This is a genomic window from Bradyrhizobium sp. 25ACV (genome assembly GCF_054863005.1).
Genome location: NZ_JAVAYO010000002.1, coordinates 176,613 through 289,740 on the forward strand (window position 1 = coordinate 176,613; position 113,128 = coordinate 289,740).

At 61.2% G+C, this 113,128-nt stretch carries 108 protein-coding genes and 13 pseudogenes (1 of these 121 running past the window's edge); 75 read left to right on the forward strand and 46 right to left on the reverse strand.

Annotated features, from left to right (window positions below; genetic code table 11):
* The 7 genes and pseudogenes from RAD04_RS04585 to RAD04_RS04615 all read left to right on the forward strand — a co-directional run.
* Positions 1–213, forward strand: a 213-nt coding sequence (locus RAD04_RS04585) for a hypothetical protein (RefSeq protein WP_461622823.1), incomplete at its 5' end; no start/stop codon positions are given.
* A gap of 295 nt (positions 214–508) precedes the next feature.
* Positions 509–1,369 carry a TIR domain-containing protein gene (locus RAD04_RS04590; protein WP_461622824.1) on the forward strand — a complete coding sequence of 287 codons (861 nt, stop codon included), beginning with the start codon at positions 509–511 and terminating at the stop codon, positions 1,367–1,369.
* A gap of 113 nt (positions 1,370–1,482) precedes the next feature.
* Positions 1,483–1,971, forward strand: a pseudogene (locus tag RAD04_RS04595) (transposase); the annotation flags it as partial.
* Between the two features lie 445 nt (positions 1,972–2,416).
* Complete coding sequence (locus tag RAD04_RS04600; RefSeq protein ID WP_461623159.1) at positions 2,417–2,707, forward strand: DUF3892 domain-containing protein; 291 nt, start codon at positions 2,417–2,419, stop codon at positions 2,705–2,707.
* 308 nt (positions 2,708–3,015) lie between these two features.
* Positions 3,016–3,303 (forward strand): hypothetical protein, encoded by a 288-nt coding sequence (locus RAD04_RS04605; protein WP_461622825.1) that lies wholly within the window; start codon positions 3,016–3,018, stop codon positions 3,301–3,303.
* Positions 3,304–3,318: 15 nt separating this feature from the next.
* Positions 3,319–4,140 carry a hypothetical protein gene (locus RAD04_RS04610; protein ID WP_461622826.1) on the forward strand — a complete coding sequence of 274 codons (822 nt, stop codon included), beginning with the start codon at positions 3,319–3,321 and terminating at the stop codon, positions 4,138–4,140.
* Positions 4,141–4,402: 262 nt separating this feature from the next.
* A complete protein-coding gene (locus RAD04_RS04615; protein ID WP_461622827.1) occupies positions 4,403–4,555 on the forward strand; it encodes a hypothetical protein in 153 nt (50 codons plus the stop codon).
* A gap of 93 nt (positions 4,556–4,648) precedes the next feature.
* Here the strand turns inward: RAD04_RS04615 and RAD04_RS04620 are convergent, their stop codons facing one another.
* On the reverse strand, positions 4,649–10,642 hold the full coding sequence (locus tag RAD04_RS04620) for a DUF3320 domain-containing protein (protein ID WP_461622828.1): 5,994 nt from the start codon (positions 10,640–10,642) through the stop codon (positions 4,649–4,651).
* Positions 10,643–11,152: 510 nt separating this feature from the next.
* Positions 11,153–12,466, reverse strand: a complete 1,314-nt coding sequence (locus RAD04_RS04625; RefSeq protein ID WP_461622829.1) for a DUF2130 domain-containing protein — start codon at positions 12,464–12,466, stop codon at positions 11,153–11,155.
* Between the two features lie 421 nt (positions 12,467–12,887).
* Between RAD04_RS04625 and RAD04_RS04630 the strand changes: the two genes are divergently transcribed.
* From RAD04_RS04630 to RAD04_RS04675, 10 genes are all read left to right on the forward strand, one after another.
* Positions 12,888–13,115, forward strand: coding sequence for a hypothetical protein (locus tag RAD04_RS04630; protein ID WP_461622830.1), 228 nt, complete (start codon positions 12,888–12,890; stop codon positions 13,113–13,115).
* Entirely contained in the window at positions 13,108–13,602 is a 495-nt protein-coding gene (locus RAD04_RS04635) for an AAA family ATPase (RefSeq protein WP_461622831.1), read from the forward strand. The genes RAD04_RS04630 and RAD04_RS04635 overlap by 8 nt, the downstream gene beginning before the upstream one ends.
* Positions 13,603–13,701: 99 nt before the next feature.
* Positions 13,702–15,582 (forward strand): AAA family ATPase, encoded by a 1,881-nt coding sequence (locus RAD04_RS04640; protein WP_461622832.1) that lies wholly within the window; start codon positions 13,702–13,704, stop codon positions 15,580–15,582.
* Positions 15,583–16,155 carry a DCL family protein gene (locus tag RAD04_RS04645; RefSeq protein WP_461622833.1) on the forward strand — a complete coding sequence of 191 codons (573 nt, stop codon included), beginning with the start codon at positions 15,583–15,585 and terminating at the stop codon, positions 16,153–16,155. It abuts the gene before it with no gap.
* 184 nt (positions 16,156–16,339) lie between these two features.
* Positions 16,340–17,098, forward strand: coding sequence for an alpha/beta hydrolase family protein (locus RAD04_RS04650; protein WP_461622834.1), 759 nt, complete (start codon positions 16,340–16,342; stop codon positions 17,096–17,098).
* Entirely contained in the window at positions 17,095–17,703 is a 609-nt protein-coding gene (locus RAD04_RS04655) for a DapH/DapD/GlmU-related protein (protein ID WP_458176426.1), read from the forward strand. The genes RAD04_RS04650 and RAD04_RS04655 overlap by 4 nt, the downstream gene beginning before the upstream one ends.
* Positions 17,696–18,967: a hypothetical protein gene (locus RAD04_RS04660; RefSeq protein ID WP_461622835.1), complete on the forward strand. Its 1,272-nt coding sequence runs from the start codon at positions 17,696–17,698 to the stop codon at positions 18,965–18,967. The genes RAD04_RS04655 and RAD04_RS04660 overlap by 8 nt, the downstream gene beginning before the upstream one ends.
* A 12-nt stretch (positions 18,968–18,979) precedes the next feature.
* Entirely contained in the window at positions 18,980–19,774 is a 795-nt protein-coding gene (locus tag RAD04_RS04665) for a glycosyltransferase family 2 protein (protein WP_461622836.1), read from the forward strand.
* A gap of 29 nt (positions 19,775–19,803) precedes the next feature.
* Positions 19,804–20,232, forward strand: coding sequence for a HEAT repeat domain-containing protein (locus tag RAD04_RS04670; protein WP_458176432.1), 429 nt, complete (start codon positions 19,804–19,806; stop codon positions 20,230–20,232).
* A gap of 252 nt (positions 20,233–20,484) precedes the next feature.
* Positions 20,485–20,706, forward strand: coding sequence for a hypothetical protein (locus RAD04_RS04675; RefSeq protein ID WP_461622837.1), 222 nt, complete (start codon positions 20,485–20,487; stop codon positions 20,704–20,706).
* Positions 20,707–20,732: 26 nt separating this feature from the next.
* Here RAD04_RS04675 and RAD04_RS04680 read toward each other — a convergent pair whose 3' ends face one another.
* The 6 genes from RAD04_RS04680 to RAD04_RS04705 form a co-directional block, all read right to left on the reverse strand.
* Complete coding sequence (locus RAD04_RS04680; protein ID WP_461622838.1) at positions 20,733–21,107, reverse strand: MFS transporter; 375 nt, start codon at positions 21,105–21,107, stop codon at positions 20,733–20,735.
* 1,247 nt (positions 21,108–22,354) lie between these two features.
* Positions 22,355–22,663 carry a GcrA family cell cycle regulator gene (locus RAD04_RS04685; protein ID WP_458176436.1) on the reverse strand — a complete coding sequence of 103 codons (309 nt, stop codon included), beginning with the start codon at positions 22,661–22,663 and terminating at the stop codon, positions 22,355–22,357.
* 40 nt (positions 22,664–22,703) lie between these two features.
* A complete protein-coding gene (locus RAD04_RS04690; RefSeq protein ID WP_458176438.1) occupies positions 22,704–22,880 on the reverse strand; it encodes a hypothetical protein in 177 nt (58 codons plus the stop codon).
* Positions 22,881–23,033: 153 nt separating this feature from the next.
* Complete coding sequence (locus tag RAD04_RS04695) at positions 23,034–23,345, reverse strand: hypothetical protein (RefSeq protein ID WP_375865303.1); 312 nt, start codon at positions 23,343–23,345, stop codon at positions 23,034–23,036.
* A gap of 163 nt (positions 23,346–23,508) precedes the next feature.
* Positions 23,509–23,724, reverse strand: a complete 216-nt coding sequence (locus tag RAD04_RS04700) for a dodecin family protein (RefSeq protein ID WP_461622839.1) — start codon at positions 23,722–23,724, stop codon at positions 23,509–23,511.
* Between the two features lie 329 nt (positions 23,725–24,053).
* Positions 24,054–24,545 (reverse strand): hypothetical protein, encoded by a 492-nt coding sequence (locus RAD04_RS04705; protein ID WP_458176442.1) that lies wholly within the window; start codon positions 24,543–24,545, stop codon positions 24,054–24,056.
* Between the two features lie 1,252 nt (positions 24,546–25,797).
* On the opposite strand from RAD04_RS04705, the gene RAD04_RS04710 reads away from it, so the two are divergent.
* The gene (locus RAD04_RS04710; protein WP_461622840.1) at positions 25,798–26,532 is read left to right on the forward strand and encodes a hypothetical protein; all 735 of its coding nucleotides are present in this window, start codon (positions 25,798–25,800) and stop codon (positions 26,530–26,532) included.
* Positions 26,533–27,285: 753 nt separating this feature from the next.
* On the opposite strand, the gene RAD04_RS04715 is transcribed toward RAD04_RS04710, so the two are convergent.
* The 6 genes from RAD04_RS04715 to RAD04_RS04740 form a co-directional block, all read right to left on the reverse strand.
* Positions 27,286–27,591 carry a hypothetical protein gene (locus tag RAD04_RS04715; RefSeq protein WP_461622841.1) on the reverse strand — a complete coding sequence of 102 codons (306 nt, stop codon included), beginning with the start codon at positions 27,589–27,591 and terminating at the stop codon, positions 27,286–27,288.
* Between the two features lie 691 nt (positions 27,592–28,282).
* A complete protein-coding gene (gene groEL / locus RAD04_RS04720) occupies positions 28,283–29,920 on the reverse strand; it encodes a chaperonin GroEL (protein WP_461622842.1) in 1,638 nt (545 codons plus the stop codon).
* A gap of 107 nt (positions 29,921–30,027) precedes the next feature.
* Positions 30,028–30,384, reverse strand: coding sequence for an MmoB/DmpM family protein (locus RAD04_RS04725; protein WP_270163388.1), 357 nt, complete (start codon positions 30,382–30,384; stop codon positions 30,028–30,030).
* Between the two features lie 25 nt (positions 30,385–30,409).
* Positions 30,410–31,519 (reverse strand): aromatic/alkene monooxygenase hydroxylase subunit beta, encoded by a 1,110-nt coding sequence (locus RAD04_RS04730; RefSeq protein ID WP_461622843.1) that lies wholly within the window; start codon positions 31,517–31,519, stop codon positions 30,410–30,412.
* Positions 31,520–31,552: 33 nt separating this feature from the next.
* The gene (locus RAD04_RS04735; protein ID WP_461622844.1) at positions 31,553–32,599 is read right to left on the reverse strand and encodes a 2Fe-2S iron-sulfur cluster-binding protein; all 1,047 of its coding nucleotides are present in this window, start codon (positions 32,597–32,599) and stop codon (positions 31,553–31,555) included.
* A gap of 87 nt (positions 32,600–32,686) precedes the next feature.
* Positions 32,687–34,351 carry a ferritin family protein gene (locus RAD04_RS04740; protein ID WP_270163385.1) on the reverse strand — a complete coding sequence of 555 codons (1,665 nt, stop codon included), beginning with the start codon at positions 34,349–34,351 and terminating at the stop codon, positions 32,687–32,689.
* A 784-nt stretch (positions 34,352–35,135) separates the two neighbouring features.
* On the opposite strand from RAD04_RS04740, the gene RAD04_RS04745 reads away from it, so the two are divergent.
* Together RAD04_RS04745 and RAD04_RS04750 are read left to right on the forward strand one after the other, a co-directional pair.
* Positions 35,136–35,651, forward strand: coding sequence for a MarR family winged helix-turn-helix transcriptional regulator (locus RAD04_RS04745; RefSeq protein WP_461622845.1), 516 nt, complete (start codon positions 35,136–35,138; stop codon positions 35,649–35,651).
* A gap of 19 nt (positions 35,652–35,670) precedes the next feature.
* Positions 35,671–35,910 (forward strand): hypothetical protein, encoded by a 240-nt coding sequence (locus RAD04_RS04750; protein ID WP_458176456.1) that lies wholly within the window; start codon positions 35,671–35,673, stop codon positions 35,908–35,910.
* A 382-nt stretch (positions 35,911–36,292) separates the two neighbouring features.
* Here RAD04_RS04750 and RAD04_RS04755 read toward each other — a convergent pair whose 3' ends face one another.
* From RAD04_RS04755 to RAD04_RS04765, 3 genes are all read right to left on the reverse strand, one after another.
* Entirely contained in the window at positions 36,293–37,054 is a 762-nt protein-coding gene (locus RAD04_RS04755) for a hypothetical protein (protein WP_461622846.1), read from the reverse strand.
* 2 nt (positions 37,055–37,056) lie between these two features.
* Positions 37,057–37,617, reverse strand: a complete 561-nt coding sequence (locus RAD04_RS04760) for an RNA polymerase sigma factor (RefSeq protein ID WP_461622847.1) — start codon at positions 37,615–37,617, stop codon at positions 37,057–37,059.
* Positions 37,618–37,901: 284 nt separating this feature from the next.
* Positions 37,902–38,036, reverse strand: a complete 135-nt coding sequence (locus RAD04_RS04765; protein WP_270163381.1) for a hypothetical protein — start codon at positions 38,034–38,036, stop codon at positions 37,902–37,904.
* 734 nt (positions 38,037–38,770) lie between these two features.
* On the opposite strand from RAD04_RS04765, the gene RAD04_RS04770 reads away from it, so the two are divergent.
* Positions 38,771–39,085, forward strand: a complete 315-nt coding sequence (locus RAD04_RS04770; RefSeq protein WP_461622848.1) for a helix-turn-helix domain-containing protein — start codon at positions 38,771–38,773, stop codon at positions 39,083–39,085.
* On the forward strand, positions 39,082–40,305 hold the full coding sequence (locus RAD04_RS04775; RefSeq protein ID WP_461622849.1) for a type II toxin-antitoxin system HipA family toxin: 1,224 nt from the start codon (positions 39,082–39,084) through the stop codon (positions 40,303–40,305). The genes RAD04_RS04770 and RAD04_RS04775 overlap by 4 nt, the downstream gene beginning before the upstream one ends.
* Before the next feature lie 244 nt (positions 40,306–40,549).
* On the opposite strand, the gene RAD04_RS04780 is transcribed toward RAD04_RS04775, so the two are convergent.
* From RAD04_RS04780 to RAD04_RS04790, 3 genes are all read right to left on the reverse strand, one after another.
* Positions 40,550–40,750, reverse strand: a complete 201-nt coding sequence (locus tag RAD04_RS04780; protein WP_461622850.1) for an NnrS family protein — start codon at positions 40,748–40,750, stop codon at positions 40,550–40,552.
* Between the two features lie 184 nt (positions 40,751–40,934).
* Complete coding sequence (locus RAD04_RS04785) at positions 40,935–41,150, reverse strand: cupredoxin domain-containing protein (RefSeq protein WP_461622851.1); 216 nt, start codon at positions 41,148–41,150, stop codon at positions 40,935–40,937.
* Positions 41,099–41,356 carry a cupredoxin domain-containing protein gene (locus tag RAD04_RS04790; protein WP_461622852.1) on the reverse strand — a complete coding sequence of 86 codons (258 nt, stop codon included), beginning with the start codon at positions 41,354–41,356 and terminating at the stop codon, positions 41,099–41,101. Before RAD04_RS04790 ends, RAD04_RS04785 begins: the two co-directional genes overlap by 52 nt.
* A 261-nt stretch (positions 41,357–41,617) precedes the next feature.
* On the opposite strand from RAD04_RS04790, the gene RAD04_RS04795 reads away from it, so the two are divergent.
* The 3 genes from RAD04_RS04795 to RAD04_RS04805 all read left to right on the forward strand — a co-directional run bounded on the left by RAD04_RS04795 (position 41,618) and on the right by RAD04_RS04805 (position 44,990).
* Complete coding sequence (locus tag RAD04_RS04795) at positions 41,618–42,070, forward strand: Hsp20 family protein (protein WP_375848166.1); 453 nt, start codon at positions 41,618–41,620, stop codon at positions 42,068–42,070.
* A gap of 55 nt (positions 42,071–42,125) precedes the next feature.
* Positions 42,126–42,575, forward strand: coding sequence for a hypothetical protein (locus RAD04_RS04800; RefSeq protein WP_461622853.1), 450 nt, complete (start codon positions 42,126–42,128; stop codon positions 42,573–42,575).
* A gap of 648 nt (positions 42,576–43,223) precedes the next feature.
* The gene (locus tag RAD04_RS04805; RefSeq protein ID WP_461622854.1) at positions 43,224–44,990 is read left to right on the forward strand and encodes an outer membrane protein; all 1,767 of its coding nucleotides are present in this window, start codon (positions 43,224–43,226) and stop codon (positions 44,988–44,990) included.
* Between the two features lie 154 nt (positions 44,991–45,144).
* Here RAD04_RS04805 and RAD04_RS04810 read toward each other — a convergent pair whose 3' ends face one another.
* Both RAD04_RS04810 and RAD04_RS04815 read right to left on the reverse strand, forming a co-directional pair.
* A complete protein-coding gene (locus RAD04_RS04810; protein WP_270163375.1) occupies positions 45,145–45,600 on the reverse strand; it encodes a pseudoazurin in 456 nt (151 codons plus the stop codon).
* Positions 45,601–46,133: 533 nt separating this feature from the next.
* A complete protein-coding gene (locus RAD04_RS04815; protein WP_270163374.1) occupies positions 46,134–46,526 on the reverse strand; it encodes a hypothetical protein in 393 nt (130 codons plus the stop codon).
* A gap of 484 nt (positions 46,527–47,010) precedes the next feature.
* On the opposite strand from RAD04_RS04815, the gene RAD04_RS04820 reads away from it, so the two are divergent.
* A complete protein-coding gene (locus tag RAD04_RS04820) occupies positions 47,011–48,453 on the forward strand; it encodes a PAS domain S-box protein (RefSeq protein WP_461622855.1) in 1,443 nt (480 codons plus the stop codon).
* Positions 48,443–49,051 carry a response regulator FixJ gene (gene fixJ / locus RAD04_RS04825; RefSeq protein WP_461623160.1) on the forward strand — a complete coding sequence of 203 codons (609 nt, stop codon included), beginning with the start codon at positions 48,443–48,445 and terminating at the stop codon, positions 49,049–49,051. Before RAD04_RS04820 ends, fixJ begins: the two co-directional genes overlap by 11 nt.
* A gap of 437 nt (positions 49,052–49,488) precedes the next feature.
* Here the strand turns inward: fixJ and RAD04_RS04830 are convergent, their stop codons facing one another.
* Entirely contained in the window at positions 49,489–49,746 is a 258-nt protein-coding gene (locus RAD04_RS04830) for a LexA family protein (protein WP_461622856.1), read from the reverse strand.
* 44 nt (positions 49,747–49,790) lie between these two features.
* Here RAD04_RS04830 and RAD04_RS04835 point away from each other — a divergent pair.
* Positions 49,791–50,165: pseudogene (locus RAD04_RS04835) on the forward strand (helix-turn-helix domain-containing protein); the annotation flags it as partial.
* Here RAD04_RS04835 and RAD04_RS04840 read toward each other — a convergent pair.
* Positions 50,166–50,514: pseudogene (locus tag RAD04_RS04840) on the reverse strand (DDE-type integrase/transposase/recombinase); the annotation flags it as partial.
* A gap of 806 nt (positions 50,515–51,320) precedes the next feature.
* On the opposite strand from RAD04_RS04840, the gene RAD04_RS04845 reads away from it, so the two are divergent.
* Complete coding sequence (locus tag RAD04_RS04845; protein WP_461622857.1) at positions 51,321–52,907, forward strand: asparagine synthetase B family protein; 1,587 nt, start codon at positions 51,321–51,323, stop codon at positions 52,905–52,907.
* Between the two features lie 282 nt (positions 52,908–53,189).
* On the opposite strand, the pseudogene RAD04_RS04850 reads toward RAD04_RS04845, so the two are convergent.
* Together RAD04_RS04850 and RAD04_RS04855 are read right to left on the reverse strand one after the other, a co-directional pair.
* Positions 53,190–53,747, reverse strand: a pseudogene (locus RAD04_RS04850) (IS66 family transposase).
* A gap of 11 nt (positions 53,748–53,758) precedes the next feature.
* On the reverse strand, positions 53,759–54,499 hold the full coding sequence (locus tag RAD04_RS04855; protein WP_461622858.1) for an IS66 family transposase: 741 nt from the start codon (positions 54,497–54,499) through the stop codon (positions 53,759–53,761).
* A gap of 605 nt (positions 54,500–55,104) precedes the next feature.
* On the opposite strand from RAD04_RS04855, the gene RAD04_RS04860 reads away from it, so the two are divergent.
* From RAD04_RS04860 to ccoS, 11 genes are all read left to right on the forward strand, one after another.
* Complete coding sequence (locus tag RAD04_RS04860; RefSeq protein ID WP_270163367.1) at positions 55,105–55,332, forward strand: hypothetical protein; 228 nt, start codon at positions 55,105–55,107, stop codon at positions 55,330–55,332.
* Positions 55,333–55,347: 15 nt separating this feature from the next.
* A complete protein-coding gene (gene hemN / locus RAD04_RS04865; protein WP_461622859.1) occupies positions 55,348–56,682 on the forward strand; it encodes an oxygen-independent coproporphyrinogen III oxidase in 1,335 nt (444 codons plus the stop codon).
* A 67-nt stretch (positions 56,683–56,749) separates the two neighbouring features.
* On the forward strand, positions 56,750–57,199 hold the full coding sequence (locus tag RAD04_RS04870; RefSeq protein ID WP_461622860.1) for a hypothetical protein: 450 nt from the start codon (positions 56,750–56,752) through the stop codon (positions 57,197–57,199).
* 90 nt (positions 57,200–57,289) lie between these two features.
* Positions 57,290–58,915 carry a cytochrome-c oxidase, cbb3-type subunit I gene (ccoN, locus tag RAD04_RS04875; RefSeq protein ID WP_461623161.1) on the forward strand — a complete coding sequence of 542 codons (1,626 nt, stop codon included), beginning with the start codon at positions 57,290–57,292 and terminating at the stop codon, positions 58,913–58,915.
* Positions 58,916–58,923: 8 nt separating this feature from the next.
* Positions 58,924–59,658, forward strand: coding sequence for a cytochrome-c oxidase, cbb3-type subunit II (ccoO, locus tag RAD04_RS04880; protein ID WP_375848175.1), 735 nt, complete (start codon positions 58,924–58,926; stop codon positions 59,656–59,658).
* A gap of 12 nt (positions 59,659–59,670) precedes the next feature.
* Positions 59,671–59,835, forward strand: a complete 165-nt coding sequence (locus RAD04_RS04885) for a cbb3-type cytochrome c oxidase subunit 3 (protein WP_461622861.1) — start codon at positions 59,671–59,673, stop codon at positions 59,833–59,835.
* Positions 59,836–59,838: 3 nt separating this feature from the next.
* Entirely contained in the window at positions 59,839–60,711 is an 873-nt protein-coding gene (ccoP, locus tag RAD04_RS04890; RefSeq protein ID WP_461622862.1) for a cytochrome-c oxidase, cbb3-type subunit III, read from the forward strand.
* A 93-nt stretch (positions 60,712–60,804) separates the two neighbouring features.
* Positions 60,805–62,265 carry a cytochrome c oxidase accessory protein CcoG gene (ccoG, locus tag RAD04_RS04895; protein ID WP_461623162.1) on the forward strand — a complete coding sequence of 487 codons (1,461 nt, stop codon included), beginning with the start codon at positions 60,805–60,807 and terminating at the stop codon, positions 62,263–62,265.
* A gap of 18 nt (positions 62,266–62,283) precedes the next feature.
* Positions 62,284–62,784, forward strand: a complete 501-nt coding sequence (locus RAD04_RS04900; RefSeq protein ID WP_461622863.1) for a FixH family protein — start codon at positions 62,284–62,286, stop codon at positions 62,782–62,784.
* A gap of 12 nt (positions 62,785–62,796) precedes the next feature.
* On the forward strand, positions 62,797–64,986 hold the full coding sequence (locus RAD04_RS04905; RefSeq protein WP_461622864.1) for a heavy metal translocating P-type ATPase: 2,190 nt from the start codon (positions 62,797–62,799) through the stop codon (positions 64,984–64,986).
* Positions 64,986–65,207, forward strand: a complete 222-nt coding sequence (gene ccoS, locus RAD04_RS04910) for a cbb3-type cytochrome oxidase assembly protein CcoS (RefSeq protein WP_461622865.1) — start codon at positions 64,986–64,988, stop codon at positions 65,205–65,207. Before RAD04_RS04905 ends, ccoS begins: the two co-directional genes overlap by 1 nt.
* A 90-nt stretch (positions 65,208–65,297) precedes the next feature.
* On the opposite strand, the gene RAD04_RS04915 is transcribed toward ccoS, so the two are convergent.
* Positions 65,298–65,441, reverse strand: a complete 144-nt coding sequence (locus RAD04_RS04915) for a hypothetical protein (protein WP_461622866.1) — start codon at positions 65,439–65,441, stop codon at positions 65,298–65,300.
* A 304-nt stretch (positions 65,442–65,745) separates the two neighbouring features.
* On the opposite strand from RAD04_RS04915, the gene RAD04_RS04920 reads away from it, so the two are divergent.
* From RAD04_RS04920 to RAD04_RS04940, 5 genes and pseudogenes are all read left to right on the forward strand, one after another.
* Positions 65,746–66,420, forward strand: coding sequence for a helix-turn-helix domain-containing protein (locus RAD04_RS04920; RefSeq protein ID WP_461622867.1), 675 nt, complete (start codon positions 65,746–65,748; stop codon positions 66,418–66,420).
* A 465-nt stretch (positions 66,421–66,885) separates the two neighbouring features.
* A complete protein-coding gene (locus tag RAD04_RS04925; RefSeq protein ID WP_461622868.1) occupies positions 66,886–67,410 on the forward strand; it encodes a thermonuclease family protein in 525 nt (174 codons plus the stop codon).
* A 144-nt stretch (positions 67,411–67,554) separates the two neighbouring features.
* A complete protein-coding gene (locus tag RAD04_RS04930; RefSeq protein WP_234685167.1) occupies positions 67,555–67,737 on the forward strand; it encodes a hypothetical protein in 183 nt (60 codons plus the stop codon).
* A gap of 423 nt (positions 67,738–68,160) precedes the next feature.
* Entirely contained in the window at positions 68,161–69,120 is a 960-nt protein-coding gene (locus tag RAD04_RS04935) for an ArdC family protein (protein ID WP_461622869.1), read from the forward strand.
* 102 nt (positions 69,121–69,222) lie between these two features.
* Positions 69,223–69,603: pseudogene (locus tag RAD04_RS04940) on the forward strand (ParB/Srx family N-terminal domain-containing protein); the annotation flags it as partial.
* Between the two features lie 138 nt (positions 69,604–69,741).
* Here the strand turns inward: RAD04_RS04940 and RAD04_RS04945 are convergent.
* Positions 69,742–70,074 carry a hypothetical protein gene (locus tag RAD04_RS04945; RefSeq protein WP_461623163.1) on the reverse strand — a complete coding sequence of 111 codons (333 nt, stop codon included), beginning with the start codon at positions 70,072–70,074 and terminating at the stop codon, positions 69,742–69,744.
* A 1,046-nt stretch (positions 70,075–71,120) separates the two neighbouring features.
* Between RAD04_RS04945 and RAD04_RS04950 the strand changes: the two genes are divergently transcribed.
* The 6 genes and pseudogenes from RAD04_RS04950 (at position 71,121) to RAD04_RS04975 (ending at position 77,485) form a co-directional block, all read left to right on the forward strand.
* Positions 71,121–71,864 carry a hypothetical protein gene (locus RAD04_RS04950; protein ID WP_375848184.1) on the forward strand — a complete coding sequence of 248 codons (744 nt, stop codon included), beginning with the start codon at positions 71,121–71,123 and terminating at the stop codon, positions 71,862–71,864.
* A 343-nt stretch (positions 71,865–72,207) separates the two neighbouring features.
* Positions 72,208–72,507, forward strand: a pseudogene (locus RAD04_RS04955) (ParB/Srx family N-terminal domain-containing protein); the annotation flags it as partial.
* Positions 72,500–75,553: pseudogene (locus RAD04_RS04960) on the forward strand (strawberry notch family protein); the annotation flags it as partial. The pseudogenes RAD04_RS04955 and RAD04_RS04960, both read left to right, overlap by 8 nt.
* A gap of 298 nt (positions 75,554–75,851) precedes the next feature.
* On the forward strand, positions 75,852–76,898 hold the full coding sequence (locus RAD04_RS04965; protein WP_461622870.1) for a DUF7146 domain-containing protein: 1,047 nt from the start codon (positions 75,852–75,854) through the stop codon (positions 76,896–76,898).
* Complete coding sequence (locus RAD04_RS04970; protein WP_461622871.1) at positions 76,895–77,152, forward strand: hypothetical protein; 258 nt, start codon at positions 76,895–76,897, stop codon at positions 77,150–77,152. Before RAD04_RS04965 ends, RAD04_RS04970 begins: the two co-directional genes overlap by 4 nt.
* A gap of 15 nt (positions 77,153–77,167) precedes the next feature.
* Positions 77,168–77,485, forward strand: a complete 318-nt coding sequence (locus RAD04_RS04975; protein WP_027545387.1) for a DMT family transporter — start codon at positions 77,168–77,170, stop codon at positions 77,483–77,485.
* 209 nt (positions 77,486–77,694) lie between these two features.
* Here the strand turns inward: RAD04_RS04975 and RAD04_RS04980 are convergent.
* The 12 genes and pseudogenes from RAD04_RS04980 to RAD04_RS05035 all read right to left on the reverse strand — a co-directional run.
* Positions 77,695–78,024: pseudogene (locus RAD04_RS04980) on the reverse strand (transposase); the annotation flags it as partial.
* A gap of 46 nt (positions 78,025–78,070) precedes the next feature.
* Positions 78,071–78,973, reverse strand: coding sequence for a terpene synthase family protein (locus RAD04_RS04985; RefSeq protein ID WP_461622872.1), 903 nt, complete (start codon positions 78,971–78,973; stop codon positions 78,071–78,073).
* The gene (locus tag RAD04_RS04990) at positions 78,970–80,532 is read right to left on the reverse strand and encodes a hypothetical protein (protein WP_461622873.1); all 1,563 of its coding nucleotides are present in this window, start codon (positions 80,530–80,532) and stop codon (positions 78,970–78,972) included. The genes RAD04_RS04985 and RAD04_RS04990 overlap by 4 nt, the downstream gene beginning before the upstream one ends.
* Positions 80,533–80,581: 49 nt before the next feature.
* Positions 80,582–80,787: pseudogene (locus RAD04_RS04995) on the reverse strand (polyprenyl synthetase family protein); the annotation flags it as partial.
* A gap of 152 nt (positions 80,788–80,939) precedes the next feature.
* Positions 80,940–82,283 carry a cytochrome P450 gene (locus RAD04_RS05000; RefSeq protein WP_461622874.1) on the reverse strand — a complete coding sequence of 448 codons (1,344 nt, stop codon included), beginning with the start codon at positions 82,281–82,283 and terminating at the stop codon, positions 80,940–80,942.
* On the reverse strand, positions 82,283–83,128 hold the full coding sequence (locus RAD04_RS05005; protein WP_461623164.1) for an SDR family oxidoreductase: 846 nt from the start codon (positions 83,126–83,128) through the stop codon (positions 82,283–82,285). The genes RAD04_RS05000 and RAD04_RS05005 overlap by 1 nt, the downstream gene beginning before the upstream one ends.
* Positions 83,115–83,423: a ferredoxin gene (locus tag RAD04_RS05010; RefSeq protein ID WP_461622875.1), complete on the reverse strand. Its 309-nt coding sequence runs from the start codon at positions 83,421–83,423 to the stop codon at positions 83,115–83,117. Before RAD04_RS05010 ends, RAD04_RS05005 begins: the two co-directional genes overlap by 14 nt.
* A gap of 1 nt (position 83,424) precedes the next feature.
* The gene (locus tag RAD04_RS05015; RefSeq protein ID WP_461622876.1) at positions 83,425–84,714 is read right to left on the reverse strand and encodes a cytochrome P450; all 1,290 of its coding nucleotides are present in this window, start codon (positions 84,712–84,714) and stop codon (positions 83,425–83,427) included.
* A 92-nt stretch (positions 84,715–84,806) separates the two neighbouring features.
* A complete protein-coding gene (locus RAD04_RS05020; RefSeq protein WP_461623165.1) occupies positions 84,807–86,009 on the reverse strand; it encodes a cytochrome P450 in 1,203 nt (400 codons plus the stop codon).
* A gap of 220 nt (positions 86,010–86,229) precedes the next feature.
* Positions 86,230–86,400 (reverse strand): hypothetical protein, encoded by a 171-nt coding sequence (locus RAD04_RS05025; RefSeq protein WP_375848191.1) that lies wholly within the window; start codon positions 86,398–86,400, stop codon positions 86,230–86,232.
* Between the two features lie 132 nt (positions 86,401–86,532).
* Positions 86,533–86,787: a hypothetical protein gene (locus RAD04_RS05030; protein ID WP_461622877.1), complete on the reverse strand. Its 255-nt coding sequence runs from the start codon at positions 86,785–86,787 to the stop codon at positions 86,533–86,535.
* 717 nt (positions 86,788–87,504) lie between these two features.
* Positions 87,505–87,972 (reverse strand): annotated as a pseudogene (locus RAD04_RS05035) (IS6 family transposase); the annotation flags it as partial.
* A gap of 142 nt (positions 87,973–88,114) precedes the next feature.
* Here RAD04_RS05035 and RAD04_RS05040 point away from each other — a divergent pair.
* From RAD04_RS05040 to RAD04_RS05060, 5 genes are all read left to right on the forward strand, one after another.
* Positions 88,115–89,047: a polyprenyl synthetase family protein gene (locus RAD04_RS05040; RefSeq protein ID WP_458176528.1), complete on the forward strand. Its 933-nt coding sequence runs from the start codon at positions 88,115–88,117 to the stop codon at positions 89,045–89,047.
* 598 nt (positions 89,048–89,645) lie between these two features.
* Positions 89,646–90,575, forward strand: coding sequence for a DUF2493 domain-containing protein (locus RAD04_RS05045; RefSeq protein WP_270172964.1), 930 nt, complete (start codon positions 89,646–89,648; stop codon positions 90,573–90,575).
* A 232-nt stretch (positions 90,576–90,807) separates the two neighbouring features.
* Positions 90,808–91,254 (forward strand): hypothetical protein, encoded by a 447-nt coding sequence (locus RAD04_RS05050; RefSeq protein ID WP_270163342.1) that lies wholly within the window; start codon positions 90,808–90,810, stop codon positions 91,252–91,254.
* 562 nt (positions 91,255–91,816) lie between these two features.
* Complete coding sequence (locus RAD04_RS05055) at positions 91,817–92,137, forward strand: DUF736 domain-containing protein (RefSeq protein WP_270163333.1); 321 nt, start codon at positions 91,817–91,819, stop codon at positions 92,135–92,137.
* Positions 92,138–92,353: 216 nt separating this feature from the next.
* Positions 92,354–92,575 carry a Zn-ribbon domain-containing OB-fold protein gene (locus tag RAD04_RS05060; protein ID WP_370691914.1) on the forward strand — a complete coding sequence of 74 codons (222 nt, stop codon included), beginning with the start codon at positions 92,354–92,356 and terminating at the stop codon, positions 92,573–92,575.
* Between the two features lie 195 nt (positions 92,576–92,770).
* Here RAD04_RS05060 and ftsZ read toward each other — a convergent pair.
* The 5 genes and pseudogenes from ftsZ to RAD04_RS05085 form a co-directional block, all read right to left on the reverse strand.
* A pseudogene (ftsZ, locus tag RAD04_RS05065) lies at positions 92,771–93,817 on the reverse strand (cell division protein FtsZ); the annotation flags it as partial.
* Positions 93,818–93,942: 125 nt separating this feature from the next.
* Positions 93,943–94,395: a hypothetical protein gene (locus RAD04_RS05070; protein WP_461622878.1), complete on the reverse strand. Its 453-nt coding sequence runs from the start codon at positions 94,393–94,395 to the stop codon at positions 93,943–93,945.
* A gap of 223 nt (positions 94,396–94,618) precedes the next feature.
* Positions 94,619–95,740: a hypothetical protein gene (locus RAD04_RS05075; protein ID WP_461622879.1), complete on the reverse strand. Its 1,122-nt coding sequence runs from the start codon at positions 95,738–95,740 to the stop codon at positions 94,619–94,621.
* Positions 95,737–96,983: pseudogene (locus tag RAD04_RS05080) on the reverse strand (type II toxin-antitoxin system HipA family toxin). The gene RAD04_RS05075 and the pseudogene RAD04_RS05080 overlap by 4 nt, the downstream one beginning before the upstream one ends.
* The gene (locus RAD04_RS05085) at positions 96,976–97,311 is read right to left on the reverse strand and encodes a helix-turn-helix domain-containing protein (protein WP_027545516.1); all 336 of its coding nucleotides are present in this window, start codon (positions 97,309–97,311) and stop codon (positions 96,976–96,978) included. The pseudogene RAD04_RS05080 and the gene RAD04_RS05085 overlap by 8 nt, the downstream one beginning before the upstream one ends.
* Positions 97,312–97,374: 63 nt before the next feature.
* On the opposite strand from RAD04_RS05085, the pseudogene RAD04_RS05090 reads away from it, so the two are divergent.
* Together RAD04_RS05090 and RAD04_RS05095 are read left to right on the forward strand one after the other, a co-directional pair.
* A pseudogene (locus tag RAD04_RS05090) lies at positions 97,375–97,853 on the forward strand (ParB/RepB/Spo0J family partition protein); the annotation flags it as partial.
* Entirely contained in the window at positions 97,849–98,010 is a 162-nt protein-coding gene (locus RAD04_RS05095; protein ID WP_270173039.1) for a hypothetical protein, read from the forward strand. The pseudogene RAD04_RS05090 and the gene RAD04_RS05095, both read left to right, overlap by 5 nt.
* Before the next feature lie 104 nt (positions 98,011–98,114).
* Here RAD04_RS05095 and RAD04_RS05100 read toward each other — a convergent pair whose 3' ends face one another.
* The gene (locus tag RAD04_RS05100; protein WP_234685191.1) at positions 98,115–98,345 is read right to left on the reverse strand and encodes a helix-turn-helix domain-containing protein; all 231 of its coding nucleotides are present in this window, start codon (positions 98,343–98,345) and stop codon (positions 98,115–98,117) included.
* A gap of 100 nt (positions 98,346–98,445) precedes the next feature.
* Between RAD04_RS05100 and RAD04_RS05105 the strand changes: the two genes are divergently transcribed.
* The 17 genes from RAD04_RS05105 to trbK-alt all read left to right on the forward strand — a co-directional run.
* Entirely contained in the window at positions 98,446–98,718 is a 273-nt protein-coding gene (locus RAD04_RS05105; RefSeq protein WP_461622880.1) for a DUF2285 domain-containing protein, read from the forward strand.
* A 165-nt stretch (positions 98,719–98,883) separates the two neighbouring features.
* On the forward strand, positions 98,884–99,078 hold the full coding sequence (locus tag RAD04_RS05110; protein WP_200471987.1) for a transcriptional regulator domain-containing protein: 195 nt from the start codon (positions 98,884–98,886) through the stop codon (positions 99,076–99,078).
* A gap of 166 nt (positions 99,079–99,244) precedes the next feature.
* Positions 99,245–99,655 (forward strand): DUF2285 domain-containing protein, encoded by a 411-nt coding sequence (locus tag RAD04_RS05115; protein ID WP_461622881.1) that lies wholly within the window; start codon positions 99,245–99,247, stop codon positions 99,653–99,655.
* A 132-nt stretch (positions 99,656–99,787) separates the two neighbouring features.
* Positions 99,788–100,069 (forward strand): helix-turn-helix transcriptional regulator, encoded by a 282-nt coding sequence (locus tag RAD04_RS05120; protein WP_027534820.1) that lies wholly within the window; start codon positions 99,788–99,790, stop codon positions 100,067–100,069.
* A gap of 22 nt (positions 100,070–100,091) precedes the next feature.
* Positions 100,092–100,973, forward strand: a complete 882-nt coding sequence (locus RAD04_RS05125) for a replication initiator protein A (RefSeq protein WP_270163325.1) — start codon at positions 100,092–100,094, stop codon at positions 100,971–100,973.
* Positions 100,974–101,269: 296 nt separating this feature from the next.
* Positions 101,270–101,734 carry a DUF2840 domain-containing protein gene (locus RAD04_RS05130; RefSeq protein WP_270163323.1) on the forward strand — a complete coding sequence of 155 codons (465 nt, stop codon included), beginning with the start codon at positions 101,270–101,272 and terminating at the stop codon, positions 101,732–101,734.
* Positions 101,731–102,243, forward strand: a complete 513-nt coding sequence (locus RAD04_RS05135) for a S26 family signal peptidase (protein ID WP_461622882.1) — start codon at positions 101,731–101,733, stop codon at positions 102,241–102,243. Before RAD04_RS05130 ends, RAD04_RS05135 begins: the two co-directional genes overlap by 4 nt.
* A gap of 143 nt (positions 102,244–102,386) precedes the next feature.
* Positions 102,387–103,163, forward strand: coding sequence for a lytic transglycosylase domain-containing protein (locus RAD04_RS05140; RefSeq protein ID WP_370691913.1), 777 nt, complete (start codon positions 102,387–102,389; stop codon positions 103,161–103,163).
* A gap of 775 nt (positions 103,164–103,938) precedes the next feature.
* Positions 103,939–105,702, forward strand: a complete 1,764-nt coding sequence (locus RAD04_RS05145) for a relaxase/mobilization nuclease domain-containing protein (RefSeq protein WP_461622883.1) — start codon at positions 103,939–103,941, stop codon at positions 105,700–105,702.
* A 32-nt stretch (positions 105,703–105,734) separates the two neighbouring features.
* Positions 105,735–107,717 (forward strand): conjugal transfer protein TraG, encoded by a 1,983-nt coding sequence (locus tag RAD04_RS05150; protein ID WP_461622884.1) that lies wholly within the window; start codon positions 105,735–105,737, stop codon positions 107,715–107,717.
* A gap of 6 nt (positions 107,718–107,723) precedes the next feature.
* On the forward strand, positions 107,724–108,152 hold the full coding sequence (locus tag RAD04_RS05155; RefSeq protein ID WP_270163317.1) for a ribbon-helix-helix domain-containing protein: 429 nt from the start codon (positions 107,724–107,726) through the stop codon (positions 108,150–108,152).
* Positions 108,153–108,353: 201 nt separating this feature from the next.
* Complete coding sequence (gene trbB, locus RAD04_RS05160; RefSeq protein ID WP_461623166.1) at positions 108,354–109,274, forward strand: P-type conjugative transfer ATPase TrbB; 921 nt, start codon at positions 108,354–108,356, stop codon at positions 109,272–109,274.
* Positions 109,275–109,285: 11 nt separating this feature from the next.
* Positions 109,286–109,612, forward strand: coding sequence for a TrbC/VirB2 family type IV secretion system protein (locus RAD04_RS05165; RefSeq protein ID WP_375859820.1), 327 nt, complete (start codon positions 109,286–109,288; stop codon positions 109,610–109,612).
* The gene (locus RAD04_RS05170; protein WP_461622885.1) at positions 109,612–109,875 is read left to right on the forward strand and encodes a VirB3 family type IV secretion system protein; all 264 of its coding nucleotides are present in this window, start codon (positions 109,612–109,614) and stop codon (positions 109,873–109,875) included. The genes RAD04_RS05165 and RAD04_RS05170 overlap by 1 nt, the downstream gene beginning before the upstream one ends.
* Before the next feature lie 10 nt (positions 109,876–109,885).
* On the forward strand, positions 109,886–112,327 hold the full coding sequence (trbE, locus tag RAD04_RS05175; RefSeq protein WP_461622886.1) for a conjugal transfer protein TrbE: 2,442 nt from the start codon (positions 109,886–109,888) through the stop codon (positions 112,325–112,327).
* Positions 112,324–113,055: a P-type conjugative transfer protein TrbJ gene (trbJ, locus tag RAD04_RS05180; protein ID WP_458176560.1), complete on the forward strand. Its 732-nt coding sequence runs from the start codon at positions 112,324–112,326 to the stop codon at positions 113,053–113,055. The genes trbE and trbJ overlap by 4 nt, the downstream gene beginning before the upstream one ends.
* Positions 113,055–113,128: the 5' end (the start) of a putative entry exclusion protein TrbK-alt gene (gene trbK-alt / locus RAD04_RS05185; protein WP_461622887.1), read on the forward strand. 310 nt of this gene lie beyond the right edge of the window; 74 of the gene's 384 nt are visible here — the first part of the coding sequence; the start codon lies at positions 113,055–113,057; its stop codon lies off the right edge, out of view. Before trbJ ends, trbK-alt begins: the two co-directional genes overlap by 1 nt.

Below are 113,128 nucleotides of genomic sequence, written 5' to 3' on the forward strand. Positions count from 1 at the left end.
AAGACCAAGAAGACCAAGAAGACCAAGAAGACCAAGAAGACCAAGAAGACCAAGAAGACCAAGAAGACCAAGAAGACCAAGAAGACCACGAGCGCCCCGAAAGCGACCGCAAAGAAGGCGAAAAAGGCTGCTGGGAAGAAAGCCAAAAAAGCACCAAAGCCCCCTTTCAGGGATGATGATGCCGATAGCTGGCCACGCCCTCGTGGTCGCTGATTCCCTGTCACGTGTTAGAAAGACGAATGTTAGGCGGAGCTCGCGTCTCGTTGAAGTGCAGATTTCGCTCTGACATGTCGGCTTCGATCTTGGCTTTGTTGAAGGAGCTGCCGCACCCGTCAGTTGCCCGACCACTATTGTGCGTTGACGGCGGCCCTTCGCCCGATAAGCCTATTGCATATAAATCCGATGCAATCATAACGTGTTGAGGGCGACTCAGCCGCGGCTGGCAATGCGAATCCCCCGTTGGGAACGGCGCAGGTCGAGCAAGCGGAGACTTGGGGAGGACGAAAGAATGGCGCGTCGCGGAGCAACTGGAACAATCGTTCCGCAACGTCCCGTGCTAGACCGCAAAGGTTTGAATTTGGCGATAGAGCGAATTCAAAGACGCATCTCGGAAGTCGAAGAGCTAGAGCCCCACGATCTCGAAAAATGGTCACCTATTGTGAGTGCTCTTCAAGCGTCGATCGATGAGACTCTTTCCCGAGCGTTTGGCCATGGCACCGTCGAATACGACCGATACCGCAAGACTGTGAATTGGGCTGAAGACATTCCATCATTGGGCGGTGAAACTACACTAGAGCAATACCGAAAAGACGTGATCAAAGGGAAACAAGAAGTCTTTGTGATGCTGCGCCAAGCCGTTCAAACGCTGACGGAAGAATTAGAGGAGCTTGAGCCCGAAATGACTTCGACGCGTCCGCCAAATGCTGATAACCGAAAGGTCTTCATTGTGCACGGTCATGATGATGCCGTGCGAGAATCTGTTGCTCGATTTCTGTTAGCCGCAGGCTGCGATCCCATAATTCTAAATGAGCAGGCGAGCCGAAATCGCACCGTGATTGAGAAGATAGAAGCTAACGATGACGTGCGCTTTGCCGTTGTGCTTCTCACGCCGGACGATGAGGGTGCAAAGAAGGGGGAGGCCCCACAACCAAGGGCGCGTCAAAACGTGCTGCTAGAGCTGGGGTATTTCATGGCGAAGTTAGGACGTAACAACGTTTGCGCATTGCGGCGTGGCGAGGTCGAGATACCGAGTGACTTTGCTGGAGTAGTGTGGACCGCGTACGACCCTGGGGGAGCTTGGAAGAAGGAACTCGCAAAGGAATTGGACGCTGCTGGTTTCTTGGTGGACTGGAAGAAGGCAATGACGTGACCAATAAGGGCAGGAGCGCATCGAGGTTGCGGCCAGTTCGAGTGTCGGACGCGTGGACAGACGATTGGAAAAGAAACTCAAAACGTGATGCGGAGATTGAGGATTGAACGACACGATTGGGGGTAGAGGCGCTGTACCGCCGTCCGCGCACCACCAAGCCTGAGCCTGGGCGCAAGATCTATCCGTATCTGCTACGAGGCATGAGATCACACGCCCGAACCAGGTCTGGGCAATGGATATCACCTACGTCCCGATGGCGCGCGGCTTCGTGTATCTCGCTGTCGTGCTGGACTGGGCGACCCGCCGGGTTCTGTCGTGGCGGCTGTCGATCACGATGGAGGCGGCGTTCTGCGTCGAGACATTGGAGGGACGCCTTGGCGCGTTACGGCAAGCCGGAGATCTTCAATACCGATCAGGGCTCGCAGTTCACCGGCGTGCTTGTCAACAACGGCATCGCGATCAGCATGGACGGCAAGGGCGCCTGGCGCGACAACGTGCTCGTCGAGCGGCTGTGGCGCAGCGTCAAATATGAGGAGGTCTATCTGCGTGCCTACGACAGCGTGTCCGACGCCCGTGCCTCGATCGGCCGATACCTCGACTTTTCGCTTCGTGCCGTCAAGAAGACGGGGTCGCCGGTTTGTTCCGCAATGCGAACCAAATCCGGCTTCCAGAGCTGCATCAGGTTGAGGCGCTCGGACGCTGCGAGTCCTATCTCTGAAGTTTTGCGGCCGAAAGAATAGCTTCGACCCCCCTTCAGACCTGACGGAAGCAGGCTGGATGGCGTCGCTGTAATAGTTGATCAATGGAGCGCCGTCGGTGCATCCGATGACTAGTGAAGAAATCCCTCCAGAAAGGGCATGAGAACGCAGAATTTGAGCATCAGAGCCAAGCCATTTGCATGCACAAATATCGCCATATGGCTACGCTCCTCGGAGCGCTGCGAAAAACTCATGGACTTTGCGCCCGCCCTCGGCAGCGACATTATCCTTCAGGACGCAGCGCGAACGAATGGGCGGCGCGGCACTCTCGAAACAAGGAAGAGTAAGCATCATGGACTATCGCATCGACTGCGTGAACAAGCCGCACCGCAATAGCCCGCATGAGCATATCACCCATGTAGGTGGGCCGAATCCGAACGGGGTTGGCCGCTGGCGCGACACCGTACCCAACGTCGTCCGCCTTATCGAGACCAACCAGCATCGCTTTTACACGCAGGAAGGCGCTGCCTCCGCTTGGATCCAAGTGCGCACGAGCGCGGCGGGCAACAAGTTCTTGCAGACCTATGCGGACGGCACCTGGAAGGATAACCTTCTCGCTCTCAACGAATGCGCGGTCTAGTCGGGAATATCAGATGTCAGTTCAGACAAGCTGAAAAGACGATTTGAGGAAGCCAAGAGAGCCTTTGGATGGATATTTTTGCGACTGTGAGGTTTTGACCCAGACAAGTCCGAGAGTGTATGGTCTGGAATCCATGCTTTTGAGTTTGCAGTTTCGCCAACGCTTCCCGGTCCTGCGCTGGCCAGATCGGAGGCCTTCCTCAAAGACAACGAACGAAATGCAATGGGTCGACCTAGACTGGAGCGTCGACGACTTGATTGTTATGCTGTAATGAAACAATTTGTAATTGTATTAGTATGGGGGCTAGGATGTTGCGTTCTTTTTTCGTCGCTTCGCTTCTGACGTGCTGCGCGGCGAATTCGGTTCGCAGCGAAACGATCCTCTGCCCAAGACAGAAGGAGCCGATTTGCCAAGACATTCTTCCGGCGCAGGAAATGAACTGCGATCGCGCGGCTTGCAACGTCGCGAAAAACTCGGAAGGCGGTCGGACGTCTTGTCTTTGGACGTGCGCTTCGCACTTCGAAAACTTCAGCATCAACGGTATTCCGCTCCAGTCGCTGCTCGACGCTCTAAAAAAGACGCAACAGCAGCAGTGACGCGGAGGGAAGATCATGAAGCGAACGAATATGTCGGCCGCCGCAGCGGCCGCGGTGTGCGTAACCCTTTCGGGGTGCGGGACTTACATCCCACAGATGCAGGAGGCGTGGGAGACGTCCCGCACTCCGGTTCTGACGGCAGGCGGGGATCTTGAATTTAAGATACGGGAAAAGATCTATTGCGACATCGTTCAGGCCGTGCATGATAACGACGCGTTGCTGCCGGCCCGGTGGGGAGTTCAGACTACCGTCGACCTCCAGGTTGATGAAACGGGGGCATTGAATCCCGGCGTTTCATTCATCGATCCTCTATCTGATAGCCAGTCGCGATCGCTCGGTCTGGGCGGTACACTCTCATCCCAAGGTACGCGCGAGGATAAGTTCGGCAATTATTGGAATCTTGATAAACTTCGCAAATTCTCCGGCGGTACTTGTGATCAAGACAGACCTTCGTTTCACGGTTCGTCGTTCTTGTTGGAGAGTCACCTGGGAATCTCCGAGTGGCTGCGGGATCGGCTCCAGTCCGAGCTCGCGCTTCCGTCATCTTCGATACCGAAGGATGCCGGAGATACGTTCAAGCAAGACGTGATGAGCTACCACGTCAAATTCGTGGTGACTACTTCCGGTACCGCGAACCCGGTATGGAAACTCGTCCGCTTTTCGGCCGGCGAAGGCTCGACGTTGGCATCGCTAGGGCGAACGCGGACGCACGATCTCCTGATAACATTCGGTCCGGCCTTCAAGCCGGGTACCGCCAATGTCGCATTGATCTCGCATCAAGCGCAGGAAATCGGCATCGCAGTCTCAAACGGCAATCGGACATTGGCTCCGAGATGACCCAGCCGAGAACTTAAGACTCGTTGCCGAATTGTCAGAAGGAGAATAGATCGAGGCGGCGAGGCCTAGACGCCGAATCGATCAGCGATCTCCTGCTGTGCGCAACGGTATCCCAATGGCTTCGAGTGTGTTGTTGCGGCGGACCGTAGGCGCCTGTGGGACCCGACGGACGGGATGCCGGGGCGGTTCCGTTGCGGTGTCTTCGAGTACAGGCCTTATCCGGGGGCAGCGGCTGGTTGATGCTGGTCACTTACCGGGAGCCATGTTGGACTACTCGGACTGGATGGATGACGCAGACTTTCCGCCGAATCGGGATGAATTCAACTTTTCGACCGGTTTGCAGTTTGGCGAAGTGCCGGTCGATATCATTCGCCACAAGTTGGCGATGATCATGCGGGAGCAGCGATTGCGATGAAACGGGCGACGATTTTGTTCTTGGGACCATGCCGCAAAGTTCGATCCCGCGACGTCCGTCCGTGCGTTGTTGCCGAGGCGCGTCGGCTCTTGGTCAGTTCTCATCAGACACTATTGCCGCCTCGAAGCGGTGACGCGTGGAAATTGCGAGCCGGCCGAGTCCAAAGTGTTCCTGCATGCCGCGGATCAGATCTTCATCCTCCTCAAGGCCCTGGGCACGAAGAACATCGCCAAGGCCCGCCAGTTCGGGCAGCGGCACATCGCCGTGCTCGCGACCGCCGCCGCCGCGGTAGGGCGACTTAGCGCTGGGCGACGTGTTTTGCGGCCAAATGATCTCTCGATCGCCGTCCCGGCTTGTGGAGAAGCGGTCTCGACCAAGCGCTGCCCGGATAATTCGCTGCACCGTTTCGCCCGAACGTTGGAAGCCGTGTGCGCGTGCGACACGGTCGATCAAGACGTCGAAATAGATCGGTCCTTCGATTTCGATCACATGGTCAATCATGTTGCGGAGATTGCCCCGATAGCCAACCTCGTAGAAGCGCTCTCGGTCGGGGGCCACGACTGTGCTGGGGTCAGCTTTGGTGTACATCCTCGGCATTGCGGCAGGGTCGGCGGCAGCCGACCTTGGTCCGCGCGCGTAGATCCTCGGCTCCTCGTCAGGCTCGCTGTCGTTTGCAGGAGCAGGGAGAAGCGGCTGCGAGTACGGAGGGTCGCTCTCGACGGCAGGAGCCGGATCCGCCTGCTCGTCAGAAGGTGCAACCTTCGCTGTTTTCGAGGCATCCTGAGCACCGACCGACATCTCCCCCGTGAACGGAAGCGCACCAATATCGATGGCCTCCTCCGGGGAAGTGTCAGATAGGCGTGACGCGCGGTCCGCTTCGAGATCGGCTGTCAGCCGCGTATGGATCTTTTCTGCAGCCGAGGAGCTGTCCATCCACCACTCGGTGCTCCAGATGCGCAAGATACGCCAACCGAGGTCCGTCAGGACCATCTCGCGGAGGCGGTCGCGATCGCGGGCGGTAACCGAGCGGTGATAGGTGGCGCCGTCGCATTCGATGCCAGCGAGATAGCGGCCCGGAAAGTCCGGGTGCACGACGCCGAGGTCGACCCGGAAGAACGAAACGCCTACTTGTGGATGGACTTCCCACCCCCGCCTTTGCAGCGCGTCCATCACGGCATCCTCAAACGGCGAATCCGTCCCGCGACCGGTCGGCGAGAATGCCTCGGCGATGGCGCGTGCGCCGTACTCAGCGAATTCCAGAAAGTGCTTGAAGTCCATCACGCCTTTGGCCCTGGTGCGCCCTAGGTCAATCTGCTCGGGGCGGAGTGTCGCGAACACCAAAAGCTCGCTGCGTGCACGGGTGATTGCGACATTGAGTCGGCGGTGGCCGCCCTCGCCGTTGAGCGACGAGATTTGCGCGGTAACTCGGCCGGTCTTATCCGGACCGACTGCGACCGAAAAGATGATGACGTCACGCTCGTCGCCCTGCACGTTCTCGATGTTCTTGACGAGAATCGGCTCGCGAGTTTGGTTCTTGTCGAAATGGGGCTCCAGGGCGGGATCGCTGCGTCGGGCCTGATCGAGCATATTTTCGATCAGGCGCTGCTGGTCGCCGTTGAAAGTGACCACCCCGATCGATTTTGACGATGTCTTCAGCCGTCGGACAACCTCGGCGACGACCGCTTCGGCTTCCTTCCGGTTCACCTTGGCACCGCCGCGTTCGTAGATGCCGCCCTCGATATGCACGTAGCGAACCGCGGTGTCGCGGGTTACCGGTGACGGAAAGGTCATCAGTTCGCCGCGGTAGTATTTTGCGTTCGAAAACGCGATCAAGCTCTCGTGGCGGCTGCGGTAGTGCCACGAGAGCCGCATGCTCGGGATGTTCGAGGCGAGACATTCGTCCAGGATGCTCTGCTGGCTCTGAACTGTTGAACCGCCGTCGTCCTCATCCTCGACGCCGCGCTGGCCGACACTGGTTGGCGGAAGCTGCTCAGGGTCGCCGACGATGATCACTTGGCTGCCGCGAGCGATGGCGCCAATGGCGTCCCAAACGGGAATTTGCGATGCTTCGTCAAAGATCACGACGTCGAATGGTTTCGCTTCCGCCGGAAGGTATTGCGCGATCGAAAGCGGGCTCATCATGATGCACGGCGCAAGCTGAGTCATGACGTTCGGGATTCGGCCGAAGAGCTGGCGCAGCGGTATGTGGCGCGCCTTCTTGTTGATCTCACGCGCTAGCGTCCCCCATTCCGGATCCTTGCCGAAATTGGTCTGTGTCGGCACCGCGGCCCCGATCCGCGCCTTGACGATCTGCCTGGCGAGCTCGCAGACCTTCTGGTCGGCGGCGACGAAGGCCTCGATGAGGGCCTCATGCCTCTCGGCCAGGAAGCCGCTTAGCACCTCGTCCTCGTTCACGATGGTCTCGGCGACCCAACGCGCGTAAGCAAAGTCGAACGCGCCGGCGAGTTCGTCGCGAGTAATTCGACCGTCCTCAACGGCATCCACGAGCGGCGATAGTCCGGCGGCGCGCGCAGTATTTGCTGCTGCCCGCCATGTCGCCCATTGCGGAGCCTTGATGATGTTAGCCTTCCACCGTGCCGTCCGTTCCTGCAACTCGTTGATCCAGCCTGGCTCCAGCTGGATGATCTCTTCGGGGCGATCGAGGCCAACCCACGTGCCAACATCCTTGGCTGCCTGATGCATGGCCGGGAAAGCCTGCTGCATGGTGTCAAACGCCCTGCGTACCTGACCCCCGGGACGAAAGCGTGAGATGTCCTGAGTGAGTAGGGCGGTGACGTGTGCGGTTATCTGTTCTGGTGGCACGTCGTTGATCTGAAAGGCATCGACGGCAGCTTGCAGGTCGTGAGCCCATTTGATTAGGGCTGCGATGCGCGCCGGGTCGCTATCCAATCCCCGCCACAACCGCTCGATACCGCTGAAATGCGGCCTCAGTGCTTCCAGTCCGCGAATCAGATCGCAAAGATCTTGCAAGACAATGAGGTCACGCCCGATCTCGTCTGGCACCTCGCCCGGGCAGTACGGCTGCAGATGGATACGTATCTTTTTCTTGCGGCCGCCGCGCACCAGCAGATTGGATGCGCAAGCCTCAGTCCATTCCCGCTGCAGGGTCGGCAAGTCGAGGAGCGCCGCCTTGAGATCATATTCGGCCGACAGTTCGGACGCCTTGTCGCGGATGCGGCCGACCGCGTCGGCCAGGGCGATCAGCGCCCGGATACGATGGTGAGCTTCTTCGCCGAGCAGCAGCGCGCCGTCTGCGGCGTCCGGGTTCAGCATCAGCGCAACCAACTTGACGAGTTGCGGCAACGAGCTGTCGTCGGCGACCTCGTTCAGTCCAAGGGAGGTGACGAGCGCGTCCGCCGCCTCGCACATTTGCTGCAGCGTGGCCTGCAGCCGATCGATCGCCTGCTGCAAGGATTGCGCCCAGGCTGGATTCCAGCGGGTTTGCTCGATACCCTGCAACGGATGGACGGACGGGTCTCCGACCGCCTCCAATGCGGTGCGGATGTCCGCGCAGCTCTCACGCATCCTGGCGAGCTGCTCCGGGGAATGTACCGTTCCAGCCGGCCATGTCAGTTCGATGTCGGCGAGGCGGTCGCGATCCGCGACCACGCGTCCGAAAGCCTCGTAGGCCGTCATGCCGTTCGCGCGCCTGCGGTGCAGCGCCGAGACCAGCCTGTTCAACTGATCGCGCTTCGTCTTCAGGTCGCCAGCGGCGGTCGACCAGTGCTCTTCGGTGACGTGATTGCGCTCGCGCCAGGCGGTCGCGAGTTGCTCCAGCACGCTAGATTTTTGGGCCTTGGTCGAGTGCACCTCGAGGCAATAGTTGCCGAGTCCGATCGCCTGCATGCGCTGCCTGACGACTTCGAGCGCTGCAGTTTTCTGTGAGACGAACAGCACCGTCTTCTGGTGGGCAAGGCAGTTCGTGATGGCGTTGGCGATGGTCTGGCTCTTCCCGGTGCCGGGAGGGCCGAACAGAACGTAGTCCGCGCCTCGTTGGGCGGCGACGACGGCGGCGATCTGCGAGGAATCGGCCGAGAGCGGCGCGAACAGTTCAGCCGGCTCGACGGTTTCGTCGATGGTTCGCGCGTCGATGAAGCCCGCTCCGGAACCCTCGTAGCTGTGGGTCGGGGTATCGATCAGGTGCCGCACCACCGGGTTGCGCTTCAGCAGATCGGTACGGTCGACGAGGTCTTTCCACATCAGATATTTGGTGAAGGAGAGTGTCGAGAGCGTAACCTGCTCGGTGACCTCCCAGCCCTTGATGCTCTTGATGTGGCGGCGGACGGATTTCCAGATCCCGGCGACGTCAATACCGGAGGCGTCCTGCGGCAATTCCCCGTCGAACTCCGGCATCGACAGATCGAAATCCTGCTTTAGCATCTGCAGGAGTGTCGGATTGAAGCGCGCTTCGTCTTCGTGCAGCGCGAGGCGGAAACCAGAGCGCACGCTTTTGCGCTCGAGCTGCACGGGTACCAGGATCAGCGGCGCTCTGTAGGGCCCGGCCCCGTCCTGCGGCGTCCATTTCAGGAAGCCGAGGCACAGATAGAGGACGTTCGCGCCACTCTCCTCGAAGGCGAGTCGCGACGCCCGGTAGAGATCGGTGAGCCGGCTTTCCAGTTCGGTGTCGGCAACGTTTGTGTGCAGATCGCCCCGTTTCATCGCGTCCAGGATGAAGTCCTTGCGTGCGTCGTCATTCTGGCGGTCGGCGAGCAGCGTCGTATCGCGCCCGTCGCTGCCGTCGAGCACCGTGGTCTTGCCCAGCAGTTTGAAGCGCTCGCCATCGGAGAGCCTGTCCTCGAGCAACGCGCAATCAGGGCACTCGATTGCGATGGTCGATTTTGCATCCTTGAAATTGAGCAGCCGGTTCTTCAGCGAGAGGTCGAGTAGGTTGCGCTTCCAGATATCGAGCCTGTCGAGGTTCTTTTCGGGTGCCGGCTCACGACGCTTGTCGAGATCCTCTTCGAAATGCGGAACTTCGCCAACTTCCTGCGCGATCGTCGCAATGTCGGTGACGGGCCGGATTGCCGGTTCGGCCGAGCCCGACAGGTCGAGAGGACGGATCTTGGCACTTCGCGCCCGACGTACGTCGATGGCGAGTTCGAACGGCGAGGTGGCGTCCTCAGCAATCAATTTCTTGGCCGCTTCGACCGCCTGCTTGAAGCGCGCCGGATGCGCACCCGTGAGCAGGGTTGTCTCGACCACGACCATTTCTTCGAGTTGCACGCGCTTGCGCAACATCTGGGGATCGTCGACGACGAGGCCGGAGAAATCCTCGTCCACCAGCCAGATGCCGACAAATGCATGGCCATCGGTGAGGGCAATGACGGGATTGAGGCCCGCTTGTTCGAGGCACGACGCGTACAGCAGCGTCAGATCGAGGCAGGTGCCGACCTTGCGTGAAAGAATTTCGCTAGGGCCACGGACCATCTGGCCAGAACGTTCGAAGCTTTTCGGCGGCAAGACGTAGGCGATCGAATGTGACACCAGCGCCGCCCAGATCGCCTCGGCGATCTCCCAGGCGCGAGCCTTGGTCCCCTTGCGGTAGCCATCCAGGGCCTCGTCGCGACCGGCGGACGCAAGTTTGTTGGAGGCTTCGCGCAGGATGACATCGATGCAGGGATCGGTCGGCCGGACGAAAGCCGCAAGCAGTTCCGGCGCTGAATTGAGGCCGCCCCAGTGCGAGGGCGGCAGCAGATTGATTTCGACGGCGTGATCGCCGAGCACAATCCCCGCCGCTTCGACCCGGATGCGAAGTTCGCCGCGCCGTGAGGCGTTGATCCCGGCGAGAAAGGCAGGATCAAGCCTCAGATCAAGACTGCGAATATGGTGGACAGTTTGGTCCGCAATACGATCGATGCGCCATACTCCGGGGGTTAGAAATGGCGGCTCCGATGTAAGATGGACTGAAACTCCCGTTAGATCGCTGCCTAGCGCGTTTTCGACCGCGAGATCCCGGATGATGGGCACGGCGTTCTGATAGAACGCGACGTTGACGTTATCAGCGGCGGTGCAAGCGATTTTTATGGCTCCGCTCACCGTGTTCTCTGATTGGATCCGCTCCAGCATGATTCGCCCTCAGAAAGCCCCATGCAACTCGTGCTCGCCCGGCACCTGACGTGCTTGAAAGCATCGCTGGTGTGGTCCGATCATGAGCTGTTTCGTGTATGGGAGGCGTCGGATATTCTACACGACGGATCAAATGGATAGGTCAAATAACCCGATTGCATTATATCGTACAGCGATCTGGCCTCTACCGGCCGAATCCTCAAAACCAATGCCCCCACGCACTCTTTTGACGCGATTATAAGTGGATTGCTCGCCCAGTTCGAGCATATTTACAAGCTAATCCCTGGGAAGATCGAATAATGTTGGAGCTTAGATCGAGGGTGCCGTGAGCTTCAGCAGTCCGGAAGAAGCTCGCTCACTTATAAGTACCTCTCTATCCAAAAGCATAAGGTCACGATTGATACCGAGCCGGTGTGACGGTCAAATCGATTGATATAAAGTAGGATCTTCCGGACCCCGGACTGGCCAGCCGCAGATAGGGATGAGCTCTGCGAGACTTGCCGTCATTTCTCATCCCGCCTTGCGACCCGGATCGCCTCCATTCTCCAACAGTGGCATGTCCAGACTTGGGATGTCCGGCATCGCCTTGCCGGCTATGGCCTGAAGATCTCCCACCATTCCCACGGTGGAGTCGATGACGGCCAATATCTGGGTTTCCCGCTTGGCCCACTGTCGGCCCAGGAACTTGCGTTCTTTGTCGAGATCTTCCCGCATGTCGTTGAACTTCTCGACCACGGCTTCCACACGCTGCCTGAACTTTGTGCCCGTCAGATAGTGATAAACCTCCTCCATTTTGGTTTTCTGGCCCCGCTGGACGAGTCGCGAACCGCTGATGTCAATGAGTGCCTGACGGAGAGCAACGGCAACCGGCAGTGCACAGCGGGGGTGCGTCACCCACACGCCGTCGACGAGGTCGAAGTGCTCCACTTGCTTGGGAAGTGTCTGCGATACTATGAGAGCAACATCAGCCGCACACCGGCGTTGATCGTCCCGAAGCTTGCCGAGCCATCCGTCGCTCCAAGCTTTTGTACGCTTCGATTCCCAGAGAATAATGCCCGCCGGCTGTCCAAGCGACCCATTGACTTGCTGAATCACGTCAGCGCCAAGCTCACCTTTTCCCACTGGCTCGACCAAGTCAGTCGGAAAACGACCGCGCAGAAGCCCTTCGAGTTCAAGTTCCAGGACCTCGCCCTGTGACTGCTGCGATCCCTGCTCGGCCTTACGCTTTAACTCCTCGATCGTTCGGGACATCGATTCAATCGTCTGATCTTTCTCCGCGATCCGCAGCCGGGCCGCCTCGTCAGCCTCTTGCTTGGCCTTTATCTGTATCTGATCGACCGAGGCCTGGACCCGCTTCTCAACTGTTAAGTCCAACTCTCGCTTCTCCTCGTCGAGAGCCCGCTGCCTGCGTATGAGTTCAGCCTGTGCCTGTTGCGCCTCAGCCAGCTTGACGTTGTTGGCGTCAAGCGCCAGCCGAAGCTCCGTCGCTTCATCTGTTCGGGCCTGCAGCTCTGCCGCCGCAGCGTCCCGGGCTTTTTTGGCTTCCGCGGCGACGAGCCGGCTGCGTTCCGTGGCCAATCTTTGCGTCACTTGGTCTTCGACCTGCTCACGATCCTTTTCGAGCTGTTCGCGCTCCGCTCGGAGGACTTCCGCTTTGCGTGCGATTTCCGCATCCTTGCTGGCCAGCTGTTCCTGAAACTTCTGACGTGTTTCCGCAAGAAGGGGCGCGGCAAGCGATTCCGTCAACCGGATCTCGTGATTGCAATTCGGGCAATGAAGGGTTGGTTCATGTGCGGCACCAACCGCGGTCGCGTTGAATGTCATGAACTCTCCCGTTCTGTGGCACCAGGCCGCGACAGCTGTGATCCGGCCAGCTTCGTTACACCTGCAATATGGCTTTAGCGCCATTTCAACGCTCTGGTCGAACGCCGTCGGCATGTGCCCGCAGCTTGTCCACTGAAACCAGCCTGAAACGCGCTCGAAGCAGCTTTGACAGGCAAGGGTGCTTCATCTCAGCCAGCTTGGCGCCCTCCGTCCGCGTTACCTCTCGCTTGCCACGAGCGGCCACAGCTGGACAACGAGGAGCGCTTTCAGTTGATGTTTTTCGGCGTGTAATAGGCCTAGATCGACAAAAAACGGTGCCGGAGCCCATGCTATCGTTCGGTACCTTTTTGTGCTCATCACACTCTCGCTCACTTTGTTGCGTTGTGGATGATGGCAGCACTATCAATTGGGGGCTAAGTGCGTGGAAGGTGAAGCAGAGCCGGCAGAGTCGCCGGAGGTATTTCTTACGACACTGGGAGAGAGCCTGAAGCAGAGAGAAGGCGTCGATGCCGGCCTGGCGGACATCCTGAAGACGCACATCCTGAAAGCTGCGCCCGCGCAGAATGCCGTCGCTCAGGCCAAGGATGCCATCCTGAAACTGGCAGCTGAACGTGCCAACCCTCCGAAACCGGAGGTGGCCAATGACTGACCCTTACTTCTTACGGTCCTTAGGACTTGCCGGGTTCCGCGCATATCTCCAACCAAAGACGTTCGATTTCAGCAAAAAGCGCTGTCTGGCGATCTTCGCGCCGAACGGAAGCGGTAAATCCAGTGTCATTGATGCGCTGGAATTCATGTTCTCCAAGGATGGCACACTCGAAAGGCTCGGACAGCGCACTATCAACAACCAGGCCGGCCCCGTCGCATTGGCGCACAATATGGCGGAGGAGGCGAAGACCGCTCCGGCGGTCACGATTGGCGTCGTCTCGGGCAAGAATGCCACCAACGGCAGCCGATCGGCGACAGGGGCGAAGCGGCCGATGCCGGCAGTGGCCGCGACTGTAAACGCCTGCTTCGCGGTGCCACCAATCATCCGCGGGCACGCGCTACGCACCTTCGTTGAAATTCATACACCCGAACAGCGCTACACGGATGTCGCCAATTGGCTGCAGCTCGGCCCGCTGGTCGAGGTGTAGAAAAATATTCGCGCGTTGCGCACGCAGGTGAAGGCTGCCTCGGAGGACGGGACGGCACTGCAGCGTGTAGACACCCAGCTTGCTAGGGAGACGGACCAGGTGGTGAACGCCTGGGATTCAGCGGCGATCCTTGCTTATGCCAACGCGTCGGTTCTTGCTCCACTCGACGCGGCGCTAGTGCTGGCGGCGCTGACGGCTGGTGATCCGGCTTGTCTCGAGCTGGGAGCGCGCGCTAAGGCCGAAGAGAACAAGATCGGGCTTGCAGGCCTGCGTCAGATCCGTAATGCGGCGGCCGTTTTGTGGGCGGAGGTAACGGACGCGGAGAGTGGCGAGACCGTCGTAAGCGGCGCGATTTCGATCTTTGATGCGACCGTGGGGGCGCTGTCAGCCGCGTTCGCGGAGGAAGCGGAGGAGCGCGGCAAGGCGGCGAGCACTGTCTTTCAGACTTTGTGGAATGCCGCAGAGCCGCTTTTCGCCGAGGGTGTGCCGGCCCCTGCTATATGCCCAGTCTGTGAAACGCCGGTAGCCGATACGGCGGCGGGCAGCGCCGAGGCGATCCGGGGCCATATCGCCAAGCATCTGGAAGAGCTGGCCGATTATGCCGCCGCCAAGAAGGTGCTCGACGCGGCCAATACCGCGGCGACCAAAGCTCACACCCAATTGGTGGCGGCGTTGCCGGGGCTTATCGGTCTCCTCGGCGACGATGACGCGGAACTGAAAGCCGATCTCATCGCGTATCAAGCTAGCATCACCGGCTGGCCTCAGGCTGCAGTGCCAGCCTCGGCCGATATCGTTGCGTCGATCGCCAAGCTGCTCGCCACTCTCGATCGGGCCATCACCGACATCGAATCGAAGCAAGGCGACCACACTTACATCAAGGCCAAGGCGAAGATCGATCGGCTGCTGGAGCTACAAACCGAGCGGGACCTTGCGCTGCGCACGCGAGATGAGCTGGGGAAGCTCTCCGACGCCTTGACGGCTCAGGCGACGATAATCTCGGCCGAGATCCGCAAGAAGGTGCAGGCGCTGCTCGACAGGCTTCAGACACCGATGAACGACATCTACAAGCTGATCCAGGGCGCTGGCGCCGCGCCGATCCGGTTGGAGCTGCCGGCGGAAGACGACACGAACCAGCAGCGGCTCAACCTCCTGATCGATTTCGCCAAGAACCGCACAGGCGTGCAACCGGGCGGCTATTTGAGCGACTCACAGATCCATTCGGTGGCGCTGGCGTTGAGAATGGCTGCGATCCAGCAGTTCAATGTCGGCGCGCCCATCATCGCGCTGGATGACATCGTCACCTCCTACGATGCCGATCATCGGCGCACTATTGCCGGCCTCATCGCGACCATGTTCGGGTGCAGCCAAATCCTGATTACCACCCATGACGAGCGGTTTTTCAACTATTTGAAGGACCAGCTCGAGGCAAAGACCTGGCACTTCACTCGGATCATTGGCCTCGATCCAGCCTACGGGCCGCGTTTCGCTGACCACAAAGTGAGCGACGAGATGATCGAGGCGCGTTGGGCTGCGGGCCAGTCGGCGGCCAACGAGATGCGCCAAGCCGAGGAGGAATGGCTTCTCGGCATCTGTCGGGATTTCGGGGTCAGCGTGCGGATCCGGCCGCTGGAGAGGCCCTATTCTTACGAACGCGGCGAGTTGGCCTCGGCGCTTGCCGGCCTGCTCAAGGACGCCAAGCTCGCGCCTGCGCTGGCGCCCGGGGTCAACAATCGCTTTCTCGACAGCTTGGTGAAGGGCGAGATCGAGAATTTTGGCAGCCACTTCCAGGACGGACCTTATGGCGACGGCTCGATAGGCGACGAGAAGGCGCGCTGGGAGGAGTTCAAGACTTTCCGCAGCCAGTTCGCCTGCAAGAAGTGCAGCCGGACGAAGTTCCAGCGGCCCTTTACTCTCAAAAAGCCGGTATGCGCGCATGATAGTTGCGAGGCGCAGTTCGAGTTTGCGGCAGGGGAGGCGTGAATGGGAGGGCGTTCAAAACCCGTGGAGCTGGCGACGCGCAGCTTCGAAAAGCAATGCGACGCCACGGCTTTCTTCAAGGCCATGCTTAACCGCTACCGGCCCGGTGAGCGGGTGAGTGATGAGGATGGCCTCGACGTTGCGACCCTTCTTGAGCGCCACACTGAATATGTCGCCAAGGTGGGCTGTGGCGTCAGCCATTTCCAAGTCATGATGACCGAGCATGGGACGCAATGCTTCCGGATCATCCGCACGGATGGCAGCGGCACGGATTTCTCTTATCCACACTGCATCTCCCAGCGACCACCCAGCCGTAAGCAGGAGGTCGCCCAAGCCTTTCGACGTGCCGTGCGTTTCGATCTCTACAAGGCCCGCGATAGTTTCTTCGCCGTCGCCGGTGCGAGCCGGATCACCTCTGGCGTTACGCGCGCAAGGCGCGGGTCTGGTCGGTCATGCGTCCTTACATCGAAGCAATGGTGTGTCCGATCGCGCGTGAGCCGCGCAACATCGGCGCATCAGTGCGAGCGCGACTCTTCGAGCGGGCACGTGCCGAACGATCGGTTTTGCGGGTTCTGATCGTGGAAAAGCCGACAGCTTATGAATGGGGCCCATTTACTCGATCTCCTCCTTGGAATACCTTTCAACCAAGCCTTGTAGTGGGTACATCACTCGCTTGATCCCGCGACTTACTCGACGATCGCTTTTGACGCTGCTCTCCACAGCGCCATGCTACATGTTCACTCCAGCCAGGTCTGCCAACATGAATGAAAAAAAAGAGATTCTTGCTGCAGATCAGAACCCGATCCCAGCGCTCCATATTCGGCGCGGCGGCAAGCGGCTGATAGTCGCCAGCCACGGCATCGATTCGGAGAAAACCGAAAGCGGCTTATATCTGAGGTTCGCCGAGTTGCTACCCAAAGACTATGACCTTCTGCTGTTTGACTTTCGAGGGAGCGGCGACTCGTCCCTAGATTCGATGGGTATGACGGTTGCCGGTGCGTTATTGGACCTGATGGCGGTCTTCAACTGGGCGAGGGAACAGAAGTATTCTACCTTAGAGCACATAGCGACGAGCTTTGGTGCCAGCATTACGCTACTCGCTGCGTCTGTTTACGATCTCTCGTTTCTTCGCAAAGCTGTCTTCTGGAATCCGGTCATCAGCTATCAGAACACGTTCATTCAAGGAATGCCCGAGTGGGGAAGCACGTTTTTCAATCAGCGTAGAACGGATGAACTTTCGAGAAGGCCCTATACCAAGATTACGGATTCGGAGTTCAAGATCTCGCCGTTGCTGACGCAGGAGCTGTTGCTCCTAAATCCGGAAAAAGTTGCTTGGCCCAAAACAATCCCACTCTTGATCGTGCATGGCAGCAACGACACCCTTGTGCCGGTTTCGGATGCGCAGGATTACGGACAACGTAACGGCGTCCGCGTCGAGGTCCTGTCGGGCGTCGATCACGGGTTCGACCACAAAGAGCGGGAGGCAATTGACCTCACGATTTCATGGCTCACGGAATGAGTGTATCGACCGTCGCGATCACTCAAGCGCTGATCGCGGAGACAGCGATCATCCGTGGCGATGTAAGCGTCGGCCATGGCTCATCGGTAGGAGCTTGGTCAATCATTGGGCATCCCAATCATGACCAGGATATCTTCACAGATCAGGAGACGCGCCGCGTCCAGATAGGGGCTGGGGTCTCTGTTGGACTGTGGGCCCTTATCCACGAAGGTGCAGTGATCGGTGACAATGTTCAGATTTATGACCGATGCACCGTTGGCTCGCTTACGAGGGTGGAAACAGGCAGCCGGCTCCTCTACGGCGCACAAGTTCATGACGGCGTCAGCATCGGAGAGAATTGCATCATCGCGGGCTTCATCGGGGACAATTGCGTCATAGGCACCGGATCCAGCGTCTTCGGTTCGCTTGTGCACCGCTATGATCATCCCGGTCCCGAAAAGTGGGATGTCACCGATGAGCAAGGCCCCACCTTGGGAAGGAATGTCATCATCGGTTGGGGCGCGGTCATTGTTGGGCCGATCAGTTTAGGTGATGGTGCGCGCGTATTTCCCAACGCTGTACTGACGCGTAATTTGGGCGAGGGCGAAGTCTATGGGGGTGGGTGAACAGCTTACGACCTACGAAGTGTTGAAGGACGAGGTGCGGGCTCAGTCGTCGTCCCATATCTTTATGCTTGTGGACTTGGCTGACTCAACCTCATTCAAGACCAAACATCAGGAGATAGAATGGCTCGCGCGCCTGAAGCGCTTCTATGATACCGTCTCGGAATTGACAGGCTCACTCGGCCCACGGAAGCTCCTCGGGGACGGCGTACTTATCTCTGTCATCAACAAGGAGTCGTCGCCTTCTGAAGTTATCTCCATCGCACAAGGCATCATCGATCGTCTGCATGAGACGAGCACCAAGTTGTTTCGGGGAGATCACAAACTTGTCGCCCGTATTATCCTAAATTATGGCCCGGCATTTTTTTTTGAAGAAGACGATCCGCAAGGCACCGTCATCGACAAGCTCTTCCGGATGGAGAAATTCGTCCCTAACGGCTGCATCGGCGCGACCGAAGAATTCGCAGAGTTTGCCAACCGCAAGGAACGGCCAGTCGCCCGGTTTCCCTTGAAAGGCCTGCCCGACCCACCCCATCACGGACTTATACTGCTACCCCCGGTTCCGGAGCAGCGCAAAATTGCAGATCTGGAGGTCAAGTCACTGGCGAGCTTGTTGTGGTCGTTTCCGGATATTGAGCCTTTGAACCTTGTCGGCGGCTATATCCGGACTGAGGATTTTCATCACGTTCATGTCGGCGACATGAATGCGAAAATCAATGCACTGCACGCCGTTGCGCATAATTCGGTAACCAATTCGAGTAATGTGTGCATTTGCGATAGTTCGGAATTTCGTGACGCGGCCTATCGCCAGAATATCATCTCGATAGGCGGACCATGCTTCAACGAAATCACCGGCAGGCTAATGGATGGCCTTCGGCTAACATTCCTAGACACGTCCGATGAATTGGACCTAACCCCGTTGCTTGATGAGAGGGAGAACCGTCAGTTTTGCGCCGAGCGGACCGCTGGCGCCTTGACCAAGGATTGGGGATTATTTATGTCCCGACAGAATCCGGCAAATCCGAATTGCCGAATTGTCGTGGCGTGCGGGATCGAAAGCCCAGCGGTGGATGGCATCGTGAGGGCATTTTCTCCCATTACGAACCCCAATTTCCTCGATCTTATGAAGGGCGTTGTTTCCGGTAGAGGAGACGTTGGTGATCGATTGCCAGACTTTTATTGTGTTATGCCCTTCTCGGTCGAGGCGAATGGTCATGCACAGCTGCCTTCCATGCGCGAACAGACAAACTACATACGGCCGCTTTGACAGGAGCCGCCATTGATCTCGATAGTCACCTGCATCTACGACCAAGATATCGACCTGTTCTCTGCGTGCGCCAAATCTGTGGCGGCTCAGACGGGGAAATTCGAGTGGATCATCGTAGATGACGGTTCACGGAAGCCCAAGATCGATGAATACCGTGATGTGTTGGCGCAATTGTCGCTGTGGCGATCGACTGAGATAATTGAACTCGACGTCAATGTGGGCCTATCCTTGGCACGGAATGTTGGAATCCCAAGAGCTCGCGGGTCCTGGATTGTAGTGCTGGACTCAGATGACGAGTTGGGAAAAGCGACAGTGGAAACGCTTTCCTTGCTTCCTTCCGCCAGCAGGCTGGCTTGTTTCGACGTCGATTACGTGAGGTCGAACGGAGGCGTAGAGAAGCGACGCATGCGCCGATGGTCAGAGCTGTATCGACAGTTTGGAAGAACGGTCGCGGACCCATTCCTGTGGTTTGATTTTTACTATCACGGAATGATCGCTCGGCGGGATGTCTTCAACAGTATTGGTTTGTATGACGGATCTTTCCGCGTGGGAGAAGATCAGGACGTTCTCTTCAAAGCATGTGAGCTCATCGAAGTGGACCAATTGCAATTCATCGAGGAGGTGGGTTACATCTATATGGAAAATCCGAAGGGTGTGTGCTACAGAATGGGCTCGTGTCGAAGCCAATTATGCAAAGTCGATGCTGGATGCGATGCGCAGAAGGGGAACACCATTCGAAACGTGTCGATTGGTGGGCGCCAAAGACATCGAGGGTACCTTCATCGACGAATACGAGTATTCGGTTGATGGTCAATGGATAAGCTGGGAGAGTATAAGTGCGGGACTTTAGCGATATCAAATCGGACTATGATAATGCCCGGTCTGCTGCTGAAAGAATGGATGCTATCACAAGTCTTTTGGAGGTCCGCGCTGCGGAGTTCTCGAAGCCGACGACATTTTTAATGAACGTCCTGCGCGATGATCGCGATCCGATCGTCAGACATGAGGCCGCCTTTGTGTTGGGCGACTGGCGGGCGAAGCAGTTGATCGCCGACGAGCCGGCCGCATCCAGCCTATGCAAAGTGGTCGAGGGCGATCCATCAGCGGTCGCGCGCCACGAGGCTGCGGAAGCGCTGCGCTGGTTTGGCGGTGCCAATGTGGACCGCGCGCTCGACGCGGCCGCGAATGATCCGGTTGAAGATGTGCGCCTTACGGTTGCAATGACAATTGCAAAGAGGGATCGCTTGTACCAAACCTATGGTTAGACGGCGATCGGCGTAGCGGCCGAAAGCCGAGGAGAGGATCACGTTGCCGCGCGCGCCGGCTCGGCAACTCGCACTGACGGTTTTCATCTTCCCGCCTGATCAAATCAGCTCCGCGACCGGTCATCTCGATATTGGCCTTTGGCCTGATCAGGTCCGACGTTCGCGATGACATCTTCTTGTCTTGAAAATCCGCGAGTTCGGATGGATAGTTGGATCAAGTCCTTGGCCATCATTATTCCGAGGAAGACGATCATGGCGATCCAGATCGTGATGGACAGTACTGGCGACAGCCGTCACTTTTTCAATCCAGACGATGCACGAGAGCTCGCAAAGGGGCAGCGGCGGTTCTACGAACTGACCGACGCCGGCTTCACCGCGGCGGTCCGGACGGGTCCGGCTCAAGTATCGCAAATGCGATCGTTCGCTCCCAACGCGGAAGAAGCCGTCTTCCTCCCCAGGCTGGTCGGCGGGTGATCGGCTCGCGCATGTTCGGCTTCAGATCACCTCACTCGCGTGAACGCCGGCGCGCGAGAGCTATTCGGGTTCTCTTCATCAGACACGGCGCCGAGAGGGGGCCTGACAAGAAGGTCAGTACTGCCGTTAGCACCCCTAAGCCAGAGGCACAGAGCTTGCGCGGTTGCGGCGTCGCTTGCTGCGACCAGCACTCCCATCATTCGCATGCAAGCGGGATGAAGCAGAACGAACGTTAATCCGTGTAACGGCTGTATCAACGAGAGCAGCAACACGGAGGTGGTCACGCTCGCTACAGACCAGCGGGCGATTCCGGGCGCAGCTGCCAAGACAGCCGCGCCACGCACGCCAAATCTGTCCAGGAGTGGACAGGCGAGGATGAACACCAACACTTGAGCAAACACCGCTTCCGACTACAGGAAGCTAATCGTCGAAGTGCTGATGTCCGCATTGCTCCACCTGATAACTGCAAATGCATCGTGCTCTGCATGACTGCCATACATCAGGGCTGATGCGATAATCATGTCGAAACTGCGACATGCTGATCAGCGCTTTCATCTTTGACAAGCAAAGGACGGCGACCTCTGCGATCGGGCTTGCCCAGGTAGCAATGCAGTGGCGCCAGTGGCGGCGATCAGGAAAGCAGCGTTCATCCAAATAACCGGCGTGAGATCGCCTGGGCTTACGAGTTGTCCGGCGATCAGTATTCCCAAGACGAAAGCCGCGGATGCAGCCCTCGTATCCAACCGTACTCAAATGGCCTTCCGGCGAACCGAGGCCTCACTGTATTGACCGATAACGCATCGGCGATCGAGGTGGTGGGGGCGAAAGCGGCAGCCTGAACCAACGCGACATGAAGCAACACCCAGAATGTATCAGCCCAGAGCAATGCGACGGCTGCTGGGGCCGACACGGCAGCACAGCCTGCGAGCACGAGGCGCAAATGACCCGAGCCAATCCGCCAGCATAGCGACTAACGGTCCGGAAACGAGCCGCGTCAGCATTGCGGCAGCGAGGATCAGACCGATCTGCTAGCGACGCTAGAGCTCGCGTTTCGAAAAATTGTTGCCAGAACCGAGATGCGGCGCCGAACGCGGCGTCGAGCGCAACGTACAGGACTATATAGGCGATTGGTGCGGGAATGCGCACAGGGGCCCTACATCGTTACTGTATTGCCTGCACGCCCTTGGGGACGGTTTCAGGCTAGGGACGCAAACGAATCGGAGACCCGGCTGCGAAAGCGAAGTCGGGCCGTATCGCACCAGTCGGATCAAGTCGATCCGCGCTGCTCGGTTCGCCAAGTGACGGGCGCCTTCTCAGTTGTACCAGCACTCCGGACGACGCCCAAAAAAACGAGTCCTGTAGGTCAGTTATGCCGACCAACGCCAATTACGGTCCGCTCAGCGAGTGAGGACATACCTTGAGTCGCTGACCTCGAGGATCACTTCGCCGTCACCCGAAAAAATTATACCGCATCTTGCCGAAATGTAATTGGGCGAACCGGCTCTTGAATGGAGGCGATCAGCCGCAGCGCCATTGCCATGGATCGCTCTCGGTCGGATTGCCAGCGCGCAGGCCACGTACACGACAGCCGAACCCGTCGAGCTGGGCTAGGCACTGACGGGAGCGCAACGACGTTCGTGGTGAGCTCTTAGCCAGTGTTTCTGACCGCCTCAGCCAGAATGGCGTGAAGCTGCTGCTTGCTGAATTCCTTAGGCTGCTGCCTCTCTGCTGGCGCGACTGGACGGGCGCAGGCTGCCGACGACGGCCTCAGCTTCGGGGCCGATCTTATCTTGGGCCGTGCTGTGGGCGGCTTGTGGCCGCGCTTCAGATTCAGACGGGTCAGCATGCCGCAGACCGCGTTACGACTGCACCCGAGACGGTGTGCAATCTGCGCCGCGCTCTGTCCTGCGGACCAGAGCTTTTTGAGAAGCGCTATGTCTTTCCCATCCCAGCCCATGGCAGATATTTATAGCGCCGACTGCCAGGCACGGGCTAGTCTAGTCTTCGTCCGGCTCGCGCACGACCGCCGGTTCGTCAGCAGCATCTTCCTCATCGTCGTCTTCGTCCTCCTCGTCTTCATCGGGATCCCGGGGCGGCATCGCGGTGCCCATAAGCATGAGCGGTGTCCAGCCGACAGCTGTGGTGGAAAATGCTTCGGAGGTGTGTTGCTTCATGTCGTTTCTGCTCCTCGAAAAGCACGCGCAGTCGAATATTCCTGACGGGCGGCACGCGCATGTCCAGGGCGCGATGGTTGCAAAAGCGAGTTGACATCAGGTCGATTACAGAGCGAGCGGCGGCACCCGCCACGCCACTGGTGACGTTTGCCGCTACTTCATGCCTGAAGACCCACTAGGCTCTATGTTCACCAAAACCTCGCCGGTGGTGACTTCGGGTATCCCAAGATCGAGGTCATGTAGACTCGCCTGAATAAACGCCAGTATCTTGGCGTTCGCTGCGTTGGCGCTTTCGCGGTCGTCAAATATCATCACGGCGATACCGACACCGTCGCCCGCATCCAGCACATGGTAAGATCTGAATCCCTGCGATTGCCTTAGGATCTCACCGACGCCGCTCTTGGCGCGACGAGCGGCGTCCGCTACCGAACGAACCTTCGTGTACTTGCGAATAACCATGTACATGGGGCTACCACGCGCCACACGCCCTCTCGCATCAAAGCATATCGGCCCCTGTCGGACTAGGGCCAACTCGCGAGATGGGCCACAGTGTCCGGTTGGGCGGACCGCGCAACGCGCATTTTCCAATGAGCCATCCTCGCCCCGCAAGTGGGCGAGGTGCTGAGGCTCAGGAGCCCTCGAACTTGAACGATACGTTGAGCTTGGCGCGATAGGCCTCGACTTTTCCCTTGTCATCCAATTGTATATCGAGCTTGACGACCTCTGCAACGCGAAGATCTCGGAGCGAGTTTGCAGCTTGCTCGACCGAATTGGCGGCCGCCTGCTCCCATGAATCGGTGCTGGTACCGACCAGTTCAATGACCTTATAGACGCTATCGGGCATGTCGGCCTCCTATTCGCTAGGAGCAGGAAATCTAGCATCACGATCTCGACGCTGATACGTCTCGGAATGCCACCGAAAGGGTCCGATTGGCTGTCGCTTTCCTGTTTGACCAAAAGAAGAACTCGGGCGGCGCCCTCCGGGGGGATTCGTTCGCATTTCAGCCCCCAGGGACGCTCACATGGAATCTCCTTCCCGCCAGTTGGCTTCAGCATATATTTTTGCCGGCCACGGTCGTCTTGCCGCTGTTCTGACCCATGAAGCGCTGGCATCACATCGGCATCAGCAGCATGGTTATCGCCATGGGTCTGGTATGTGCCGATGCCTGGTGGTCAATCAATCGCGCGTGCCGTCAGAAGCCATAGCGTCATCGTAATACGTACTCCGGAGCTTATGGAACATGGCCACGAGAACGTTGAAAGCGTGCAAGGCGTCGGCGGTGGAGCGTCAGCGCTGCGCCGACTCGCGCAAGCGCGAGCTGACCGCGAGCCGCTTTCATAGAAGACTTCTAGCTCGTGCTCTTGCAGGCTTTCGGCGAGCGCCTTCGTGAGCTCACGCCTTTCCCCGGCGAAGGACAAGGCGACGTCACACTTCGAGCGGAACTCGATGGAAATGAAGCCGACCTTCTTAACGAATTTGCTCCATAGCAAATTTCGCATGAAGTACATGAACTTCGGATCCTCAACCGCGAAGACACGTGTGTAGGGATCGCAGTGAAAAAAATTCTGTAGGTCTTTGTCTTCTTCCCTCAAGAATGGCTCTAGATACTCCTTATCGATGACCTGGCCGAGCGAACCGCGGATTTTGGAGTTACTCGCGATCACGTCGTCAACCTTGCACGTCCACTCGTTGACGTAGCTAGGTAGCGGAGTAAGTGGAGGTAAGGTGCGCGGCCTTCGCGCCGAAGCCGCTTGCCTCGTGCGAAGCTTGGCTAGATTGCACGGGGAAATTGAGCACGTGGGCCCGCGAACTGCGGCGAGTGACAACACGAATGGATGGCATGCCTCTTCGTCGCACGCCTACGGCGTCGAGATCAACCCACGACCTGTTGCAACTATCCAGCGGTTGCCCCAACGCACGATAGAATCGATTCGCCCGATGCCGGGGATCACGTCCCCCCGTGCTGCCATTCGAATCCCATCGGGCCCTTCGAGCACTGCCGTTCCGCCGCGAACGTCAAGGACTGCCCACCCGCCAATAGTTGTTGGTCTTGTCTCCGGGACCGACAGGAGCGGCCCCGCAGCCTCGAGCGAGCCGGTCACGGACATGTCCGCCTCCAAAACCGAAGAAGCTGGGTTCGAAGCTTCCGCCGATTGCGCCCCACCCGACGCTTTGGCCAGAGGCTTCGGAGCAAGGCTCGCGCTGACTGTGGAGGGCTGACCTAAACCGGGCGGTGTTCGCGAGCTTGCTGCTGATGCTATCTTTCGGGTGCTTTCGGCCTTACCGCCTGACTTTGTGTCCGGCATGCGGCGCGAAGCCGGTTCTATCCGAGCATTTGGATTGAGAGCCGAGATGGTTGCAGGAGCATACCAGGCACCAGCCCATCCCAATCCAAAACCTCCAGCCAATGCGACCGCGACGAGCCAAATAGTGGGTTTTGAATGACCGCTTGGCGCCAATAGCGCCAGGACCTCATCTCGGTTGGAGGGCGAGAAATCCGATCGGCCGAGCGTGACGGGCCACGTCGCGACCTCGCCACTACCCTGATCCGCGACCGTCTCGATTATTTCCAAGGTATTGGCATGGTGCAATTGCATGCTCGGGTCCCTTGAGGTCCCCAATGATCATGCCGGGAACTAAACCAACCCTTAACGACCGATGCACCTCAGCACGAATAAGACAGCGGTTGATCGCGCAGAAAAACCCAAGGAGTGATGTCCGGCGGCCGCCGCGACTCGACCACATGACGGTGGGGCTGTGTTTGCAACCTTGAGCGGCTGGACCGGATTTGTATTCGGACCCGTGGCGCACGTCAGGAGCACAATGAATCCATGGCCCCGCCAGATTTGAGCCGCATGGCCGCCTATGTCGATACGAAGGGTCATGCCGGGCGGGGCGCAACACCGGGAGTTTTCGATGTCCGGTTATTTGCGAATGTGCTTCGTCAGTTTGGTTCTAGTTGAAACTCTTTCGATGGGGCCTGCGTCTTCCAATCCTCTTGCGGATATCTTCAATGCTGCTGCACCCCAACCTACGGTGACCTCTCCACCGCAAGCGGAATGCTTGGGGCGCCCCGGCAACTCGACCCCCGATAGCCAGCATTGGGTCTACCGAATGGACGGGCACCACAAATGCTGGTTCCTGACCGAGGGTGTGGCGAAGGTGAAGAAGACCGTTCGTCGGCGCGTGGCGAAAGATACCACCGCCAGTTTGGACGAGAACGGGACCGTGCGGTCGAGGCAGACCGGGGTCGTTGACGCGCGCGCAGAGTTGCTGAGCTCCGCACCGGCCGAGCCGTCTCAGCCGCCTCACGGCGAAGTCAAGGTAGCTGATGCTGCTTCCGATCTCGATACGGGCACCACTCTGATGTCGGCGGCCCTCATCGCTGAGCACGGCCGCTGGCCCACGCACTCCGTGCCGAGCCAAGTCGATGTTGAGCAACTTCTCGCGGCCGCGCCGGCCAACGATATGGTGACTTCGTCCGAACCTCCGACTATCCCGATCGGCGTGCTCGTGCTCACTGCAGAGGCTCGTAACGAGGCGCCGAGCCGGACGGCAACTTGGCTTGGCGTCCTACTGATGATGCTGGGGATGCTCTCCATCTTAAGCTCGAGCCGCTCGCTTCGGCACGCGATGAGATTGCGCCACTGAAGCGCACTACCCTGTTTACCTGATCCGTCGTCGCGCCGTCGATGAGGTCTGGCGAGCTGGTATAGCGGAATTGCCACACGTACAAAGGTTCCGCGCGCATGCATTGAAGTTTGGCGCGGCGTTAGACGGACATTCGAGTACGGTCACGGTCCCCCTTTGGGATGGGACTGCATCATGCGGTACAAAGTGTTCGTGGTGGACAGCAGCCGGCACGTGATTTGCGCCGCAAAGCTCGACTGCATTGACGAGCAGGCGGCGAGACGTCGAGCCGAACAAATGTCTGGCGAGCACGATGTTGAGCTTTGGGAAGGTGATCGCCTCGTTGCTGTATTTCGAGGTGCAACGTCGGACGAACAATCGAGGCGACCGCTCCGTCCTACATAGATGGCCGGTCTCACCGCCGGGTAGTTCGAACATTAGCCATGCCGGTCTAGCAGGTTGCCGACATGTCGCATCGAAGCTCGATGAGCTAAAGCCGCAGCCGCCAGATGCTCCCGGTACCCTGCCTCTGCGGGCAGTTTCCAATGCTGCTTACTAGGATCTTGTTGAGCGTTTAAGCGCATCTTCCCACCATGGCGCGCGTGTCCAGGAGCGTGCGGAAGACAACGCATTCATGCGCAGCTCGGAAGCAGGCGTCCCAATGTCGGAATCCGAACCGACCGAGCGCGAGCACTCTTCTCTAATTGGTGGTTGCTGAGAACCGAACCATATTGGCGATCAGCCCGGCGCCAAGGCCCAGCTTGTTCGTCGCGCTCAGTGCTGCTTCCCGTTCAATTCTCTCAGTAAGGCATGCAGGAAGTCGCTGGCATGATCGTATTCGACGCGGCCATCGGCAACCGCGCGAGCGCGGGGACATAGGACATTGCCAACAATCTCGGGATCGAGCGTGTTGACGCGCTCAGACCACAGCTCAAGTAGACCGTCAGGTATGTCGTCGCTGGATCTGAACAGCTTCGTGAGGCAATGCTCGCCGTCGTGCCTCTGATCGTGGTGCGCTTTGGCAGCATAAAAGGCGAACAGACCGCGGAATGCTTCGCGGGAAACAGCGATCCTGGCCATTATTTCCCCTAAATCACTGAAGTGTCGCTACATTCTAGCAATCTAAGAAAGTAACCTAAAATAACACAAGGCCGGATCGGGAAAAAAATAGGAAAGTGCGTCAGCAAAGTTGCCGCAAGGTGGTAGCTCGCCCATTCGCGTAGATGGAAAGCGAGTTAGCGGGGCACTTCCCCTTCTTTCTTGGGCTGGGACGGCGCTTGAGAAACAGCTCCGTCACATCCCCCGCTGATAGCGTGCTCTAGGAGTGAGTGAGCTCTGAAGCGAGACCGTTGATGCTACCCACAGCGGTTCTGACGGCTTGATTTCCTGTGCCATTAGGGGCGAACGTATCGCACGGAACGAAGCGCAGATGGATCACCTTCCTCCAGATCGCGACCCTTGGAAAAGGTCTCCGCTGAGGGCACCAAGGCCTCTATCGCTGTGGCGCAGATTGCTCCGACCCCCGGAATGATCATTAGACGAGAAGCGACCTCGTCCCGTCTGGCGCGCATGCGTAGTCCTTTCTCCAGTTCTGCTATTTGCTCCGACAGGGCCTCCACATGCTTCAAGAAATTCTGGCAAAGGGTCCGGGCAGACGTCATATCCTGTCCCGGCCCCATAGCAGCCAACACAATGGGGTGCTTTCCGTGCCGCTCTCGGAAAGCTCGCTCGGAGCGCAACGAACGCGATGGCGATCGTCGGTCCACGCCGATCAGCTCCGGCCGTAAACTTCGGCACCGCCGCCGCGCGCAGGGCCGGCGGTAGGATCGACACCTTCAGGAAAATCGACGACGAGCGAATGGGTCGTCAGGATCAGCTTGGCCACCGACACCGCATTCTCGAGAGCGGCGCAGGTAACCTTGACGGGATCAATGACGCCGGCTTCGAACATGTCGGTAAATCTGCCGCTCCTGGCATCGAAGCCCGTGCCGGGTTGCTCGGCGACGACCCGTGTCACGATCATAGCGCCATCCTGCCCGGCATTGCCGGCGATGATCGCCAATGGGCGCTTGATCGCGTCGCGGACCAGCATCGCACCGGCTTGTGCGCCATCAACCTCCTGATCCACCAACGGATCGAGCCGCGCTGCGACCTGCGCGAGGGCAGTACCGCCACCGGCCACCACACCTTCGCCACGGGCAGCCCGGGCTGCGTTAAGGCCATCTTCGAGGAGTTGCGCCGTGCGTTTTTGCTCGACCGGCGTGGCGCCGCCTGCGAGCAGGAGTGCGGTCCCGCGGGTGAGCTTTGCAAGGCGATCGGCCAGCTTGTCGCGCTCGATATTCTGCGGTGCCTCGTCCCACAGCTTCTGGACCAGTTGCCGCCGCCCGTCGATGGCCGCCTTGTCGCCATTGCCGCCCAGGATCACGGTCGCGGATGCGGATACCCTCGCGCGCGTCGCATTGCCCAGATCGGCGATCGTCACCTCCTCGATCCGGGCACCCAGGTCGCGCGCGATCACGCGGCCACCCGTCATGATCGCGAGATCCTCCATCATCGCCTTGCGCCAATGACCGAATTCCGGCGGATTGATCGCGACGACGGTGCCACGTCCCTGAAGCCGAGCCTGCATCACCGCCGCGATGACCTCAGGCGCGATCTCGTCAGCTACCAGCAGCAGCTGACGCCCGCTCTCCTTGAGCTGGTCGAGGATACGCAGGATCGGCTCGGCCGATGGCACTTTGTGGTCGGTCAGCAGGATCGCCGGATTGTCGAGTTCGGCGGCCAGGCTTGAACTGTCGGTCGCCATATGATGCGATACGAATCCGCGATCGAGCACGAGCCCTTCGTCGACCTCCAGCCGCGTCGGTGAGCCCGGCAACGCATATTCGACATGGACGACGCCTTCGATGCCGACCCGCTCAAGCGCTTCCGCTATAAGCTCTCCCAGTGACGTCTCGGTGGCCGCGACGCTTGCAACCATGCGCAATTCGCCCTGACGCAGCGGCCGAGAGCCCTCTCGCAGTGCTTTGATGACCAGATCGCGGGCGTGGTCCATGCCGGCGACAACGTCGACCGCCTTGTGCTCGTGCTCGACCAGTTTCACGCCATCCTGCACCAGCGCATTGGCGAGCGCTGTGGCGGTCGTGGTGCCGTCACCGGCGATCTCATTGGTCTGGGCGGACACCTCGCGAACAACCTGCGCGCCCAGATTCTCGAACCGGCAGGGTAACTCGATCTCGGCCGCGATGCTGACACCATCGCGCGACACCAACGGCGTCCCGATCGGGCGATCCATGATGACGTTGGTTCCCTTCGGGCCGAGCGTACCGACGACAGCGCGGGCAAGCTGGTCCACGCCGCGCGCAAGCGCCGCCCTAGCTTCAGCATCGTAGAGCATGATCTTGGCCATCTATCGTCTCCTGAGCGCGCCGCCATCCGTTGGGCGGAGCCTTGTCATTCCGGTCTGGCTAGTGGGATGGCACGCGCCGGCGGCGCGGCCAACAGCGCGTGATCGTGTCATTCGTATTGGAGCGCCTCGTCCATGTCCCCGAAGAGGATCACGGTGTTCTCGTCGATCATCACCATCCGGCCGTAATGGGTGGCGGTGGAAATCTCGAAGATGTGCGGTGTCATCTCGCGGCCGAGCGCCTCGCTGATCTCGGCCATGTCGAAGACGATCTTACCCTCGCCGTCCACACGGATCATCGCCGGCAGGTAGGTGACCTTGACTCCTGGACGCTGTTCCATGATCTCTGCGATGCAGCGTGCCTCGACGCTGTCGTTCATCGTCACCCCGCATTGATGCGAGATGGTGCGTTCCTGGGTGATGTCCTTGAGCGGCGTGAAGAGCTGCTGCTCGGTGGTAACGGCCATGGTGTCGGTTCCTTTCGTGGCGCGATTATTCGACGGGCTCGGCGACCTGCAGCTCCGGCATCGGAATTTGCGTCGAGAAGACGCCGATCTCCGACACGATCGCCTGCAGGCGGTTGATCGCCGACGCATAAGATTCGGCGAACTGCGCGGATTTCACCCGCGGCTGTGACCAGATGGGTTGCAGATCGAGCGCCGCCTGGGTCGCGATCGGCGAATATTTGTCGAACCAGTCCTGCAGCAGGCGCCGATTGTCCTCACCATGCGCGGGATCGCGCACGAGGGTCGCAAACAGCTCAACCGTATTGGCAAGGTTGCGCTCGTAATCCGCTTCCGCCGCTGAGATGACGACGGGCGACGAATAGTCGCTCTGTGCCGCCGCGACCTGCATGACGAAACCGGAGCGGAACAACTCGCCTACCAGTGGCTCGAATAGCACGTTGACGATGAAATACTGCTCCAGGAAATCCTCGGCGCCGCGTGCAGATTCCACGAGTTCGCGAGCCTTCTGCCAGATCGAGTTCTCCAGCCAATTTCGCTTGCCGGCGTCGACGTCGAAGCCTTCGATGTCGAGCGCGATCTCGGCGAGATAGAGCGTTAGATCCTGCGCCAGCCGCAGCTTGTAGGACGAGTTGGTCAGGATCGCGTTGTTGACCATTTGGGTATAGCCGTAGCGCTGCGCGCGCATCAGCGCGGTGCCCAGGCCATATTCGGCATGCTTGAAGGCACCCAGATGATCTTGCAGTATTTTCACCCACGCCTTGTCGAAGCGCCTCGGTGCGCCGGCGCGCCGCGCGTTGTCGATTACGTTCTTGATCATGCCGCAGATGGTCGACTGGCGTTGATAGTGCGTCCGTTCCCATTCCTGGTCGGGCGCGCGATAGAGGTGCCAGTCGCTGCTCTTCAGCGCGGTCCACTCGTTCGAGTATGTCGGCGTGCCGTCCCCGAAGGAAATGATCCAATTCTGGAGGAGGTAGCGTTCGGGGTCCGGCTGGACGTCAACGGTGACGTCCTCGTAATGCGTCGCCCGACGCCCCTTCGGCTCGAAATAATTATAGGCTCGGCTATCCGATCCCGGAAAGGTCTTGGCGCCCGCCGCTGCGGACCTCTGCTCCTGCTCCATCGCTCGTCCAGACATCGTCTTCTCCCTCTCTCTCTTGGGCATTCGGCCTCATGCTTGGGTGGCTTGCGTGAACTTGTCGAAATACATCCTGGCCGGGTCGATATCGGCCATTTGCAGGATCGGCAGCGCGGCATCGATCATCGGCGGTGGACCGCAGCTATAGGCGTCCGCCTCCTCGATATTCTCCATGTCGAGCAGGTGGCGGCGCAGCACGTCGTGGATGAATCCGGTTTCGCCGTTCCACTCCGAATCCGCTTCGACATGTGACAAGGCGGGAATGAACTTGAAGTCGGGCATCCGCGCTTCAAGGTCGGCGAAGACGTCGAGCGCGAACAGATCCTGCGTTGTCCGGGCGCCGTAGAAGAAGCGAACCGGGCGCGTCTCGCCGCTTGCCGCCTGGTCGAGCAGGATCGACAGCAACGGTGCCATGCCAGATCCGCTGCCGACCAGGATCATCGGCCCGTCGCGCTGCTCGCGACGGAAGCAAGAGCCATAAGGCCCCTTCACCGTGATCGGATCACCGATCTTCGTCTCGCCGATCGCGGTCGAGAAGGCGCCGCCGGGATACCGCTTGATGATGAACGCCAGGCGATCGGGCTCACTCGGTGGATTGCCCATCGAATAGGAGCGCGTGATCTCCGCGCCATGGAGCGTCAGGTCCGCAAACTGTCCGGCCCAGAACTTCATCGGTTCGTCTAGGTCGATCGCGATGCGAACGATGTCGTGCGTCAGCGGCTCGACGCTCGCCAGCTTTCCGTTGAACGCCTTGACTGCGATCGAGCGCGACAGCAGGTCCTCGTCATAGTTGAGCAGCTCGACCTCGACGTCGCTATAGACGAGCGTCCGGCACAGCAGGACCTGACCGCTTTCCTTCTCCGGGTCGGAGAGCGCGAAGGTCGAATATTTGAGCATCTCCACATCCCCTTCGTTGAGGATGCATTTGCAGGCGGAGCACTGCCCTTCCTTGCAGCCGTGCGGCAGAGCGACGCCCTGGCGGAAGGCTGCGTCGAGGACGGTCTCACCTTCCTCCACTTCCATCTCGACCCCTACCGGCTCGAGGCGCACCTTGTGCACCGCCGGCCTACGCTGAGGCATTTCCTGTCCCATGATCATTCTCCGTGAGGCAGTCGCAGCGGATGCCGGGGGAGGCGGCGACACCACCTCCCCGGCCGCCGGTGGGGGTCAGATCCGGCGGATCTTGAAACCCTTGCGATAGTCCTCGACATGTTTGGCCCGCGCCTCGGGCTTCAGTTCGCGCAGCGCGAGCAGCGGGCTGCGGATGGTGTGGCCTCGGACATGGTCAAGCGTCCACATGTCCTTCTCCTCGAACGACATGTGCGGCTGAGCGATCAGCGTCTTGCCGTCAGGACGCACGAAGCCCATGTCAACGATGGCGTCGGCGACATCCCAGCCGTCATAGACCTCTTCCCACTGGCGGCGGCCCGAGAAGCGGCCCATCGCCGGGGTCGGACGGCCCTGATATTCGGCGGCGAACGCTTCCTTGTGGGTCCAACGGTCGACCTCGCTGGCATAGGTGAACAGCTCGCCGTCCACCTCGTCGACGCAGAAGTCCTCGCGGACGACGCATGGCACCAGGCTCGACCAGCAGCGATGCGGATAAACGTAGCCGGTGTCGGCGAAGGTGATGATCTCGCTGCCGGGTTTGGAGAGTTTCTCGTAATTCTCCCACCAGGCGCCGAACTCGTCGTACCAGCCCGGATACTTGGCCTCGAACCATTCGAAGTCGCGCTCGGTCTGCGCCTCGATCCGCCAGAAATTCGCCCACCAGCCGGCCGAGATGGCCTGCGCGACCTTGTGGACATAGCCCTTCTTGACGATCGAATCGAACGCCTCATGGACGTCGTCGTGGTGGATCTTGATGCCGTATTGTTCGAGCGGCAGCATATAAGTGCGATAATAGTCCTCGAAGATCCAGCGGTGCCACAGCTCCGCGTAGCTCTCCTTATTCTTGTCGCGATTCTTGGTGCCATATTCGATGATCGTACCGATCATCGCGTCAACGAACATGTGGTTCTGCCAGAAGGAATAACGAATATCGCGTTCCAACAGCAGATGATTATCTGGCTCCTTCAGGACCGACATCAGCATCGAATGGCCGTTGCCGATATGGCGGCTTTCGTCGCTTTGGACCGAGAGGAACACGGTCGGCAACGCGTAGTCGCCGTTGCGTGCGGCCTCCGACGGCATCGCCACAAATAGCGTGTTGGTGAACGCCGTCTCGGCGGCGACTTGGAGATAGATATTCGATGCGGTGATCGCATCACCGGTCAGGAAGGCCTCGCCAAACTGCCGCCCGATCGTCGTCGCAGCGCATTTGCCGAACGCCTTCTCAGTGATGTCGAACCCGGCCGGATCGATATAATTCTCCATGTACCACTTCTTGAGGTTCATCTGGATGGTCGAGTGCCGGAACTCGTCCACCATCTGCATCGTGAAGCCGGTGCGCAGATGATCGCCGGGGGCGAGCTGCCCGAGCGGCGCCATTGCTCGGGCGGCCGAGATCTCGGGGAAGGGGATGATCGCCAGGAACAGCTTCATCCATTCAATCCAGCGCGGCTCGACGTTGCGGAACATGTCGCCGCGCAAGGCTGCGTCGAGCGCGCCATAGACGCGATTGTCCTTCTCTTCCTGCATGGGGAAATAGGAACGCAGCACCTGCTTCATCGGGTCGCGCGGCGACTTGCTGATCTTGTAGTCGGTCGGGAACGCCATCGCGTCCTGCACATAGGACGGCGTCCAGCCCAGGTCGGCGATGAGGCGCGTCGCCTCCCCGATACTGATGCCCTTCTGGCTTGTGATCTTGTTGAGTGTGAGTGCCTCAGTCATCGCTCATCTCCTTTCCCTGGCGCGGCGGGGCTTTTTGCGGTTTGGCTGTGACGACATGGCCCGATCATCAGGCACGGCCACCGCTTGAGTCCGCTCAGCAACATACGTGCCAAGGGGAGAAGTGCTGGATTTCTTGGAATAGGCGGAGTGGGGCGCGTCATCAATGCGACACGGCGCGCAACACTATTGTCCCGTCGGTCCGGAAGCTGAGCGCGGTCTACGGTCAGGCGCAGAAATGAGTAGTGGGGGGTGGATGGTTCCAGATGAAGGCGTTCACCGCTCGCCAATGCTTCTGCGCCAGAGAGCGCTCCACGCCGCCGGGACCGGAATAGCCGCTGCGGTAACGCGCAGCCATCTCGCCATTTGTTGCTGATCGATGGATCTGAAACCTCCGGGCTCGACGGCAATACCCATTGCCATATCGCGTCGTTCACCTGGCCTCGCGGGGGCGCATGACCCCGATCGATACAAAGGTATATCAAAGCGGTTCGTGGCGTTGAGCCTCGCTGCGATAAATGTGCCTGAGACCCCAACACGACGCTCAAATTCGGCGTTAGACGGAACCTTTCAGCGGATTTCACCACAACGATTGTGTCAAGTTGCGCCGTACGCTTAGCAGTTTCAACGGCGGACCTCCTACATGGAAAGTCAGCATCTGAGCGAGTTGGGGATTGCAGCTTATCGAGTTGACATCCTGCGGTTGGCCGGCGGAGCCGACTAACCGAAATAGTTCCTTGAACTCCGCCAACGCGGAACAATCTAAGGATGGGAGCTCCTGGATCCGATGGCGCCGAAGTTGCCCGAGCGAACAAAGCGGCTCGGAAAAGGGCCGGACGCAGGTCAGGGTGTACTCAGGCAATTCGCGTGGGAGATCAGATCTATCAATGTGTGTCTGGACGACCTTCGCTGCTTCCAGGCGAATGCGCTCGGTATCACTGGACCGCAAATGATGATTTTGATGGCTCTGACCGACTTGGAACGCGATGAAGGCGTTCCGGTCAATGTCGTTGCAAAATTGATGAAGATCGGCTCGTCCTTCATCACGAAACATTCGAAGGAGCTTGAGACCAAACGATTCCTGCAGCGCACTCCAGGCGCGAAGGATGCCCGTTTCGTACATTTGTCTCTAACAGAGAATGCTCGCAAACGTCTTGCGAGCATCGCGGCCCAGCAGGAAGAGCTCGATCAGTTTGTTTTTGACTATCTTGGTATTCAGGAATTCGCGAGATTGGCTGGCTGCCTTAGGGGAGTTAGGCATAGGTTAGAAAAAGCTCGCCTGCACGCTGAACTAAAATCTTGAGATGAACTGAGTCATCAGGATGGCGATCTCGCTTCCTGAAGCGATTCCCGTCTTCAGCGTCGTTGGAGAGGGAAGCATTGCGGAGGAGGATTCGATCGCGGAGCGCGTCGGCCTGTATCCGCTCGACCACTTTCGCGCATTCCAGTCACTCGGTGACGTCGGCGCGAGCGAAGAGGACATCGCCGCACGGATTTCGTCGCGCCCGCAATTGTCAAGCAGCGTCTGCGCCTTGCCCTCGCGGCGCGAACATCTCATTTGAACTGCGATTTGCTTTCCTTGAGCAATCGCGCGTCGCGCGATCCGAAATCCAGAACCTGGCCCGCCTTACTGAGTAACGACAGACTGGATGGAGGTGTTTTGGATGCTTGAGGCGCAAGGATATATCGCAATTTCGGCCATCTACTTGGTCGTCGCCTGGGTTCACTGGCGGTTTTCAAACAAAGCTGACGTTGCGACCGGCCAATCGACGGCGAACGAGTCGAATGAGCAAGGAGCCAGAGAATGAACAAGGAGACCCTGATCATCTGCGCGAGTTACGCTGCCATCGCGCTGATCTACTTCGCGATGGCGATTGCTCATGCGCTGGGCATTTAGAAGAAGCCGGCGAGTGAGAGTGCGCTCGCCGGCTTGATTGCTAGCTCTCAGGGCTGGATTTTTTCGGTATTGGTTGGCGTTGGCGAGCACCGAACACTGCTCATATAACCGAGTTTCTCGAGGTCGATGGACGAGTTAACATCGCGATTCAATCGTGACATCTCGATGACCTTCGATGTGGATGGCATTGCATGAGCCAAAGACAATGTCGGATCCTTCATTCCAGAGGCTTGAGTCTCTTGGGGTGCCGGAAGGGAGAACATGACATGTCCTTCCCGATTGGCAAAGGAAGCCCGCGCTGACTTGATCTGTAGGGCCATTTCGGAAATCTCATCTTGCCTGTTCTTGAGCTCTGCTGTGACTTCCTTTTGCTGCCTCACAACCGAGGCGACGACAGCCGCGAGCGATTCCGGGCGCGCAGCCTGAAGGGACTGATTGATCAAGTGCATTTCGGCAACTTCAGATCGCAACTCGAGCGAGAATTCGATCATCGTCATCGTGCTTACAACCAGAGCGACGCCAGCTATTCCAAACCCTAGACGCAAGCACCATCGGGTCGTGAATATGCGTGCAATGGAGTTTGCAGCAGCGCCGAACCGCCCGCGTGGGTGAAGCTCTTCCCGAGGCTTCGGACCGCCCTGAGACTTTCCCGTCAGCTCGCGCAATGCCGGCGGCATTTCGGGGCGCAGTCCCGCTGCTCGCAGTTCCTCTCGAATGACGGCGGCCGGATAATCAAGAACATCCGTATGATCTTCCGGCGGGTTTGCGTCGAGGCGAGCCAAGATCGTTTCGATCAGCGGTTTATCCATGTTTACTCCTCCAATTCAGCGATCTTGGTGCCAGACGGCGGCTTACGCTTGAGGCGCAAGTCGTTCCGTTCAAGCGCCAGAATGATGCGGCGCAAATTCTTCTTGAGCGCGTCCACTTTTTGAGGAGAAACACTCATGGCCTCGGCGATTTCACGCGAGGTTCTCAGTCCTGCGAGCATATGCATCGCCACTTGGTTGGCCCCTGGGTCCTGTTGTTCGATTAGTTGCGAAAGACCCGCAATCGACAGCGCGTCGTCTTGAGTGGGACGCGCGGGGAAGCGGATCACCGCTTCATCATCGAAATCGAACAACCTTGCGCCTGGTGATCTCATCTGATCGCTGCGAATGCTTCGCATGATGCCGACGAGATAGACGAAGAGTTCGTATTTTTCTAAATCAACCGTCCTGGTTGTGAAGCTCCGCGTAATGGCTTCTTGCGCAAGTTGTTCGGCTTCGTGCCGCCTGTTCGCTCGGCCGACACTCATCCGATAGGCGACAGCGAGGACTCTTGGATAGAGGTCGTCCCAATCGATGTCGTCCACCCAGTCCGGTCGTTTTTGCATCCTTCACCGCCTTGATCGAGGCATTCTAATGCTCGCCGCCGATCGGGTTGGCGAACAGCTGAATCTCATTGGGGTAGGCGAGCCTGCGGCAGGTTTTCATCCCACTCGATCAAATAAATTCAACAACATAAAATCTTTGCAAAAACAGCGGCCTGTTCTTTTGGCATGAGACTTCCGGCGCAACGGGCCGGCGATCTGCAAGCTCGGCTTCAAGGTGTTCAGCTATGGGCTCTTCACGAAGCGCACCGTCAAGGAGACGCTCGGGACGATCAATCAGCCGATCGTCATCGGCGTGTTGCCGTCCAGCCGGGCGACATCGTCAGCGCGGATGATGACGGCGTGATGGTCGTGCCGACGGCGACCAGGGCCGCGGTCGTGAAAATCGCAGCCGCACGTGACGAGAAGGAAGCGGGAGTCATGAAGGCACTCCTGGACGGCGATAGTCTCGAGCTTTCCGGGATGAAACGGGTGCTTTCCGCCAACAATTGCACTCGGGACTGACGCCGGGCGCCGCTTTTCGCGCCGACAGCACCGGCAAGCGAGAATTGGCGGTGATGAAGGCGATCACACGGTTTCCGCCGGTGGCAAGAGCATCGTGCATATCCTGCATCACCTGATCGGCTTCGTTTCGCAAAATTCGCCGGCCACGTCATCCTGTTGGATGGCGAGCGTGCTGTCGAAAGCGAGCGAGACGGAAAGCCGTCCCCGCTCTCCTACCGAGCGGGGGCAGGAACTGTCTGGATCAGATCATCCAGCAGACCAGGTTCACTGCGGAAGACCAAACTTGATGCATGGGATCGGAGGCATCGAAGGGCGCTTCAGTTCCATGAGTTACGGTCTTGGAAAATGCAGGCCGCTACGGGCGCAGCCGGAAGATCGGCCGAGCGCCAGGGCCTGGTAACCTGGCCGATTGCCAAAGGGTGAATGGCGCTTCGGGTCTTCTCACCAGCCCCGCAGGTAGCGCCGTGAAAGGGGACCAAGGCCCAGCTCGTTTCCATCAGCCTTCCCGGGGGGGCACCAGGGAACAGAGGGCATTGGCTCTCCCGGTCAGCAATCATTGGCGATCCGAAAGATACGGAAACATATCAGATTGACAAGTCTGTCATGATCTGTGCGCGTATCATTTAGCTCATTAATGATCTGAAAACGTATCATGTCTTCTACATCGGATCCGCTCCTCAAGGACCTTGGCTTGCGCTTTCGCAAGGCGCGCTTGGCCGCTCGCTTGTCGCAGCAGCAAATCGCCCAGCGGGCCAATATCAGCAGGCCTCGCTATCGGGATATCGAAACGGGGGCTGCCGCCGCCCGTGCAACCACACTTGTCAACGTCGCACGCGCACTTGGCATGGAGATGATGCTGATCCCCCAGGCGATGGTGCCCGCTGTTCAGTCGATGCTCCAGCCTGCGGATAGTGATGATGATCGTCCTGCGTTCACGTCGGATGCCGAAGACGAGGAAGGATCATGAGCGCGACACCCCACGCCGCGGAGCGTATCCAGTCGCTCGATATCTCGTTGAACAATCTTCCGGTCGGCACCCTCGTCCGGACGCCGGGCGACTACAACGCGTTCAACCTCTTGCCTTCTTATCGGAGCTTGAACAACCCGCCGATCTTCAGCCTGTCGCTTCGATCGATCGATGGCGGCCTTCGCAGGGACCCGAAACCGATCCGCGGCGCACTTCCACCGTTCTTTGCAAACCTGCTGCCCGAGGAGAAGCTGCGCGAGGCGATGGAAAAGCACCACGCGGCGTCAGTCAGGCCGGGCAACGATTTCGATCTGCTCGCAGCTCTGGGAACCAATCTGCCCGGCGCGGTGCGCGCGCTGCCAAGTGACGGCATCCCCGTTCCCAACAGGAAGGCGCGCTTTTCGCTCGCCGGCGTGCAGATGAAGCTGTCGGTCATGAAAAACACGGGAAAGGAAGGCGGGATCACGCTCGCGGTGGACGATGAACAAGGGCAATACATCGCGAAATTTCCCTCCCTCACGCACATCGGCCTATCGGAGAACGAATTCGCAATCCTCGCCCTTGCGGAAGCGCTGGGGATGGACGTGCCCGCCCGTGAACTCGTCGACAGATCAGAGTTTGCCGGCATCCCGGAAGAATTCAACACCATGTCCACGGGCAAGGTTCTGCTTGTCCGCCGTTTCGACCGCGAGGCTAGCGGCGCGCGCGTGCAGATGGAGGATTTCGCGCAAGTGTTTGGCCGATATCCGTCCGAGAAATACACCGGCGCAGCCTATCACAACATCGCGGCAGCGCTGAACAGCGGCGTCTCCTTCGATGCAGCTATCGAATTTGTGCGACGCCTCGCCCTCACAGCGCTCACCGGCAACGGTGACATGCATCTGAAGAACTGGTCGCTGCTGTATCCCGGAGATGGCCGGACACCAACACTGTCGCCTGTCTATGACGTGCTTTCAACGATTCCCTACATCCCAAAGGACGGCATGGCGCTCAGCCTTGCCGGCGAAAAGTCGTTCAAGGCGCTGACCCAGGAGCGCTGGCGCAATTTTGCAAACCGCAGCCGTCTTCCGGAAGGGGCCGTGGTGACAGCAGTCGCTGAGACTGCGGCGATTGCGCGCGACAAGTGGTCGGCTCTTCCGGAACGCGATGTTGTGCCTGCGCAGGTCCTCGAGCGGATCGATGCGCATGTCGATGAAATGGCAGCCATCCTCGACCTTTAAGGTCGGCAGGTCTTCAAGCGCACATCACCCGATCCTGCCATCGCATAAGGGATGTTGCCGAATGCGCTCGCTCACAGATTTTCCGGCCAGGCTTCCGGGCATCATGCCAATCAAGAGGCGACGGCTCGTTCTCGAAGGCGAGCTTCTTTCTGCGGCTGAAGGCGCCGACATTCGCCCGCGCATCAGCTCTTTCCCGATCTCGTCACCGAGGTCGGCCCCGATGCGGCTGCGACAATCCTCGTCACTACGAAGCGAGAAAATGCCGCGTCGATCGACAGGGAGCCGCGCATCCGATTGACGGCGATAAGAACACCGCGATCCGACCAGCGAGCCGGGTGGAGACCGGCACTCGCGGCGTGCCCGGCAGCGGAAGTCGGCCGGTCCAGTGCGGAACGGCCGTATGCAGAAACCCGCCGAGCATCGCCGCGAGGCAGCCGAACCGCATTTCTTCGAAGGGTCTCCAGCAAATACGCCAGCCACAGTGGGATCACCGCGCCGGCATAGATTAACCCCAGCAGGAAGAACGCGGAAGCTGTAGGACGTCGCGGGACCCCGGTCGTTGTAAAGGCGCGGGACCGACATACGGGGCTTCCCCTACTTGGAGTGGGGTCTTGACGGCTTCCATTTTCTCAAACAGCGTCGCAAACATCTGCTTTGGCCTTGCCGGCCTGCGGCACCGCATTGGCCTGCTTGATGTTTGTCGGCGTGCCGACCACGTTCATCGCCACCGTGACTATGGCGCAATGCGGCAGCCGCTTCACGCCATAGACGCTGGCCTGATCGGATTTCATGCTCATGTCTTCGCCGTTCTTGCCGACGAAGGGAGCCGTGCCGTCCGGCAGCATGCCCTGATGCTCGCGGCGTTGTGTTCCTTGTCGGCGGCAACGAGGTTGACGGTGTCGCCGGGTTCGATTTTCACCGGCGCCGGCTCGAACACCATGAGGCCGCCATCTGAATCTTTGTTCAGCATCTTGACCTCGATTTCGGCCGCAGCAGCGAAGCTCGTCACGGTCAGCATCGCTGCGGCATCCAGAAGCAGCGCATTGTGCATTGTGATCTCCTGTCGTCTCGCGTTGACGGAGTTCGACGATATCCAGGATGTCAAAGTGACCGAGGAGCACGGATGGAGGGGTAACGCGAGTCCTTGCCGGGAAAAACTCGCGCCGCCCCTTGAAACCTTTTCCGGGCTTCTTAATCTTTTCGGCGTCGCGACCGCGGCGATCGGGATGCTCTCGGGGCCCGCGAATGAGTCGGGCGCCGGACGGTGTCCAAAGCCTGCTCGTACCCATCTTGCTCCAGGGAGGATTTGGCTATGAGGTATGATTGGACTCCCCTCGGGAGATCCGCCATCGGCTTCGACCGTCTTTTCGACGTTCTCGACGAGGTGCAGCGGACTGCCGAGGAGAGCTATCCCCCTTACAACATCGAACGTCTCGACGAGAACCGTTTCCAGATCTCGGTGGCGCTGGCCGGATTCACGCCGGACGAGGTCGCGCTGACGGTCGAGCAGAACGTCCTGACCCTCGAGGGCCACAAGAGCGAGAAGGAAGAGAAGACCTACCTGCATCGCGGCATCTCGGCGCGCAATGTCAAGCGCCAGTTCACGCTCGCCGAGCATGTCGAGGTCAAGGGCGCCCGCTTCGAGAACGGTCTGCTCATCATCGAGCTGCAGCGGGAGATCGCCGAGGCGACGAAGCCGCGCCGCATCGCGATCGACGGCATCGCTGCGAGCAACGTCACACAGATCGGATCCCGGTTCGCCTGATCGGTCCCGAAATCTGAAAAATCCGAAATTGCCGCCGCGAGGACCTGCGCGGCGGATGCTGCAACTCGTCCTGGATCAGGAGGCGACCATGCGGCCGACGACCGCGCCTGAACGACAACATTGTCGATTTCAACTCTTTCCTTCATCCCGGCGCCCGTTCGAGCACCCGCGGGGTGTAGTCTCACGCCCAGGCCTCAGCTTTTCCGGGAAGCGCGCCATCCTGGCCTCATGGGCGCCGGATGCGACCGCGATCGCGTCGTGCCCGTCGCTGCGGGCTCCCGAAGGGCTCAAGGCGGCGGTGACCATCGACGAGATCCTGGAAGCACTCTGCGCGCTGGACGGCGGCCCGCGGCAATTGCATGCCGGCGTCGCTATCACTGTCCCGTGGGCGCCTTCTTCCATGACCGATCGAAGCTGCCGTCCGATCCTCGCTAGCAAGACGCCGCCGGTGACATCCATCGGCATCGCGCAGGATAATGATCGACCCACATCGCCGGCGCCCTGATCAGACATTCCCGCCCGCCGAAGCCAGGCGGCTCGGACTTCCACGACACCTCCAAGGGTGCGAGCTGGCTCAACATGATTGAGATCGAGATCGAACATCTTGCGGGGAAAATGCGTCTATCGCTGGATCGATGATCTAACCGATTGCGCCGCGCGATCACCGCTTGAGAACGGCCGAGGGATGCCGGGATGCTCCCGCATCAAATGGATGTTCGCTACTGACAAGGCCGGCGCCAAAATCGGTCGAAGTCGATCCCAGACCCTTCCAAAGAGTCATGATCGCTATGCAGAGGCACGCGTGCGGTCGGAGGCGGGTAGCGGCGCCCCCAAGCCGCTTATGTCCGAAAGCAAACGGACGGCTTGTCCGAAGCTCGCCAAGCTATCGCGAACGCGACATTGGGCGCGACAAGCCAGAGGCCATGAAGGCCGCTTTGGCACTGGCCTCAATCCTGCAGTCAAGAACGCTGCGTGTGTAAAACGGCGCAACAGCATCAGGAACGCAACGAATTAGGACTGCGATGACGCTCTGCCCGTCGCAGGGTGAGCTTCGACGCATTTCCCTTTCGGTGTGTCGCTGATGCATGCGCTGCGGCGACATGCGTGAAACAGATGTCGTACCCGGTCCACCGAAGGACGGGTGCAAATTTCTGTGCGTGATCAGCCTTCGTTCGATGATGACGCACATTATGGGGTGATGATGCGATTTGAAGTTCTTACCTGGGGGGCCGCAACAGCTGCGCTCGTTGCAAGCGGAGCGGCCAATTCAACAGATCTAAAGCCGGCAGCAAAAGTCCCGCCGAGACTGTGGAGCTGGAGCGGAGGATATATCGGCGGTCACGTCGCTGGGGGCTACGGCCGGACGTCGTTCAGTGATCCCTATGGTCCGTCAATCTACGGGGACGTCGTTGACACGCCTGCATTCCTGGCTGGCGGACAGCTTGGCTACAACTGGCAGAGTGACCGCTGGGTGTTCGGCCTCGAACTGGAGGCGAGCCGTACTGTCTCGGACGGCACAAACACCTGTCTTGCCTTCTCCAGCGTTGCTGTGATCGCAACCTGCAACGCGGGTCCAAGCGTCCTTGCCACGGCAACCGGTCGTGTGGGTTACGCTTTCGGCCCGCACGGCCACACGCTGGCCTACGTCAAAGGCGGCGCCGCTTGGCAAAACAATCGCGGTGCGATCGCCAATCACAACGAATTCCGGGACGGGAACTTTGCCGGCTTCCCGCGGCATACGACGCAGTTCGATGACGGTCGCTTCGGCGGGACTGTCGGCGTCGGCATCGAGCAGCAGCTCACACCCGCCTGGTCCGTCAAATTTGAGTACGACTATATGGGGTTTGCCGGCCCTCGTGTGGCGACCCCTCCAACCGTGCAGCGTCCGCCCCTTGCGATCATTCCTGCCAGCACCAGCAGCCTATCCAGCGATTATCACGTTGGTAAAGTGGGCTTGAATTATCACTTTGGCGTCGATCCGAGGGCGGAATGGGCCGATGCGCCGCTGCACCCCGCAACAGCGACCGCCGAAGCCAAGCCTGTTCTATCGACAGGCGACTGGTCGCTCGAAGGCGGCTCACGGGTCTGGCTCAGCCGGGGAGCTTTCCAGTGGGACTACACAATTCCGCCCCGGTTTCCAGGAGATGAGAGCGTTCCCAGTTCCAGGCTCACCTATCAGGGGCTCGACGGCGTGTCCGGCGAGTTGTTCGGACGCCTTGACAGCCCCTTTGGGATATTCCTGAAGGGCAATATCGGCCTCGGACGCTTCAACAAAGGAAAGATGAACGACGAGGATTCGAGCATCTTGAACCGTGCCTATTCCAACACGTTATCAGGTCAGGCGAACGGACGGTTCGTGTACTACACGGCGGACGCCGGCTACGATTTTCTGCGCGGCAGCACCTACAAGCTGGGCGCATTTATCGGATGGACCTCCTACGGCCAGAAGTCTGATTCGATAGGTTGCGTGCGGATCGCCTCGTCCTCGCCGGCCCGGGCATGCGCGGGGCAGCGGCAGATCATCGGCAGTCAAGACACCAATTGGAATGCGCCGCGCATCGGCCTCAGCGCCGAGGCTTTGGTGCTTGAACGCTGGCGCGTGAGCGCCGACGTAGCTTACCTGCCATGGACCGATTTCACTGGTCGCGACAACCATCTCCTCCGCCCAGCGACAACTTTCTACGATCAGCGCGGAGACGGTGGTGGAGGCCTTCAGGTGGAAGGGGTGCTTTCCTACTTTCTCACCAAGAATGTCAGCATCGGAGTTGGTGGCCGATATTGGTCAATGTGGACCAGGAAGGACAGCGATGTGACCTACAACGCCAATTTAGAGAATACCCGCGTCCAAGGGCCTGGTCTTGCGAAATACCGCATGGAACGATGGGGCACGTTCATCCAGGCCTCCTACAAATTTGACTGACAAGCCAGGTGGCTCTGCACGGTGTTTTGACCGGTTGCGTGCGGCGGCGGTCAGATGTCGTGCGCGACAAGTGATCGCCCTTCCAGAACGCGATGTCGTTCTACGGGACCCTGATAATTGCGCGAAGGCGCGCGACCGACATACGGGAGCTCTCCTACTTGGAGGGAGTCTTGGCGGCTTCCAGTTTCTCGAACAGCGTCGCAAACATCTGCTTGGCTTTGCCGACCTGCGGCACCGCCTTGGCCTGCTCGATGTTGGTCGGCGTGCCGACCACGATCATCGCCACCATGCCCAAGGCGTAATGCGGCACGCACTTCACGCCATAGACGCCCGCCTGATCGAATTTCACGCTCATGTCTTCGCCATTCTTGCCGACGAAGGGAGCCGCGCCGTCCGGCAGCATGCCCTTGATGCTCGCGGCATTGTGTCCCTTGTCGGAGGCAACGAATTTTACGGTGTCGCCGGGCGCGATTTTCACCAGCGCCGGCTCGAACACCATTACGCTGCCGTCAGAACCCTTGTTCAGCATCTTGATCTCGATTTCGGCCGCGGCAGCGAAGCTCGTCATCGTCAGCATCACTGCGGCGGCCAGAAGTAGCGCCTTGTGCATTGCAATTTCCTGTCGTCGCGAGTTGACGGGCCACTAACTAGAGCTGGAAGGCCGGTCGAGATTTGAGCTGACGCAATCTTTCCGAAGAATCTCCCTTTTGTGATCACTCTGGAGCTGCCGCGGAGAGAAAATGCCGGCAATCGACCGTTCGGTCGAGATCCCGCTGTTTACCTGACTTTCACCTGGAGAACTCGAAACTTCGCGTCAGGCGCGCTCCGTCCGCTATGAGAAGGACACCGCTGTCGTCGAGCGGGGCCCGATGCGAAGTTGTTTCTCGTGCTGTTGCACGGCCATTTGCGCGTTGACAACACGACGCCGTGCTGTCCGTCGGTAGCGCGGCAACGGCTGGCGGCGAAATTTGCGGTGCTTGCGGTGAATGCGCTACAGACCGTCGGCCGCCGGCTGCAGGACACCCAGACGCGGGTGCTGGAAATGTCGCGCCAGCCGGTCGAGCAGCGGGTTTCGCATGCTGTTACGCCTTTCCGAGCAGGTCGGCGGCAAGACCGACCCGGGGATCGATATCCTGCATCCGGTCAGCCAAATCCTCGGTGTATGGCGCAACGGGAGTTGGTTGAAGGCGGTCGCCAGTGGATCGTTCTGCGCAACCTCATGAGTCGTTCGGGCTTGCCGAGGCCAGCCGAGGCGGTTTCGGCCAACCTCAACGTAATTTGCGCGGGCTCGCGCAGCCGTTCCAGAAATTTCTCGAGATCGATCCCGTGTTCGCGGTAGGCCTCGTCGACCGCGTGGAAGGTCGCGATCAGGCCGCCGGCGAAATGCATGTTGAAATCGAGGGAGATTCGGATGCTCGAAGGCGAACGCTGTATGATTGTGTCGACAATCAGCTCGATGGTCGGGAACGCGATCTCTATCATGGTGCCGGTCTGCGCGTCTGGCGTTGCCGCCTGTTGTGTTAATGCAAGCAGCACGGCGATGACCGCTTCGCCGGATTGACGGACAACGGCTGCGCGTCGTTCTTGACCTGCGTCAATGCCCCGGCGGCAAGCGTTGCTAGTGTGCACTCTTTGTAGAAGTCTCGCCAAGGCGCTGGATGCGCGACCGTTGCATGCTCCTCAGGCGGGCGAGGGTACCCTGCGAGATGGAAGCAATGGACGAGCGAGCAATGTGGGAAGGGATTTCGACGGCCCCGTACGAGCGAGCGCTCGAGCTCGCTGTGATCGAAGGCAATCGCGTGCATCCGCTGATCTTCGCCTGCCGTCGCACTCCGAGCGGCTGGGTCAATGATACGACCCGTGAGCGGGTTGTCGTCCATCCGACGCACTGGCGTCCATGGCCTTCGAAAGACTAGTTTGCTCCAGCTCCCCTCTTGCCGAAGAGACGGCCAGTCGTGCTATGAGGCGATCACCGTCCCAGTCTCGCAAAGGCGCGTTCGTTTCTGCATCGGGCTACTGAATGACAGCACAAGGCCGATTTTGGCTTCGCTACGGGGCGGCGGCCGCTGCCGTCGCTGCCATATTTTGCGTGCGCCTTGCCTTGCATCATTATTTCGAGGATCGGACCTTCACCGTGATCTATGTTCCGGTCGTGGTCTTTGCGGCATTTGCTGGCGGCCGCGGGCCTGCAATCTTCGCCACTCTGTTGTGTCTTGCGAGCGCCAGCTACTTCCTGGGATCGAGCCTTTACAGCAACCCGGCGAACCTGATCGATGTCTCGTTCTTCGCAGTCATGGGGCTCATCCTCGGCGTGATGGGCGACCGGCTGTTGCGGGAGACGGAAGACGCCCGATATCGGCAGGCGCAGCTCCAGTCGATCCTGGATACCGTCCCGGAAGCCATGGTTCTGATCGATGAGCGGGGCATCATGCGATCCTTCAGCGTCACAGCCGAGCACCTCTTCGGCTGGTCGGCCGCGGAGGCGATCGGAAAGAATGTCTCGATCCTCATGCCCGCGCCGTACCGGCAGGAGCACGATAGCTATCTCGATCGCTACCGCTTTACGGGCGAGCGTCGCATCATCGGGATCGGGCGGATCGTGGTCGGCGAGCGCAAGGATGGCTCGACGTTTCCGATGGAGCTCGCAGTGGGCGAGGCCAAGGCCGGCGCCGAGCGATACTTTACCGGCTTTGTCCGCGACCTGACCGAACGGAGAACCCAGGAGCGCCGGATGCAGGAATTGCAGTCCGAGCTGGTGCACGTGTCGCGGCTGACCGCCATGGGCGAGATGGCGTCCTCGCTCGCGCACGAACTCAATCAGCCATTGTCCGCGATCACAAGTTATCTGCGCGGTGCCGCGACCTTGCTGAAGGCAGGTGAGGTCGACAAGGAGCGCGTGCGCGAGGCCATGGACCGCAGCGCCGACCAGGCGTTGCGCGCCGGCGACATCATCAAGCGCCTGCGGGAGTTCGTCGCCAAAGGCGAGACCGAGCACACCATCGAGAACCCGGCGACGCTGCTCGAGGAGGCGGCGGCGCTGGCCCTGGTCGGCGCCAGGGAACAGGGGGTGCGCGTTTCGCTGCGCTGTGACCACAATCTTCCCGATATCGTCGTCGACAAGGTGCAGATTCAGCAAGTCGCGCTCAACCTCATCAGGAACGGCATCGAGGCGATGGAAACGAGTAGCCGGCGCGAGCTGACCATCGGTGTCATCCGCCAGAACAGGTTCGCATTCTTCTCCGTCACTGATACCGGCGTGGGCATCGCGCCGGAGATCGACGAGAAGCTGTTTCAACCCTTCGTCACCAGCAAGGCAAACGGCATGGGTGTCGGTCTTTCAATCTGCCGAACCATCATCGAAGCACATGGCGGCCGCGTCGCGGCGCGCCCCAATGACGGCGGCGGCACAATATTCGAGTTTACGCTGCCCTTCGCCGAAACGGAGGCGGGCGATGAACGATAAGACCGTCATTCACGTCATCGACGATGACGCTGCGATGCGGGATTCGCTGGCGTTCCTGCTCGACGTCAATGGATACAAGTCACAGGTCTACGAGACGGCCGATGCGTTTCTTGCTGGCGCCGGCGCCGGGACGTTGAGCTGCGTCGTCTCCGATATTCGCATGCCGGGCATAAGCGGCATCGAGCTGGTTAGGAAGCTGAAACGCCAAGGAACATCCAGCGCGGTCATCCTGATCACCGGTCACGGCGACGTCGCGCTCGCCGTGGAGGCGATGAAGGCGGGTGCCGCGGATTTCATCGAAAAGCCGTTCGACGATGCCGCGCTGCTGGGGGCAATCCGCTCTGCGCTGGAGGCGCGGCCCGCGGCAGGAAGCGAGAGCTCGGCGAAGAAGGAGGCTGAAGCGCGGCTTGCCGATCTGTCACCGCGCGAGCGGGATGTCCTGCAGGGGCTTGTGGCAGGCAAAATCAATAAGGTCATTGCGCATGACCTCAGCATCAGTCCGCGCACCGTTGAGGTCTATCGTGCCAACCTCATGGCGAAGACGGGGGCGCGCAGCATGTCCGAACTGATGCGTCTCGCGCTCGCTGCGGGTCTGTGAGGGCTGGGCAACCAGGCATCTCGAAAAGCTTCACAGAGATGCCCCTGAGTGCGCCCTGGTCCGGGACCTTGCGACCGACAAGGCCAAGCGATCTGTTTGATCGGCTAGCGAGCCATCTGACGGGTCTTGCGGAACACGTTGAGATGGCGATGCTCGAACGGAACAACGGAACGGAAAAGTAGGGCCGTCTCAGTTGGCGGCCTCCGCCAGTGACACAGCGACATCATTCCGCTTTTCCATCAGCTGCAGCACGCGCTGCAATCTCCTCGGACCCTCATGATGTGGTGCAACATGATCTCGTCGATGGCCGTACCCATCATGTCACGTCGTGCGGCAGGATGCCGCTTGACTGGGAACAAAGCCTTCAATGCATCGGCTTTCGAGACGATCCCGCCTAGTGGCTCTGCACAGTGATTTTGACAGGTTGGGTCCGGCGGTCAGATTAGCTCCGGCAGGAGTTTCGGATCAATGAGGACCTCGATGCTGCGAGGCGTCCTTGGCTGCCGTCTGATGAGGCCGACGCGTTCCAGCGTCAGCACCATCTGGTGAACCGAAGGCGGGCTGACGCGGAAATATTCCTGCATGTCGGTCTCGACCGGGGGCCTGCGATGCAGCCGGGTATAGAGGTGGATAAAAGCCAGATACTGCCCCTGCGTGGGCGTGAAGAGTTTTGACGAAGGACTCAAGCCGGCCATCCGATTCAGTTGTTCGTGCGTGCCTCGAACGAGGTCGGCACGCCATGAATGTACGCTATCGGGTCGAACTCAGCCAAATCGAGCGCACCGAACTGAGGGCGCTGCTCAGCGGTGGCAAGCAGGCGTCCCGCAAGCTCAAGCGAGCGCAGATTTTGCTGGCCGCCGATGCCGGGACCAGCGACGAGGAGGTCGCAAGGAGCGTTGGCGTAAGCGGCTCGACCGGATATCGGACCAAGCGACGCTTCGTGGAAGGCAATCTGGAGCGGGCGCTGAGCGAAGAGCCGTGCCCCGGAGCGAAGCGCAAACTCACCGGCAAGGAAGAAGCCTTGCTGGTGGCGACCGCCTGTGCCAGTCCCCCAAAGGGCCGTGCGCGCTGGACGCTCAAGCTGCTGGCAGGCGCGAAGGTCAAACTCACCGACAGTGACGGATCCAGGACAGGGGATGTGGGAAAGTTCACGACCCGATCGTGAACTGACGGAACCGTTGAGACTGACGCTGCGATTTGAACGCGTCATGATCCGATCGCGTCGCCAGGCCGGCTGATGAGAATTCTCGGACCCCGATTGTTGAGAGAGTTGTGCTGCGGACGTAAAAGGTGATTTTCGCCCCTGCAGAGCTTCTTCATGAGCCGCTGCGCCGCGCGCGAATCTCGTCGGCGCTTGATCACGACGTCGAGAACGAGGCCATTCTGGTCGACAGCGCGCCAGAACCAATGTTGTTCGCCGGAATCGAGATAAGGACTTCGTCGAGATGTCTTTTGTGGCTGCGAGCGGAGCTAGCGAATCCAATCGGAGTGGATAACGCAAGTACGTTAGATGCCCGACAATATCGGACGAGTGAAACAGCAGTATTAGGGCTAGCATATTGACAGAGAACGATTTCTCCTTTGGCACGGTACGTGCTTAGCCTCCTCTATAAAGGCGCATTAACTGAGGAGAAGTCGTCCGATTCCTACGGAGAAAACGCCGCCGGGGCATGAGCTCACGACAACCCGACGATGTGCCAAGTGCCAGCGGTGGAGGCCGGGCGCTCCGAAACCCCGGCCATCTCCGTACCCAGCCTCCTCCTCAACCCTAGCCGGGAGCAAAATAGATGAGGCAACCCATCACACTCGGGAGCATCGATATGTGCGGCAATACGCAGTGTCACTTTGATCGTCGCGCCGCACGTGGAGGGCATCAGCTCGGATGGACGGCGGCCGGCACGTCCGAATGGGGACCTGGCGATTTTGATAGGTTGTGTCGCCGAGCGTCACATGTGAGAGTTCACTGACGGGGTCGGCCACAACATCAAGCCATTGCTTCCGCAGAACGTGTCCGGACGACATGCGCACTAGCGTCTCAAATCCTTGTTAAAGGGAGTATCACATGACTAACGCCAAAGCGCTCCTTCAGGAGCGGTCCCGGCCCATGCCAGCGGACCTTCCACTTCCGGCAGTGGCACCTCCGACTATTAAGTGGCCCAAGGGCTCTCTCCCGAATGACAGCGCTTATGCCGGCTATCTCACCTGAGTCTATCCGATTATGCCTACTTGGCGCCGCCCCTCAGACGAGGGGCGGACGAGTTATAAAACAATGCTCAAGGCCTGCCTGAGGATACGCGACCTTGAACTCTTTGATCCTGTGGCCAATGGCTCTTCAATATCAATTGGCGACAGTTATATTGACCCTTTCCATCATCAGAGTCTCGAGAGCTTTCTCCTCAAGACGTCTGAACAATGGTTCGTCGTCACGCGAGAGCGCCTGCGATCGGAAGCTCACTTGAGCGCCCCGATTGCTGTCGCCGCCAACGTCTCTGCCGATCACTTTCGCCAGTGCTATCAGGAGAGCCTGAATTGGCCTCTCGACTTCATTATCGTCGAGGCGGCCCGCAGCGGCGGCCGGCTCCGTGTGCGAGCTGGCCAATTGGGGAGCCTGCCGATCTATTTCACCGTTGAGGAACGCATTCGCTCGGTGACGCTTTCCTGGGACTTTGCTGATTTCTTGCGTGAATCGCGCGCGCTTGACACCGAAGTGATCGCGCATCATCTGGCGATGAGAACGTTCTACTCTGCACGGCAAGCCTGCCTCGGCGTTAACCTACTAACAGTTGGCGCGAGCTTATACGTCGACACGTCGGACACACTGTTTGATTGCGGCCCAAGACGATCACTACCTGATGCGCACGCTAGGTTAACGACCACCGATGCGATTCGTGAGTTTCATCAATTGCTGCATGAGGTTGTCGTTTCTCGACCAACCAACTGTGGTGCAAGTGCGGTGGAATTGAGCGGAGGAATGGATTCCGCTTCCGTCGCGATCGCTGTCGGCGAGGGCGTCGGATCGTTAACATGTGGGGGCATACTACTGGGTGATGAGAGTAGCCCCAACCAGACTGATAGACGAAATAGTATTGTGGCCGCACTGAATTGCCGCGACTACGCGATCGAAATGAACGCCCACATGCCGGCGATTGATCTGAATCTCGACTTAATCCACCATCTGCCACTTGTTTCGGAATATTACCTTGAGGCGTTCGACGCACTTTGGGGTAGGTTTCGTGACGCGGGTTGCGAGATAATCTGGTCCGGTATAGGAGGAGATGAGCTCTTCTTTCGCTACTCTGGCGAGGATGGTGAAGCAAGGTCTCCGTCGTCACGTTGCTTCGATATCGCCGTTGGACATGCGGAAGCCTTGCTAACGAGACGCGGCCTTGATGCCGCGCGTTCGTCTTTCCTATTTAGCGCGCCTCCTGGCGTCATCGCGTCAACGACTCTTATAGGGAAACTGTGTCATGCTCGACCTCTCGCGATGCGAGGACTTTGGCCAGTGACCCCGCTAGGCGATCCGCGATTGATCAACTTTTCAGCGACCCTACCGCTCGAACTTCGAGCAAACAAGCAGATGCTCCGTCTTTGCATGCGTGTCCGTAACGGCCTTGAGATGTTTCCGCGAGACTATAAGAAGGAGAGTTTCGAGCTTGTATTGCCAAGGGCGATTTCCGCGCGGGCGGACTCACTTGCATGCCAGCTAAAGTCTTGCGCATTGGCGGACTTAGGCTTGGTTTCGCCAGATTCGGTTATGACGCTTCTGAACAAGGTAATAGCAACGCGCGAATTTTCTGCGACGAGTGCCTTGGTGCGTTTTCTGTGGGCGGAGCGTTTCGCCCGGCAACTTGGTTGATGGTGTCCGTCCGACGCAGCGGCTGAATTCTGAGGCTTAATCGTCCAAAAGAATATCAAAGAATATCAATGACATGGAGCGTGGAGTCATACTCCTCGTAGGTGCCAAGCATGGTTTGGCCAAGTGCCAAATTGTGCACGGGATCGATGACCGAGGGCGATTCGTAAGTTGGTGAAATGGACCCAGCAAACAGTACTTCTTCGTCCCGCTCGTCACGTCGGAACGTTCGGTCCGCGCACCATTTGACAAGTTGCGTGCGGCGGGCCGCAAGCCGCTGTTCGGCTAGACCGCCTGCAGGCGTTCGATCACTTCATGAGCGAATGGCGACTGCATCGTCTTGTACACCTCGACGAACTTGCGTCGGTGCGCCAGACAAAAAGCCAGCTGGATCGCGCCGCCATGATTGCGCGCCAGCGCCTTGTAGGCGGCATAGCCGTCGACCTGCAGAATGCCGGAAAAGCCGTCAATTGCACGGCAATCTTGTCGGTGCCGCGGCCGTCGGCGAACACATAGGCGACCGCCGGCGGCGACGGGCCGCCCCGTGGGCGATCATCGATCGCATGCGCCCAGAACTGGCAGATGCGGGTGCGATGTCGCCCAGGATCAAGCACCGGGCATCGGCGTCTCGTCGCAGAACAGCCGCGGCGAGGCCTGGATCGTCTTGAGTTGCAACTGATAGAGGCTCTCGAGCCACCATGCGGCACGCTTCACCCAGCCGGCGAGCGTCGCGCGGTCGAGATGAATGCCCTGGCCGGCCAGCATCTGCACCTGCCGATACAGCGGCAGATACCAGGCGAACTTCGACACCACCACGTGGGTCACCAGCGCCGTCGAGGCCATGCCGCCCTCGATCAGCCGCGGCAGCACCTTCGCCTGTACCACGCCGTCGGTGCAGCCGCGGCAGGCATATTTGGGACGGATCGTGCGCAGCACCCGCAGAGCGCCGGGATCACGTCCAGCACCTCGCTCACGTCTTCGCCGATCTTGTGCAGACCGCCGTCGCAGCACGGGCACGCCGTCGCGTCCGGCTCGAGCACCTGCTCGTAGCGCGGCAAGTGCTTGGGCAGCGCGCCGATGTTGCGCCTCGCCTTCTTGCGCGGCTTGCCGAGCGGCTTCGTCGCAGGGGCATCGTCGTTCGCAGACAGAGGCGGCGTGGCGCCGGTCGCGAGATCGTCCAGCTCGAGCGCGAGTTGCTCGGCGACGATCGCCGCAAGCCGCTCCGAACGCTTGCCGAAGATCATCTCCTTGAGCGTCTGCATCGCCACGCGCCGCATCTCATTCTCGGCGTCGAGCGCGAGCACCATCTCGGTCAGAGCCGCTGCGTCAGTCGGGAGAGCTTCGGGACGAATCGCCATGACAAAACGATACATGCGTTCGCCATCGGCTCCAGCGAAATCCTCGCCTCTCAGCCGACAACGGCCGGCCGCGGCACAGGGCTTGGGTGAAACACGCGTCCATGCTGAACCGTCTCCTTGAGACATTCGTACAAGACAGCCTCTTCGCGGTCGCGGGTTTGATTGCGCGATCATCCAGCGATGGCGCGACCGCTCCTTGAACTGGATCAAGTGATAGCGACAGTTGATCGAGATCAACGCGCGCACCGTTCCCCCGGGCTAAGGATCTCTTAGCGAAACCGGGAGGCGGGACATGCCCCAAATATTGGAAGTGGTCCACGCCGTAGTCGGCTTTGCCGCGATCGCCTAAAGAATGGACCTTGCGTTCGAAGGCCTATGTCTTACGGCCTTTATCGCCGCCAATCGGCTGGCGACCGCGCCCTTTCTCTTTTGCTCGCCTTATGGCGTCTTCGGGCTGTCCACTTATGGACGGCTGGATGGTTCGGTCGGAGCCATCCGAGAAGTGAAGACAAGCCGCGTCGCGCCTTCAGCGTCTCGGCCGATCGCGTCCGTCATGCAACACAGTGAACGAGTTGGACCCGGAGCCGGCTGCAGTCGACAGGCGAGGTGGAGCCATGGTTTAACCCGCGAGCTTTCCGGGCAGTTCCCGACGCTTGATGTTGGGTTATCGTTGCAAATGAAGGCTGGGGTCTTGGTCCCGTTGTGAGTTTCGTTGCTGTCATCCTGATCATCGGCTTTGCCGTTGTTGCAGTGGGATGGGCGATCGGGCGCGATGTCTGATTGATCTTGCTCAAGGACTTCGCTCCGGTTCTGAGCAACATGTCGGCAAATAGGAGAACATAATGCCCTTATTTGAGGTGCGCTTCATCAAGACCGTCTGCGACGACACTGGGCACGAGCATCGTGCTTGCCAGGCGGCGTTCACCATCGAAGCTCCGTCCCTGACGGAAGCGGTGCGACGATCGGAAGCGGACTTCTGCAGGCAGAGGCACGTCCACGACTGGACGATCTTCGCGGATGCCGTCGAATTCCGGGCGCCGACCGCGCTGGAGCGGGCCCGGGCCCCCTAGCAAGGTCGATGCGTCTTGAACCCCGTCGTGCGCCGCTATGCGGGCCACAATGTGCCGCGCTATACGTCTTATCCGACTGCCGTCGATTTCTCGCCTGAGGTTGGCGCGAAAGACCACGAGACTTGGCTCGCCGGCCTCAACGCGCGTCAGGCCGTCTCGGTCTATCTTCACGTGCCTTATTGCCGAAAGATATGCCTGTACTGCGGTTGCAACACCAAGATGGCGGTACGTGCCGATGTGATCGATGGCTATCGCCGCGCGCTTGAAGCCGAGATCGATCTTGTTGCGAGCCTGGTCGGGGCGAGGCCCAAAATTGCCAGGCTGCACTGGGGCGGCGGCACGCCCGGCATTCTCGGACCTAGCGGCTTGCGATCCGTCGTCGCCGCACTCCGCCGTCAATTCCCGTTCGCCAACGGCCTCGAGCACGCGATCGAACTCGATCCACGTCACGTGACTGTCGCCTTCGTGGGCGCCCTGGCGGAACTCGGCGTCGGCCGTGCAAGTCTGGGCGTGCAGGACGTCAATCCTTTAGTCCAGGCCGCGATCGGCCGCCTTCAGCCACGCGTTGTCATCGAGGCGGCCGTCGAGCGATTGCGGTCGGCCGGAATCGGAAATTTGAACGTCGATCTGATGTATGGGCTGCCGCTGCAGACCGCCGACTCGGTTCGAAAGACCTGCGCCTCGGTTGCGGCGATGGGGCCGGACCGCATCGCCTGTTTCGGCTATGCGCATCTGCCGCGGTTCAAGGCCAACCAGCGGCGGATCGACGAAGCCGGGCTGCCGTCGCAGGATCAGCGCATCGAGCAGGCCGAGGTCATGTCCGAGGAGCTGATTTCCGCCGGCTATGTGAGAATCGGCATCGATCATTTTGCCAGGCCTGGCGATACGCTCGCAAGGGCTGCGGCAGGCGGGAAGCTGCATCGCAATTTCCAGGGTTATACCGAGGATGCCAGCGGCGTCCTTCTTGGGCTCGGCGCCTCCTCGATATCGACTTTCGCGGACGGCTTCGTGCAGAACGTCACGGATGTTCCAAGATATGTCGGCGCCATCGCTGCCGGCTCACTCGCCTCTGCCAGGGGGTGCCGGCGCGATGAAAACGACCGACAGCGCGCGCGAATCATCGAGCGGCTGATGTGCGATTTCGCCGTCGATCTCGATGCCGTCGCGCCAAATGCCGATTTTCGCGATGAAATGGCGATGCTGAGGCCGATGCAATCGGACGGACTGGTCAAATTCGACGGCGCGAGATTGACGGTAACGGACGCCGGCCGGCTCGTCGTTCGCGTCATCGCCGCAACTTTCGATACCTATGGATGCTCGCGCGCCGCACAGTTCAGCAAGGCAATTTGATCTGCATCAACGACAATGTCCCTTGGCGGATGTAACACATCATCGAAAAAGGGACCCAAATCGTCAAATGTTGATTGAAGCGGCCGGCAAGACGTGCAGCACCCTGTTCGGCAATCTCCGTGACCGTTTGAAGGGCGCCATGGATCGCAGGAACGAGTTGCAGCGGCTGGACCCGCGGGAGATTGACGTTATCGCGCGCGAGCTGAATCTTTCCAGGACGGAGTTCGCTGCGCTGATCTTGAAGCCTTCGGGGTCGCTTCAGTCCCTGAGCAGGCGCCTCTCCCATGCGGGCCTTGCCGAGGACGACCTGGAAGCATCTCACGGTGACGTGCTCCGCGATCTGCGACGCGTGTGCTGCCAATGCTCGTCCAAGGCGCGCTGCGCCCGGGACTTGAATCACGAGCGGCAAGCGAGCCCAGCAAAATACTGCCCAAATGAGCAGACGCTGCGGGCGTTGGCGGACGATGTGAAGCGGTGCGCCCCACCGGTTCTGCCGGCCCCCGCCACCCGCAATTGATGTCGATCAACCCGGGCGCCGCGCGTGCCTCCCTGATCCACTCATCGAGGATGTCGCACCATGACGAACGTCTCCGCTGGCGCAAAATCGATGACGATCGGAGAAACGGTGTTGTGGCCGCTGTTTGCGGTGCTCGCATTCCTGTGCCTGATCGGTGCGGGATTCGCGCATGACGCCCCGTTCGCCTTTCACGCGTCGCTTGGATGCGCCGCCAGCATCGCGGCTGCGTTTGCGATCCTCAACCGCTACTATGATCGCCCCGCCAAACTGCCGCCGCAGGAGATCAACGGGCGTCCCAACTACAACATGGGTCCGATCAAGTTCGCATCGGTGGCGGCGATGTTCTGGGGCATTGCCGGCTTTGCCGTCGGGCTGATCATCGCCTCGCAACTGGCATGGCCCGCGCTTAATCTCGATTTGCCCTGGACCACCTTCGGCCGCCTGCGTCCGCTGCACACGTCGGCCGTGATCTTCGCGTTCGGCGGCAACGTCCTGATCGCGACCTCGTTCTACGTCGTGCAGAAGACCTGCCGCACGCGGCTTGCCGGCGATCTCGCGCCCTGGTTCGTCGTGCTCGGTTACAACTTCTTTATCCTGATCGCCGGCACCGGCTATCTGCTCGGCGTCACCCAGTCCAAGGAATATGCGGAGCCCGAGTGGTGCGCCGATCTTTGGCTGACCATCGTTTGGGTGACTTATCTGCTGGTGTTCCTGATGACGCTGGTCAAGCGCAAGGAACCGCACATCTTCGTCGCCAACTGGTTCTACCTGGCGTTCATCGTCACAATTGCCGTGCTCCATCTCGGCAATAATCCGGCGCTGCCGGTATCTGTCTTCGGCTCGAAGTCGTATGTCGCCTGGGGCGGCGTGCAGGATGCAATGTTCCAATGGTGGTACGGCCATAACGCGGTCGGCTTCTTTCTCACCGCCGGCTTCCTTGCGATCATGTACTATTTCATCCCGAAGCGCGCCGAGCGGCCGATCTATTCCTATCGGCTTTCCATCATCCATTTCTGGGCGCTGATCTTCCTCTACATCTGGGCCGGCCCGCACCATCTGCACTATACCGCGCTGCCTGACTGGGCGCAGACGCTGGGCATGACCTTTTCGATCATGCTGTGGATGCCCTCCTGGGGCGGCATGATCAACGGGCTCATGACCTTGTCCGGCGCCTGGGACAAGCTGCGCACCGATCCGGTGCTGCGCATGCTCGTCGTCTCCGTCGCCTTTTACGGCATGTCGACGTTCGAAGGCCCGATGATGGCGATCAAGGTCGTCAACTCGCTCAGCCATTACACCGACTGGACCATCGGCCACGTGCATTCCGGCGCGCTCGGCTGGGTTGGCTTCGTCTCCTTCGGCGCGCTCTACTGCCTGGTGCCGTGGGCGTGGAATCGCAACGGACTCTACAGCCTGAAGCTGGTCAACTGGCACTTCTGGATCGCCACCATCGGCATCGTGCTCTACATTTCCGCCATGTGGGTGTCGGGAATCCTGCAGGGCCTGATGTGGCGCGCTTACACCTCGCTCGGCTTCCTTGAATATTCCTTTATCGAGACCGTCGAGGCCATGCATCCCTTCTACATCATCCGTGCAGCCGGCGGCGCGTTGTTCCTGATCGGCGCGCTGATCATGGCCTTCAATCTCTGGATGACCGTCAGGGCCGGCGAAGCCGAGGTGGCACGAGCCGCCGGACGGCTCCAGCCTGCCGAGTAGGTCATCCCATGTCCTTCTGGAATCGACACAAGATCTTCGAGAAGAACGCGACCATCCTGATCGGTGGAATCCTCGTGGTCATCGCGATCGGTGGTCTCGTCGAGATCACGCCGCTGTTCTACCTCAAGAGTACGATCGAGGTGGTCGACGGTGTCCGTCCCTATACGCCGCTCGAGCTTGCCGGGCGCAACATCTATGTCCGCGAGGGTTGCTATCTCTGCCATTCGCAGATGATTCGCCCATTGCGCGACGAAGTGGAGCGCTACGGCCACTACTCGCTGGCCGCCGAGAGCATGTACGATCACCCCTTCCAGTGGGGATCGAAGCGGACGGGTCCCGATCTCGCCCGCGTCGGCGCCAAATATTCCGATGATTGGCATGTCCGGCACCTGATCAATCCGCGGGCGATCGTCCCGCAATCGGTGATGCCGGGGTATCCATCGCTGGCTGCGACCGAACTCGAGCTTGAGGACGTCGCCGCGCATCTGCGCACCAGCCGCGCGATCGGCGTACCCTATACTGACGCCCAGATCGCCAATGCCAAAGCCGACCTCAAGGCTCAGCTCGATCCCGATGGTGCGGATGCCGAAGCGTTCCAGAGGCGCTATCCAAATGCAGTTGTCCGCAACTTCGACGGCAAGGCGGGCGAACCCACCGAACTCGATGCGCTGGTCGCTTACCTGCAGATGCTGGGGACGCTGGTCGACTTCAAGCTCTATGACGAAAAAGCCAATCTGCGGTGAAGGTGATTTGTGATGAAGGCGATTGTCTCCGTTGACAACCTGGTGTCGCAGTTCGTGCTCAATTTCTGGACGCCGATCTTCGTCGGCATCTTCCTTGCCATCGTCTTTCACGCGCTGCGTCCCCGCAACAAGGTGCCGTTCGATGCCGCGGCGAAAATGCCGCTGCGGGAGGATTGACAGATGAGCGCGCACAACGACATCGACCGCGTGTCCGGCCGGTTGACCACGGGCCACGAATGGGACGGCATCAAGGAGCTGAACACGCCGCTTCCCCGCTGGTGGGTGCTGACTTTCTATGCCACCATTATCTGGGCCTTCGGCTATTGGGTGGTCTATCCGGCGTGGCCGCTGGTGAGCGGTTATACGACCGGCGTCCTGCACACCACCAATCGCGCCGCCGTTACCGCGAATCTCGCCCAACTCGAAGCTTTGCGCGGCGAAAAGATGGAGGCGCTTGGCACCGCGTCTCTTGCCGACATCGAGAAGGACCCAGCCCTCCTGGCCTTGGCGCGGGCGCGGGGCAAGGCGGTGTTCGGCGACAATTGTGCGCCCTGTCACGGTAGCGGCGCCGCCGGCGCGAAGGGCTATCCGAATCTGAACGACGACGACTGGCTCTGGGGCGGCACGCTCGACCAGATCATGCAGACCATCCAGTTCGGCGCGCGATCCGGGAACGCGAAGGCGCATGAAGGCCAGATGCTCGCCTTCGGGCGCGATGGCATCTTGAAGAAGGACGAGATCGTCATGGTTGCCAATTACGTGCGCTCGCTCTCGGGACTTTCGACCGCGGCCGGCTATGACCCGGCCGCCGGCAAGACGATCTTTGCCGAGAACTGCGTGAGCTGTCACGGCGAGGATGGCAAGGGCAATCAGGAGTTCGGCGCGCCGAACCTGACCGACCAGATCTGGCTCTATGGCTCGGACGAGTCCATCCTTGTGGAGACGATCACCAAGGGCCGCGCTGGCGTCATGCCCGCCTGGAGCGGACGGCTGGACCCGGTCACGACCAAGGCGCTCGCAGTCTACGTCCACTCGCTGGGCGGCGGCAAATAGCAATCCCGGGCGAGGTTTGAGCGGTTCACCCAGGTGAAGCCGTTCCGCCTTAGGGTAATGGAGCCTTATCGGGGGATTTTGATGGGCCTTCCGATGACCAAGAACGTCACGCCGAAGGTGCTGATGAGCGGCGATGATGATCTGCCGCTCTATGCACCCCAGAAGAAAATCTATCCCCAGCGGGTTTCCGGCACCTTCCGGCGACTCAAATGGGGACTGATGGCGCTCTGCCTCGGCGTCTATTACCTGCTGCCGTTGCTGCGCTGGGATCGCGGCCTCGGCGCGCCCGACCAGGCCGTGCTGATCGATTTTCCAAACCAGCGCTTCTATTTCTTCTTCATCGAGCTGTGGCCGCAGGAGATCTACTACTTCACCGGGCTGTTGATCCTCGCTGCCTTCACCTTATTCCTGATGAATGCGCTCGGCGGCCGCATCTGGTGCGGCTACCTCTGTCCGCAGACGGTGTGGACCGACCTGTTCTACGCGGTGGAGCGCTGGACCGAGGGCGACCGCCGCGAGCGAATCAAGGCCGACGCCGGTCCGCTGACTGCCAACCGCCTGGCGCGGCGCGCGTTGAAGCACGCGATCTGGCTGATGATCGCCTGGTGGACCGGCGGCGCCTGGGTCCTCTATTTCTCGGATGCACCGACACTGGTGAGGGATCTCGCCACGTTCCAGGCGCCGGCGATCGCCTACATCTGGATCGGCATTCTGACGGCGTCGACCTATCTCCTGGCCGGCCACGCACGGGAGCAGGTCTGTCTCTACATGTGCCCATGGCCGCGCATCCAGGCCGCGCTCACCGATGAGTGGGCGCTCAACGTCACCTACAAATACGACCGTGGCGAGCCGCGTTGTTCGATGAAGAAGGGAAGAGACCTGCGCGCGCTGGGCGAGAAGATCGGTGAGTGCATCGATTGCAAGCAGTGCGTCGCAGTTTGTCCGACCGGCATCGATATCCGTGATGGCGCGCAGCTCGGCTGCATCCAGTGCGGCCTCTGCATCGATGCCTGCGATAACGTGATGAAGAAGATCGGCCGGCCGACGCGGCTGATCGGCTACGACAACGACATCAATGTTCAGCGCCGGACATCCGGCAAGACGGAAGTCTTCAAGCCGATCCGTGCCCGGACGGTGGTCTATGCGTCGCTGATCGCCGTGGTCTGCGCGGTGATGCTGCGTGCACTGCTGACGCGGTCGCTGCTGGACGTCAACGTGCTGCACGACCGCAACCCCGTGGCGGTCAAGCTAAGCGATGGCGCGATCCGCAACGGCTATACGCTGCGCTTCCTCAACAAGCGCGGCTTTGATCGCGTGATTGCCGTCGATGTCGACGGGCCCGCCAATGCGCAAATCCACATCGTCGGCGTCGACTCCGTCACGCCCGAGCGGCCGATGATCGTCCTCGCGCGCGATGCCACCACCGAGTTGCGCGTGCTGGTGACTGCGCCTTTCGACGAGAAAGTGGAGAAGACCCAGCCGGTCAAATTCCGCATCACCGACATCGGGCTCGGCGAGGTTGCCTCGGCCACCGATCATTTTGTGACGCCCTGAGATCAGAGGAAACCGGACATGACAATTTCTTCATCCGCCATACGGCCAATCACCGGGCGCTTCGTCCTGATCGCCGTGGTTTCCTTCTTTGCCGTCGTGATCGGCGTCAACGTGGTGATGATGCGGCTTGCCATCGCCACGCTGCCGGGGACCGAAGTCGACCGCGCCTATAGCGCGAGCCTGGCCTATCAAAAGGAAATCCAGGCCGCGCATCAACAGAACGGGCGCGATTGGAAAGTCGGTGCGCATATCGAGCGCCAGGCCGATGGGACGGCGCGGCTGAATCTGGATGCAACGGCGCAGGACGGCGCGCCCCTTGCCGGATTGTCGGTCTTCGGCCGGCTCGAGCGTCCCACTGATCGCAGAGCGGACCAGCTGCTTGAGATGATCGAGGGCGGCGGCGGCAGCTACCGCGGCATCGCGCACGGCGTTGCAGCGGGACAGTGGGAGCTGGTGATCGAGGCCGATCGGGACGGAAAGCGCCTGTTCCTGTCGCGCAATCGTGTGGTCCTGAACTGACGGAGCGCTGCAATGCAGTCGACGATCGATTTCTCACATTATCTGAGGAGGACGGGCCCGGGCCTCCTGCATCTCGATCTCGCAGTCGAGGGCATCAATTGCGCGGGTTGCATGGCCAAGATCGAGCGCAATCTGTCGAAGATTCCGGACGTGACCTCGGCCAGGGTCAATCTGACGGACCGCCGGCTCGCGCTGGAGTGGAAGGCGGGCGCGGTGGATCCCGCGCTATTCGTCGTTCGTCTTGCCGAGCTCGGTTACAGGGCCTATCCGTTCGAGCGCGCCGACGCCGAGACACGGGAGGCCGAGCGCGCAAGTGCGCTGCTGCGGCGCCTGGGCGTCGCCGCCTTCGCGGCGATGAACGTGATGATGCTGTCGGTGCCGGTCTGGTCCGGAAATCTCAGTGACATGCTGGGCGAGCAGCGCGACTTCTTTCACTGGCTCTCGGCGCTGATCGTGTTGCCGGCCGCGGCCTATTCGGCCCAGCCGTTCTTTTCCTCGGCCTGGGCGGCGCTCCGCGCCCGCAATGTCAACATGGACGTGCCGATCTCGGTCGGCATCGTCCTGGCGCTGGCGATGTCGCTGTTCGAAACTGCCATGCATGCCGAGCACGCCTATTTCGACGCGGCGATCATGCTGATCGCGTTCCTACTGGCCGGTCGCTATCTCGACCAGAACATGCGACGGCGCACCCGCGCCTTTGCCGGCAATCTTGCCGCGCTGAAGGCGGAGACCGCGACCAAGTTCGTCAGCGAAGAGGAGATCCGCACGGTCCCCGTCGCCGCGATCCGCCCCGGCGACATCGTGCTGCTCCGTCCTGGCGAGCGTTCGGCCGTCGACGGCAACGTCATCAGCGGCCGCTCCCAGATCGACCAAAGCCTGATCACCGGCGAGACAGTGCCGACGACGGTAATAGCGGGAAGCGCGGTCTATGCGGGAACGCTGGTGCGGTCGGGCGCGTTGCGTGTCCGCGTATCGGCGGCCTCCGAAGCAACGCTTCTGTCTGAAATATCGCGCCTGCTCGAGAATGCCGTGCAGTCGCGCTCGCGCTACCTGCGTCTGGCCGAACGTGCCTCGAGGCTCTATGCCCCGCTCGTCCACGCCACGGCACTGCTGACGATGATCGGCTGGCTCATCGCAGGCGCCACGCTCCACGATTCGATCGTGACGGCGATTGCGGTCCTCATTATCACCTGTCCCTGCGCGCTCGGCCTCGCCATTCCGGCCGTGCAGACGGTCGCTTCCGGCGCCTTGTTTGGCTCGGGCGTATTGCTCAATGCGGGTGACGCGATCGAGCGGATCGCCGCGGTCGATCGCGTGATCTTCGACAAGACCGGCACATTGACCTTGCCCGAGCTCGACATTGCGAATGCTGCGGCGATCCCTCCGGATGTCTTCGGTCTTGCGGGCCGCCTGGCGCTGTCGAGCCCCCACCCCGTAGCTGCCGCAGTGGCACGTGCGGCCGGCGCCAAAACGCCGCTGCCAGGCATCGAAGAGGAGCCGGGGAAGGGTGTATTCGGCGTGGTCGATGGCATTGAAATCAAGCTCGGGCGTCCGTCCTGGTGCGGCGCGGACAAGGCGGCCAACCAAATCCTCCAGAGCGATCCCGAGGCATCCGTCGTTGCGTTCCGGCATGGTGAGACCTGCCATGTCTTCGCGGTCAGGCAGCGGATCCGTCCCGACGCGGCGAAGATCGTTTCTGCGCTGCATCGGCTGGGTCTGATCGTCGAGATGCTGTCCGGCGACCGGGAGCCGGCCGTGAGGGCCGCTGCCGAGGCGCTCGGCATTCAGCGATGGCGCGCCGAGGTGACGCCGGTTGATAAGATTGCGCGCATCGACGATCTCAAGCGCCTCGGCCACAAGGTGCTGATGGTCGGGGACGGCCTGAACGATGCGCCGGCGTTGGCAGCCGCCCATGCCTCGATGTCGCCGGTCACCGCGACGCATCTGAGTCAGTCGGTCGCCGATGCGGTGTTTCTCGGTGAGCGGCTTGCACCCGTGGAAGCCGCAATCGGGGTTTCGCGCAAGGCGCTGCGGCTGATGGGGCAGAACCTCTGGCTCGCGGTGATCTACAACGCGCTCGCCGTTCCGGTGGCCATGGCCGGCCTGGTGACGCCGCTGATCGCCGCGGCCGCGATGTCCACCTCATCGCTGCTCGTGATGCTCAATGCCTTGCGCGCGCGCCGGCAGAGGGAAGCCATCTGATGGAAGTCCTGGTCTATCTGGTTCCGCTTGCGATCATGCTCGGTGCCCTCGGCCTTGCGGCCTTTCTCTGGTCGCTCAAGAACGGCCAGTATGACGATCTCGCTGGTGCCGCCTGGCGGGCGATCGCCGACGATGAGCCGCCTGAGACATCCGCCACCTCGGCGCACCCGGCGAGCGCCCAGCATCGTCAACGCGATCGCAATCTCGGCAAAGACCAGTAGGGCCCACCAGGACGCCTGGGCGGCGAACCGAGCGGGGTTCGGTAAACCGGACGGTCGCCACCACTCAGCGATGCCGCCCACCCATCAACATCAGCTGATCGGCAGCGTTACCGGCCGCCTGTAGCGCCAGTGCATGGCAGTTACATCGACCTGCCTCAGCGTTTCGGCATCGAGCCAACCCGCGCCGTGACGCAGGCATGAGCCGGCGCACATGATGATGCAGCCGTCAATCATGGCAACCTCGATATCACGATCGAACGGCGCACTGGCGATCTCGCGTCAATTGTCGCGCAGCAGGCGCGACAAGAATGCTCTTGGTCGAATGATGCCTGCATCCCGCCATCTTGAGGAATGGCGACGATGGTAGCGCAAACATGCGTGAGCCGCCTTGAGCTGCGTCAAGGGGCGCGAACCGCCGTACAACTTTCGAAAAATTGCAGGTGCCTCCGGATTTATACTTAGGGGAATAACACGAGTTTCGAAACCCGGGGAAGCGGGCAGACTGCCGTCAACGACGATCAAAACCGGAGTTTCTACCATGCTCACCGCCGCAACCGCCGAGTCTACAATCCACGCGCATCCGGCCGCTGCGGTTCGGTCGAACTCCTTTGCGCAAGGCCCGCTGGGCTTGATCGGCGCTTCGACGCGCTTTGCGCGCAACTCTGAAATTTACAGCGAAGACGATCCGGCTGAATACCTTTACCAAGTTATCTCCGGCGCGGTGCGAACCTGTCGCACGCTGGATGACGGCCGTCGCCAGATCGGCAGCTTCTATCTGCCCGGTGATATCTTTGACGTCGAAGCCACCGAGGTGCATCTTGCCTCGGCGGAAGCGATCAGGGAGGCGCATGTCGTGGTCGCCAAACGCAGCGCCGTGATGGCCCGGGCCGAGTACGAAAAGGATTTTGCCGAACAGCTCTGGACGCTTGCGGTCCGCGAGCTGCAGCGTATGCATGAGCACTCAATGGTGCTGATGAAGAGCGCGGAAGAACGGGTGGCCGGGTTTCTGCTGGAAATGGCGGGCCGCAATGCCGCCGCTCAGTCGATCGAACTGCCGATGACGCGTCAAGACATCGCCGACTATCTCGGCTTGACGATCGAGACGGTATCGCGGACGCTCAGTCAGCTGGCGCAGTCCGGAACCATCGCCCTGGAAACCTCGCGCCGTATCCTCCTCCGCGACCGCGTGGCGCTGAGCCGGATCAATGCCTGACAATCGAATCTCCGTCCGCGCTTTTTTGTCACCAGCGATTTCGCTTTGCTGCGTTTGGCCCCGAGCACCGTGTCGTGAACGGGGCAGTGAGGTGAACGGGCTGAGAAGGCGAGGAAGGTCACCATCCCATCGCGCGAGCCGGGGGGAGGTTTCCTCCGCGACCAGCCCCTGGACCTTCTGGCCGGTCACCGGGCAATCGAACAGGGCGCCAGCGCTCATGGGCGGTCATTCGTCACTCCAAAGCGCGGTGAGATTGGGATGAATCGTCACTTTAGATATATTTGAGCATGACCTCCGAGCAAACGCTCCGCGTTTGTCGCGAGGGAAAACCGCTGCTCACGTTCTGCGGATCATGCTCTAAGTGCGTGCTCCGCGCGCTGCGCTCATCTGCCGTCGTTAAAGCCGCTCGAGAATTGGCCGCATTTGATCCGCGCCATCTGCGCTGACCACTGGAACTCCATGATCATGAGCAAGCGCAAAACCCTCCTACTCATGCTCCTGCTGTTGTCGAGGGCGGCCTCGGCTGCAGATTTTGTCGGACAGGCCAGTGTCATTGATGGTGATACGCTGGACATACAGGGAATACGCATCCGGCTTTGGGGGATCGATGCGCCGGAAAGCACTCAGCTGTGCCGAGGTGCTGACAGCAATCTGTATCGCTGTGGCGCGAACGCGGCAAATCAACTTGATAGTTTCATCGCCCGGCGTCCGGTGAGCTGCACCTCGCTGTCCAAGGACCAATATGGGCGTACGGTCGCGACATGTCTTGTCGGGACTGCCGATCTCGGGGAATGGCTGGTCAGCAACGGTCTCGCACTGGACTGGCCGCGCTATTCCGGGGGCCGGTATCGCGCCGCGCAGCGCGAAGCGGATCGTTCAGGTCGCGGGATGTGGGCAGGCAGCTATGTGGAGCCCTGGCTGTATCGCGCGTGCATGCGATCGGGCGGCTCACCGGTTCATTGTTCGGATGACGCCAACGCACATCCTTGAAGGCATCTTGGATGCGTCTTGGATGCAGCGAATCAGCGCCCGTGCAGCTTGGCCGAAAAATCAACAATTTTGGGTCACTGGCGCGCATTGGGCGACTCGGGGTAAGCCGTTATCCTCGATCTCGCCGTTGAGCAAAGGACTAAGATGGTTGCAGCTGCCCGTGAATTGCCAGCTTCAGGTTATGCGCTCGAAGTTGATGGCCGACTCAAGGCCGAATTTGCGACCAGGGATGGGGCCAAGACCGGTGCGGAAGAGTTGAAGAAGCGTTTTCCCATGCTTCGGATCAGAATCTATGACGCAGAGACAAAGACGCGTGAGGATATCTAAAGCGCGATAAGAGCGGGCTGAATCGTCATCGCGCTTGAAGTTATCGATTGCGCATGATCTTCGCGCAAACGCGCTGCCGCGTTTGCCGCGAGGCAAAGCCGCGGCACACTTTTTTCAGATCATGCTCTGGCGCTCCAAGCGCCTGGTTGGTCCATCCGCATTGAATTTGCGGTGCGTCTCCCTGCGGGACCGGGCGGTCGGCTGCGCTGAAACCCCGGCTTTGGTCGGGTTTTCACCCCTTCGGGCTTCCATCCCTGACGCGAAGGCCGGCGCTCATCTGAGGATCTGGCACCGCCACGTTGCTCCTGCAACAGACTTAACGCGCCTGCAACAAGCATTGAGAGTGAGAGGGCTGGCCGGGTTCGGCCGCGACGGGTTGGAGCTGCGAGAGAGGCTTGCAGCGCCCGTCGCGAAAGACCCGCGATGTCCAGACATCCTCGCGCGCGCACCGGCCAGGACCGGGCCACCCTTTATGACGAAATCACCGACAAGATCATCGCCGAGCTTGAGGCCGGCCGCGTGCCCTGGGTTCAACCCTGGGGGACGGAGGCTGCAAAGGCGCCGCTGTCGATGCCAAGGAACGCGGCGTCTGCCCGGCCCTACAGCGGCATCAACGTTCTCATCCTCTGGGGGGCGGTGATCGAGCGCGGTTTTGCCGGCCAAAGCTGGCTGACCTTCCGCCAGGCGCTCGCGCTCGGCGGTCACGTCCGCAAGGGCGAGCACGGCATCACCGTGGTCTATGCCGACCGCTTCGTGCCGGCCGACGAACGGCGCCGCGCGCGTGAGACGGGCGAGGAGGCGCAGGCCGTTCCATTCCTGAAGCGGTTCACCGTCTTCAACACCGATCAATGCGACGGATTGTCCACCGACGTCGCGACCACCGCGCCAATGCCGCCGCCGGGCATGATCGAGCCGCAAGTCGAGGCGCTGATCAAGGCAACCGGCATCGACTTCCACATCGGCGGCAATCGCGCCTTCTATATGCCGGCAGAAGATTATGTGCAGGTGCCGCCGCCGGCGGCCTATTTCGAACCGATCAATTGGCACCGGACCGCGCTGCACGAGCTTGGCCACGCCAGCGGCCATCCTTCGCGCCTCAACCGCGATCTCGGCGGTTCGTACGGCACAAAAAAATACGCGTTCGAGGAATTGATCGCCGAATTGTGTGCAGCGTTTTCCTGCGCTTCACTCGGCATCGTGCCGACCGTGCGGCACGCCGACTATATCGGTTCCTGGCTGGAAGTCCTGCGTGCAGACAACCGCGCGATCGTGCGGGCGGCCTCACAGGCGAGCAAGGCCGCGGATTATCTGCTTGGCTTCCTGCCAGCAGATAATCCAACCGCTTCGGCCGATTGTGCCGAGGCAGATCAGGAGGCGGCGTGAGCGGAGTTGAGCTGCCAAACAGAGGAAGAGGGCGGCGCCGAGCGCCATGACGGGTTGGAGGTCGAGAGAGAGGCTTTCGGCCGCCCGTCGTGGGGACAAAAAATGACCAAGGCCGTCCAAAAGATCACGCTGTCGCCCTCGCGTGACATTCCCTTCAACAAGCTGGTGCTGAGCCAGTCCAACGTTCGGCGCGTCAAGGCGGGCGTCTCGATCGAGCAGCTTGCCGAGAGCATCGCCCAGCGCACGCTATTGCAAAGTCTCAATGTCCGCGCCATCGTGGATGCCGCGGGCAACGAGACCGGCATGTTCGAGGTGCCGGCCGGCGGCAGGCGTTACCGTGCTCTCGAGCTCCTGGTCCGGCAGAAGCGCATGTCGTTCTCGGTGAGCGGCGATCACGCGCGCCTGGAGCAGGTCTGGGACAATATCGGCCGGTTGTCCGGCTCTGATGAGCCGTACCAGATCCGCCGCACGCTGACCGAGAATCTTTCAATTATCCACCCAGCGCGATATCGGTGAGGCGTGACAACCCGCACCATAGCCCGCCGCGCCCGCGCGCACGCGTCAATCAGGCAGTCTTCGTCGTATGCGTACCTGGGGTCTGAGCAAAGAGCTGAACGCGTCTCAGAAAATTATCGCAGCTAGCGTGCCAAGCGCGCCGAACACCAGCCCGATCAGCGAACCGGCTGTCGGCACGTCTCGAAAGAGCCGAAGCGCCAGAATCGGTTCCACAACTAGAATTGCTCCCACCGATACTGCGACAATGATCCAGATATTCTTGAGATACATGTAGCCGAGTGCGTATCCGCAGACGAGCAGGATACCGCCCACCGATATCAACAGGAACATCGGCAGGAGCGTTGTGAAATACCCGCCAGCTTTCCCAAACTGCTTTGAGGCAATCAACTCGGCGACTATCGAAAGGGCTTCTCCGAAGAAAATCGCCCCCACCGCCACAATTTTCAATATTGAGCTCATCGCCTGATGCAAAAGCAAGGTGAAAGGTACCTTCTAATATTGGAATTTATCTGGCGCTGCCTTTTACAACTGGAGTCATTATCATTGCGAAGCCATCGCATTGCTCTCGATGTACTCCAACCAGAATTGGAAGGTGCTCGAAGTTGCAATCTCCATCCAATGGTCGACGCTTAAGAGCGCAATTTTGGGCGTTAGGCAGCGCATGATCCGGGCATCCGTGCTCAAGAGACTTCATCGCCATGCCGCGGCTCCCGACGCTTGCCGCGGGTTCGCGGTCGCGCTGGCGACAACAACAGCCTATCGCAAGCGAGCGCAAGTGGTTGTGAAGGCTATTCCGACGTCACAACCTCGTAGGTGGGGTTTGCTTAGGTAGCCGGCCGCATGGGTTCAGCGCGCGATTCATGATCTCTATATGAACCACACCAGAACCAAAAAAGGCAGCTGCGGCTGGAATCGTCATGATGGCGATCGGACCTCTTGAGACGCGCGACGAATAGCCTGCTGGTGACCTTAGTGAGTGGCCGCTCGAAGGTCCTGACCGGCTTGGCATCGCTGGGCTCGACGCCTTTGATCGCAAAGCCCCACACCTGGCCGCTGTCGGACTGGGTGACGTAGAGCCCGGTTGGAGCACAGATCCACGCCATTGGTGGAGCACCCATGGTACGCGGCGCGATCATGACCTCGCCATGTCCCGTCAGCAGTGCGTGCGATTCCGAGTGTAATCAACCCGCCTCATAGAAATGGTCCACGACCTGAGGCCTGACAGCCTGAGCTTATGAAGTCATCCCCAAAACTTCCCGGAATCACGAGCATTGTTGGCGCGGCGGCGCCCCCGAAGATTCCGCACTGGACCGTTCAAGACAACAGGTCAGGCCAAGCCGAAAGGTGCAGCGTCCGGAATTGTACCCCACCAAAACAGAGAGGCGACGGCATGTTTTGTGTGTGGCAAACTTCTTTGCCAACGTTTGAAAGGGACAATCCGTCCACCAGAGCCGCTCGCAGCGCTCACGCTCAGGAGCAGTCGGATGATTACGCCGGTTCGACGGAACTGGAGTCCAAAAGAAATGTTCAATGCTCTTACGCCGGCGATGTTCAGCGCCGAACCGTCGGTTGTGCGCGCACGTTGGAATAAATTGTGGCCTGACCTGTACACGGAATATGACGCCAGGCATTTGAAAACCGAGCTATCCGTCCGCAATCTGATCACTACCGATGAAGCTCGGGCTTTTTTTACTGTCTGGGCCGCAGACGAAGAGCGTCACACCGATGGCTTTATCCGCATCATTGAACTTGTCGCCAATGGATCCGAGAGGAACCTCCGAGAGAGGTTGGAGGCTCGACCGCATGATTTCGGTGCGATCAATGACCACCTCGCCGACGAATTTTCTGTGATGGTTATGATCGCATTTGATGAGATGTGCACTTGCCACGCCTATGCCGCCGAGAAGCCGTTCTATACCGAACTTCGCAACGACATCTTCCATCATTGGCTGCGAGAGGTGATTGCCGACGAGGCGGTTCACTCGATGAACGCCGTTAACGTGATCCGCGGACGCTATCGCGACCGCGTTGGAGAAATTGGTGCAATGCTCAATAGGATAATCAGCGGCATTGACGATCTGAGCTATGCTGGCACCTTCCTGCTGGACTATTTCGGCGTCGTATACACGAAGGAATTGCTCGACAAATGCCGCGTCGCGATCCTGAGAAATGTCGAAAAGCCTCTCCCGGCCATAGAGCGAGACAGATGGAGCCATCGCCCAAATTGAGGTCGACGCCGTGACCCTGTTGCGGAGTAATTCCGGCAATTTAGAACCCGCTCCGATTCCATCGGAATGGAAAAGGCTCTAGACGCTCCGCCTAGCATAGCAGTGCGGATCAGGTCGACCGCCGTGAGGTCGCCACGCTGAAGGCCGCCGAGTGGGACAGAAACTGACAGCAGCTCACACCTTGGTTCCTGCCAGGCGCTGCGGCCGTTTCGGCCAATGCACGCCCGGTGCCGCAGCAGCGGGATTCAAACCGCAAGAGAGAGAGGAAGAGGGCAGCATGGAGTGCCACGACGGGTTGGAAGTCGAGAGAGAGGCTTTCGGCTGCCCGTTGTGGAGAACCGAAATGACAAAGCCAGTCCAAAAGATCACGCTGTCGCCTTCGCGTGACATTCCCTTCAACAAGCTGGTGCTGAGCCAGTCCAACGTTCGGCGCGTCAAGGCGGGTGTCTCGATTGAGCAGCTTGCGGAGAGCATCGCCCAGCGGACGCTTCTACAAAGTCTCAATGTCCGCGCCATCGTCGATTCCGAGGGCAACGAGACAGGCATGTTCGAGGTGCCGGCCGGCGGCAGGCGCTACCGTGCTCTCGAGCTCCTGGTCAAGCAGAAGCGTATGTCCAAGACGCAAGCCGTGCCCTGCGTTGTTCTCGGTTGCTCCGCCGAAGCCGTCATACCGGCCCCAACTCCCGGTCAACCTCGCTATGGACGGCCTGTTGTCGGACGCCCAGCTCGAGAGCGTGGTCTACGCCGGCGAAGCACACGCGGCCTTCCTTGCAGGCGCCTGGACGGTCGATGCGACCTTCGACGGTGTGGCAGCTGCGCGCGACGACGCTTCAAATGCCGTCCGCTTCCGCCGCGGCTGGTTTCTGGGCGACGGCACCGGCGCGGGCAAGGGCCGGCAGGTCGCCGGCATCCTCCTTGATAACTGGCTGAAGGGCCGGCGCCGGGCGGTCTGGATCTCCAAGAGCGACAAGCTGATCGAGGACGCGCAGCGCGACTGGTCGGCGCTCGGCATGGAGCGGCTCCTGGTCACGCCGCTCTCACGCTTCCGCCAGGGCACCCCGATCCGGCTGTCGGAAGGCATCCTATTTACCACCTACGCTACGCTGCGCACCGATGAGCGCGGCGAAAAGCTTTCGCGTGTCCGGCAGATCGTCGAATGGTTGGGCTCCGATTTCGACGGAGTGGTTGTTTTCGACGAGAGTCACGCCATGCAGAACGCCGTGGGCGGCAAGGGCGAGCGCGGCGAGCAGGCCGCCTCGCAGCAGGGACGCGCAGGTCTGCGGCTGCAGCACGCGCTCCCCAATGCACGGGTGGTCTACGTTTCCGCCACCGGTGCCACGACCGTTCACAACCTCGCTTATGCCCAGCGGCTCGGCTTGTGGGGCGGCGATGATTTTCCGTTCGCCACGCGCGCTCAGTTCGTCGAGGCGATCGAGGCGGGCGGTGTTGCGGCGATGGAGGTGCTGGCACGCGACCTCAAGGCACTCGGTCTGTATGCGGCGCGTTCCCTTTCCTATGAAGGCGTCGAATATGAACTGATCGAGCATGAGCTCACCCCCGAACAGATCCGCATCTATGATGCCTATGCAGCCGCGTTCAGCATCATTCACAACAATCTCAATGCCGCGATGCGAGCGGCCAACATCACCGGCGAGACCGGGACCTTGAACGCCCAGGCGAAGTCCGCCGCCCGGTCGGCCTTCGAATCCGCAAAGCAGCGCTTCTTCGGCCATTTGCTGACGTCGATGAAGACCCCTTCCTTGATCTGCGCCATCGAGCGCGACCTCGGGCAGGGGCATGCCGCCGTCATCCAGATCGTCTCGACCGGCGAAGCGCTGATGGAGCGCCGGCTCGCGGAAATCCCGACCGAGGAATGGGGTGATGTGCAGGTCGACATCACACCGCGCGAATATGTGCTCGACTACGTCGCCCATTCCTTCCCGGTCCAGCTTTACGAGCCTTTCGCCGACTCCGAAGGCAACCTCTCCTCCCGGCCTGTGTACCGTGATGGTCAGCCCGTGGAGAGCCGGGATGCGGTTGCGCGTCGCGACCGGCTGATCGAGAAGCTTGCCTCGCTCACGCCCGTGCCCGGCGCCCTCGACCAGATCGTCCAGCGCTTCGGCACCGACAGGGTCGCCGAAGTCACCGGGCGCTCACGCCGGATCATCCGGAAACATGACCGCCTGATGGTCGAGAACCGCGCCGGTTCGGCGAACCTCGCCGAAACCGCAGCCTTCATGGACGACCTCAAGCGCATCCTCGTCTTCTCGGATGCCGGCGGCACGGGGCGCAGTTACCACGCCGAGCTGTCGGCGCGGAATCGCCGTCTGCGAGTGCACTACCTGCTCGAACCCGGCTGGAAGGCCGATGCCGCAATCCAGGGCCTCGGCCGGACCAACCGGACCAATCAGGCGCAGCCGCCGCTATTTCGTCCCATTGCGACCGACGTGAAGGCCGAGAAGCGCTTTCTCAGCACGATTGCGCGCCGCCTCGATACGCTCGGCGCCATCACCCGCGGTCAGCGTCAGACCGGGGGGCAGGGGCTGTTTCGGCCCGAGGATAATCTCGAAAGCATCTATGGCCGTGATGCTCTGCGCCAACTCTATTTGCTCCTGGTTCGCGGCAAGGTGGATGGCTGCTCTCTTGAGATGTTCGAGAATGCGACCGGGCTGAAGCTCGTCGACTCCAATGGCATCAGGGATGACCTGCCGCCGATCACGACTTTCCTCAATCGTCTGCTGGCGCTGACCATCGCGCTGCAAAACGTGCTGTTCACCGCCTTCGAGCAGTTGCTGACGGCGCGGATCGAAGGCGCAATCGCCTCCGGAATCTATGATGCGGGCCTTGAGACCCTTCGCGCCGAAAGCTTCGTCGTCACGCATCGGCGCACCATCTACACCCATCCCGCGACCAGCGCCGAGACACGGCTGCTCACGATCATCCAGCGCGAACGCAACCGGCCGCTCTCGCTGGATGATGCCCTCGGCCTTCTGTCGGATCGCCGCGCAGTCCTGCTGGTGAACGAACGTTCCGGCCGCGCGGCGGTGCAAGTCCCGGCTCCGAGCCTGATGCTGGACGACGGCGAAATCGAACAGCGCGTCAAATTGGTTCGGCCCATGGAAAGCCACAATGTCCCGTCCAAGGCCATGGCCGAAAGCCACTGGATCGAGACGGATCGCGAGCAATTCAGTGCAGCCTGGACAGCTGAGCTTGCAGACGTGCCGGCGTTCACCGAGAGCACGATCCACGTCGTGGCCGGGCTGCTCCTGCCGATCTGGAAACGGCTGCCGAAGGAATCGACCCGCGTCTACCGCCTCCAGACCGACGCCGGCGAGCGGATCATTGGGCGGAAGGTCTCGTCCACCTGGGTCGCCGACGCGCTTCTGGGTGAGCGGCCGATACTCAAACCCGAAGACGTCTTCGCCGCCTTGCGCGAAGGTCGCGCGTTCGTCGAGCTCGCCGAGGGCCTGACACTGCGGCGCGTCCGCGTCATGGGTGCGCATCGCATCGAGCTCGCGGACTTCAACGACACCATGCGCGACCGCTTGCGGACCTATGGACTGTTCAGTGAGATCATCTCCTGGAAGCTGCGCATGTTCGTGCCTACCGATGCAAGCGGGGCCGTCGTGCTTGGCAAGGTGCTCGAATGCTACCCGGTCGAGCGCATCTGCGAACGCGAGGCCGCCTGATGCGGCGCGATGCTTTCGAACTGGCATGCCGCCTCGCGCGTGAGGCCGAGGCTGTGTGCCGCCACTCTTTCTCCAGCCGCAAGGGCGAGGGACGCTGCTGGCTGCCGCGCCATGTCCACAACCGGCCTGGCCGCTTCTTGTTTGTGCGGCGGCACTGCTCGCACAAAGGACTGGCCGGCAAGTGGGCCGAACAGGGCTCTCGGCGGATGATGTTACGCGTTTGCGCTTGGGTGCTGTCTCACAGACGGTTGACAGCGCTTGCGCAACCAACTGCCAGCGCAGTGCGGGAGGTTGCGTGATGTCCCGCGACGCTTCTGAGCTGGGGCGCCGCCTCGCCCGTGATGCCGAGGCGGTCTGCCGCCATTACCTGTCCAATGGACGGCGCCAGGGCCGCTATTGGATCGTCGGCGACGTCCGCAATGCGCCCGGCCGCTCGATGTTCGTCCGGCTCAGCGGACCGGACTCTGGTCCCGGCGCCGCCGGGCATTGGCGAGATGCTGCCTCGGGCGAACATGGCGATCTCCTCGACGTGATCCGCGAGAGCTGCGGCTTCGTCGATTTTCGCGATGTCGCAGGCGAAGCACGACGCTTTCTGAGTCTGCCGCCCGCCGAACCGCGCCGCAGCCCAAAGCGCACACCCGTCCCCGCCGGATCGGCGGAAGCGGCACGGCGGCTCTTCGCCATGTCGCAGCCGATCCGCCGGACGCTTGTCGAGACCTACCTCGGCCATCGCGGCATCAAGCCTGTCCACGATGCGGGCGCGCTGCGGTTTCATCCGCGCAGCTACTATCGCCCGGACGACGGTTCGCCGACTGAGACCTGGCCGGCGATGATCGCCGCCGTGACCGATCTTGCGGATCGCATCACCGGCGCACATCGCACCTGGCTCGCGCCCGACGGCTCTCACAAGGCGCCGGTCGACACGCCCCGACGGGCCATGGGCGGTCTCCTCGGCCATGCCGTCCGCTTTGGCGCCGCCGCCGACGTCCTCGCTGCCGGCGAAGGTATCGAGACGATGCTGTCGCTGCGCTGTGCGCTGCCTGCCATGCCGATGGCCGCCGCGCTCTCGGCCAACCATCTTGCCGCCCTTCTGCTGCCGCCGACGCTGCGTCGGCTCTACATCGCCCGCGATGCCGATGCCGCGGGTGACACGGCGGTCGCGGCATTGACCCAATGCGCCGAAGCCGCGGGCATTGAGGCGCTTGTCCTGTCTCCGCGCACAGGCGACTTCAACGAGGACCTGCATGCATTCGGCCTCGGCGCCTTGCGGGCGGCGCTGCGCATCCAACTCGCGCCGCAGGATGTCGTTCGGTTTATGCTGTTCGCCGATGCCGGGACCGCTTGACCGACCGATCTGCGGTGCCGCCGGCAATTGAAGAGATGATGTCTGTTGTCGGTTATGTTGCGGACCGCAGTCGAGCTTGGAAGAGCGCTACAGCCGGCCTTGCCCAATCTCTGCCGAGATCCGCGGCGCAATCACTCGGCAGCAATCTGAGCGACAGCGACCGTGGCGCTACCGAATTTGGTAGGTCAGCTTTGACCAAAGCAGAACAGTTGATGATCGTAATCGACCTGCGGTTTGTGCTACGCGACGCCTGACGAAAGGGATATCTGATGGCATGGCTATACATACTTCTGGCGGACGTGTTCGAGGTCGCTTGGCCTTTCATGTTGAAGCGCTCGGTCGGGCTTCCGAAATGGACAACAGTGTTTTCGGCGGTGGTCTTCGCTCTTCCGATTTTTCTTCTGTTGGGTGAATCTGTAAAGTGCTTGCCCGCTTCGACGGTTTACGCGGGCTTCGCCGGAATTGCGACCGTGGGGACAGCAATTGTGGGCATTGCGTTTTTCGGCGAGAGCGCAAATCCTGCTCGCCTCTGTTCGGTCATGTTGGTTGTTGTCGGTCTGGTCGGCGTCAAGTTGTTTTCGGAATAGTCTGTATTTGCATCGTTCGTAAACGGATCATCAGCCATGGCGAATGCGGTTGTCATGTGTTATCGAAGCGCGCACATTGCGGGAGTTGACGCGTCATGGAAAAACGCATTCCGGATAGCAAGAGTTGAAATGTCGCTGCCGCAGACATCCCGGAAAAGATCCGCTTCCAGCCGGATCTCATGTTGCTGGCTTTCAAAGGGTGGATTGCAACTCTGATTTCCAACGCTGTTGCTGAGTTCCTCTCAGAAAAACTTCGAGGGGTGTTCTGAATCCGAGTCTCTTGCGTGGTCGGCCGTCAAGGCGTTGCTCGCTCCATCGCAGGCGCTCTCGGTGAAGGTGCTGAAGTCGTGTGCCGTGGCAAGTTACTTGCGTGTCAGTCCATTTGCGTTTTCGTTGCTGCCGCGTTGCCAAGCAGAGTATGGATCGGCAAAGTAGAGATCGGCCTGCAGGCCTGTGGCAATGAGCCGTCGTCCTTGCGCCGGCTCAGGGCGGTGTCGCTCATGCTCGCTCCATCCGTCGCGTCGAGCGACAGCGTTGCGTCGGATCGGACCGACAGCAGCGCGCGCACCGCCGCCTCCCGCGCGTTCAGGCCGGCGCACGCTTGCCTCCGCCCGCAGCGTCGTTGCGGTAGCGGCCGGTCGAGGTCTGGTAGTACTGCGCGCGCATGGCCGCCATGGCCTCGATCAACGGTCCCCACGGCGCGGGAAAGCGTTCTTCCGCCATCACCCGCTGCAGCATGCGCGTATGGCCGGCCAGCTCGTCGTTGAGGAACTCCACCACAGGCATAGCCGGATAGCGCTGCAGCAGCAGGATCGCCGCGTTGTCGGCCTCGCCTGCCGACCTGTCCTTGTCGCGTCCATGCAGATCGTTCTGCAGGCGCCCTATCGCGGAGATGAGTCGCACGACCTGGCGAAACGCCGGACGCGCGCGCAAGGTCGCCATGTCCAGTCCCCACAGCAACGACAGGCAACAGAACACGTTCGCGTAGGCGATCGAATCGATCCCGTTGTGCAGATACTCGGCGTAGGACCAGCGTTCCGCCCCCGCCGCCTGCGCATGTCCGGCGCGCAGCGCCGCGCAGTAGCACAGGGTATCGTCGAGAAGCTGAGCATAGTCGCGACGATCATAGGCGAGCGCGGCCAGCGAAGCGCGCAGCACAGCGCAGCCCTCGAATCCGGGGACCGCGCACGGCACGCCCTGCGTCAGCGCCTGCTCCACCGCTGCGAGCTGCTCCGGCGCGATCAGGCCAAGGTCGTTGCAATCGTCGAGCCAGAACAGCAGCGCCAGTTCGCGATAGAACGCCACGATCAGCGTTTCGTCCTGCGGATCGCGGCCGGTGCGGGCGCTGGTGTCGCGCAGGCTCGGGTGGATGCGCTGCAGGATGTACTGGCCGCCCCTGACCGCTTCCACGGCATGCTCGTCGGCGAACCCGGTCAGGGAACGCCCCCACTCCAGCACCTGCTGCAGCGCGCGTTCGGTCTGGATCATGGCGCCGCTCCTGCTCCCTCGGCCTGGACGCGCCGCCCCCAACGAAGCGCCAGCCACAACCCGGCGAGTTCGGCCACACGCACGACCCGGGTGGGGCAAAACAGTTCCTTACCGATCCACAGCGGCGTCTGCGGCAATGCATGCGCCGCATGGCGGGCGAGCATCCACGCCAGCGCACGCGCCACCGCCTGCGCGATGCGCCGGCGCCCTGTCGGCTCTTCGCTCCCGTCCATCACGTGCAACGCGAACAGCGCATAGGCGGTTTCCTCGAATGTGGACGCGCGACCCGCTCCCCAGCCGCCGTCGTCGCGCTGCGCCTGCAGCAGCGCCGCCAGCGCGCGCTCGTCGCGCCGCTGGGGCTTGCCTTGCGCCAGCGCAGCGACCGCATGCGCGGTGGGATACAGCCACGAAGCGTGCCATTTTTCGTTGTCCCATAGACCGTGCGGGTTGCGATGGGCCTCGACGTAGGCGCTGGTGCCGGCGGCGGGCTTTCCCAACAGTCGCAACGCATGCAGGGCATGGATGTTGGTCGACACCGAGGCATTGCGCTCGCCGGGGAAGGTGACGAACAGCTCGCCGATTTCGAAATGGCGCAACGCATCGACCGCCGGGTCGCGGCCTGCAAGGCACAGGACGCACAACGCAATTGCGGTGTCGTCCGCATCGGCCGCGAAGTGCAAGGCCGGGCCCAGACCGCGCACGCCCAGGCGGGCGTCGAGCTGCGCGACGATCACGCGCACTGCCTCGGCGAGCGCGGGATGCGCGAACAGCCCGGCCAGATGCAGGGTGTACAGCGACCAGCATGGCTCGAACACATTGATCGGCCAGACGTTGGGAACGACACCTTCGATGCCGCTGCGCGTCGCCCGCGATGCCGCCTGCAGATACGCGTCGGCGCGCTCGACCTGCGGCGTGCTCTCCTGTGTCACGGCGTGCGCACGCCACGCGGCGGTGGCCGCCGGACTGATGCCGATGCTGCCGTCATCATCCGAGCATGCGGTGGTCGGCGACGTCCCCCAGGCTTCCCAGGAGTGCAGCAACGGATGGCCGCTCGGCAACGTCGCCATGGCCCCCAGCTCGGCCCCCAGCTTGACCAGGCACGCATGCCGCAACGGCAACAGCGCCGGGTGGCGCGGAAACGCCATGCCGCCCGGCAGGGATGCGGCCTCGCCGCAAAGCTGCGGCAGGATCAGCTCGGCGCCGATCGGCGCGTCTTCCGGCACCGCATGCGCGTAGGGATCGGGCTGGCGCTGGAGGAACCGGGTTGCAGCCTGGACTGCGTCGGCTGCGCCGGGAAGAGGATCGGCACGCTGCAATGCCAGCAACGCCGCCCACGTGGGCGCATGGCGGAACAGTGGGAAGTCCGCGCTTCCCCATCCGCCATCGGCCTGTTGCTGCGCGATGAGCCACGCGTATGCGTCCTGCCGATCGGTGACGTTGCCGTGGAACTGCAAAGCTCGCGCGGTGTCGTAGACGGATGGACCGACGCTGCCGCCATCGCTCATCTCGCTCAGCAGGTGGCGCAATTCGGAAAGGATCTGTTCGGACAGCGCGTTCACGCGGGATGTTCCTTCTGCAGACGGTTGACGAGAACCAGGATCGGGCAGATGCCGCGCACGTCGCCGCAGGCCCGTCGCGGCGCGGCGCATTCTCGGCGCAGAGAAGACGCGCCAGCGCCTGTTCGACCCGCTTTGCGCCGTCCTCATCCAGATCTCCGGCAGCAGCCTGCTGGATGCGCCCCGCGCTTGCGCGCGCAATCCGCCGAGCGCGGAAACGCCAGGTCGGTCGTTGTGTAGCGTCGAACCGGTCTGCATGTTGTTCATGTCCTTGTGCCTGACAGGAGACGGCCACGCCGAGCGGCGAACCGCCGCGGTGTTGCCGGCGTCGCACCGAGCGCGCGCCGAGTGCAGCAATGTCGCGCGTCGCCGGTGCCGCTGCCTCGCCACACGGGGTATGCGATGTCGGCTCATGAGAATCCGATGCGGATTGTCATGGACGGATGTGCGGTCGGGTAATAGCGCTGGCCCTTTTCGACGCCACTCAACAACCGCGGCCGTACCCCGGCCTTGTGCATGGTCAGCGCCAAGGCGATAGAGAACTGCACCAGTTCCAGCCATACCAGGTGGTAGCCGATGCAGACGTGTGGGCCGGTACCGAACTGCAGCATGTCCACCGGCCGGATCGGCTCCGTGCGTTGCAGCCACCGTGCCAGGCTGAACTGATCAGGCGCCTCGTGCAGCAGCGCCGAGGTCGAGAAATGCAGCAGCGGGATGCACAGATCGGTGCCCGCGGGAATGCGCCGTTGGCCGAGTTGCAATTCCTGCAGCGCGCGACGCGGCAGGACCGTGGTCGCCGGATGCACGCGCAGCGTCTCGCGGAACAGCGCCTCGGCGACCGGACATTGCGCCAGGTCCGCGTGCCGGGTCGGCACCGCGCCCACACGTTGCGCCTCCTCGACCAGGGCGTCCCACAGCATAGGCTGCCGCGCCAGCTCGATCACCATCCAGGCCATCGTCGAGGCGGTGGTGTCGTGACCGCCAAGCAGCAGCAAGCGGATATTGGCGACCAGGACGTCATCGGAGAGCGCATCGTCGCTGCGATCGAAGGCGCTCACCATGTCGTTGATCAACCCGGTGCGCGCGGCATGCGCGCGCGCGTCGCGGACGTACTGGCGCAACTGCGTGTCGATCCAGTCGCGGGCGGCGCGGCCGCGCCGCAAGGGCAGTCCGGGCAGGTCGACCGGGGGCGCGACGATCAATTGCAGCAGTTGCCGGTACTTGCGATGCCATCCCGGCAGGTCCTGCGCGGGGATTCCCATGAGGCTGAAGATGAGCTTGAGCATCAGGTCGCCGGTTTCGCGCAGGATGGTGACGTCGCCGCGGTCGCGCCACGCCTGCACCCGCGCCCGGATGACGGGCGCGAACAGATCGCCGATGCCGGCCTGGGTCAGCCCCTTGGGCAGGAACGCCGCCTTGATCGCATCGCGCGCCTGCCGGTGCGCGCCGCCGTCCTGGGTGACCAACGTTCCGCGAAACAATTCGGGCGCGATGTCTTCGATCAGCGCGGAGGACACGTCCTTGTGCCGGAGCAGTGCGAACGCATCCGGATCCACGCAGGTCATCAGGTGTCCGGCAGGGCCGAAATCCAGCCAGAAGTGGCTGCCCAGCGTCCGTTCCGCGCGCCGCAGCAGGCGCGGCAGGTCGAAGACGATGGCGGGAAGATGCCCGACCAGGGGGTAAGCGCCGGGCACGACCGGGATGTCGCACCGCAGCCGGTGCCGACGGTCCAGCGGGTTGAGCAGCATGTCCATCAGAGCCGCGCCGCCGCGGCGGCTTCGGCGGTGTCGCCGGCAGGCCGCGCGGCGGGGCTGTTGCCACCGTCGGCGTATGTCGGCAGATGCGCCAGCATGCCGCCGTCGATGCAAACCACCTGGCCGGTGATGAACGCAGCATCGTCGGAGAGCAGGAACGCCACCAGTGCGGCCACGTCCTCGGGGCGCCCGACACGCGGCAGGAGCTGGTGCCGGCGCAGATGCCGTTGCATGCACTCGTCCAGCTTGGCGAGGAGACGCTCGGTCATGATGAGACCCGGCGCAACCGCGTTGCAGCGGATCAGCGCATGACCGTACTGGGTGGCGAGCGAGGCCGACAGCATGTTCATCGCCGCCTTCGACGCGGCGTAGGACGTCAGCGCGGTGTCACCGCTGAGCCCCTGGCACGACGACATGTTGACGATCGCGCCACCGCCGCGGGCGATCATCCGTGGGATGGCCTGCCGGCAGCAGAGCAGCGTGCCGCGCAGATTGGTCGCCATGGTCTGATCCCAGACCGCCAGGTCCAGGTCGAGGATCGCGCCGTCGCGCGGGGTCAGATGCATGGCGCTCGCGTTGTTCACCAGCAGGTCGACCCCGCCGAAGTGCCGCTCCGCCGTCTCGAACAGCGTTGCCACCGCCTGCGCATCGGCGATGTCCATGGCCAGAGCCAGCGCGTGGCCCGCTTCGGCCGCGATCTGCGCGGTGCAGGCGATGGCCGCCGAGCCATCAATGTCGGCCACCACCACTCTGCCGCCCTCGCGCGCGATGGCGAGGGCGCATGCCTTGCCGATGCCGGCACCGGCGCCGGTCACCACGGCCACCTTGCCTTCAAACCGTCCCATCGTGTCCTCCTGGATTGCGTTGGTCTTTCGCGGCATGCCGCTCGGCCTCCGCCGGAGAAGGCGCAGGGTCGGCGCTGGCGCGCTCGTCATCGCCAGCGTCGCTTTCGATGACCCGAATGGCGGCGACCGGGCACTGGCTGGCCGCGAGCCGCACGGCGGCGTACAGCGCCTGCGGGACCGTCGCCACGCACACTTCGGCCACGCCGTCCGGCTCGCGCTGGCGAAAGGTGCCCGGCAGCGTCAGCACGCACTGCCCGGTGGTTCCGCACAGATCCTGGTCGACCACGACGTGCATCTCAGCCCCCCTTCGCATGCAGCCGCACCGGCAGCGCGCGGAACGTCCTAAGGAACGCGGAGGGCTCCCGGGTCGGCTGCTCGGCTAATGCCAGTGTGGGGAAGCGCGCCTGGATCCGCGGCAGGCTCTCGGCCAACTGCACCCGGGCCAGTTGCGCACCGAGGCAGAAGTGGATGCCGTGGCCGAAGCTCAGCATGATCTTCCCGTCGGTCGACATGCCGGGACTGGTGCCGTAGAACCGCGCGGGATCGAAGCGGTCGGGATCGGCGAAGGCGTCCGGGTCGCGATTGCCGGCCGCGATCAGCACGCGCACGTCCGCGTTCTTCGGGATCACCACGCCGCCCAGTTCGATGTCACGCTGGGCGATACGCGGAATGGAGCTGAACATGGCGGGCGCGTCGCGGCGCAGAACTTCTTCGACGAATGCCTTCACCCCCACGGCGTCTCCCTGCAGCCAGTGCCGCTGTTCGGGATACGCCAGCATCGCCAGGACCGCATGGTCGATGGTCGCAGCCGTGGTGGCGAAGCCGCCCAGCAGCATGCCCCACAGCATGCTGATCAACTCCGCATCCGACAGCGTGTCGGCATCGTCGTCGTGTGCGCCGACCAGCATCGACACGATGTCGTGGCGGGGATCGGTGCGCTTGCGCTGTATGAGGTCGCCGAAATAGGCCTTTACCCTGGCGCTCGTCGCGTCCGCCGCGGCAAGCTGGGGATCGCTGGCGTGCGGGCTCAGGCCTTCCAGAATGGCGCCGATGCCGGCGGCGAGCCCGAACATGTCGTCCTGGGGCATGCCGAACAGTTCGGCGAAGACCAGCATGGGCAAGGCCAGCGCGAATTCCCGATGCAGGTCCACCGCCTCCCCGCGCTCCAGCGCGGGCGCCATGCCGTCCAGGCGCGCTGCGACGATGCGCGCGATGCTCGGCCGCAGGTTGTCGATCTGGCGTAGGGTGAAATCGCGCGAGATCAACCGGCGCAGACGCGTATGCGTCGGTGGGTCCTTCATCCCCAGCGTGGACGCCAGCAGATTGAGCGACAGGCTGGTCGCCGCGCGCGGGAAATAGCGCGCCAGTTCGCCCGGCGCCGGTCCCCGAAACGCATCGCCCGTGGCCTCGAGCGCCCAGTAGATGTCGGCGTGGCGGCTCAACAGAAAGCGGCCCGACGCCGCGCGATGCACCGGATCATGCTCGCGCAACCACCGCATGAACGGATACGGGTCGTGGATGCACGCTGGCGACGCCAGTTCGGCGAAGGCGTCCCGGCATGCTGCCGTGGTGTCTGGCACGTCCATCTCTTACCTGTTGGCTGGCTGATCTGACCGGCGCGCGCCAGGCGTGCCGGCAAATTGCGGAGACGATCGCGATCCCCGGCGGCGTCCGCGCATCACCAGAGCACCGGGAACTCCTCGAACCCGCCAGTGATGATCTCCTTGCGCAACTTCAGTTCTTCGGGCGCCACAGCCAGGCGCAGCGCGGGAAAGCGCTGGAAGATCGAACCGAACACCAATTTGAGTTCGAGCCTCGCCAGCGCCACGCCGATGCACTGGTGCGGCCCGTGGGAGAACGCCAGGTGCGGCTCCCCGTCGCGTCCGATGTCGAAGATTTCCGGGTCGTCGAAATGGCGCGGATCGAACGACGTCGCCGGCAGGCCGACCAGCACCTTGCTCTCCGCGGGAATATGCACGCCCGCGATGGTCACGTCGGTTCTCGGATAGCGCATGATGCCGTCCCAGCCCGCGCCCGGCGGGTACATGCGCAGGATTTCCTCCACCGCCTTATCCACCAGGGATGGATCGCCGACCAGGCGTTCGCGCTGTTGCGGATGGCGGAGCATGGCCAGCAGGCCGAATTCGATCTGCGCGACGGTGCTCTCGTGCCCCGCCACCAGCATGCCCGCCGCCAGGCCGATCGCCTCTTCCTCGGTCGCCTTGCCCTGGTCGACCGCCGCGAGCAGATCCGTCAGCAGGTTGTCGCCCGGATCCTGGCGCTTGTCCCGCATCTTGCCGCGAATGTAGGCGCGCAGTTCGTCCCAGGCCAGGCGCGACGCGCTGCGCGGGCCGCTTTCATGCTGGTGCGTCATCACCTCGTCGGACAGCCCGGCGAAAAAGACGTGATCCTCGTAGGGCACGCCCATCAGCGCGCTGATGACCATGGCCGGAAGCGGAAAGGAGAGGTGGCGCCGCAGGTCGGCGGGCTGGGGCTGGGCCGCCAGCGTCTCGAACAAGTGCGCGGCGATCGCTTCGGCCTGCTGCGTTAGCAGCTTCATCCTGCGGTTGCCGAGGGCCGGCGCCACGATCGTGCGTAACCGGGCATGCTCGCCCCCCTCGTGCGAGACCAGCCATCCCGGCGAACCGAGAATCACCGAATCCGGGGTGAATGCCGCCGGCGGCATTCCCGCGGGCCGGAACGCCGCGTCGGACAGCACCGCCTTGGCCTCGTCGTAGCCTGTCACCCACCAGCCTTCGTGCCCGGACGGGAAGCGCACGCGGTGGATCGGACCGTTGGCGAGTAGCGCCAACATCTCGGGCGAGGGCTCGATGTGATCGACGCGCCACATCGGCAGCGTCGGCAAGGGTTGTTCGGACATCAAGGGTTGTTCGGACATGGTGGCACTTCACTCTCTCAGCGATGGAAGGGCGGAAGGTGACCGGCAGGCGCTGCGGGCAGCGAATGACGTAAGACGGCATGTCGACGACGTCCTCCGCGGCGATGGTCGGCGCCGGATCCTCCGGCCGCACGAACAGCGCGGGGAAGGCGCATCGCAATTCCAGGCGCGCTAGCCGCGGCGCCAGGCAGACATGCGGCCCCTAGCCGAACGACAGCTGCGGGTTGTGCCGCCGGGTGACATCGAACCTGTCGGCATCGCCATAGATCGACTGACCGTAGGGATTGGTGAAGGAGGATCGAGCGCACCCGCCACCGACGTGTCCGCCAATATAGCCTCCGGACCAGTCCCACACCGCCGGTGGCAGTTTCACGCCTGGCTCAAGGTCTGCCGCTTTGGTTGCATCGCTCGCGACGGGCGCAATTGTCGTGGCTCCCAAAAGAAGAACTCCAGATCGCATCCAACACTTCCCTGCATTTTTCTCGGTCCACAACCGAGCGCCAAGTCATTGCCACAGCAAACCGCCGGAACGGACCAGACGCGACAGCGACGCGCGCCGTGTCCGTCCCGAAGACCATCGCACTGCGATTGGTAATGATGCCGTGAACAGAGCAAATCGCGTGCCGAAGTGAATTCGCAGGCCGAGCAGGAACTTCGTAGCGGCGCGTAGTGCCAGGTTTCCGGCATTGAGTCTCAATGCCGACAACCGGCGCAGCAAGTGCCCGACAAAGGCCTGCTCTTGCGGAATATGCGCGAGCATGTCGTCGAATACTTCAAGGCGGCGGTCACGCGTCAGATCGATGGTCTCTAGAGATTGCCGAGAACAGAGCAACTGTCATGCCGGGGACGAAAATGCTGATACTCCAAGGATGAGCATCACGGATGAGCAGCGAATCGACGGCAATGGACGCAAAGCTGACAATCGTGTGCGATTGCGCACATTCTCAGGCTAGTTCGATCAGTTGGGATGACTCGGAGGCAGCACACCGCGAGCTGCTTGTAGGTCCTGGAAACGGCATGATGCGAGCGCCGCGTGCTGCATTTGAAAGGTGCTCGACCTGATTAGCTCGCATATTGCTGCGTTGTCCTTCAGACTGGTCGCTCGGAGATTTGACGGTGTTCATCCGTATCTGGCCGGTGACACAATGTCCGCAACTCAACCCTGAACCTCGGGGATCGCACCGGCGAGGCGCACCCTTCGTCGCCATTGAAGCATTCGCTGCACAAATGCTCTGGTGGCACACCAATTGCTAATTAGGTCCCAGATCCCTGACCGGTCAGTCGTTCCGGTCCAAACTCCAGTCGCGACTATCAACCATGATCAATAGCTTGAGATGTCAGCCCATCTGCACAAGCTCTTTCGCGCAAAGGGTAAGGCGAGCAAGCATCGTCAACTTCATCGACCGCTGAGCTGAAGGAGTTGATTATCAAAGGTTCGAGATTCGGCCGTCCCATCAGGCTCTACGGTTTCTCGATTGAAAAGCGTCATGATCCGCTGGCGTCGCCGCGTCGCGCCGTACGAACCGAGCTTGTCAGCGATCATCACGCGCGGCGGCGTGCCGGCGGATTTAAAGAGCTTCGTCATGAGCCGCTGCGCAGCGCGCGAGTCTCTTCGGCTTTGGATCAAGACGTCGAAGAACGACGCCATTCTGGTCGACAACGCGCCGGAGCCAATGTTGTTCGCGCGATCGAGATAACGAAGTCGTCCAGATGCCATGTCGCCGCGAGTGGGAGTGCGCCGGGGAATCCCGATGGGAGAACGCCTTGCCGGATTTACGTCCCCACTGGCGCACGGTTTCATAGGTCACGCCAATGCCATGCGCCGCCAGCGTTTCCTCGACCATGCGAAAGCTTAAGCAAAGCCGGAAATACAACCAAACGGCATAGCTGATCACTTCCGACGGGAAGCGATGCGCCGATAAAGAGGGCCCCGTGCGGTCGGCATGCCGGTCGTCTACCCCTTGGCCGTTCCAATTCGTTAACTTGACGGTGCCCCAGAACCTGAAGAGACGAAAAATTGGCCTTTCATTCGGCACCGGTTGAACCACGCCTAATTCCGGTTTTTGTCTCAAAAGTGGAGATGCGATATGATTTCGAGTCACCCTGTCGATGTGGTTGGCGGTAGCGACGAACTCATCGAGCAGGCGCTGCGAGCTGCGATGGGTAGTGCTCTGAGTCCGGAGTCGCCGACTCACCTGCGGGAAGCGCTAGAAGCGGCGGTGTTTCCAGGTGGCGCCCGGATGCGCCCCAAGCTCTGCTTGAAAGTCTTCAATGCATCCGGCGCAAGCCATCCGGAGCTGGCTGCAAGAGCTGCGGCAGCAATCGAATTGCTGCACTGTGCCTCGTTGGTCCATGACGACCTGCCTTGCTTCGATAACGCCGCGCTGCGCCGCGGCAAACCGACGGTGCACCGGCTATTCGGAGAGCCGACCGCCGTTCTGGCCGGCGATGCCTTGATCGTGACGGCTTTCAAACACCTCAGCCGGCAGGCTGCGCGGGCACCTGAGTTGGTCGCGCGCATGATCGAGGTGGTCGCGGAGGCGGTCGGCCCCAGTCATGGGCTGATCGCCGGACAGTCGATGGAGGCCGCGACGCACGTCCCAATCGACCGCTATCACCATTACAAGACCGGCTCCCTCTTTGTGGCGGCGGCCACGTGCGGCGCCCTGACAGGTGGTGCTGACCCGGCCCCATGGGCGAAGGTGGGGGAACTGCTCGGGCATGCGTACCAGATCGCCGACGACATCGCAGACACGGTCGGCCGCGCCGAGGTGCTTGGCAAATTGCGTGCCGTGGACACGCAACTGAATCGACCCAATATCGTTCGCAGCCAAGGGTTGGATAGCGCAGCCGCCAAATTTTACGCGTATCTCGAGCAGATAAGTGACACCATTCCTGCCGGCCCTCACAAAGGGTCCCTCGTTGACTGGCTGAACCAGGCGCTTTGCAAGGGCGTAGCGGGCCCGGGAAAAGCCGGACTGATACAACAAGCGGCGCTGGAATGCGTCCAACCTTTATGAGAAATGAATCACAGCAAGGAAATCCGGTCGTTGGCTCCGTCATGGCTGGATAACGATCGACATCGAGGCTGGATCTTTCTGATCGCCGTGCTGAAATCTCACCGGAAAAGCTAGAGGGCAGGCGCTCATTGCTCGTGCAAAAGCGCGACTTGCGACATTCGGCTGCGTCAAAGTCAATCTCCTGGTGTCGAAATCCAACTCAGCCTTGCGCGCACAACTCGTGCCCGAGGATATCGCCCGCTGTCTGCCGCCTCCGAGGGTCGCTACGGGATTAGCGCCCAAGCAATTTGAATTTGCTATCATCATGACCGGTCATTGCGTGGGCTGCCTTTGCCGGGTACCGCCGCGCCCAGGGCCTTCTAGCGGGCGATCGGACGGCAAGCGGCCCGGCCCGGCAATGGCAGAGGTGCGGCTATTTTCCGCCGGCGCTCACGCGCCTTTGCATCGCGAAACAAAATAGCCGCACCTCTGCCATCCTCCGCTTCGCTCCGGCCCGTCGGCTGACGCCTCCGGGTTCTGGTCCGTTCCGCCCGCCGTCTGGTGATCGCCACGAAGGCCGCGATGGGCGCGGCCGAACGGCAAAGGACCCTAAGCCATGATGACCGAACACGACGATAGCCAGTTCGAACCGCCGCACGGCTCATCACCGACCGATCATATCCTCAACGAGCTTCAGCTCTATGGCCATCGTCCCTTTCACGACGAGCCTGACCCAAGGCCGCTCCCGGAAGCCAAGGCCATCACAGGCGCGATCGCCGACATCTTTGATGCGCTCGTGGCGACCCTGAGCGACACACGGCTTGAACCCGACCTCGAAGATCTCCTCTGGTCGACCGTCAATCTCTTCCATCGCGCCACGGGCCGCATCGAGCGCGAACTCGATGACAACGAAAAAGCCCAGCAAAAGAGCCAGCGCGAGCAGAATGGATCGGAGGTGCGATCGGTCGAACTGGAAAGGCTCACGGCCGAAGGCGTCACATTGATCGAACGCCGCAACGCCATGGAGCTGTTCCGCGATCTGGCGACTGAGCAATTCGAGCTTCATACCGGCTCGCCCTGGCGCCCCCGTTCCGGGTCACTCGTCAATCATCGCACGCTCACCTCTGCGATGATTGATAGCCGCGATTTCCTGGCTGCCAAACGTCGCGCGGACACCGAGGCGTTGCTGCCGTCGGGACCCAAGATCGGGCTCACCGGTGGACTCGATTTTAACGACGTCGCCCTGATCTGGGACCGCCTCGACAAGGCCCATGCCAAGCACCGGGACATGGTGCTGCTCCACGGTGGCTCGCCGAAGGGCGCCGAGCGGATCGCCGCAAAATGGGCCACCAACCGCAAGGTTCCCCAGGTCGCCTTCAAGCCGGACTGGACCAAGCACGGTAAGGCAGCTCCGTTCAAGCGCAACGACGCCATGCTTGCAGTGCTGCCGATCGGTCTCATGCACTTTCCGGGCACCGGGATACAGGACAACCTTGCCGACAAGGCCAGGAAGCTCGGCATTCCCGTCTGGAAGTTCGGCGGCGCGTAAGCGCCGTCGCCCATCGGCGCATCTTCGTCGAGGACCAAGTTCGCCAGCGCAGATCAGTGCAAATTCTCTGATGCGACCGTATAGCGCTCGAGCAGAAAGCTTCGGTTCTTGTCCGATTCGACGAACGAGGTTACGCACTCGCACAGCGCTGCATTCTGCGCTATTATTCTTGTCGCGCCGTGGTGGTGGTGGAAGGCGCGATGCGTCATGTCTTTTGTCGCGAGCCACCACCATGCTTATCATCGCACTCGCCCTCAATATGCTTGGCATCGGCCTGTTCTGCTGGCTGGGTCTCATCCTTGCTGTCTACGCGCTGCCATATTTCGTTGCGTTTTCCGCAGGATTTGCGGCTGTTCACGCTGGGGCAAGCATTGCCTCGGCAGCTCTGGTCGCAATTCTTGCCGGCGCCGTGGTCGTTCTCATCGGTCAAACCGCCTTGATCTGGGCTCGATCCAGCTTCGTGCGCGCGGTGATTGCCGCAGCGTTCACCGTCCCGGCGGCTGTCGCGGGCTATCACCTCGCCCATGGCCTGTCGCAAATCGCGATGCCATCCTCACTTTGGCAGGATATCTTCAGCTGGACCGGCGCCTTTGCCATCGCCGGCATGGCGTGGAGACGGATAACCAGCTTTGCCGAGCCTCCGGCATTGGGCGAGGCTTTGCTGGAGGAACATCAGTAGCCCCTCTCGGCCGAGACGCGAAAGGAATGATCCTTGGGTCTCGACGCTGAGGCCGCTCAGGTCCAAGCGTTGGTTGGGTCGATGAGCTTGAGCGAGAGATAGTCGCGGCGTTCTCGAAGGCTTGGCACCCGGCACCTGACCTCCCGGCGGAAGGCAGGCCAGCCAGGGGGCGTCTCATCGCGGCTGGTTCACGGCAGTCGCGTTGGCCCTTTTCTTCGCTTTTGCTTCCAACTCTACGCCTGAGCGCAGCGACCTCTTGTGCAGCCCAACCGAGCGGCGCCACAACTTCTCTGGGGTTGCTGTTCAGCGCACGGACCACCTGGCCTCTTGATGGCTCGATCTGGCCGAAGAGCGGCTGCGCCTCGATCGCCTGAACGCAACGCCAGCGGCTCGACTTTCTTCCCCTGGGCTACGCCCATTCCTCGCGCGGCAAGAAAGTCGCCCCGCTGGCGTCCTCCGCTGCGCTACGGCCCGCGGGCGGGTGCGTCGTCGATCGTCTTCGGCCTGTAGATCGCCATCGAGGCCGCGGTGGTCGCGGCTCGAAACAGCAAGGAGAAGTAACATGGCTACCATCGGTTCTTTCAAGAAGATCGGCAGCGACTTCCAGGGCGAGATCGTCACCCTCAGCCTCCAGACCAAGGGCGTCCGCATCGTGCCCGAGGCCAACCGCACCAACGAGAACGCCCCGAGCCACCGCGTCTTCGTCGGCCGGGCCGAGATCGGGGCCGCCTGGTCGAAGCGCTCCGAGGAGGGCCGCGACTATCTCTCGCTCAAGCTCGACGACCCCTCGTTCAACGCACCGATCTACGCGAACCTGTTCAACGACGAGGACGGCGACGGCTTCAGCCTGATCTGGTCCCGACCCCGTAAGAACGGCGACTGAGGTCGCCAAAAAGCCCCGTCCGGTCTGCCGGGCGGGGCTTCTCTCAGGTGCGCATCAAAGCATTGTTGAGGCCACTGCGCTTCGGCGCCTCTCACTGGTCGCCTTTCGCGGTCATTTCCGTGAACGTCGTACGGCATACGTCGTCGGGATTTTAGCTATCGTCGCGGTTGGCTCCAGCGGGAATCTATTCGGCGCCCGGAGGGGTAGCCACGCCCAGTGTGCGATGTCTGCCTTTCAACGCAATTCGACTGGATCGAAGCATCCGGGGAAACGTCCATAGCTGGACGCGAACGCATCCTGCCTTCCTGCCAGTTTTCAATCCAGACCTCCCCCTATGTTCTGGTCACGGTCGATCTTGAAGAAGGACCCCGCATGAACGCGCGCCTACGTTGCGATGGACAAGACCCTGCGATCGGCACTCGTTGTCTGTCGATTTGAGGTGCATGAGGAAAGCTGGACGTTTCCGATTTTCGTTCTGGCTTAGCGTCAACGCCGGCTGTCGATACAACGTCCATCTGGGGATCCCTGCGATTCCATTCCGCATGGGATCGAAACTTGATTCCGAAATTCTCCTGCAGTCGGTTGTCAAGGTGAGCAGAAACTCACGCAGTACAACGCGGTCAGAATCATTCAAGCCTGAACCGCTTGCCGCATCCTCGTTGGATTCAATATTGCTGCATTGAAGTGCGACTTCGAATCATTTGGTAGTTGGGAGATGCTTGTCCCAGCAATGGGCTTATTCGCCGAGTCCAGATTATCGATGCCAGTCGCCACTACCGAGACACGGACGAGACCCTGCAGCCGTTCATCGAAAGTGGCGCCGACGATGACGTTAGCGTCCGGGTCGGCTCCTTCGCGAATGCGGCTAGCAGCTTCGTCGACCTCGAATAGCGTCAGGTCCTTGCCGCCGGTGATCGAGATTATGAGGCCACTGGCGCGCTTGATCGAGGGGGCCTCGATCAATGGATTGGAGATCGCGGCCATAGCGGCGGTGAGCACGCGCTTCTCGCCAGAAGCCTCACCCCCGCCCATCATGGCTTTGCCCTTCTCGCGCATGACGGAGAGAACGTCGGCAAAATCGAGATTGATCAAACCTTCTTTGACTATAAGGTCGCTGATGCAGGCCACACCCGAATAGAGAACTTGATCGGCGATGGCGAAGGCATCGTTGAATGTGGTCTTCTCGTTGGCCACTCGGAGCAGATTCTGGTTTGGGATGATCAGTAGGGTGTCAACCGCGTTCAGCAGTTCCGCAATGCCCGCTTCAGCAACGCGCATACGGCGCTGGCCCTCGAAGTGGAAGGGCTTGCTGACGACGCCGACGGTGAGAATGCCAAGTTCACGCGCGATCCTGGCTATAACAGGCGCCGCCCCAGTTCCCGTGCCGCCGCCCATGCCAGCGGTAACGAACACCATGTTTGCGCCGGTCAAATGATCCTGGATCGCATGAACTGCCTCTTCGGCCGCGGCGCACCCTACTCTGGAGTTCGAACCGGCGCCAAGGCCTTCGGTCACCTTTGTGCCCAACTGGATGAGGCGCTTGGCCTTGGACATGGTGAGTGCTTGTGCGTCGGTATTGGCGACGACGAAGTCGACGCCTTCCAGCCCGGCCGCGATCATGTTGTTGACGGCATTGCCTCCGGCGCCACCGACTCCAAACACAATAATACGCGCTTTCATCTCGCGAATGTCGCTGATGTCGGTCACTTTTACCTCATGATTTCTTCGGCACGTTGGGATAGCGGACCCGGATTGCTACCGACGAACCTTGTGGTCTGTCTCTACCAGGAGCGCAGCTAGATAGCCTAGTCGACGTGCGGCCTGTCCGTGGCTGTCGATCGAGGCGCCAACTCGGTCACCGGTCCGTAGAGCCGCTGCCTCGTCCTCAAGCCGCGCTGTCGCCTCTCTAGCGGCATGGTCTTTGCGGTCGCTTGCATCACTTCAAGCATCAGGCGTTCGGCGCGCTCGCGTTTGCGCTCGAAATCCGCGCCGTAACCGGCCGCCCTTGCTTCGAGCTGCATAATTTCCGTCTGCGACGCCTCAATGTTTTCCACTAATGGGACAATGTCGCCCGCGCGACGACCACCTTGTGGGCAGGGAGTATGCCTGACTTCAGCGAGGTCAACGCTCACTAGCGCCTTGCTATTATCCGAAAGCGAGCGCGGCAATCTGAGTCGCTTGGCAACCGATCGGGCGGCCTCAGGTGAGATTTTCGGCCGGGCACCAAGTGCGACATATGTCTGGGCCTCAATGGGCATCGACTGTTCTCCTAGAACGAACCGGGAGGCAATCGGCTGTTAACCGAAAAGTAACCGCAAGGTAGGCTGCGTTGGTTAACAAGTCGTTAACAGCTCCGGCGAAGAAACAGGTCGCGTATCCATGCGGACTTACTTTTCAAAGCAGGTGTTCCGCAACGAGTCGTGATCTGATCAAAAGGCTATTGCGGACCATTTTCGCGTACCTTCTTTCCGCGGCTGGGTTTCATGTTTCGCCAGTGATGCGTCGTTCCAAGCCGAGCGGCACGATCCAGCCGCCTGCGCGGTCGTACCGGGCAAATTCATCAGGATGTACCGCAGCCAGGCGATTGCGCACGGCGTTTGGGTCTTCGTCGATGGCTGCGCGAATGAGATCGCGCTCGATCCCGACAAAGACCGGCCGGAGGTTGAGGCGAGCGAGCGCTTCCTGGTCGACGGCGGTGACATCGGCGTCGGTGACTGGTCCCGCGCGGGTAACGATGCCGCCGACAAGCCCTCCGATGGCGCCTGTCTTTTCCACTTCCCTTACCGCGGCGGCGTCGAGCAGCGCTCGCGGGCGTGCGAGATCGTCCTGGAGCCTTCGGGCAAAAGGTTGATGCGTGAGACGATGGAGAACGCCCGCCAATTCGGCATGTCCGAGCGGCTTGATCAAGTTGGCGACATGCAGCCGAAGAAGGCCGATGAAGAGCGCGTTTTTCTCTTCGGAAGCGATGGGCTCGCCTTCATCGACGGGATCGCGGACCGAGAGATGGACATCGGCTGGACCAGCTACAGCCATTCCCCAGCGCGTTGCGATCGCGATGCGCTTCAACGTGACTTTGCGGCCTTGGGCGGTGACATCGATCCGTGCAGCTTGCGTCCATGCGCGATCCAGGGCCTTCGCGGGTCCTCCCACATCATGGCAGCCTTTCGCCTCGGCGACCGTCAGGGAGGATAGGTCAGAGGCGCAGGCGATCCAATCGGGCAGGTCGCCGCGAAAAAGGCGCTTGACCTTGAGCTGCCTGCGGCGGTCCAGGTCGATGGTTCGGCTACCGAGATGCGCAAAGATCGAAAGATTGAAGTGTCGCTCGAGATAGGCGCGGGCGACGAAGCGTCCAAACAGGCCTGAGAGCGCGACTTTGACTTCGCGCGCCTGCCCAAGCGGCTCCCTGAAGATGAAAGGCGTTCCCGCGCCGGTCGGTGCCAGCAGCGCGTCGAGAATAGACCACGCGCCATAGGCGGCGCCGGGTGTCTGCAGCACCTCCCGAATGCCGGCATCCTCGATATCGGAGACTTCAAGGTCGACGGTCGGGCCGGCGATGGGGCTCTCCGCCGCAGGATCGAAGCTATGAAGGAATGTCCGTGTCAAAGCGCCAGCGCTCGTTTGAGATCATCGTGCTCGAAAGCGCTGGCCATGCGATTGATCTCGGCCGCGCGGGTGCCGACTGCTTTGGCCGTGTCGCGCCAGGTCGCGGTCGCTGTCGCGACTTCCTTAATGATCGCGCGGGCCTGCGGCAGCGTAAGCCCAAAATATTCCGACGCGGCCTCAAGCAGGTCGACGAGCAGGTGCCTTCGTCGAGGTCGATGTTCGTCGTCAGCACCCGCGCCTTCACATCGGTAGGCACGGGATTGAGATCGTAAGCCGGAGAGAGCGACCATCCCGCCTTTCCCAACCACAGGAAACCGTGGTTGCGCAGATGATCATCGACATTGGAGATCAGCACATTGAAGACGACGCGCCTGTAGAGGGCATGGGCGTCCGTCTTTCCTTGCGCACCATGTTGCGAGAGAGCGTCGACAATCTCCGGGTAGCTGCCGCGCTCGCCGTCTTTGGCGCCCATCATCGCCATGGCGGACAGGAACGGGATGCGGACGGCGTCATTGCGATCGAAGCGGCGCGACAGCATGACGGCCTTGCCGGCCACCTCGATCAGTTCGTGTTGCGGGGTGGCGATGCCGGCCTTGCTGGCGAGCCGCAGCGCAATCTCCTCCCAGGTCTCCATGCTGTAGTCGTCGGTCTCCTTTGGAAACTTGGCGATCGAGAGATTGCCGTGTTGATCGATGACCGAGGCCTTCGGCCGCCCGCCACCGAGGGAGGAGCCGGGCGCGAAGATGAGCTGAAGATCTTCGTCCGTTTCCTCGTCGCGGAGAATGCGCTCGGTGATCTGGAGCAGCCGCCCGAGTTCGATGAGGGCCGGTACATCAGCGCGGGTCGGCGTCTGGAAAGTTTCGTCGCCGACCCAGCGGAAGCGAAGTGCGCCAAGTCGCGTTTCGTCGGCAACGCCCAGCAAATAGTCGCTTTCTGCAAGCGTGCGAACAGCGCGGCCTTCGCGGTCGGCGAGGCGGCGTTCGGCGCGCTGCATGAGGCGGCGGCCCCAGGTGTCAGGCGCGGAGTCGCCAATGGAACCGAAAGTCGCCAGTCCGGCAGGAGGAGCAAAGGCGCCGCGCGTCAGGGCGAGGGCGGGTTCCAGCGAGAACCGGTCCGAGTCATTAAGCCATGCGCCATCGTACTCGAAGAGGATGGTCTCCGAGCCTCGAGCACGGTTGCTCCTCGCCAGTCCGATGCGGCGCGTGCGGCCGCCGAGATCGATATGCACCTCGAAGTCAGCCATCACGTGAGGCCCCGGTCTTGCGTTTGAGGTGGATATGTTTGGGCAGCTCGGCGCTGGCGAGCGCTTGGCCGACGCTGTCGTTGCTGATGTCGGCGAGCTTGATCAGGCCGTCGAGCAGGCCGAGCGCCTGGAGGACGCCGGCATAGATGCCGATGCTGACATTGGTGTCGCCGGCTTCGACTCTCTGCAGCGTCGAGCGGGACGTGAAGGCGCGCTCGGCGACGACTGCCATCGGCAGCCGCCGACGCCGACGGGCATCGTGGATGTCCGCGCCGAGCTTGCGCAGGGCCCGCCGAACAGCGGCAGGGGGATTGTGGGGGGTAGGCATTTGTGGCCTTCATACTACATATTTGACGAATATGTAGCACGAAGATTACAAATTTTCTAGCACATTAGGGTCGGTACCTCAGTATGGGGGACGGCTAAGCATTCACCCGAGTCCCCGAAGAATGCGCGCAAGACCCCGCACAGTGAGGCGGCGATCGAAGCTTATGCGAGCGTCGACGCCAAGTTATCTTACAGAATCTGGTGGTCGAACCGGAGTTGGACAGAGAAGGGCGGCCACGGGGTTTTCAGACGGCCTGCCCGGCTTCTGAGAATGAAGAAGGAGATCAACAAGACCGAGCCGAACCGCAGCATCATCGATACTGCGAACGATCCGCACGAAATCAGCCTAGACGAGAATGTCACGCGGGAAAATGTGGATCCCGCCGATCAGTTCGAGGCCTTCAAGAAGCTAGCGGAAAAGCGCGGTTTTGGTGCGGAAGAATTGCCGCCCGCTTCGGCATGACGTCGCATGTTGTCATGCGGCTCGGCGCGGTCTCCCCGAAACTGATGCAGGTCTATCGCGATGGCGATCTGACCCTTGAACATCGTCGAAACCGTTTTGGGCGAAGCACATCGCAAGCCGGAAAGCAGTTTTGATTTCGTGCAAGGCACGCGCCTTGACCTGGAAGGCAAAGCAAAGCGCTTGATGGACTGTCTGAACTTGGGCCGCGTAGCTGGGGCGCCGGTTGCGCGGCCTTGAATCCGGGCCGCATGCGCCGCCGCCGATCCGGCTTGCCGGCAGCGACGCGCGGTCCGCGTCCGGCGCTCGCCGGGCCATTGGCCCGGCTCGCGGATTGTGCCGCGCTATTTGGCGCGACCTCTCTTTGCCGTCCGTTTTAGGAACTCATCAGGCTCGACTTCGAGCTTGTCGGCAAGGCGGCCAATGACCTTTATGCTGACGTAGTACACGCCCTTCTCGAGCTGGCTCAGATAGCTCCGGCTTATCTCAGCCTCCAAGGCAAGTTCATCTTGAGACCATCCCCTCGCATTGCGTAGACGACGCAAGTTAGTGGCGAATGTCTCCCGCAAATCCATGCGGGCAAAGATGCCGCTTGTTCAGTATATTGCACCTCGATATACTTAACAAAGTGCGGCCCATGAACCGTTAGACAGTAAACTCCGCGACCGTGAGATCATGCAAATGCCGCCGCTCGATCCTAACGTGGTTGACCTTGCTCCCAGCGGGCCAGTGTTGACATCCTACGACGAGGAGCACGTTGTCACGTACATTCGCCTTTTGCAGGCGGAGGGTCAGGGAGCGGACTGGCAGGAGGTCGCTCGAATCGTCTTGCACATCGATGCGGATCGAGAGCCGGACCGTGCGCGGACTGCATACCAGAGTCATCTTGCGCGCGCAAAATGGGTGACCGAGCAGGGGCGCCTCTTACGCGGCGCCAGCTCAAAATAGACGAAAATCGCCGACTAGAGACCTGCAGCTAAAACGATTTTCTCCCGCGAACCGGTGGTCATTCTCATGCACCACGTTGTGCCAAACTAGAGGCTTCCTACAACCGCTTCATTCATAACTATTGCGCCGCAATCATTGTTGGCTGCGTGCAATGGGATGGAAGCAATGCCTGAATTCGACTGGCGATCGCCAGATTCGTTTAAGAGCCTGGAGAACGCTGAGATCACTCACATCGCCTGGGAAGGCCTTCGTATGAACGTGGACTATCAACGCGACTACGAAGCGATGATTGCGAATAGCCCAGATGGCGAAGTGACCGAGGAATTCAGGAGGAGGTGGGGTATCTGCTTTCGCCCATGACCCGCAAAAGTCCTCCAAACAGCAGGCAATCTTTTGGACACCTGAGGTTCTAGCGTCCGTTGTCCCCGTGACAAGTGCGCCGGCGGTTTCTCACAGGTCAGCGTCTTCGGCACTGCTCGACTTCACTGCCGGACAGGTGTGCCGCGCCCCCGACGGTTGGCACGCGGTGCTGCACATCGGCTCGGTGGAGCATCGCATCTGGTCAAAACAGCCGCTGACCGCAGGCACTTACTATGCGGCTGAGTTGCCGCTTGACCGCGATTTCGAAGCGCGCGCGCACGCTGCCACGCGGCTATGGCGCACGATGAATGGACGCGCGCCAGGACCTGCCTTCCGTCGCTTGTCAAAACAGCGGCGCGAACGAATATGCGCAGCCCTTGGCGCAGTCGCCGCGTATTTCGCCGGCGCGACCTATCGCAGCATCGCAGAGGCTCTGTTCGGCGAAAAGCGCATGCCGGATCGCGTCTGGAAAACGCACGATTTGCGCAGCCGAACAATCCGCCTCGTACAAAGCGGCCTTGCGCTCGTGCGCGGAGGCTATCGCAAACTTCTGCGGCCCGGGCGCAGGGACAAGTAGCGCTGCCACCGGGGGTGCCGAAAATCCGCGCCCCGATATTCGGCATCCTCCTCCGAGAACTTGCTTCTCCATGATGACCGCACACACGCCGGTGCCGCCATCCGCAGTTCGCTGTCCTCTTGGAGTTCTCAAATGCCCGATCCGATGGCCGGTCTGCCCCCGCGCTTCCTGCGTACATCGGAGGCCGCGCGTTATCTTGGCCTTTCCGGTCGCACGCTGGAGAAGCACCGCACGTACGGCACCGGGCCGACGTATCGGAAGATTGGCGGGCGTGTCGTCTACGCCGTAGATGACCTGAAAGCATGGGCTGATCTCGGCGCCAAAACCTCGACCTCCGATCCCGGCAAAGGGACTGTGCTGCCCGCAAAGAAGCACCCGACGCTGCGCCCCTATGCGGGCCAGGAACGTCGCTGATCCCTGTTTGAGAGCGATGGTCATGCGACGCAAACACCATTCCGAGCGCAACCAGCTTGAGCTCTTCCGCGCACTGCCCGGTGATCTCGCGCCCCGCGACGCGCAGGATCTGATGGCTTATCCATTCTTCTCGCTCGCGAAAACAAAGCGCATTGTGCCGATCGATTTTCGTACCGGTGCGATCACAATTCGCGTCGAAGCGGTGCCGGAACACGGCATGGCGACCATTTGGGATGCGGACGTCTTGATCTGGGCCGCTTCCCAGATCGTCGAGGCCCGTGACGCTGGCTTGAAGACGTCCCGCTTGATGGCTGCAACGCCTTACGAGATTCTGACGTTCGTCGGCCGCGGCACCAGCTCGCGCGACTATGACCGCCTGAAGGCGGGGCTCGACAGGTTGCAATCGACGACCGTGTTGACGTCAATTCGCCAGATTGCAGAACGACGGCGGCATCGTTTCTCCTGGATCAACGAATGGAAGGAGACGGCTGACGCAAACGGACGCCCGTTCGGGCTCGAACTGATCCTGCCCGATTGGTTCTATTCCGGCGTGATCGATGACGCGCTCGTGCTCACGATTGATCGCGCGTATTTCGATCTGACGGGCGGACTTGAGCGCTGGCTTTACCGGCTCGTGCGCAAGCATGGCGGCCGGCAGCAGGGCGGCTGGAGTTTCGATCTTGTGCATCTCCATGCCAAGTCCGGCAGTCTCTCGCCTCTCAAGCATTTTGCATACGACGTGCGTCAGATTGTCCAGCGCCAGGCATTGCCTGGCTACCAACTCGTGCTCACGCGCGATCGCGATGGCGCCGAGCGGTTGAAGTTCGCGCCCGCGCTCATCAATCCATTCACCGAGAGACTTCGCAAGCGCGGTCTCCTTCCGAAATCGGGAGGCAACCTGTGAATCAGCTCGTGCTATCGGGGACCGCAACCCTCGTGCCATCAGGGACCCGACCCTCGTGCTATCGGGGACCGGAATCGGATCGAAGTCCTTGTTCTTTAGCGCTTTTCAGCCGCCGTAACTCTTCTAACCAGAAATCCTTCGGATTTCTTCTAACGGACCGCGCCTTCGGGCCTGATGAGGATAACCACCACGGTCCGCCTGTTCTGCCTCGCCACAGTGAAGGCGAGGGCGAGGACGCGCTGTCGCAATTCCGCTCCCGCCAGGCAACCAGAACCTTTCTGTACTCGGAGCGCACCATGAACAATTTCACTGAAGTCGAACTCCTTTGGCTCGAGAAGCGCATTGAGAACCGCATCCGGTTCGGCCACTCCGTCGAGGAGAGAATCCTCGATCGCCGCCGACGCGTGCTGTCCTTTGCGCCCGGCAGCATCTTCGCGTTCGTACGCTGGACATCAAACGACTTCGGAACGGCAATCTCACGGATCGATATTCTGCGCGCGGTGGTACCGGGACAACGATGCTCCACGGTGCCCTATGTGAAGCCCGGCGGGGACATTCTCCTGCGCCTATCCGGCTGGCCCAAGGTCGAACGGGTGCTTCAGTTGATCGACGCTGTCGAGGCACTCGACATCGATCCCGCGGACGCTGCGCCCGATTACTGGCATCATGTTCATAACCGCATGTCGGTCAATGAAAACCCCCGCCCCTACACGAAAGCGAGACACCAGGCGTGGCTTCAACGGCAGAGGACCATGCGATGACAGGTCCGTGGAAGACCTTGGTCACGATGTTCGGCGGCGCTGCTGCTCTTCTCGTACCGATAGTTCTCGACCTGACACCACTCTACGTCTGGAATGCATCTGACAGCGTGCCAATCGGCCTGTATCGCTTGCAACCTGCGGAAAAGCTGTTCGTGACCGAGTTGCTCGCCGTTCAGCCGCCGGAGCCGCTTGCAACCTTCCTTGACGCGAGCGGCTATCTGCCGGCCGGGATACCAATGCTCAAGCGCGTGCTGGCGCTTCCGGGGCAGACCGTCTGTAGAACCGGGCTCGCAGTTACCGTCGACGCGATCGAAATGGGCGAGGCAAGGGATCGCGATGGCCGCGGCCGTCCCCTCCCGAAATGGCAGGGTTGCCGCGTCGTCGGCGAGGGCGAACTCTTTGTCATGAACTGGCAATCCGCCGGCTCGCTGGACGGAAGATACTTCGGCTTTCTGCCGGCATCCGCCGTCCTTGGGCGTGCGCTCCCCGTGTGGACCTGGGAGGACTGAGCGTGCGGGTGTTGGGATTCCGATCTGCTATTCCGCTGTTCGACCGAATGTCGCCCCATTCCTCCGTCCCGGCCAACGATCGCGGAGCCCTCGCGCGCAGGGCCGGTCCAGCGCCCGCCCCGGACTTCGTCCGTGGGCGGCCGATGGGCCGGCGCCAGGCGACCTTAGCCCGGAGGAGCACGAACACAAGGGCATGCTGGCGTTCAGTCGAAACAAGCCTTCGCTCCGTCGTGCCGTTGTTCCTTGCGCTGACGATCAGTGATGCTGCGGCTTTCGCCGAGACACGATCGGCAGAGCATACAGCGAACTCTCAAACCAGCGAAGCGTTTGCACCGATCATTGACGAGGCCTCGCGCCGCTTCGGCTTACCAGTGTACTGGATACGCGCCGTCTTGGAAGTCGAGAGCGCTGGAGACGTGTGCGCCAAATCCCCGAAAGGTGCCATGGGGCTGATGCAGATCATGCCGCAGACTTGGGCCGAGCTTCGCCTGCGATACCAGCTTGGCAACGATCCCTACGATCCCCACGACAACATCCTTGCTGGTGCGGCCTATCTCCGGGAACTGCAGGACCGATACGGTTCGCCGGGCTTCCTCGCAGCCTACAATGCGGGACCTGGTCGCTACGAAGAACATCTCGCTGGTCGAGCATTGCCAGCTGAAACCCGAGCTTATTTGCAGAAGCTTGCACCAACGATCGGCAGCGATATTTCCGTTCCTGGGGCGGTCGCCAGGTTGCAGCCGTCGGGAACGACGCTATTCGCTGTGCGGTCCGAAAGCCTCAAGAGCACCACGTCGGCGCAGCGCGGCCTCATGCTGGATCACACTCCGATCGCGGGCGTTGCACACGACATTTCAGCCATCGTACCCCAAGCAACCGGGCTTTTTTCCGCGAGCTTTGTTGCGGGAGGTCGGCGATGAGCGAATGCATAAGCGCGCATGCATTAGCGTTCCGTAGAGAGAAATGGGCGGAAAGGAGGGGACGGTCGGAAGACACGAGTAAGCGTTCGGCGGCTGCACATCGGGCAGCTCGTGATATCAGTCGTCAGTTTCCACGTCGCGGGCGCCCCGTGACGGACATTCGGTTTACATTCGAAACGCCGCAACACGATCATGACGCTAAGACGTTCGGGTTTGCTACTGAAGGACCCTCGCTCACGCGGCAAGAGTTCGCTGAGGAGTGCGATAATAACGTGCTGATGGCATACGGGCGATGCCTTCGGCCCGCGCTCTACTCGTCGCTTCGCTCCTCACCGAGCCACCCTACGGGTGTCTCGGCCCTTCGGGTAACGATCGCTATCGCAAACGCTCGCAAACAGTGGGGGCTTCGCAAGTCAACTGCGAAGTCGCGGCGGCTCTTTCGCAATGAATCGGCCACCAGCCGAGGTGTTCGGGCAGGCGCTATTAGAGGATCCACCGCAACGACCCGAACTGCATTTTGTCGCAAACCGCCGCGAGCACCGACAGCCTGTTGGCTTGGAAGTTGGGCCCTGGGAACCAGGGACCGGGAGAACATGAGCATGACGGCAGGACGGCGAGATAAAAGGGGCTCGCCGGTCGAACCGCAAGCCATTGACATGGCTTGGGTTCTGGCGTGCCGGTCGGTCGGGGCGCGTGCCGCGCCGTACATTTTGAACAGCGCAATCAAGCAGATTTTCGGCACTGTAGCTGCCTTGGCGCCTTTCGAGGTCCGGCAATGACCCTGCGTGACAGCGATCTGCGCATTCGGCCCGGGCGCATCCGCAGCACCCGCGCGCCCAAGCCGAAGAGCTTCATCAACCAGGTGCTACGTGCCGCGAAGAAAGCCGGACACACGTCGGGTCAGGGCAGGTTTGGCAGGCGTTCTGCGGCCTATGGGCGCTCGACGTTTGGCCGCGGCCGGCTGTCCTTTGGTCGCAGCCGGTTGTTCAGTCCGACGCGGCGCGTTGTGGTGAAGGCGCGCATCGTGCGTCACAAGGGACGTTCGTTCCGCTCGGCGCCGCTGACGGCTCATCTTTCATACCTCAAGCGCGACGGAGTAACCCGGAACGGCGAGCGGGCCGAGATGTTTGATGCTGGCAGCGATCGAGCTGACGGTGCGGCCTTCGCAGAACGCTGCGAGGGCGACCGCCATCATTTTCGATTCATTGTCTCGCCCGAGGATGCCGCCGACATGACTGATCTCAAGGCCTTCACCCGTGATCTGGCCAAGCAGATGGAGATCGATCTCGGAACGCAGCTCGAATGGGTGGCCGTCGATCACTGGAATACGGACAACCCTCACATCCATCTTCTCGTTCAGGGAGTCGATGAGACAGGCGCAGACCTCGTGATCTCCCGCGACTACGTCAGCCGCGGCCTGCGCTCACGCGCCGAGGAGTTGGTCGGCATCGAACTGGGTCCAAGACCTGAGCATGAAATCCGCAATGCGCTGGAGAGAGAAGTCACGGCAGAGCGATGGACGCGGCTCGACCGGGAGATCTGGCAGGTCGCCGACGAAACCGGCTATATCGATCTTCGCCCCGACAATCCCGGCAGCTCCGATCCCGAAATCCGGCGCCTGATGGTCGGCCGCCTTCAGCACCTGGAGAAGATGGGCCTTGCTGCGTCAGCTGCGCCAGGGGAGTGGATGGTCGGGCTCGAGGCTGAACGTAATCTCCGCGACCTCGGCATGCGCGGCGACATCATCAAGACCATGCATCGCGCCTTCAGCGAGCGTGGGGAAGCGCGTGGCGTGTCCGACTACGTCATCGAAGGTGGACAGCCAAGCTCCCAGATTATCGGACGACTGGTCGATCATGGATTGCATGACGAGCTCACCGGCGAGGCCTACGCCCTGATCGACGGAACAGACGGGCGCGCGCACCACGTCCGGTTCCGAGGAATCGAAGCTTTCGAACATGCGCCATCCGTCGGCGGTATGGTCGAGGTCCGGCGCTTCGGTCCGGCCGATGATCCGCGCCCGACATTGGTCCTTGCGGCCCGTTCTGATCTCGATCTTGGCGAGCAGGTCGCCGCGAAAGGCGCCACCTGGCTCGACCACCGGCTGGTTGAATCCAACCCCATGCCGCTCGCCATGGGCGGCTTCGGTCGCCAGACGCGCGACGCTCTCGAAGCTCGCACAGAGCATCTGGTTCGGGAAGGTCTGGCGCGACGGCAGGGCCAGCGCATCACATTCCAGCGTGATCTCCTGAACACGTTGCGCCGACGCGAGCTGGACGAGGTGGCGGCAAGAATCTCGGCGCAGACCGGCCTGCCTCACGTGAAGGGCGCCTCGGGCGAGCACGTAGCGGGCACGTATCGTCAGCGGTTGACGCTCGCCTCGGGGCGTTTCGCCATGATCGACGACGGGCTCGGATTTCAGCTGGTGCCCTGGTCGCGCGAGCTTGAGAAAAGGTTGGGCCAGCACGTTGCCGGCACCACGAAGGAGGGCGGCGGGATCGAATGGAGCTTCGGCCGGAAGCGCGACCTCAGCCTGTAGCTATCTTGTCAATTGCTCGAAAGGTGTTCGGGATGTCCGGAACCAAAATCCTATGGGGACAGGTGATTGTCGTCGGCCTGATCGTCTTGCTCGCCATATGGGGTGCGACCGAGTGGACGGCCTGGCGCCTCGCCTATCAGCCGGAGCTTGGGCAGCCGTGGTTCGAGTTGTCGGGCTTCAAGATCTATTACCCGCCCGTCTTCTTCCGGTGGTGGTTCGTCTACGACGCCTATGCCCCTCAGGTCTTTGTCGAAGGTGCATTCATCGTGGCCTCGGGGACCTTTGTTTCGATCGCGGTCGCGATCGGCATGTCGGTCTGGCGGGCGCGCGAGGCCAAGAATGTCCAGACCTACGGCTCGGCGCGGTGGGCCGATCCGCGGGAGGTGCAGGCGGCCGGACTTTTGGGTGGGGACGGGGTCGTGCTTGGCAGGCTGGCGGAGGATTACCTCCGCCACAACGGACCGGAGCATGTGCTCTGCTTTGCGCCGACCCGGTCCGGCAAGGGCGTTGGCCTTGTTGTTCCTTCCCTCCTCACGTGGCCAGACTCGGCAATCGTGCACGACATCAAGGGCGAGAACTGGCAGCTCACGGCCGGGTTTCGGTCCCGACATGGCCGGGTGTTGCTGTTCGATCCGACCAATCCAAAATCGTCTGCCTACAACCCACTTCTCGAAGTACGCCGCGGCGAATGGGAGGTTCGGGACGTCCAGAATGTTGCGGACGTGCTGGTCGATCCGGAAGGGTCGCTCGACAAGCGGAACCACTGGGAGAAGACCAGCCATTCGCTGCTTGTCGGTGCCATCCTGCACGTCCTCTATGCAGAACTTGACAAGACGCTCGCCGGGGTCGCGGCCTTTTTGTCGGACCCGAAGCGCCCAATCGAAGTCACGCTGAAGGCAATGATGACAAGCTCGCACCTTGGTGAGCAGGGTCCACATCCCGTTGTCGCCTCAACCGCGCGAGAACTGCTGAATAAGTCTGAGAACGAACGCTCTGGCGTGCTCTCGACCGCGATGTCGTTCCTTGGACTCTATCGGGATCCGGTGGTGGCGCAGGTGACAAGCCGATGTGACTGGCGGATCGCGGACCTGATTGCCGATGCTCGTCCGACGACGCTCTATCTTGTCGTGCCTCCGTCCGACATCTCCCGGACGAAGCCGCTCATACGTCTCGTGCTCAATCAAATTGGCCGTCGCATCACCGAAGATCTGCAAGCCAACAACCGCCGCCACCGCGTCCTGATGATGCTGGACGAGTTCCCGGCACTGGGACGTCTCGATTTTTTCGAGTCGGCGCTCGCGTTCATGGCCGGATACGGGATCAAGGCCTTCCTGATTGCACAGTCGTTGAACCAGATCGAGAAGGCCTACGGCCCCAACAATGCGATTTTGGACAATTGCCATGTCCGCGTGAGCTTCGCAACAAACGACGAGCGGACCGCAAGACGCGTTTCGGACGCGCTTGGGACTGCGACCGAGATGCGAGCCATGAAGAACTATGCCGGCCATCGGCTGAACCCGTGGCTTGGCCATCTGATGGTCTCGCGGCAGGAGACCGCACGCGCCTTGCTCACGCCCGGCGAGGTGATGCAGCTTCCTCCCACCGACGAAATCGTGATGGTGGCCGGGACGGCGCCGATCCGAGCCAGGAAGGTGCGCTACTACGAAGACAGACGGCTTACCGAGCGCATTCTCTCACCGCCAGAGCCGGCCAGGCTGGGGCGGTCTTCCCGGGAAGATAGTTGGTCCAGCCTCAAGCTCCCCGCGCGGAATGGCGCAACCGTCCAGACCGAAGACTCCGAAACCGATGCCGCCAACAGCGGTCTGCGCCGGGAACCCGAACTTCCTGACCACGTCGCCATCGTCAAAGAGACAACCGATGTGACGCCGACAGAAGAGTTTGCCGTCCTGGACGACGACGATGAGGCCGTGCGTCAAGCCCGGCTTCTTCGCCAGCAGATGCGGGGCGTGGCCCGCCAGGCGGCGCTTGACCCGAACGATGGCATTGATCTCTGAGGTCCCATGCGCAACCGCATGAACGTGTATTTCCCCCCGGAGCTTCTGAAGCAGATTTCCGACCTTGCCGATCGCAAAAAGCTCTCGCGATCGGCCATCGTCGAGGCGGCCGTCATCTCGTTTCTGTCACCGGATGGAGTCGATCGCAGAGAGGCAGCGTTCGCCCGCCGGCTGGACCGGTTGTCCCGGCAAGTGCAGAGACTTGAGCGGGATGTCGGGCTGACAGCCGAGACCCTGGCCCTGTTTGTTCGGTTTTGGCTGACGATCACGCCTCCCTTGCCGAACGAAGCCCAGGCCGCCGCTCAGATCAAGGGACGTGAGCGCTTTGAAGGCTTCGTCGAGACATTGGGCCGCCGCCTGCAAAAGGGCCAAAGCTTCTTGCGGGAGATTCCGGACGATGTCGTTCATGGAGCGCCCGAGGATTCCACCAAATGATTGCGCCGGCCTTGCTGGTTGCTCCGGCCTTTCTCTTTCTACGCCAGACTACGACGGAGATGATCGCCTGGTTGCAGGAAGGTCGTTGGTGGTTTTTCTAATCATCCCCATCCGAGGGCGCTGCTTTAGCCCTCGATCGGTGGGGGGCAGGCAGTGGCAATCCATTCTCTTCAGTCGGAGGCGATCTCGCGTGGCGCGCGGATGCTCCGCAGCGCGCTGGGGCTCGCCATCGCGCGCTACCTCGAAGACGATGCGATCGTCGAGGTCATGCTGAACCCTGACGGCCGGTTGTGGATCGACCGGCTCTCCAGCGGACTGACTGATACAGGTGAACAACTCTCCGCCGCCGATGGCGAGCGCATCATTCGCCTGGTGGCACATCATGTGGGGGCCGAGGTCCACGCCGCCGCGCCCCGTATTTCTGCTGAATTACCCGAGACCGGAGAGCGCTTCGAAGGCCTATTGCCTCCTGTCGTCGCGGCACCAGCGTTCGCCATTCGCAAGCCCGCCGTCGCCGTCTTCACGCTCGACGACTATGCCAAGGCGGGCATCATGACGGCCGATCACGCCATGGCACTGCGCCAGGCCGTCGCCTCGCGCAAAAACATCCTGGTCGCTGGCGGCACATCAACGGGCAAGACCACGCTCACAAACGCATTGCTTGCCGAGGTCGCGAAGACCAGTGACCGGGTCGTGCTGATCGAGGACACCCGCGAGTTGCAATGCAAAGCACCGAATCTGGTCGCGCTGCGCACCAAGGATGGCGTGGTCTCGCTCTCGGATCTCGTGCGCTCCTCACTTCGACTGCGTCCAGACCGCATTCCCATTGGCGAGGTGCGGGGCGCTGAGGCGCTTGATCTGCTCAAGGCCTGGGGAACCGGTCACCCCGGCGGTATCGGCACCATCCATGCGGGCACTGCGCTCGGCGCTTTACGCCGGCTGGAGCAGCTCATCCAGGAAGCCGTGATGACCGTGCCGCGCGCCCTGATTGCCGACACCATCAACGTCGTTGCGGTCCTGTCCGGGCGCGGTGCCGAGCGCCGGCTTGCCGAACTCGCGCGCGTCAACGGCCTCGGAGCGGCCGGGGATTACAGCCTTTCACCAGCAGGAGACCTCACATGAGCAATCGAAACATGAGCAATCGAAACCGAGTTCCGCATTGGAGCGTTTCCATCGCCGCGCTGGGTGCGGTCCTGCTCATAAGTCCGCCCGCCTGGGCCGCCGGCTCCAACATGCCATGGGAGCAGCCGCTCAATCAGATCCTGCAGTCGGTTGAAGGACCGGTCGCCAAAATCATCGCCGTCATCATCATCGTCGTCACGGGCCTGACGCTTGCCTTTGGCGATTCCTCGGGCGGCTTTCGCAGGCTGATCCAGATCGTGTTCGGGCTTTCGATCGCGTTCGCAGCTTCGAGCTTCTTCCTGTCGTTCTTTTCGTTCGGCGGCGGCGTGGTGGTGTGATGGACGAGCCCGTCGCAGGATTTATCGCGCCGGTGCATCGGGCTCTGACGGTGCCGATCCTGATGGGCGGAGCACCCCGGTCGGTCGCCATCGTTAACGGGACGCTCGCCGCAGCCCTTGGGCTGGGATTGCGCTTGTGGATCGCCGGTCTCCTGCTCTGGGCCATTGGGCACGCGGCGGCTGTATGGGCTGCCAAGCGAGACCCCGCATTCGTCGAAGTGGTGCGCCGTCACCTGCGCGTCCCAGCCCATCTCAACATCTAGAGCTCTTTCCATGATGAATCTCGCGGAATACCGCCGATCGAGCAAGCGGCTTGCCGATTTCCTGCCTTGGGTGGCCCTGGTCGACGCGGGCATCGTCCTGAACAAGGACGGCTCATTCCAGCGAACGGCCAGATTCCGCGGACCAGACCTCGACAGTGCCGTTCCGGCCGAGCTCGTGGCCGTGGCCGGTCGTCTCAACAACGCTCTGCGCCGCCTGGGATCCGGCTGGGCCGTCTTCGTGGAGGCGCAGCGCCATTCCGCAGGAGCGTATCCGCCCAACGCTTTTCCGGACGTCGCATCCGCGCTGGTTGATGCCGAGCGCCGGGCGCAGTTCGAGGAAGAGGGCGCCCATTACGACTCGAGCTATTATCTGACTTTCGCTTACCTGCCGCCGGCCGAGGATGCGGCCAGGGCGGAGCGGCTTCTTTATGAAGGCAGCAGTCGCACGCCAAGTGCCGACGCGCGCGAGGTGCTCAGCGGCTTTGTCGACCGAACCGACCGCGTGCTGCAGCTTGTCGAGGGCTTTATGCCTGAATGCGCCTGGCTCGACGACGAGGAGACGCTGACTTACCTGCATTCGACGATCTCGACCAAACGGCATCGGGTTCGTGTGCCCGAGATCCCCATGTATCTCGACGCGCTGCTCGCTGACCAGCCGTTGACCGGCGGTCTCGAGCCGATGTTGGGCACAGCGTACCTGCGCGTTCTGACCGTCGTCGGATTTCCGACAGCGACCACGCCCGGAATTCTCGACGACCTCAATCGTCTCGCTTTCCCGTACCGCTGGTCGACCCGGGCGATCATGCTCGACAAAACGGATGCCACAAAGCTCCTGACGAAAATCCGGCGCCAGTGGTTCGCCAAGCGGAAGTCAATCGCCGCGATCCTGAAGGAGGTGATGACCAACGAGGCATCCACGCTTCTCGATACCGACGCTCACAACAAGGCGATGGATGCGGACGCGGCGCTTCAGGAGCTTGGTTCGGACCAGATCGGAGAGGCCTTCGTGACGGCGAGCGTTACCGTTTGGGGCCGGGATGCGCGCTCGGCCGACGAGAGATTGCGACTCGTCGAGAAGGTCATTCAGGGGCGCGACTTCACTTGCATGATCGAGACGGTGAACGCCATCGAAGCGTGGCTCGGCAGCCTGCCTGGACAGGTATATGCCAACGTCCGGCAGCCGCCCCTCTCGACCCTCAACCTTGCTCACATGATTCCGCTGTCGGCCGTATGGTCCGGAGAGGCGCGGGATCAGCATTTCAAGGCTCCACCCCTGCTTTTTGGCAAGACAGAAGGATCAACTCCGTTCCGTTTCGCGCTTCACGTCGGCGACGTCGGACACACGCTTGTGGTTGGCCCGACCGGTGCCGGCAAGTCGGTCCTGCTGGCGCTGATGGCGCTCCAGTTCCGCCGCTATCCCCAGTCTCAGGTCTTCGCCTTTGATTTTGGAGGCTCAATCCGGGCGGCAGCCCTCGCGATGGGCGGCGATTGGCACGATCTCGGCGGCGCGCTGTCGCAAGATGCGTCCGAGCCGGTCGCGTTGCAGCCATTGGCCTGGATCGACGACACGGCGGAACGGGCCTGGGCCACGGACTGGGTTGCCTCGATCCTTGCCCGCGAGAAGATCGAGATCACGCCGGAGGCGAAGGATCATTTATGGTCCGCGCTGACCTCCCTTGCGTCAGCGCGCCTCCCGGAGCGGACCCTGACAGGGCTGTCCGTTCTGCTCCAGTCGACGACGCTGAAACGCGCTTTGCAACCCTATTGCCTCGGTGGGCCCTATGGGCGGCTGCTCGATGCAGAATTCGAACGAATTGGCGAGGGGTCGGTCCAGGCGTTCGAGACCGAAGGACTGATTGGAACGGACGCGGCGCCCGCGGTGCTGGCCTATCTGTTCCACCGCATTGGCGACCGCCTCGATGGCAGGCCGACGCTCATGATCGTCGACGAAGGCTGGCTTGCGCTTGATGACGCGGATTTTGCCGGCCAGCTCCGCGAATGGTTGAAGACGCTGCGCAAGAAGAACGCGTCTGTGGTTTTCGCCACACAGTCTTTGTCGGACATCGATGGATCCGACATCGCTCCTGCCATCATCGAGAGCTGTCCGACTCGATTGCTTCTGCCGAACGAGCGTGCGATCGAGCCTCAGATCACCGCGATCTATCGCCGTTTTGGGCTCAACGATCGCCAGATCGAGCTCTTGAGCCGCGCGACGCCGAAACGGGACTACTACTGCCAATCCCGTCGCGGCAACCGCATGTTCGAGCTCGGGCTCGGTGAAGTCGCACTCGCCTTTGCGGCTGCATCATCCAAGACAGACCAGGCCGCAATCGACCGACTGGTTACAGAGCACGGCCGCGAGGCCTTTGTACCTGCTTGGCTCCAGCACCGCGGAGCCGGTTGGGCCGTAGACCTCATTCCCAATCTTGGCAATCTGGAGAAGTCGCAATGAGCCGTCGTCGTCTCGGTCTGGCGATCAGCATCGTTGCTGCCTCGCTTCTGGCAGCCGTGCCTAGCAGGGCGCAATGGATCGTCTTTGATCCCAACAACTACGTCCAGAATGTCCTGACCGCAGCACGAGAGCTGCAGCAGATCAACAATCAGATCACCTCGTTGCAGAACGAGGCGCAAATGTTGATCAACCAGGCGAAGAACCTGGCAAGCCTGCCATATTCCTCGCTGCAGCAGCTCCAGAGCTCGATTCAACGCACCCAGCAGCTTCTCAGCCAGGCCCAGCGCATCGGCTATGACGTGCAGCAGATCGATCGGGCCTTCGCCACCAGCTACGGACCAGCAACCAGCAGCCAATCCGATTCAGCGTTGATCGCAGGTGCGCAATCGCGCTGGCAGGACTCGGTCGTGGGATTTCAGGACGCACTTCGTGTGCAAGCCGGCGTTGTCGGAAATCTCGACACAAACCGCATTCAGACCTCAGCACTGGTGAGCTCAAGCCAGGGTGCAAGCGGCGCCCTGCAGGCCACGCAAGCCGGGAACCAGATCCTCGCACTCCAGGCGCAGCAGCTCGCCGACTTGACGGCTGCCGTGGCGGCGCAAGGCAGGGCTCAATCGCTCGAATCTGCACGACGCGCCGCTGCTCAGGACCAAGGTCGCGAGCAGCTTCGGCGCTTTCTGACGAGCGGTCAGGGTTATCAATCCTCCAACGTGCAGATGTTTCATTGATGAGCGATCAAAAGGCATTCCAAGCATTGTCGCTCGCCATCACGGTGATTGGCGGAGTGGCACTCATCGTCGC

Bases quoted from the DNA above. Each gene is read 5' to 3' on its own strand.
- RAD04_RS04590 (WP_461622824.1), top strand. From the start codon at position 509: ATGGCGCGTCGCGGAGCAACTGGAACAATCGTTCCGCAACGTCCCGTG.
- RAD04_RS04605 (WP_461622825.1), top strand. From the start codon at position 3,016: ATGTTGCGTTCTTTTTTCGTCGCTTCGCTTCTGACGTGCTGCGCGGCG.
- RAD04_RS04610 (WP_461622826.1), top strand. From the start codon at position 3,319: ATGAAGCGAACGAATATGTCGGCCGCCGCAGCGGCCGCGGTGTGCGTA.
- RAD04_RS04615 (WP_461622827.1), top strand. From the start codon at position 4,403: ATGTTGGACTACTCGGACTGGATGGATGACGCAGACTTTCCGCCGAAT.
- RAD04_RS04620 (WP_461622828.1), bottom strand. From the start codon at position 10,642: ATGCTGGAGCGGATCCAATCAGAGAACACGGTGAGCGGAGCCATAAAA.
- RAD04_RS04625 (WP_461622829.1), bottom strand. From the start codon at position 12,466: ATGACATTCAACGCGACCGCGGTTGGTGCCGCACATGAACCAACCCTT.
- RAD04_RS04635 (WP_461622831.1), top strand. From the start codon at position 13,108: ATGACTGACCCTTACTTCTTACGGTCCTTAGGACTTGCCGGGTTCCGC.
- RAD04_RS04645 (WP_461622833.1), top strand. From the start codon at position 15,583: ATGGGAGGGCGTTCAAAACCCGTGGAGCTGGCGACGCGCAGCTTCGAA.
- RAD04_RS04650 (WP_461622834.1), top strand. From the start codon at position 16,340: ATGAATGAAAAAAAAGAGATTCTTGCTGCAGATCAGAACCCGATCCCA.
- RAD04_RS04655 (WP_458176426.1), top strand. From the start codon at position 17,095: ATGAGTGTATCGACCGTCGCGATCACTCAAGCGCTGATCGCGGAGACA.
- RAD04_RS04675 (WP_461622837.1), top strand. From the start codon at position 20,485: ATGGCGATCCAGATCGTGATGGACAGTACTGGCGACAGCCGTCACTTT.
- RAD04_RS04685 (WP_458176436.1), bottom strand. From the start codon at position 22,663: ATGGGCTGGGATGGGAAAGACATAGCGCTTCTCAAAAAGCTCTGGTCC.
- RAD04_RS04690 (WP_458176438.1), bottom strand. From the start codon at position 22,880: ATGAAGCAACACACCTCCGAAGCATTTTCCACCACAGCTGTCGGCTGG.
- RAD04_RS04695 (WP_375865303.1), bottom strand. From the start codon at position 23,345: ATGTACATGGTTATTCGCAAGTACACGAAGGTTCGTTCGGTAGCGGAC.
- RAD04_RS04700 (WP_461622839.1), bottom strand. From the start codon at position 23,724: ATGCCCGATAGCGTCTATAAGGTCATTGAACTGGTCGGTACCAGCACC.
- RAD04_RS04710 (WP_461622840.1), top strand. From the start codon at position 25,798: ATGTCCGGTTATTTGCGAATGTGCTTCGTCAGTTTGGTTCTAGTTGAA.
- RAD04_RS04715 (WP_461622841.1), bottom strand. From the start codon at position 27,591: ATGGCCAGGATCGCTGTTTCCCGCGAAGCATTCCGCGGTCTGTTCGCC.
- groEL (WP_461622842.1), bottom strand. From the start codon at position 29,920: ATGGCCAAGATCATGCTCTACGATGCTGAAGCTAGGGCGGCGCTTGCG.
- RAD04_RS04725 (WP_270163388.1), bottom strand. From the start codon at position 30,384: ATGGCCGTTACCACCGAGCAGCAGCTCTTCACGCCGCTCAAGGACATC.
- RAD04_RS04730 (WP_461622843.1), bottom strand. From the start codon at position 31,519: ATGTCTGGACGAGCGATGGAGCAGGAGCAGAGGTCCGCAGCGGCGGGC.
- RAD04_RS04735 (WP_461622844.1), bottom strand. From the start codon at position 32,599: ATGCCTCAGCGTAGGCCGGCGGTGCACAAGGTGCGCCTCGAGCCGGTA.
- RAD04_RS04740 (WP_270163385.1), bottom strand. From the start codon at position 34,351: ATGACTGAGGCACTCACACTCAACAAGATCACAAGCCAGAAGGGCATC.
- RAD04_RS04745 (WP_461622845.1), top strand. From the start codon at position 35,136: ATGGCGCCGAAGTTGCCCGAGCGAACAAAGCGGCTCGGAAAAGGGCCG.
- RAD04_RS04750 (WP_458176456.1), top strand. From the start codon at position 35,671: ATGGCGATCTCGCTTCCTGAAGCGATTCCCGTCTTCAGCGTCGTTGGA.
- RAD04_RS04755 (WP_461622846.1), bottom strand. From the start codon at position 37,054: ATGGATAAACCGCTGATCGAAACGATCTTGGCTCGCCTCGACGCAAAC.
- RAD04_RS04760 (WP_461622847.1), bottom strand. From the start codon at position 37,617: ATGCAAAAACGACCGGACTGGGTGGACGACATCGATTGGGACGACCTC.
- RAD04_RS04765 (WP_270163381.1), bottom strand. From the start codon at position 38,036: ATGACTCCCGCTTCCTTCTCGTCACGTGCGGCTGCGATTTTCACGACC.
- RAD04_RS04770 (WP_461622848.1), top strand. From the start codon at position 38,771: ATGTCTTCTACATCGGATCCGCTCCTCAAGGACCTTGGCTTGCGCTTT.
- RAD04_RS04775 (WP_461622849.1), top strand. From the start codon at position 39,082: ATGAGCGCGACACCCCACGCCGCGGAGCGTATCCAGTCGCTCGATATC.
- RAD04_RS04780 (WP_461622850.1), bottom strand. From the start codon at position 40,750: ATGCGGTTCGGCTGCCTCGCGGCGATGCTCGGCGGGTTTCTGCATACG.
- RAD04_RS04785 (WP_461622851.1), bottom strand. From the start codon at position 41,150: ATGCTGCCGGACGGCACGGCTCCCTTCGTCGGCAAGAACGGCGAAGAC.
- RAD04_RS04790 (WP_461622852.1), bottom strand. From the start codon at position 41,356: ATGCACAATGCGCTGCTTCTGGATGCCGCAGCGATGCTGACCGTGACG.
- RAD04_RS04795 (WP_375848166.1), top strand. From the start codon at position 41,618: ATGAGGTATGATTGGACTCCCCTCGGGAGATCCGCCATCGGCTTCGAC.
- RAD04_RS04800 (WP_461622853.1), top strand. From the start codon at position 42,126: ATGCTGCAACTCGTCCTGGATCAGGAGGCGACCATGCGGCCGACGACC.
- RAD04_RS04810 (WP_270163375.1), bottom strand. From the start codon at position 45,600: ATGCACAAGGCGCTACTTCTGGCCGCCGCAGTGATGCTGACGATGACG.
- RAD04_RS04820 (WP_461622855.1), top strand. From the start codon at position 47,011: ATGACAGCACAAGGCCGATTTTGGCTTCGCTACGGGGCGGCGGCCGCT.
- fixJ (WP_461623160.1), top strand. From the start codon at position 48,443: ATGAACGATAAGACCGTCATTCACGTCATCGACGATGACGCTGCGATG.
- RAD04_RS04830 (WP_461622856.1), bottom strand. From the start codon at position 49,746: ATGGCCGGCTTGAGTCCTTCGTCAAAACTCTTCACGCCCACGCAGGGG.
- RAD04_RS04845 (WP_461622857.1), top strand. From the start codon at position 51,321: ATGCTCAAGGCCTGCCTGAGGATACGCGACCTTGAACTCTTTGATCCT.
- RAD04_RS04860 (WP_270163367.1), top strand. From the start codon at position 55,105: ATGCCCTTATTTGAGGTGCGCTTCATCAAGACCGTCTGCGACGACACT.
- RAD04_RS04870 (WP_461622860.1), top strand. From the start codon at position 56,750: ATGTTGATTGAAGCGGCCGGCAAGACGTGCAGCACCCTGTTCGGCAAT.
- ccoN (WP_461623161.1), top strand. From the start codon at position 57,290: ATGACGATCGGAGAAACGGTGTTGTGGCCGCTGTTTGCGGTGCTCGCA.
- ccoO (WP_375848175.1), top strand. From the start codon at position 58,924: ATGTCCTTCTGGAATCGACACAAGATCTTCGAGAAGAACGCGACCATC.
- RAD04_RS04885 (WP_461622861.1), top strand. From the start codon at position 59,671: ATGAAGGCGATTGTCTCCGTTGACAACCTGGTGTCGCAGTTCGTGCTC.
- ccoP (WP_461622862.1), top strand. From the start codon at position 59,839: ATGAGCGCGCACAACGACATCGACCGCGTGTCCGGCCGGTTGACCACG.
- ccoG (WP_461623162.1), top strand. From the start codon at position 60,805: ATGACCAAGAACGTCACGCCGAAGGTGCTGATGAGCGGCGATGATGAT.
- RAD04_RS04900 (WP_461622863.1), top strand. From the start codon at position 62,284: ATGACAATTTCTTCATCCGCCATACGGCCAATCACCGGGCGCTTCGTC.
- RAD04_RS04905 (WP_461622864.1), top strand. From the start codon at position 62,797: ATGCAGTCGACGATCGATTTCTCACATTATCTGAGGAGGACGGGCCCG.
- ccoS (WP_461622865.1), top strand. From the start codon at position 64,986: ATGGAAGTCCTGGTCTATCTGGTTCCGCTTGCGATCATGCTCGGTGCC.
- RAD04_RS04915 (WP_461622866.1), bottom strand. From the start codon at position 65,441: ATGATTGACGGCTGCATCATCATGTGCGCCGGCTCATGCCTGCGTCAC.
- RAD04_RS04920 (WP_461622867.1), top strand. From the start codon at position 65,746: ATGCTCACCGCCGCAACCGCCGAGTCTACAATCCACGCGCATCCGGCC.
- RAD04_RS04925 (WP_461622868.1), top strand. From the start codon at position 66,886: ATGAGCAAGCGCAAAACCCTCCTACTCATGCTCCTGCTGTTGTCGAGG.
- RAD04_RS04930 (WP_234685167.1), top strand. From the start codon at position 67,555: ATGGTTGCAGCTGCCCGTGAATTGCCAGCTTCAGGTTATGCGCTCGAA.
- RAD04_RS04935 (WP_461622869.1), top strand. From the start codon at position 68,161: ATGTCCAGACATCCTCGCGCGCGCACCGGCCAGGACCGGGCCACCCTT.
- RAD04_RS04950 (WP_375848184.1), top strand. From the start codon at position 71,121: ATGATTACGCCGGTTCGACGGAACTGGAGTCCAAAAGAAATGTTCAAT.
- RAD04_RS04965 (WP_461622870.1), top strand. From the start codon at position 75,852: ATGTCCCGCGACGCTTCTGAGCTGGGGCGCCGCCTCGCCCGTGATGCC.
- RAD04_RS04975 (WP_027545387.1), top strand. From the start codon at position 77,168: ATGGCATGGCTATACATACTTCTGGCGGACGTGTTCGAGGTCGCTTGG.
- RAD04_RS04985 (WP_461622872.1), bottom strand. From the start codon at position 78,973: ATGATCCAGACCGAACGCGCGCTGCAGCAGGTGCTGGAGTGGGGGCGT.
- RAD04_RS05000 (WP_461622874.1), bottom strand. From the start codon at position 82,283: ATGGACATGCTGCTCAACCCGCTGGACCGTCGGCACCGGCTGCGGTGC.
- RAD04_RS05005 (WP_461623164.1), bottom strand. From the start codon at position 83,128: ATGGGACGGTTTGAAGGCAAGGTGGCCGTGGTGACCGGCGCCGGTGCC.
- RAD04_RS05010 (WP_461622875.1), bottom strand. From the start codon at position 83,423: ATGCACGTCGTGGTCGACCAGGATCTGTGCGGAACCACCGGGCAGTGC.
- RAD04_RS05015 (WP_461622876.1), bottom strand. From the start codon at position 84,714: ATGGACGTGCCAGACACCACGGCAGCATGCCGGGACGCCTTCGCCGAA.
- RAD04_RS05020 (WP_461623165.1), bottom strand. From the start codon at position 86,009: ATGTCCGAACAACCCTTGCCGACGCTGCCGATGTGGCGCGTCGATCAC.
- RAD04_RS05030 (WP_461622877.1), bottom strand. From the start codon at position 86,787: ATGCTCGCGCATATTCCGCAAGAGCAGGCCTTTGTCGGGCACTTGCTG.
- RAD04_RS05040 (WP_458176528.1), top strand. From the start codon at position 88,115: ATGATTTCGAGTCACCCTGTCGATGTGGTTGGCGGTAGCGACGAACTC.
- RAD04_RS05045 (WP_270172964.1), top strand. From the start codon at position 89,646: ATGACCGAACACGACGATAGCCAGTTCGAACCGCCGCACGGCTCATCA.
- RAD04_RS05050 (WP_270163342.1), top strand. From the start codon at position 90,808: ATGCTTATCATCGCACTCGCCCTCAATATGCTTGGCATCGGCCTGTTC.
- RAD04_RS05055 (WP_270163333.1), top strand. From the start codon at position 91,817: ATGGCTACCATCGGTTCTTTCAAGAAGATCGGCAGCGACTTCCAGGGC.
- RAD04_RS05070 (WP_461622878.1), bottom strand. From the start codon at position 94,395: ATGCCCATTGAGGCCCAGACATATGTCGCACTTGGTGCCCGGCCGAAA.
- RAD04_RS05085 (WP_027545516.1), bottom strand. From the start codon at position 97,311: ATGCCTACCCCCCACAATCCCCCTGCCGCTGTTCGGCGGGCCCTGCGC.
- RAD04_RS05100 (WP_234685191.1), bottom strand. From the start codon at position 98,345: ATGGATTTGCGGGAGACATTCGCCACTAACTTGCGTCGTCTACGCAAT.
- RAD04_RS05105 (WP_461622880.1), top strand. From the start codon at position 98,446: ATGCAAATGCCGCCGCTCGATCCTAACGTGGTTGACCTTGCTCCCAGC.
- RAD04_RS05110 (WP_200471987.1), top strand. From the start codon at position 98,884: ATGCCTGAATTCGACTGGCGATCGCCAGATTCGTTTAAGAGCCTGGAG.
- RAD04_RS05120 (WP_027534820.1), top strand. From the start codon at position 99,788: ATGCCCGATCCGATGGCCGGTCTGCCCCCGCGCTTCCTGCGTACATCG.
- RAD04_RS05125 (WP_270163325.1), top strand. From the start codon at position 100,092: ATGCGACGCAAACACCATTCCGAGCGCAACCAGCTTGAGCTCTTCCGC.
- RAD04_RS05130 (WP_270163323.1), top strand. From the start codon at position 101,270: ATGAACAATTTCACTGAAGTCGAACTCCTTTGGCTCGAGAAGCGCATT.
- RAD04_RS05135 (WP_461622882.1), top strand. From the start codon at position 101,731: ATGACAGGTCCGTGGAAGACCTTGGTCACGATGTTCGGCGGCGCTGCT.
- RAD04_RS05140 (WP_370691913.1), top strand. From the start codon at position 102,387: ATGGGCCGGCGCCAGGCGACCTTAGCCCGGAGGAGCACGAACACAAGG.
- RAD04_RS05145 (WP_461622883.1), top strand. From the start codon at position 103,939: ATGACCCTGCGTGACAGCGATCTGCGCATTCGGCCCGGGCGCATCCGC.
- RAD04_RS05150 (WP_461622884.1), top strand. From the start codon at position 105,735: ATGTCCGGAACCAAAATCCTATGGGGACAGGTGATTGTCGTCGGCCTG.
- RAD04_RS05155 (WP_270163317.1), top strand. From the start codon at position 107,724: ATGCGCAACCGCATGAACGTGTATTTCCCCCCGGAGCTTCTGAAGCAG.
- trbB (WP_461623166.1), top strand. From the start codon at position 108,354: ATGCTCCGCAGCGCGCTGGGGCTCGCCATCGCGCGCTACCTCGAAGAC.
- RAD04_RS05165 (WP_375859820.1), top strand. From the start codon at position 109,286: ATGAGCAATCGAAACCGAGTTCCGCATTGGAGCGTTTCCATCGCCGCG.
- RAD04_RS05170 (WP_461622885.1), top strand. From the start codon at position 109,612: ATGGACGAGCCCGTCGCAGGATTTATCGCGCCGGTGCATCGGGCTCTG.
- trbE (WP_461622886.1), top strand. From the start codon at position 109,886: ATGATGAATCTCGCGGAATACCGCCGATCGAGCAAGCGGCTTGCCGAT.
- trbJ (WP_458176560.1), top strand. From the start codon at position 112,324: ATGAGCCGTCGTCGTCTCGGTCTGGCGATCAGCATCGTTGCTGCCTCG.